This window comes from Streptomyces sp. NPDC051677 (assembly GCF_044453465.1).
GTDB lineage: Bacteria > Actinomycetota > Actinomycetes > Streptomycetales > Streptomycetaceae > Streptomyces.
In genome coordinates, this window is sequence record NZ_JBITCT010000046.1 from 1 (window position 1) to 82,496 (window position 82,496).

Below are 82,496 nucleotides of genomic sequence, written 5' to 3' on the forward strand. Positions count from 1 at the left end.
TACGTCCTCGCCGCCCGCGTGTGCTTTGCGCACCGGGGTGAGCAGTGGCGCGACCGGGTGGCCGCGAACCGGGCCGTCGCCTACCGCATCCACGAAGACGTCCAGCGGGGTCGCTGGTACCTCACCGCGTCCTGGACGATCCCGCCGGTGCTGACCGTCCCGCTGGCCAGGGCCCGCGCGAACGGTCTGGTCGGCGTGGACACCAACGCCGATCACCTGGCCGCCTGGCGCCTGGACCAACACGGCAACCCCGTCGGCGAGCCCCGCCGGTTCGACTACGACCTCACCGGCACCGCCGAATACCGCGACGCCCAGGTCCGCCACGCCCTCATCCGCCTGCTGCACTGGGCGAAACGCCACGGCCTGGCGATCGCGGTCGAGGACCTGGACTTCACCGCCGAGACCACCCGCGAGAAGCACGGCCGCCGCAAACAGTTCCGCAAGCTGATCTCCGGCATGCCCGTGGCCAGACTCCGCGCCCGCCTCGTCGCCATGGCCGTCGAACTCGGCATCACGGTCGTCGCCGTGGACCCGGCCTACACCTCCCGGTGGGGCGCCCAGCACTGGCAGAAACCCCTCACCACCACGACCAGGAAGACCACCCGCCACGACGCGGCCGCCGTGGCGATCGGAAGACGCGCCCTGGGACACCCGATCCGGCGACGGACGACACCGCCCCCACAGCACCGGAGTGATGCGGTGGGGCATCGGAGCGTCCAGGCCCGACCGGGGGTCCCGGGGCGTGAGGGAAGCCGCCCCCGCATCCCCGGACCACGGACACGATCCGTGCCGCCCGGACGCGGAGCGAACGCGGCAGACCAGGACGCCCAACACCGTTCGGGGCGCCCGGCTGAGCACAAGCCCTGGCAACAGGACGTGACGACCCGCTCAGTCCCTAGGAACGGTATCTGGGCGAAGCGATCGTCGGCATCGGGACGCTGAAAGCGGCCGGCGCAGAAGCGCAGGCCTTCGACCACTGGTCGCAGCGCGATCGTCGGGCTCTCCGGCTCGGGCAAGAGCACGCTGGGGAAGCTCCTGCTCGGACTCTACGTCCCCACAGAGGGGGACATCTTCTACGACGGCGTCTCGCTGCGGGACGTCAACTGGCAGGACCTGAGACGTCAGTTCGGCGTCGTCCTGCAGGAGAGCGCCCTGTTCAGCGGGTCGGTACTGTCCAACATCACCCTCAGTAACCCGTCGATCGAGCGCGAGCGAGCCGTCGCGGCCGCCGGGTTGGCTGCCATCCATGACGACATCATGACCATGCCCATGCAGTACGACACCTTCGTCTCCGAGGGTGGGAGCGCCCTGTCCGGCGGTCAGCGGCAACGGCTGGCCATAGCGCGAGCGATCGCGCACAGACCTTCCATCCTCATGCTCGACGAGGCCACAAGTCATCTGGACGTCGAGACCGAGCGGAAAGTCGCGGAGAACCTGCGCACTCTCGCCTGTACCCAGATCATGATCGCGCACCGCTTGAGCACGATCCGCGACGCCGACACCATCCTGGTACTCGACCAGGGAACCATCGTGGAGCAGGGCAACCATCACGAGCTGCTTCGGCGAGCCGGTCACTACGCGAGACTCGTGGGCCAGCAGATCGAGCCAGGCCAGACGACACGGCCGCCCCGCGGCGCCACTGACCGGCGCTGACCGCGGCGCTCCACCGGCGGTCCCCACGGTGCGGGGCGGCCTCGCTCTTCAGATGGCTGCGCGAATGGCCTGTTCGAAGCCCTCGACGTGACTGCGGGCGAGCCGGGCCGCCTTGTCGGGGTCGCCGGCGACGATCGCCTCGATCAACGGGCCGTGCTCTTCGATGTGGCCGGCCATGTCGGTCAGACGGTCGACGAACAGGCACCAGATGCGGGTGGCCAGGTTGTCGTGGCGGACGAGGGTGTCCTCCAGGTAGGGATTGTGCGTGGCGGCGTAGATCGCGCGGTGGACCTGGAGGTCCAGGTGCATCAGCTCGGCGGCGTCCTGCTGCCGGGAGCCTGCGCTCTGCAGCTCCCGCAGGAGGTCCGTCAGCGTCGCCCGGTCCGCGGCCGTGGCGCGGCGCGCCGCCTGGGCGGCGGCCAGGGGTTCCAGTTCCTGGCGCACCTCGGAGATATGGGCCAGGTCGGTGATGTTGACGTCGGTGGCGAAGGTGCCGCGTCGGGGGTAGGTCGCGATGAGGCGCTCGTACTGGAGTCGCTTGAGGGCCTCGCGCACCGGCGTCCGCCCGACGCCGAGGGACTGCGCCAGCTGGTCCTCGTTGATCGGCGCGCCCGGGCGGATCTCCAGCATGACGAGCCGGTCGCGGACGGCGCGGTAGGCGCGTTCGGCGAGGGACAGCTCCTCGCCCCCGGGCTGCTCGGTCGCCATCTGCTGCATGAAGCCCCCTTGACTGGTCCCAGCGAGCTCCCATACCTTACCTCAGAGGTTGATATATCAGTTGCTCTTCAGTTGACTCCCAGGATGGTGTGCAGATGGCAACGACCCCGTCGATCACCACGGTCGGCTCCTCCCTCTCCCTCCCGCTCAGCGAGCTCGACCCGGATGTCGCCACCGCGGTGGCCGCCGAGCTGCACCGCCAGCAGTCCACCCTCGAGATGATCGCCTCGGAGAACTTCGCCCCGGCCGCCGTCATGGAGGCCCAGGGCTCGGTCCTGACCAACAAGTACGCCGAGGGCTACCCGGGCCGCCGCTACTACGGCGGCTGCGAACACGTCGACGTCATCGAGCAGTTGGCCATCGCCCGGGTGAAGGACCTGTTCGGCGCCGAGGCCGCGAACGTGCAGCCCCACTCGGGCGCCCAGGCCAACGCGGCCGCGATGTTCGCGCTGCTCCAGCCCGGCGACACGATCCTCGGCCTCGACCTCGCACACGGTGGGCACCTGACCCACGGCATGCGCATCAATTTCTCCGGCAAGCTGTACAACGTCGTGCCGTACCACGTGCGCGAGTCCGACATGCGCATCGACATGGACGAGGTCGAGCAGCTCGCCCTCGCCCACCGGCCCAAGCTGATCGTCGCGGGCTGGTCAGCGTACCCGCGGCAGCTGGACTTCGCCGCGTTCCGGCGGATCGCCGACGCGGTGGGGGCGTACCTGATGGTGGACATGGCGCACTTCGCCGGTCTGGTGGCCGCAGGGCTCCACCCGAGCCCGGTGCCGTACGCCGACGTCGTGACGACCACCACGCACAAGACCCTCGGCGGCCCGCGCGGCGGAGTGATCCTCAGCCGCGCCGACCTGGCCAAGAAGATCAACTCCGCGGTCTTCCCGGGCCAGCAGGGCGGCCCGCTGGAGCACGTCGTCGCGGCGAAGGCGGTGGCCTTCAAGGTGGCGTCGAGCGAGGAGTTCAAGGCGCGCCAGCAGCGCACTCTGGACGGCGCCCGCATCCTCGCCGGGCGGCTGCTGGCCGACGACGTGGCGGAGGCCGGCATCACGGTGCTGACCGGCGGCACCGAGGTCCACCTGGTCCTCGTCGACCTGCGGAACTCCGCGCTCGACGGGCAGCAGGCCGAGGACCGGCTGCACAGCATCGGCATCACCGTCAACCGCAACGCGGTGCCGTTCGACCCACGCCCGCCGATGGTCTCCTCGGGGCTGCGGATCGGCACCCCCGCCCTGGCCACCCGGGGCTTCGGCGAGGCGGAGTTCCGGGAGGTCGCCGACATCATCGCCCAGGCGCTGAAGGAGGAGCAGCTCGACGGCGAGCGCGCGGGCCTGCTGCGCGACCGGGTCGAGAAGCTCGCCGACGCGTTCCCCCTCTATCCCCAGCTGCCTCACCTGCCCCACCGGTCCCACCTGCCCCACCGGTCCCACCTGAACGGAGACGCGGCATGACGACCAAGCCGCTGCCGGAGCATCCGGACTGGCTCTGGCGCAACCCCGAGCCGCGATCCTCGTACGACGTCGTCATCGTCGGCGCGGGCGGCCACGGCCTGGCCACCGCCTACTACCTCGCCAAGAACCACGGCATCACCAACGTGGCCGTGCTGGAGAAGGGCTGGCTGGCCGGCGGCAACATGGCCCGCAACACCACGATCATCCGCTCCAACTACCTGTGGGACGAGAGCGCGGCGATCTACGAGCACGCACTCAAGCTGTGGGAGCGGCTTCCGGAGGAGCTGGACTACGACTTCCTGTTCAGCCAGCGCGGTGTCCTCAACCTCGCGCACACCCTCCAGGACGTCCGCGAGGGCATGCGCCGCGTGGGCGCCAACCGTCTCAACGGGGTCGACGCCGAGTGGCTCGAACCGGACGAGGTCGCCAAGGTCTGCCCCATCCTCAACGTCTCGTCCCGCACCCGGTATCCGGTCCTCGGCGGCACCTTCCAGCCGCGGGCCGGCATCGCCAAGCACGACCACGTCGCCTGGGCGCTGGCCCGCCGGGCCGACGAGATGGGCGTGGACCTGATCCAGGGCTGCGAGGTCACCGGCTTCCTCAAGGACGGCGACCGGGTCGTGGGCGTCGAGACCAACCGCGGCCGCATCCACGCCGGCCGGGTCGGCCTCGCGGCCGCCGGGCACAGCAGCGTGCTGGCAGAGCGGGCGGGCGTCCGGCTGCCGGTGCAGTCGCATCCGCTCCAGGCGCTGGTCTCCGAGCTGCACGAGCCGGTGCACCCGACGGTCGTCATGTCCAACCACGTGCACGTCTACGTCTCCCAGGCCCACAAGGGCGAGCTGGTGATGGGCGCGGGCGTCGACTCCTACAACGGCTACGGGCAGCGCGGCTCCTTCCATGTGATCGAGCAGCAGATGGCCGCCGCCATCGAGCTGTTCCCCGTCTTCGCCCGCGCGCACGTGCTGCGGACCTGGGGCGGCATCGTCGACGTCACCCCCGACGCCTCCCCCGTCATCGGCACGACCCCCGTCGAGAACCTCTACGTCAACTGCGGCTGGGGGACCGGCGGGTTCAAGGCCACCCCGGCCGCCGGCTGGACCTTCGCGCACACCATCGCCACGGGCGAGCCGCATCCCCTGAACGCCCCCTTCGCCCTGGAACGCTTCGCGACGGGCGCGCTGATCGACGAGCACGGCGCAGCAGCCGTGGCCCACTGAGGGATTGAGGAGAACGCCATGCTGCTGATCACCTGCCCGTGGTGCGGTCCCCGGGACGAGACCGAGTACCACTACGGCGGACAGGCCCATGTCCCCTACCCGGAGACGCCCGCCGACCTCACCGACGAGCAGTGGGCCGAGTACGTCTTCTACCGCGACAACCCCAAGGGCCCCTTCGCCGAGCGGTGGATGCACAGCATCGGCTGCCGCCGTTGGTTCAACGTCCTGCGCGACACCGTCACCTACCAGGTGCTGAGCTCCTACCGGCTCGACGAGCCGCGCCCCGTACTGCCCCAGGCCGGAGGGAACCGATGACCGACCAGCGCTTCCGGCTCCGGCAAGGCGGCCGCGTCGACCGCGGCACCGTGCTGCGGTTCACCGTCGACGGACGGAAGCTGACCGGGCACCCCGGCGACACCGTCGCCTCGGCGATGCTGGCCAACGGGGTCGTCGAGGTCGCCCCGTCGCTCTACCGCGGCCGCCCGCGCGGCATCGTGACCGCGGGCGTCGAGGAGCCCAACGCCTTGGTGCAGCTCGACGGTTCGTGCTCGGAGGGCATGCTCCCGGCGACGACGGTGGAGCTGTACGACGGCCTGTCCGCCACCACCCTGTCCGGGATGGGCCGGCTCGACCCGACCCCCGACCCCGCCGTCTACGACAAGAAGTACGTGCACACCGACGTCCTGGTCGTCGGCGCCGGACCGGCCGGGCTCGCTGCCGCCGCCGCTGCCGCCGGTTCCGGCGCCCGCGTGATCCTCGTCGACGACCAGCCGGAGCCCGGCGGTTCACTGCACTCCGACGCCGAGTGGATCGCCGACGTCCGTGCGGCGCTCGACATCGCCCCCGAGGTCGTCGTGCTGCAACGCACCACGGCTTTCGGGTCGTACGACGACAACTACGTGCTGGCCCTCCAGCGGCGCACCGACCATCTCGGAGTCGCCGCTGTGGAGGGCGTCTCGCGGCAGCGGCTGTGGCACATCCGGGCCCGGCAGGTCGTCCTGGCGACCGGTGCGCACGAGCGTCCGCTGGTCTTCGCCGGCAACGACCGGCCCGGGGTGATGCTCGCCGCGGCCGTGCGCACGTACCTCAACCGGTATGCCGTGGCGCCGGGTTCGCGGGCCGTGGTGAGCACGACCAACGACAGCGCCTACGACACGGTCGCCGATCTCCACTCCGCCGGGATCGACATCGCCGCCGTCGTGGACGCGCGCCCCGAACTGACCCACCGGGCCGCCGAGGTCGCCGTCGCGACCGGAGTGCGGGTGCTGACGGGCAGCACGGTGGTCGACACCGCGGGGGACGGCCGGCTCACCGGCGTCACCGTCCAGGCTCTCGACGCGAGCGGTCGACTCGCCGGTGAGTCACAGTCGTTCGACTGCGACCTGCTCGCCGTGTCGGGCGGCTGGAGCCCGGTGGTGCACCTGCACAGCCAGCGCCAGGGAAAGCTGCGCTGGGACGAGGACCTGGTCGCCTTCGTCCCCGACGGGACCGTGCGGAACCAGCAGGTCGTCGGTGGGGCGCGCGGGACGTACGACCTCGACGGCTGCCGGGCCGAAGGAGCGCGGGCCGGCGCCCGCGCCGCGAGCGACGCCGGGTTCCCGGTGGCCGTGCCCGCCGAGGTCGCGCGGGTCTCGGCCGGCCCGACGCGGGCCCTGTGGCTGGCGCCCGCCCCCGACGGCGAACCCGGCGGCTGGGACACCCACTTCGTCGACCTGCAGCGCGACGTCACCGTCGCCGACGTCTGGCGCTCGACCGGCGCGGGCATGCGGGGTGTCGAGCACGTCAAGCGCTACACCTCGCTCGGCACCGCGGGTGACCAGGGCAAGACGTCCGGTGTCAACGCGATCGGTGTGATCGCCGAGGCCCTCGGCGCGGGCGCCTCGCCCGGAGAGATCGGCACGACGGCCTACCGGGCGCCCTACACGCCGGTGGCTTTCGCGGCCCTGGCCGGGCGTGAGCGCGGCGACCTGTTCGATCCCGAACGCACCACCTCCGTTCACAGCTGGCATGTGGCCCACGGCGCGGAGTTCGAGGACGTGGGGCAGTGGAAGCGCCCCTGGTACTACCCGGAGCCCGGCGAGGACATGGACGCGGCCGTGGCCCGCGAGTGCCGGGCGGCCCGTGAGGGGGTGGCGTTCATGGACGCCTCCACCCTCGGCAAGATCGAGATCCGGGGCGCGGACGCGGGCGAGTTCCTCAACCGGATCTACACCAACGCCTTCAAGAAGCTCAAGCCCGGCACGGCCCGCTACGGCGTCATGTGCAAGCCCGACGGCATGATCTTCGACGACGGTGTGACGCTGCGCCTCGACGAGGACCGCTACTTCATGACCACGACGACCGGCGGCGCCGCCCGTGTCCTGGACTGGCTGGAGGAGTGGCTGCAGACCGAGTGGCCCGAACTCGACGTCCACTGCACCTCGGTGACCGAGCAGTGGTCGACGATCGCCGTGGTCGGGCCTCAGTCGCGCGAGGTGGTCGCCCATCTCGCGCCCGACGTCGACCTGTCCGCCGAGGCCTTCCCGTTCATGGCCTTCCGCGAGACCACCCTGGCCTCCGGCGTCCCGGCCCGCATCTGCCGGATCTCCTTCTCCGGGGAACTCGCCTACGAGATCAACGTCTCCGCCTGGTACGGCCTGGCGGTCTGGGAGGAGGTGTACGCGATCGGCCGCCCCTACGACATCACCCCGTACGGCACCGAGACCATGCACGTCCTGCGGGCCGAGAAGGGCTACATCATCGTCGGCCAGGACACCGACGGCACCGTCACCCCGCAGGACGCGGGCATGTCCTGGGTGGTGTCGAAGCAGAAGGACTTCATCGGCAAGCGGTCCTACGCCCGCGCCGACACCTCCCGTACCGACCGCAAGCAACTGGTCGGCCTGCTGCCGGCCGACCGCACGACCCGGCTGCCCGAGGGCGCCCAGCTCGTCGCGCCGGACGTGGCCCTCACTCCCGAGGCCGGGCCGGTGCCGATGCTCGGCCACGTCACCTCCAGCTACCACAGCCCGGCCCTGGGCCGCCCCTTCGCCCTCGCCCTCGTGGCCGACGGGCGGGCAAGGATCGGCGAGACCCTGCTCGCCCCCGTGGGCGAGGACCTGGTGCCCGTCGAGGTGACCGACTTCGTCCTCTACGACCCCGAAGGGACCAGGCGAGATGGCTGAGCCGACGATCGACGCGGGCGCGGGCCCGGTGGCCCTGCGCACCAGCCCCGTGGCACATCTTCAGGAGCGGATGCGGGCCGCCACGGTCACCGGCGCCCGGGGCGTCGAGCTGACCGAGTGGTCGTTCGTCTCCATGGTGAACGTGCGCGTCGACCCCGCGTCCGAAGGGGCCGACCGCATCGAGAAGACCCTCGGGGCGCCACTCCCCCGGCAGTGCGGCCACACCAGCGCGTCCGGCCCCCATACGGTGGTGTGGCTCGGTCCCGACGAGTGGCTCGTGCTGTCCCAGGCCGAAGAGGCGTCTGTGGCCGCCGAGTTGCGGGAGGCGCTCGGAGCGGATGCGGGCTCGGTCGTGGACGTCTCGGCGAACCGCACCACACTGGAGCTGAGCGGCCCGGCCGCCCGGCAGGTGCTGGAGAAGGGCTGCCCGCTGGACCTCCACCCCCGGGCCTTCGGACCCGGCCGGGCGGTGTCGACCACGGTGGGACCGGTCGCGGTACTGCTCTGGCAGGTCGACGACACGCCGACGTATCGGCTCTTCCCGCGGTCCTCGTTCGCCGACTACCTGGCGCGCTGGCTCATCGACGCGATGAGCGAGTACCGCGGACCCGAGGTGCCCTGACAGCGACTGTGCGTGGCCCCCTCGACGATTCCTGTCTCGCCTCGGCGCCGCCCAACCGGCCCGTCGGCTGGGGCCCTTCCCGGACCTACCCGGCGGCCGACTCGGCGGCGCCGACGCGGCGGCCGGCCTGGAGATCCTGACGTCGGCTCAGGGCCGTGGCGATGTGGGCCGCACGAGTCCGGTCTGGTAGGCGATGACGACGAGTTGGGCGCGGTCCCGGGCGCCCAGTTTCCCGGCGCCTGCAGGGCGCCCAGCCCGACGGCCGTCAGCACGGCCAGCCACATCAGGGCGACATAACCTCGCCGCCGGAAGGCCAGACGGCCCAGTCGATACAGAAAGTCAGCCACGTCAGGGAACTCCACATCTGCTCTCGCTTACCCCGAACAGGCTGTCCTGGAGAGGGCCCTCCCGTCGTCCTGCGGCTACGGTCACTGTCGCCTCCCGTATCTGGAGGACCGACTACTGAAACCGCGGTACTCGTCCGGCCGTCCACTCCTTCGCCGGTACTACGCCCCGCCCTCGCCCAGTCCGAAGAGCTTTGCCGCGTTGTCGTGGCACACCGCCCGCAGCCATTCGTCCCCGAGACCCAGGCGTTCCAGGGCATGGAGCTGGTGCAGGTACGGATAGGGGAGGTTGGGGAAGTCGGAGCCGAGCAGGACGCGGTCGCCGAGGCCGGTCAGCCGGGGCAGGGCCCGGCGGGGGAACGGCATGAGCCGCTCGGTGAAGTCGGTGAAGGCCATCGTCGTGTCCAGCCGCACCTGCGCGTACCGCTCGGCGAGGGTGAGGAACTCCTCGTACTCGCCCATCCCCATGTGCGCGACGATCAGCCGCAACCGGGGGTGCCTCGCCAGCACCTGCGCGATCGGCTCGGGGCCGGTGTGCTTGCCGGGCGCGGGCCCGGAGCCGCAGTGGATCACCACCGGGATCCCGGCCTCGGCCAGCAGCCCCCATGTCTGCTGCAGGAGTTCGTCGGCCGGGTCGTACGCCCCCACCTGCACATGCGCCTTGAAGACGCGCGCGCCCTCCTCGACGGCCTCTCGGACGTACGCCTCGACGCCCGGCTCGGGGTAGAGGGTGGCGGTGTGCAGACAGTCAGGGGTGCGGCGGGCGAAGTCGGCGGCCCAGCCGTTCAGCCACCGGGCCATGCCGGGCTTGTGCGGGTACAGCATCGCGGTGAAGGCCCGCACGCCGAACTCCCGGAGCGTGGCGGTTCGTTCCGCCTCCTCCTGCCGGTAGGTGATCGGCCACTCGAGTCCGCCGGTCAGCGATCCGAGCGCGTCGAAGTAGCCCCAGACCTTGCGCAGGACGCGCTCGGGCATGAAGTGCGTGTGCACGTCGACCAGCCCGGGAAGACCGAGCCGACCCCAGAAACGGCGAACCTCCGCGGCCTCTTCATCGGTGGATCCGGCAGGATCGACAGGTGCCGTGCGGTGATCGTTCATGTCGCCCACGATCGGCCCGGACGAGCCCGGGGGTCCACTCCTTTGCGCAAGGAATCCATGAGGCATCCCTCACCCGGCCCGCCCCCGCCGGACAGACCCCGGGCGGGAAGGCGGGCCGGCAACGCTCCGCCGCTGCCGGAGGGGCCCACGCCGGTGTCGCCGGCGGTGGCGGGGAGAGGCGCTGGACGGCCGCGACGACGGCGGCGCGCCGGGCCGCCGGGGAGGGGTCGCGGACCTGGTCGGCGGCCGCGTCCACGAGATCGAGCCGGCCCGCCCAGGCCATGGCGATCTGGTTGAGGAGGACGATGATGTCGGTCGGATCCCAGGCGGGGTCCAGGAGCCCGGCGTCCTGAGCCTCGCGCAGCTGCCCGACCTTGCGGCGGACGGCGTCCTGGGCGGTGGCGTGCCCCTCGAACTCCAGCCGGCCCAGCTCATGCCACGGCGGCTTCGGCGCCCGCCACGCCGAGGCGCACGTGCCCACCTGGATCTGACACCGCCCTCCTGGATCTGACTGCGCGCCGGATCCGACCTCCCGCCCGCACGGCACCGCCGGGGCCCTCGCATCGAGGACCCGGCAGCACCTGACGCCCGGCGTTCAGGTCACCCGGCGTTGAAGCGGTACGAGCCCGCCCGGGCGCGGTAGACCTTGTAGGCCGCCCCGCCCGAGGCATCGTCCCGGACGAAGACGGCGCCCCGGGGCGCGGTGACGGGCTTGTCCTGGGTGGGGACCCAGATCTCGGCGTCGGTGTTGTACGGGACGGTCACCGCGAGGTCGATCCTGCCGTCGGGCCGACGGCGCCACTGCGAGGACACCCTGCCGCGCACGGTGTCGATCGAGGCGCTGACATGGTCGAGGGTCGCCGGCGCCAGGTCGATGTCCTGCGTGTCCTTCGGGACGCGGCTGTTGACCGCGGCCGAGGGGATGTACGGGCGGATCCGCAGTGATGCGTACGCCGTCGCCGTCGGCTTGATGCCGGCCAGGCCCTGGTAGAACCAGGTCGCCACGTTGGAGCGGTAGTGGTGGTCGACCGAGAGCCGGTCGGTCCACTGCTCCCACAGCGAGGTGGCGCCCTTGGCGATCTGGTAAACGTAGCCGGGCACGCCGGTCTGGGTGACGGCCTTGAGGGCGATGTCCGTGTAGCCGTACTCGCTGAGGATGTCGAACTCGTAGCGGGAGCCGTACATGTCGTTCTGGATGTGCTGGTCCGCCGCCACGATGCGGTCGGCCAGCAGCTTGGCCAGGGCCTTCTTGTTCTCCGCGAGGGTCTTGGCGCCCGCCAGGTGGCGCGGGTCGTCAGGGCTCAGATCCGATCCGGGAACCAGGTCGAAGGCGATGGCCAGGGCGTTCTCGCTGGAGATGCTGCCGTGGGTGAAGTGCCCCTGGGAGGCGTCCCAGTGGTTGGCGATGAACGCCCTGCGCAGCGTGCGCGCCAACTCCGCGTAGTGGGCGGCGCGTTCGGTGCGGCCGAGCCTGCGGCCCACCTCGTCCATGTAGTCGCAGAAGTGGATGTAGAAGGCGAGGCTGATGACGGCGTTGCTGCCGGGGGCCTCGGCTCCGGAGTAGGCGCCGAGCGAGGCCTCGAACGTGTAGCCGTTCTCCGGGGTGAACAGGGTCTCGTAGTACTTCAGCAGCGTGTCCTGGTGGTCGTAGAGCTCGGCGAACAGGCTGCTGTTGCCGTAGTACGCGTACAGCTCCTTCGGGATGACGAAGTACGCCGAGTCCCAGGCCGGCACCGCCTTCCACGCGGCGTTCCAGCCGGGGGTGTGGTCGTAGCCGTAGCCGCCCTTGGCGATGGGGACGAACATGGGCAGTTGGCCGGTGGAGATCTGTGTGTCGGGGAAGTGGCGCAGGTAGTTGGTGAGGACGGCGTTGACGTCCCAGGTGAGGGACTGCGACTCGGAGCTGGCCATGGCGTCGCCGGTCCAGCCGTTCTTCTCCCGGGAGGGGGTGTCGGTGGGCTTCTGCACCAGGTTGTTCTGCTCGGCCCACTCCAGGTTGCGCTGAAGGCGGTTGAGGAGGGCGTTGTCGGTGGTGAAGGCGCCGGTGCGGGCGAAGCCGGTGCGGGCGACGTCGACGGTCAGTACGTACGCGTCACGGGTGAGGTCGGGGGCTCGCCCGAGGACCGCCTCGAGGTTCATCACTTCCAGGTAGCGGAACCCGAAGTGGCTGAACTGCTGTTCCCAGGTCTGCGTCGGCCGCCGGCCGAGGGTGTAGTAGTGCGTCTGGAGGTTGGCGTCGTGCTGGAAGTTCTCCTCCTCCACGGAGAGCGGGGAGGCGGCCGTGCCGTCGCCGCCGACGATGCGGTTGCCGCCGCGGATGCGCAGGGTGACGCCTTCCTTGTCGGGGCGGGCGCCGGTGAGCTGCAGGCGGACGAAGCCCGTCAGGATCTGGCCGTAGTCCAGAACCCAGGTTCCCGATCCGGGCGCCGTCTCGGTGATCGAGACCGGGCTGAGCGTCCGGCCGACCAGTACCGGCTCCGCCTCGTGGGCGCGCAGGACGGCGGGCTTGAAGCCGGCGGGGACGGTCGTGGCGGGGAGCGCGCCGTGGTGCTGGGGCGATGGGCCGGAGCAACTGCCGGGCGGGATCAGCACGGTGGCCGGACGCCAGTCGCGGCCGCCGCGGTAGCCGGGCGAGCGCCACTCCCCCAACTCCTCCGCCCGGCGGGCGTCGTACTTCTCGCCCGAGTAGACGGAGTCGAACGTCGTGGGCCCGTCCGCGGTGAGCCAGTTCTGGTCGGTGACGAGTGTGGTGGCGGAGCCGTCGGCGTACGTCACGACGAGCTTCGCGCGCAGGCGGGGCTGACCGGTGTAGGGCGCGAGCTGCCAGTACCACTCCTGGGGCGTGGTCAGGCCGTACCAGCCGCGTCCGAGTTCGGCGGCGAGCACGTTCGGCCCGCCGGCCTCCAGCAGCCCGGTGACGTCGAAGGTGTCGTAGAGGACCGTGCGGTCGTAGGTGCTCTGGTCGGTGAGCAGGCGGGGGACGTTGGTCCGGCCGGGGTTCGCCTGCTCGCCGTCGACGGTGATCGGGTCGCCGTTGACGGTGAAGGTGACGTTGCCCGCGGCGCTCAGGTGCAGCCGGGCCTTGGCGATACGGCGGCCTGTGGGCAGGGTGAACGCGCGGCGCAGCACCGGGGCCGGGTTGGCGATCGGCAGCACGCTGTTCTTGGACGGGATGTAGGGGTTCTTCGGCGGGAAGGTCAGACCGGCCAGGGTGCCGATGCCGTTCTCGAAGGGGTTGGCTCCCGTGGTCAGGTCGACGGAGAAGTCGCGGGCGCCGGCGCCGGTCACCTTGACGCTGCGGACGGTGGCGCTGGTGCCGCCGGCGAAGCCGAAGCTGCCGTGGCGGCGGATCTGGTCGCCGGTGAGCGTACGGCTGTCGACCTCGACGCCGTTGACGGTGGTGGTCACGGTGAGACCGTGGGCGGCGACCTGCACGGTGTGGTCGCGGGCGGCCCAGGTGTCCTTGGTCAGGCCGGTGGCGGCGGGGAGGGTGACCGTGCCGACCGGGACGCTGCGGGTGCCCGCGGCAGTGGGGTTGGTCTCGCTCTGGGGGTCGTAGTGGTCGACGCCCCAGTCCGGCTCGGAGGCGCCGTCGTCCACCCAGGTGTTGCCGGCGTAGTGGCTGGTCCTCATGACCAGTTGCATGTCGTCGCCGCTCTGCCGGACGGTCCAGTTCAGGCCCTCGCCCCAGGTCTTCCCGATGGGTTCGGCGCGCAGCAGCAGAGCCAGGCCGCTCGTCGGGTCGGCGCCGCCGCGGAAGACGACGGTCGCGGTCAGGTCCTGCCAGTCGTGGTCCTGTGTGTCGCGGCCGCCGATCCACCGCGCGCCCGACCAGTCCTTCTCGCCCTTCAGCAGGCCGGTCTCCCACAGCGCCGGTTCGCTCCAGGGGCCGGGTGCGCCCTGGTCGTCCCAGGTCCGCACCCGCCAGAAGTACGCCTGCTCCGAACGCAGCGCGCCGCCGCCGTAGGGCGCCTCGGTGCTGTTCGCACCGGCCACCTTGCCGCTGCGCCAGACGTCGGCCCGGCCGGCCTTGGTGCCGACCTGGATCTCGTACGCGGTCTGTCTGGCCACCGGAGGCACCCAGCTGAACGCCGGCGCGGTCTGCGTGCCCAGCGGGGCGACCCGCGAGTTGACCTGCAGGTCCGCGGGTGCGGAAGCGGGCCCGCCCGATGTCGTCGCGCTCGCCGCCCCGGCGTTCGGCGCGGCGGCGAGGGGCAGCGCGGCCCCGGCTGCCGCGGCCGTCATGACGCCGAGCATGTGTCGGCGGCTCACTGCACTTCTGTTGTCCTCGGCCACGGCTCAGATTCCTTTCCACTGGACAAGTAGGTATTGAAACGTTTCAACCCCTACCAAGTGGAAAGCTTATGAACAACCCTGGCCGAAACGCAATGGGTCGAGTCGACGCCTCGAATCCCTACCGCTGGTAAGTTTTGATGGTGGCGTCGTCGAGGAGAGGGAGCGCACCGTGAGTCAGGCAAAGGCACGTGGGCCGTACGCCAGGACACCCGCCCGCAAGGCGGAGATCGTACGGGCGGCACGCGACAGTTTCGCCGAGAACGGCTACGCCAAAGCCTCCCTGCGCGACATCGCCGATCGGGCCGGCATCACCCACGCGGGCCTCCTGCATCACTTCCGCAACAAGGACGAGCTCCTCGCCGAGGTACTCGCCGACCGCGACGCGCAGGAGTGGCAGCAGGGTCTGGCACAGGTGGACAGCCTGGATCAGCTCGCCCCCTACCTCGGCGAACTCATCCGCCACCACCAGAGGGCGCCGGAGCTGATGCGCCTGTGGATCGAGCTCGCCGCCGCGGCTTCACGGCCGGAACATCCCGCCCACACCTACTTCGCCGAACGCTACGAACGCGGGCGCGCCGAGTTCGCCGGGGGGTTCCACGACGAGGCCGCGCGCAGCAGGCTGCGCGAGGGTGTCAGCCCCGAGAGCGCGGCGGTCCTCTTCCACGCCGTGCTCAACGGGCTCCAGTTGCAGTGGGTGCTCGACCAGGACCTCGACATCGTCGGGCCCGTCACCGACTTCGTGCGCCTGCTGATCGACCAGGGCCGCGACTCCCAGTGATCACCCGGAGGCGGGTCGGTCGAGCCGGCCGGTTCGAGGCGGAGCCCCTCTCCAGCACGGCCACGTTGGTGATGCCGTGGTTCTTCGCCAGGTAGTGGGCGGTGGCCAGACCGTGTCCGCCGCCGCCCACGACGACGTCCTACGCCCGCTTCGGCTCGGGTGTGCGCCACAGGTTCATACGGCGCTCGCGTTCCTCTCGGCGGCCTCGACGACGTTGGCGAGGAGCATCGCCCGCGTCATGGGGCCCACGCCTCCGGGCATCGGCGCGACCCACCCGGCGACCTGCGTCGCGCCCGGGTGTACGTCGCCGACGAGCCCGCTGTCGGTGCGGGTGATGCCGACGTCGAGGACGGCGGCGCCCGGGCGGAGCATGTCGCCGGTGATCAGTCCGGGTGAGCCGGCGGCCGCGACGACGATGTCCGCCTCGCGCACGTGCCAGGCCAGGCCCTTGGTGCCGGTGTGGCACAGGGTGACGGTGGCGTTCTCCGAACGGCGGGTCAGCAGCAGGCCGATGGGGCGGCCGACCGTGATGCCCCGGCCGATCACGCACACCCGCGCGCCGGCGATCGGCACGTCGTACCGGCGGAGCAGTTCGACGATGCCGCGTGGGGTGCAGGGCAGCGGGGCCTCTTCGCCGAGGACGAGCCGGCCGAGGTTGACGGGGTGCAGGCCGTCGGCGTCCTTGGCCGGGTCCATGCGTTCCAGCACGGCGTTCGCGTCCAGGTGGCGCGGCAGCGGGAGTTGCACGATGTAGCCGGTGCAGGCGGGGTCGGCGTTGAGTTCGTCGATGACGTCCTCGACCTGCTGTTGGGTGGCGTCGGCGGGCAGGTCGCGGCGCAGGGAGGCGATGCCGACCTGCGCACAGTCGCGGTGCTTGCCTGCGACGTAGGCGTGACTGCCGGGATCGTCTCCGACCAGGACGGTGCCGAGCCCCGGCGGCCGGCCGCCGGTGGCGGTCAGCTTGGCGACCCGCTCGGCGAGTTCGCGGCGGATGTCGGCGGCGGTCGCCTTGCCGTCGAGGAGTTGTGCGCTCACTGGCGGTGCCTCTCCCTCACGGTCAGCCACGGAGGCGGGACATGGACGGGTCGAACAGGGGCTCCTCGGCGACGACCGCCTCGATGCGCCGGTCGAAGTAGCCGATGTGCAGGGTGCTGCCGGGGGTGGCGAGTTCCGCCGGGAGCCACGCGTACGCGATGCCCTTGCCGATCGTGTAGCCGTAGGCGGCGCTGGTGACGTACCCGACCGCGCGGTCGCCGTCGTACACGGGCTCCTTGCCCAGCACCACCGACCGGGGGTCCTCGATCGTGAGGCAGGTGAGCTTGCGCCGTGCTTCGGCCTTGCGGCGCTCCAGTGCCGGCTTGCCGATGAAGTCGCCCTTGTCGAGCTTGACGGCGAAGCCGACGCCGGCCTCGTAGGGGTCGTGCTCGTAGGTCATGTCGGTGCCGAAGGAGCGGTAGCCCTTCTCCAGGCGGAGGCTGTTGAAGGCGCCGCGGCCGGCGATGACGCCGCCCAGCGGCTGGGCCGCCTGCCACAGGGTGTCCCACAGCTTCCGGCCGAGGTCGGCGGTGGTGTACAGCTCCCAGCCGAGTTCGCCGACGTACGACAGGCGCATCGCCGTCACCGGGACGCTGCCGATGTGGGCGCGTTTGGCGCGGAAGTACTTCAGGCCGTCGGCCGAGAAGTCCTCGTCCGTGAGGGGCTGCAGGACCTTGCGGGCGAGCGGGCCCCACAGGCCGATGCAGCAGGTGCCGGGGGTGATGTCGCGGACCTGGACCGTGCCGTCGGCGGGGAGGCGGCGGGTGAACCAGTCGAGGTCCAGGTTGCCGTTGGCGCCGACCTGGAAGAGGTCGTGGGCGAGGCGGGCGACGGTGACGTCGCTGCGGATGCCGCCGTCGTGGTCGAGGAGCAGGGTGTACGTCACCGAGCCGACGGACTTGGCGACCTTGCTGGTGGTGAGGCCCTCCAGGAAGTCGGCGGCGCCGGGGCCGGCCACCTCCAGCCGCTTGAGGGCCGTCATGTCGTACATCGCGACGGTCTCGCGGGTGGCCTGCGCCTCGGCGCCGACGATGGGCGACCAGTACTGCGCGGCCCAGTCGTTGGGCGTGGGGATGTTGCGGCCTTCGACCAGGCCCGCGTTGGCCTCGTACCACTGCGGGCGCTCCCAGCCGTTCGCCTCCAGGAAGAACGCGCCGTGCTCCTGCTGGCGGTCGTGGAAGGGGCTCGTGCGGATCGGGCGCGGCTTCCCGGACGGCTGGAGCGGGTGGAGGATGTCGTAGACCTCGACGAAGTTCTGGCAGTCGCGGGCCAGCACGTACTCCGGGGAGAGCTGGTGCTGCTCGAAGCGGTTGACGTCGCACTCGTGCAGGTCGAAGGACGAGCAGTAGCCGTCGACCAGCCATTCGGCCATCGCCCGGCCGACGCCCGCGGAGTGCGTGACCCAGACGGCCTCGGCGACCCAGAAGCCCTTGACGTCCCTCGACTCGCCGAGCAGCGGGAAGTTGTCGGTGGTGAAGGAGAACAGGCCGTTGATGCCTTCCTCGACCTTCGCCTCCTGCGTGGCGGGGAGGAGGGACTGCGTCTCGGTCCAGGCGGGTTCGAAGTCCTCCTCGGTGAACTTCAGGACCGAGGGCATGTCGGCGGCCTCGTCGACGGAGAGGATCTCGTCGGCGGTGATGGGCATCGGGCGGTGGCCGTAGTAGCCGATGCCGATGCCGTCGAAGCGGTCGCGGTAGTAGAGGTCGGCGTCCTGGTGGCGCAGGATCGGGCGCACCGCCTCCTCGGTCTGGCCCGCGAGGGCCGGCACCGGGCCGGTCCAGGCGAGCTGGTGGGCGAGCGGGGTGAGCGGCAGGTTCATGCCGACCATGCGAGCGATCTTCGGTCCCCAGATGCCGGCGCAGCACACGACGATGTCGGCCGCGATCTCGCCCTGGTCGGTGAGGACGCCGGTGACTCGGCCGTCGGCCTGCTGGACGTCGAGGACCTCGTGGCGGGCCAGAAACGTCACGCCGCGCTCGGTGGCCCGGCGGATCTGCGCCTCGACGGCGAGGACGGCCTTGGCGAGGCCGTCGGTGGGGATCAGGAGGCCGCCGAGGACCCGGTCGCGGTTGACCAGCGGGTGCTGCTCGACGCATTCGTCGGCGCTCAGGAGACGGGCCTCGATGCCCCAGGCGGTGATCCAGCCGTGGCGGCGGTGCAGTTCCGTGAGGCGCTCGGGGGTGGTCGCCACTTCGAGTCCGCCGACCTGCAGGAAGCAGGGCTTGCCGTCGACGTCGAGGGAGCAGAGCTTCTCGACGGTGTAGCGGGCCAGCTCGGTCATGGTCTTGGAGGAGTTCGTCTGGAAGACCAGGCCCGGGGCGTGTGACGACGAGCCCCCGGTGGCGGGCAGCGGGCCCTGGTCGACCACGGTCACTTCGGTCCAGCCGCGCGCGGAGATCTCGTCCGCGAGCGCCGCTCCCACGACGCCCGCTCCGATGATCACCACTCGGGGTCCCGCCATCGCCGCACCTCCGGAATCAAAACCGATTGAGTTGCTTTCTGCGCAACATGCTTCAGGCTGCGCAACTCAATGTGCCTGTCGTCGAGGAGCGGTGTCAAGGGGTCCGTGACGTCGGAAAACGGGACGGAACACGGGCCGGAACACGCCCCGGACACGGCGATGCCCGGCGGGCGGTGCACACGTGTGCGCACCGCCCGCCGGGCATGTTCGACCGGCCCGGGGACTCGGCTACTTGAGCCAGGCGTCCACCTTGTCCTTGTTGGCCTCGACCCACTTCTTGGCCGCCGCGTCGTCGGACAGCTTGTCCTGCGCGATGTACTTGGCGACGGTGTTCTGGTCCTCGTTCGTCCAGTTGAAGTTCTTCACCAGGTTGTAGGCGGGGCTGCCCGACTTGGCGAACTTCGTGCTGACGATCTTGTTCAGGTCGTAGACGGGGTAGTCGCAGGCGACCTTCGCCGCGTCGGTGTCACAGCCCGTCTTGTAGGCGGGCAGGCTGACCTTCTTCAGCGGGACCTCGGACAGGAACCACTGCGGCTCGTAGAAATAGCCGATCACCCACTTCTTGTTCTTCTCGGCGTCGCGGAAGGCCGTGATGAGGGCGGCCTCACTGCCCGCGTACACCACCTTGAAGTCCAGGTTCAGGTTCTTCACCAGCGCCGCGTCGTTGGTGACGTACGACGGGTCGCCGTCCAGGAGCTGGCCCTTGCCGCCCGACTCGGACGTCTTGAACTTCGAGGCGTACTTGTCGAGGTTCTTGTAGTCGAGGATGTCGGGGTGCGCCTTGGCCAGCCACGGCGGCACGTACCAGCCGATGATGCCCTTGTTGCCGGTCTGGCCGGCGTCCACGGCGGTCTTCTGCTGGTCGATGTACTTCTTCACCAGGTCGGCGTGGCCCCAGTTCTCCAGGACCGCGTCGACCTCGCCGGTGCCGAAGCCCTGCCAGGCGATCTCCTCCTTCAGGTTCTTCTTGTTGACCGTGCAGCCGAGGTTGTGCTGTGCGACGTACGCGACGACCGCCGCGTCGGCCTCGTAGCCCACCCAGGGGTTGACCGCGAGGTTGAACGTGCCGCACTTGCCGGAGCTGCCCGCGCTGTTCGAACCCGAGGAGGTGTCGCCGACCTTCGCGCCGCCGCAGGCGGTCATGGTGAGGCCGAGTACGGCCAGGCCGGCCGCGCCGGCTCGCCAGTGTCTTGCCATGGTGTCCTGCTCCTTTAAGCGCCCGCGCGTCGCGCCGCGGCCTGAGTGATCCGGTCGAACATGACTCCGAGCAGTACGATGGCGAGTCCTGCCGCCAGCCCCTTGCCGTACAGCTCTCCCTGCGAGAATCCGGCCACGACGTCGTAGCCGAGGGCCCCTGCTCCTACCAGGCCGCCCACAACAACCATCGACAGCACGTAGATCAGGCCCTGGTTGGTGGCGAGCGTCAGGGCACTGCGTGACATCGGCAGTTGGACCTTGGTGATGATCTGCCAGGTGTTGCACCCGGCGGAGGTGGCCGCCTCGACGGTGGCCTCGGGCACGGCCCGGATCCCGTCGGCGATGATCTTCATGGCGACGGGCGCCCCGTAGACGATCGCGGCGACGATGGCGGTGAAGCGGGTGGCGCCGAACAACGCGAGGAACGGCACGAGATAGACGAACGGAGGCATGACCTGGGCCGCGTCCAAGGTGGGCCGGATCATGCGGTCGGCCATCGCACTGCGGCCCATCCACACCCCGAAGACGATGCCGAGGATCATCACCAGCACCGTCGCGACGAGCGTCGAGGCCATCGTCGTCATGGCGTCCGACCACACGCCGGTGGCGACCAGCAGGCCTACGCACACGGCCGTGGTGATCCCGGCCTTCCAGCCGCCGAGAACCACTGCCAGGGCGACCAGCACCGCGCCGACGAGCCACCAGGGGGAGTCCGTGAGCAGTGTCTGGAACGGGTTGAGCAGGCCGTTGGTGAGGGCGTCGCGAAAGGCGTTGGTCAGGCCCGACAGGTTGTCCTGCACCCAGTTGGTCGCGGTGTCCGTGGCGCTCGCGATGTGGCTGCCGACAGCGCCGTCGCCGGGGAAGTCGGCCGCCCACAGGTAGGTGTGCGAGAGGTAGATCAGGACCACCGTGACCACGGCGCCCACGCCGAGCAGAGGTCGCCGCCACTTCGCGAAGTCGTGCCCCGCGTTCCTGGCGTTCTCCTCGCGTGCGCTGGCCGCGGTCGTGACCCGGTCCAGCACGATCGCCATGATCACGATGGCCAGGCCCGCGTTGAAGGCCGTGCCGACGTCCAGCGACTGCAGTGCCTGCAGGACGTTCACGCCGAGGCCCGGCGCGTTGATCAGGGCCGCGATGGTCACCATGGCCAGGGCGGCCATGATGGTCTGGTTGACGCCCATCACCACGGTCCGCTTGGACATCGGCAGCAGGACCTTCAGCAGCGACTGTCGGCGCGTGGCGCCGAGGGAGTCGGCCGCCTCGACCGTCGTCTTGGAGACGTTGCGGATGGCGTGCGCGGTGATACGGATCGTCGGCGGGGCCGCGTAGATCACGGTGGCGATGGTGGCGGACGCGCCGCCGATGAGGAAGAACAGGGTCAGCGGCGCCAGGTAGACGAAGGTCGGCATCGTCTGCATGAAGTCCAGGAAGGGCGTCATGAGCCGGTTGAACCGGTCCGAGAGACCGGCCCACACCCCGAGCGGGATCGCGAACAGCAGGGCCACGAACACCGCGCACAGGATGAGCGCCAGGGTGTCCATGCTCTCCTGCCACAGCCCCTGCAGCCCGAAGAAGGTGAAGCCCGCCACGGCCAGCAGGGCGACCTTCCAGTTGCCCAGGGCCCAGGAGACGTAGCCCGCCAGGCCGACGACGCCGAGCCAGCCGATCTGCGGGACCGGGCGGCCCCCGGACGGCTGGGAGATCAGGTGCTGGACGAAGGTCACCAGGTTGTCGATGACCAGCCGGATCTCGTTGAAGAAGTACAGGAAGAGCGGGTTGGAGTTGCGGTTGGCGCCGACGGAGTCGTTGAAGTCGTTGATCCATCGGTGCAGGCCGGTCAGATCGGCCACCGCCAGGGACAGGGTCTGCTTGCCGCGCAGGACGGCGAACAGCACCAGCCAGACCACGAGGATCGCGGCGATCAGCACGGGCCGGCCGACCTTGCGCACCCGCTTGACGGGCGCGACCGGCTCCACCGCCTCTGTTTTCTCGGGTTTCTCCATGGCGACGGTCATCACGCGCCGCCTTCCTGCCCGGCGACCACCGCGAGGATCTCCTCGTCGCCGACGATGCCGAGCAGCTTGCCGTCCTCGACGACCTTGACCGGCTTGTCGGCCGCCAGTACCGCCCGGGTGGCCTCCTTCACCACGACGTCCGGGCCCAGCTCGGGACCGTCCAGGGCGTCGCCGTCCTCCGGGGCGCGCATGATCCATCGCAGGGTGAGCACGTCGCCGCGCGGCACGTCCTTGACGAACTCGCGGACGTAGTCGTCCGCGGGGGCGCCGACCAGTTCGTCGCCGGTGCCGCACTGGACCATCTTGCCGTCCCGCATGATCAGGATGCGGTCGCCCAGCTTGAGGGCCTCGGAGAGGTCGTGGGTGATGAACACCATCGTCTTGCCGACCTCGTGGTGCAGCCGGATGACCTCGTGCTGCATGTCGCGGCGGATCAGCGGGTCGAGCGCGGAGAACGGCTCGTCGAAGAAGAGGACGTCCGGGTCGCCTGCCAGCGCCCGGGCGAGGCCCACGCGCTGCTGCATGCCGCCGGAGAGCTGGTCGGGGTAGGAGTTCTCGTAGCCGGAGAGGCCGACCAGTTCGACGACCTCCAGGGCGCGCTTGGCGCGTTCGGCCCTGCTCATGCCGCGGATCTCCAGGCCGAAGGCCACGTTGTCGACGACCCGGCGGTGCGGCAGCAGCCCGAAGTGCTGGAAGACCATGGAGAACTTGCGGCGCCTGAGGTCGCGCAGGCGTTTGGCGTCCGCGTCGCGGATGTCCTCACCCTCGAAGACGAGCTCGCCGGCGGTGGGTTCGATCAGCCGGGTCAGACATCGCACCAGCGTGGACTTGCCGGAGCCGGACAGGCCCATGACGACGAAGACCTCGCCCTTGCGGACGTCGAAGTTCACGTCGCGTACGGCGGCGGTGCATCCGGTGCGGTCCATGAGCTCACGGCGGGTGAGGCCGCACAGCTCCTCGGAGTCCGGGACCCGGTCGGCCTTCGGCCCGAACACCTTCCACAGCCGGCGCACGGATATGACCGGAGTACCGTCCGAATCCTGAGGAATGCCGCTCCGCGGCGACACCTCGGTCTGCGTGGGGGTCACGATCGACCTCTTTTCGGCGTTCAGCCGCGGAACCAGTGTTGCGGCCGGGGTTGGATGTTCTGCCAGATGTGCTTGGGTTCTCGGTACTCGTTCAGGCCCGCCGGTCCCAGCTCCCGGCCCACACCCGAGTGGCCGAAGCCGCCCCATTCCGCTTGCGGCACATAGGGGTGGTAGTCGTTGATCCACACCGTGCCGTGGCGCAGCCGCCGGGCGACTCGCTGGGCCTTGCCCGCGTCCTGGGTCCAGACGGCTCCGGCGAGCCCGTACTCGGTGTCGTTCGCGATGCGGACGGCGTCGTCCTCGTCGGTGAAGCGCTCCACGGTGAGCACGGGCCCGAAGGACTCCTCGTGCACCACGCGCATGTCCTGCCGGCACTCGTCGAGGACGGTCGGCGGGTAGTAGTGGCCCTCCGCGAGGGCCGGGTCGTCGGGCCGTGCGCCGCCACAGCGCAGTACGGCGCCCTCGGCGAGGCCGGCCGCGACGTACGCCTCGACCTTGGCCAGGTGCTGCGCGGAGATCAGCGCTCCGGTCTCGGCGTCGGGGTCGAAGGGGCCGCCGAGCCGGATCTGCCGGGCCCGGCGCACGATCTCGTCGACGAGCCGGTCGTGCAGGGAGTCCTCGACGATCAGGCGGGCGCCGGCCGAGCAGACCTGGCCCGAGTGCAGGAAGACGGCGGTGAGCGCGAAGTCCACGGCCGTCTCGAAGTCGGCGTCGGCGAAGATCACGTTGGGGTTCTTGCCGCCGAGCTCCAACGCGACCTTCTTCACGGTCGCGGCGGCCGTGGCCATGATCCGCTTGCCGGTCTCCAGGCCGCCGGTGAAGGAGACCATGTCGACGGCCGGGTCCTCGGAGAGCGGGGCGCCCGCCTCGGGCCCGGCGCCCAGGACGAGGTTGGCGGCGCCGGCCGGGAGCCCGGCCTCCGCCAGCGCCCGCATCAGCAGGATCGAGGTGGAGGGGGTGAGCTCGCTGGGTTTGAGGACGATCGTGTTGCCCGCCAGGAGCGCCGGAGCGACCTTCCAACTGGCTTGCAGCAGCGGGTAGTTCCAGGGGGTGATCAGAGCGCATACGCCGATCGGCTCGTAGACGACGCGGCTGACGGCGTCGTCACGGCCGGTGTCGATCACGCGCCCGGCGTCGGTGCCGCCCAGCCCGCCGTAGTATCGGAAGCAGGAGACGACGTCGGCGATGTCGTACTCGCTCTCCACCAGCCGTTTGCCGGTGTCCAGCGACTCGGCGCGGGCGAATTCCTTGGCGTCGCGCTCGATGACGTCGGCGGTGCGCAGCAGGAGCGCGCCGCGCTCCCGCTCGGGGGTGCGCGGCCAGGGGCCCTCGTCGAAGGCACGGCGGGCCGCGGCGATCGCCGCCTCGGTGTCGGTTCGGGTCCCTTCGGAGACGGTCGCGGTGAGCGTGCCGTCAGCGGGACAGCGGATGTCCCGGCGCCCTCCGGCGACCGCGTCCCGCCACTGCCCAGCCATATACAGGTCTGCCACGCGCCAAGCCCTTCAGCTGAAATGCGTTGCGCATCATGCATTCAATTGCTTGTGGTGGAACACCATGACGAATGCCGTAGAGCTACGTCAAGAGGTTGGCGGATGACGTTTCAGTCAGGCCGGCACTTGCGCCGCCACCCTTGACCGCAAGCGGCCCCGAGCCGACCATGTTGCGTATCGCTCACCATGTTGTGCATTACGCATCAACGGAGGCCGCTGTGTCCGCTACGCCCCCTCGCTCGCACTCTGGCCGCGAGTACGTCCTCACTCTTTCGTGTCCCGACAGCGCCGGACTGGTGCACGCGGTGAGCGGCTTCATCGTCAGGAACTCGGGCAACATCCTGGAGAGCCAGCAGTTCGATGATCGACTCGAGGGCCGTTTCTTCATGAGGGTCCACTTCGCCGTCTCCGATCCGGACGCCGACATGAAAACTCTGCGTTACCGATTCGGTCCGGTGGCCGAGGCGTACCGCATCGCCTGGACCCTCAGCGAGGCGTCGACCCCGACCCGGACACTGATCATGGTGTCCAAATTCGGCCACTGCCTCAACGACCTGCTCTTCCGCCGGCGCACCGGCGCCCTCAACATCGACATCCCCGCGATCGTCTCCAACCACCGGGACTTCGAAGGACTGGCGCAGACCTACGGCGTTCCCTTCCACCACATCCCGGTCACGAAGGACACCAAGGCCGAGGCCGAGGCACGCCTGATGGAGCTGGTCGACGAGCTGGACATCGACCTGGTCGTGCTGGCCCGCTACATGCAGATCCTCTCCGACGACCTGTGCAAGCAGCTCGAGGGCCGTGCCATCAACATCCACCACTCCTTCCTCCCCAGCTTCAAGGGCGCACGACCCTACGACCAGGCCTACGCCCGCGGCGTGAAGCTCGTCGGCGCGACGGCGCACTATGTGACGCCGGACCTGGACGAGGGACAGATCATCGAGCAGGACGTGGTCAGGGTGGACCACTCGCTCGACTCGGGCGACCTGGTCGCGGTCGGACGGGACGTGGAGGCCCAGGTGCTCGCCCACGCCGTGAAGTGGCACAGCGAGAGCCGGGTGATGGTGGACGGCAACCGCACGGTCGTCTTCCGCTGAGCACAGCACAACCGAGGGGCGGACCGGCTCTCCGGTCCGCCCCTCTTCGTATACGGCTTCGTGCACGGCTTCGTCATACGTATTCGTGCACGGCCCTCGCGCGCGGACGCCCGGCTCAGCCCCGTCCGTGCCCGGAGCGCCGAGCCCAGCTCCGCAGCCGTGCCACGCACTGCGCCTTCGCCTCACTCAGCGAAGCGAACTCGTCGGCGCCGCTCATGAAGGCCGTGACCGGCGTCCACCGGCCGCGCCCCGCCGCCGTTTCCCAGCGGACCGCGGGAAAGTCCGTGACCGCCCGAATCCGTTGCCGCGGTATCGCCCGCGTCCACAGCAGCCCTCGCACCACCAGCCGGTCGGCTTCGCACCTGACGCCGATCCGGTGGCCGCGCACGGTGAGCGTCGCGCTGAGAGCGAGGACGACCGCGGCGGCGCCCCATGACAGCGCGTCCGGGTTCTCGGCGCCGTATGCCACGGCCGCCGCCGCCGGCACGACCCAGGGCGCCGCGTACGCCACCCGTACCAGCCTCGGCGGCGGTATCTCCACGGCCTTTCTCCTTCGGCACGGCCTTGGGCGTCAGCCGGCGAGGCGGTCCATGAGCGCGCGACGCCAGCGTTCCGTCTCGGCGATCTGGTTGAAGGTGAACAGGTGCAGGCCGGGCACGTCTGCCGCAGGGGCTGTGAGGGCCGGCCCGACGCGTTCCAGCAGCCTCTCGGGAGAGTAGCCCCCTGGCGTGGCGAACCGGAGGAACCATGAGGCGTGCTTCGCCAGGAAGCGCGTCGACTCGCCCACGCCGATCTTCGTCGCCATCGCGAGCAGCTTGGCCCGCTGTACGGGCCCCGCGACGCCGACATGGACGGGCAGGGTGATGTTCCGCCGTCGTATCCGGGCGATCCACTCGCCCAGCACGCGCGGGTCGAAGCAGAGGTTGCTCACGATGTACGTGGCGTGCTCGCGCTTGTCCCACATGGCCTGGACGGTGACGTCGTCGTGGATGAGCGGATGGCTCTCGGGGTAGCCGGTGACGCCGACCCGGGCGAAGGGGCTGCCCAGCTCGCTCAGCCTGCGCAACACCGGGAGCGCGCCGTCGTAGGCGCCGGCCGGCGGGTCCGCGTCGCCCGCGGGGACGAAGACGTCGTCCACGCCCGCCTCGCGGAGCCGGTCGACGACCTCCTTCAGGTGCCGGTCGTCCCGCAGCAGCCGCGCGGGCACGTGCGGGACGACGCGGTAGCCGTGCGCCGCGAGCCGCCCGGCGAGGTCGAGGGTCGGCTCCAGGCCCTTGACCGGCGACGCCGTCACGGTGACGACGACGTCGCGCGGGACATGGGCGAGGACCTTGTCCTCGGTCGTCTTCGCCGGCAGCACCTCGTAGCGGACGTCGTGCAGCAGCGTTCTCAGCGCTTCGCCGCCCAAGGTCTACCTGGCCTGCTGCCGGGCGTCGCGGTGGCGGTAGTACGCGGCCTCGGAGGCGGGCAGCGGCTCCTTGCCGAGGATCAGGTCGGCGGCCTTCTCGGCGATCATCATCACCGGCGCGTAGATGTTGCCGTTGGTGACGTACGGCATCACCGACGCGTCCACGACGCGCAGCCCCTGCACGCCGTGCACCCGCATGCCGGCCGGGTCGACGACGGCCATCTCGTCGGTGCCCATCTTGCAGGTGCAGGACGGGTGCAGAGCGGTCTCGCCCTCCTTGGCGACCCAGGCGAGGATCTCCTCGTCCGTCTCCACCTTCGGGCCGGGCGAGATCTCTCCGTCGTTGTACGGGGCCAGCGCCGGCTGGTTGAGGAGCTTGCGGGCCACCCGGATCGCCTCGACCCACTCGCGGCGGTCCTGCTCGGTGGAGAGGTAGTTGAAGCGCAGGGCCGGGTGCTCGCGCGGGTCCTTGCTCTTGATCTTCACCGAGCCGATGGCGTCGGAGTACATGGGGCCCACGTGCACCTGGTAGCCGTGGCCGCCGGCCGGCGAGGAGCCGTCGTAGCGGACCGCGATCGGCAGGAAGTGGAACATCAGGTTGGGGTAGTCCACGTCGTCGTTGCTGCGGGCGAACCCGCCCGCCTCGAAGTGGTTGGTCGCGGCGGGGCCCTTGCGGAAGAGCCACTGCAGCCCGATGAAGGGGGCGCGCCACTTCGCCATGTACGGCTGCATGGAGACGGGCTGCTTGCAGGCGTACTGGATGTACACCTCCAGGTGGTCCTGCATGTTCTCGCCGACGCCCGGCAGGTCGTGGACGACGTCGATGCCGAGGGCACGCAGCTCATCGGCGTTGCCGACCCCGGAGAGCTGGAGGAGCTGCGGGGAGTTGATCGCGCCTCCGCAGAGGATGACCTCCTTGGCGCGGACCTGCGTCAGGGCGCCCTTGCCGCGCCGGTACTCGACGCCGACGGCCTTCTTGCCCTCGAACAGGACGCGGGTGACGAGGGCGCGGGTCGTGACGGTGAGGTTGGGGCGCTTCCTCACGGGCTTGAGGTACGCCTTCGAGGCCGACAGCCGCCGTCCGCGGTGGACGTTGCGGTCGAACTTGGCGAAGCCCTCCTGCCGGTAGCCGTTCACGTCGTCCGTGGGCGCGTAGCCCGCCTCCTGGGTGGCCTGGAGGAAGGCGCCGAACAGCGGGTTGGTCGCCGGGCCGCGTTCGAGGACGAGAGGGCCGTCATGGCCGCGGAACTCGTCGTCCGGGTCGGCCGCGAGACAGTTCTCCATGCGCCGGAAGTAGGGCAGACAGTGAGCGTAGTCCCAGGCCTCCATGCCGGGGTCGGCCGCCCAGCGCTCGTAGTCCATGGGGTTGCCGCGCTGGAAGATCATGCCGTTGATGCTGCTGGAGCCGCCGAGCACCTTGCCGCGCGCGTGGTAGACGCGCCGGCCGCCCATGTGGGGCTCGGGCTCGGACTCGTACTTCCAGTCGTAGAACCGGCTGCCGATCGGGTAGGTCAGCGCCGCGGGCATGTGGATGAAGACGTCCCACGGGTAGTCGGACCGGCCGGCCTCCAGGACCAGGACCCGGTTGGCCGGATCCGCGGAGAGTCTGTTCGCCAGTGCGCTGCCGGCCGAACCGCCGCCGACGATGACGAAGTCGTAGTGCAGGGGAGCCATGGTGCCTCGTCTCGCTCGCGCCGTAGATACGCGAGGCATGGTAGTACCGGTATCGCCATACGCACTAGGTTGCGAACGACGCAACTTGCAAGGTCCTCGTTTCGATGCCGTTACTTGCAGTGGCGTTGTTTACTACGCGTATAGTTTTGCTGTGAGCAACCACAGCCAAGACACCGAACCATCGAATTCCCAGGCCGGCGGAGTGCAGTCCGTCGACCGCGCCATCAGCGTCCTGGAGATCCTGGCCCAACGCGGCGAGGCGGGCGTCAGCGAGGTGGCCGCCGAGATCGACGTTCACAAGTCCACCGCGTTCCGTCTGCTCGGCGCCCTGGAGTCACGCGGGCTGGTGGAGCAGGCGGGCGAGCGCGGCAAGTACCGCCTGGGCTTCGGCATCGTACGCCTGGCGGGCGCGGTCACGGGGCGCATCGACATCACCCAGCAGGGCCGCCCGGTCTGCGAGCGCCTCGCCGAGGAGATCGGCGAGACGGTCAACATCGCCGTGATGCAGGAGCACTACGCGATCAACCTCTACCAGGTGCGCGGCCCCGGCGCCGTCACCGCGCACAACTGGGTCGGTCAGCTGACCCCGCTGCACGCCACCTCCAGCGGCAAGATCCTGCTGGCCCACCTGCCCGCGAAGGAGCGCGCCGCGCTGCTGGGCGAGGCCGGGCTGAAGAAGGTCACCCCGCACACCATCACCGCGAAGACGAAGCTGGAGAGGAACCTCGCCGAGGCCCGGGAGCGCGGCTACGCGTGGACCTTGGAGGAGTTGGAGATCGGCCTGCACGCCATGGCCGCCCCGATTCGCAACCGCGACGGAGAGGTCATCGCGGCACTGAGCGCCTCCGGGCCCGCGTACCGCTTCACCGAGGAGCGCCTGCACGAGCTCTCCCCGGTGCTGCTCAAGGGCGCCGAGGAGATCAGCCACCGGATGGGCTACCTGGGCTGAGCAGGGCCGGCCCGGCTACTGCGGACGGCTGCCCAGGCGCTCGCTCACCCAGTCGTGGAAGGCGCCGATGTGGTGCTCGCTGGGCACCAGCACACCGCCCTTGGCGTACATGCGGGAGCTCATTCCGGGCTGCGTGCGCTCGCACGCGTCGAAGTCCTGGCGATTGACCCGGTCGAAGAGTTCCACCGACCGGCTGACGTCCTTCCCGCTCTCGACGACGTGCGGGAGGTAGAGCCAGTCGCATTCGACGATCGTGCGGTCGACGGCCACCGGGTACATCCGGTGGAAGATCACATGGTCGGGGACGAGGTTGATGAACACCTGCGGCTTGACGGTGATCGCGTAGTAGCGGCGGTCCTGGTCGTCCGCCACCCCGGGGATGCGGTCCAGGCCCTCGGAGCCGTCGACGGTGAAGCCCTGCACCTCCTCGCCGAACTCGGCGCCGTGGCCGACGTAGTACTGGGCGGCGTATCCGTCGGCGAACTCGGGGAGCACCTCGGTGAGTTCGGGATGGATGGTGGCGCAGTGGTAGCACTCCATGAAGTTCTCGATGATGAGCTTCCAGTTCGCCTTGACGTCGTAGACGATCCGTTTGCCGATCGAGAGGTTGTCGATGTCGTAGCGCTCGATCGACTCCACGTCGCCCAGCCGCGCGACGACCTCGCCGATGACGTCCTCCTCGAAGGAGGGCGGGTTCTCCGCGAGGCACACCCAGACGTAGCCGAGCCATTCCCGCACGGCGACGCTCACCAGGCCGTACTCGGTGCGTCCGACGTCGGGCATCTTGGTGAGGTTGGGCGCCGCGACGAGCTTGCCGTTCAGGTCGTACGTCCAGGCGTGGTACGGGCATTGGAAGGCCCGCTTGACCTCGCCGGTCTCCTCCGTGCACAGCTTGGCGCCGCGGTGCCGGCACACATTGAAGTAGGCACGGACGCTGTTGTCCCGCGCGCGGGTGACGAGGATGCTCTCGCGGCCCACGTCGACGGTGCGGAACGCGCCGGGCTTCGCCAGTTCGGAGGCGCGTGCCACACAGAACCACATGGTCTCGAATATGCGCTCCTGTTCCTGGGTGAAGATCGCAGGATCCGTGTAGGAGGAGCCGGGGAGGGTGGCGATCAGGCTGTCCGGCAGGCTGGTCGAGGTCACGATGCACTCCTCGGAGGACGTCGGGGAGAGGATGGGGGAGCGCCGTGAAGGGGCGCGGGGCCATATCGATATGCGGCTCCGCGGCGATGGGGGTCCCCCCGCTCGAGCGAAGTCGAGAGTGGGGGAGCGACCAGCCACAACGGTGCCGCGGAAGGACAACAGCCCATCTCGGCACTCACAGCGGAGCGGCAAGCTGCTTGCGCCAGCGGGTGAACAGCCGGGGCTGGTTCATCCCGAGCACGGCGACCGGATGTCCGGCACGCCGGTAGACGGCCAGGACGTTGCGGTCGTCCGCCGCGCCTTCCTCGACCGTCACGCTGTCGGCGCCGGCCGCGTGCCCGGCGAACTGGATCTTGACGCCGTACTGGTCGGACCAGAAGTACGGCGGCCGGGGCACTCCGGGCTCCACCGCGCCGCCCGCGAGCAGTACGGCGACGGCGGCGTCGGGGCGCTCGCGCGCTCCGGTCCAGTGCTCGACGCGGCGGTGGGCGCCCGCGCGAGGGTCGTACCAGTTGGCGCAGTCGCCGACGGCGACCACCCCGGCGAGACTGGTGCGGCCGTCGGCGCCGCACTTCACGCCGTTGTCGAGCTCGACGCCGGATCCCGCCAGCCATTCGACGCACGGCCGGGCCCCCACACCGACGACCACGATGTCGGCCGGGATGCTGCGGCCGTCCTCGAGCAGGACGGCGTCGACGCGGGTCTCGCCGCTGAGCCCCTTGACGCCCACGCCGCACAGCAGGCGAACGCCGTGGTCGGCGTGGAGCGCGGAGACGATGCCGCCCATGGCCGCGCCGAGCGGTCCGGCGAGCGGCGTCGGGGCCACCTCGACGACCGTCACGTCGAGCCCGAGGGCGCAGGCGGTGGAAGCGACCTCGGCGCCGATGAATCCGCCGCCGATCACCACCAGCCGTCCGCCCCGGGCCAGTTCGTCGCGCAGGGCGCGGGCGTCGTCCAGGGTGCGCAGCGCGTGCACTCCGGCCAGGCCCTCGGCGCCCGGCAGCGTGCGCGCGGCGGCGCCGGTCGCGATGACGACGCCGTCGGCGCGCACCTCCCGGCCGTCGGCGAGCCGGACGGCTCGCTCGGTGCGGTCGAGTCCGGTGGCGCGCACGCCGAGCAGCCACTCCGCCCGCAGGTCCTCGTCGTCCGCCTCCAGCGAGAGCTCCGCTTCGCCGAGGGCGCCGGCCAGGAACTCCTTGGACAGCGGGGGCCTGTCGTACGGGCGGTGCGTCTCGTCGCCGATGACGACGAGACGCCCGTCGTAGCCCTGCTTACGCAGTGAGCGTGCCGCCGACAGACCGGCCAGCGAGGCGCCCACCACGGCCACGGTTCTCACGCGGGACCTCCGGCGAGCCGGGAGGCGATGCACGGCGGCAGGTTGGGGGCGTCCGTGGACACCCGGACATGGATCATGCCGTCCTCGATGACGACCTCGTGCGTCCGGACCGGGAGCTTGGCCGGCGGGGCGTCGACGGCGCCGGTCCGCAGGTCGAACTTCGAGGCATGGAGCGGGCATTCCACCTCGCAGCCCTCCAGCCAGCCGTCGGCGAGCGAGGCGTCCTGGTGAGTGCAGGTGTCGTCGATGGCGAACACCTCGCCGTCGTCGGTGTGGAACACCGAGACCGGCGGGTCGATGTCGAGCCGGAAGGCCTCACCTCGCGGGAGATCCGCGAGACGGCACGCGGGAATCATCATGACACCTCGGTGCGTATAGCGAAACGGATTGCGGTTAGCGCAACGCCAGTCTGCGGGCCGCTCCGAACCGTTGTCAAGGCGTCCAAAGGCCTCGTTCCAAGGGCTCGGGCGACCGGCCTCCGGGCAGCTCGAAGCGCCCGAACCACCTGCGCAAACAGGCGGAACGGGCGCCGCACGAGGAACGCCGGCAGGCGGTCAGAATCCGCGGTCGATCCACTCCTGAAGGTGCGGAGCCTCGGCTCCGACGGTGGTCGTCTCCCCGTGCCCGGTGTGCACGACGGTGTCGCCCGGCAGTGTGAGCAGCCGGCCCCGGATCGAGTCGACGATGGTGGGGAAGTCGCTGTACGACCGCCCCGTGGCGCCGGGCCCGCCCGCGAACAGCGTGTCGCCGCTGAACAGCGCCGACAGGGCGGGCGCGTACAGGCAGACGGCGCCCGGGGCGTGCCCCGGCGTGTGCAGCACGGTCAGCTCGACGCCGGCCACCGCGAGGACCCAGCCGTCGGCCAGTTCGCCGTCGGGCATCCGGTCCGGGTGGGTCTGCTTCCACAGCGGGAGGTCGTCCGGGTGGAGGAGGATCGGCGCTCCGGTGCGCGCCGCGAGTTCGGGTGCGGCGCCGATGTGGTCGTTGTGGGCGTGGGTGCACACCACGGCGCGCAGGGTGCGCCCGCCGACGGCTTCGGCGATGGCCCCGGCGTCGTGTGCGGCGTCGACGACGATCACCTCGCGGTCGTCGCCGATGATCCACACGTTGTTGTCGACGTCCCAGGCGCCGCCGTCCAGCGAGAACGTCCCCGAGGTCACCAGGCGTTCGATGCGGGCGACCGTCACAGGACCACCACCGAGCGCAGGACGTCGCCGCCGTGCATCCGCTCGAAGGCCTTCTCCACCTCGTCCAGCTGGATGGTCTCCGTGACGAAGGCGTCCAGGTCGAGCCGGCCCTGGAGATAGAGGTCGATGAGCATCGGGAAGTCCCGGGAGGGCAGGCAGTCGCCGTACCAGGACGACTTCAGCGCGCCGCCGCGCCCGAACACGTCGAGCAGGGGCAGCTCGAGCTTCATCTCGGGGGTGGGCACCCCGACGAGGACGACCGTGCCGGCGAGGTCGCGGGCGTAGAAGGCCTGCTTGTAGGTCTCCGGGCGGCCGACCGCCTCGATGACGACGTCGGCTCCGAAGCCCCCGGTCAGCTCGCGGATCGCCTCGACCGCGTCGTTCTCCTTGGAGTTGACGGTGTGGGTCGCGCCGAGCTTCCTGGCCGTGGCCAGTTTCCGGTCGTCGACGTCCACCGCGATGATCTTCGCCGCGCCCGCGAGGTGCGCCCCGACGACCGCCGCGTCCCCCACTCCGCCGCAGCCGATGACGGCCACGCTGTCACCGCGTCCGACGTTGCCGGTGTTGATGGCCGCGCCGATGCCGGCCATCACCCCGCACCCCAGCAGACCGGCGGCCGCCGCCGACGCCGCCCGGTCGACCTTCGTGCACTGACCGGCCGCCACCAGCGTCTTCTCCGCGAACGCGCCGATGCCCAGCGCCGGGGACAGCTCGGTGCCGTCGAGCAGGGTCATCTTCTGCTTCGCGTTGTGGGTGTTGAAGCAGTACCAGGGGCGGCCGCGCAGACAGGCCCGGCACTGGCCGCACACCGCACGCCAGTTGAGGATGACGAAGTCGCCGGGGGCGACATCGGTGACCCCCTCCCCCACCGACTCCACGACGCCTGCGGCCTCATGCCCCAGCAGGAAGGGGAAGTCGTCGTTGATGCCGCCCTGCCGATAGTGCAGATCGGTGTGGCAGACGCCGCAGGCCTCGATCTTCACCAGCGCCTCACCCGGGCCGGGATCGGGCACGATGATCGTTTCCAGGCTGACGGGGGCGCCTTTCCCTCGCGCGACGACAGCACGGACCTGATGCGTCATGGCCACTCCTCGGCTGGTACGAGACCTGTTTCGATGTTGCTCATTGCGGCACGTTTTTCATGTGCCGCAACAAAGCATCGTGGAGCACCGACCGAGGGTCAAGACACGTCCCGGCGGGAGCGTTCCCGACGAAATCCGTCGAAGCGCTTCGACAACTGCACCGGTGCCAGCACGCTCACCAGCACGGTTTGGCGATAGGCAACGTTGCCTACGCACCCGTTGACAGGGAACAGCCGCACGTGCGACTTTCGAAGCGCTTCAACATGTCGACTCTCACAGCGAGCTTTCCTCGACCGCACACCCGCACACCTCTGGACGGACATGGCGTTCTTCGACAATCCCGTGATCCCCGGCTTCAGCCCGGACCCGAGCGTCTGCCGGGCCGGCGACGACTACTACCTGGCGACGTCCAGCTTCGAGTACGTACCGGGCGTGCCGATCTGGCACAGCCGCGACCTGGTGCACTGGCGGCTGATCGGGCACGCGCTGGACCGGCCCGCGCAGCTGGAGCTGCCCGACACGGCCCCCTCCTCCACGGGGGTGTACGCGCCCACGCTGCGCTACCACGACGGCCGGTTCTGGCTGATCACGACCGTGGTCGCCGGGGCGGGCAACGTCCTGGTGACCGCCGAGGACCCCGCCGGACCCTGGTCGGACCCGGTGCCGATCGGCGTGCCGGGCATCGACCCCGACCTGGCGTGGGAGGAGGACGGCGCCTGCTGGTGCGTGTTCTCCGCGGGCGGGATCCGCGGGGTCCGCATCGATCCGAAGTCCGGCGAGCTGCTGGGCGAGCCGACCGCGATGTGGTCGGGCAGCGGGCTGCAGTATCCCGAGGGCCCCCACCTGTACCGGATCGGCGACTGGTGGTACCTGCTGCTGTCCGAGGGCGGCACCGAGCGCGGGCACGCCCTCTCGGTGGCCAGGGCCCGCACCCTGCCCGGACCGTTCGAACCGCACCCGGCCAACCCCGTGCTGTCCCACCGCAGTACCGGCCATCCGGTGCAGAACACCGGCCACGGCGACCTGGTGCAGGCGCAGGACGGCACGTGGTGGATGGTGCTGCTGGGCACCAGGCCCCGCGGCGACACCCCGATGTACCACGGCATGGGCCGGGAGACGTTCCTGGCGCCGGTGCGGTGGGAGGACGAGTGGCCGCTGCCCGGGCCGCTGGAGCTGCGGGCGCAGGCCCCGGCGCTGCCTCCGCATCCCTGGCCGCAGGAGCCGGACCGGGACGAATTCGACTCTCCCGCGCTCGCCCCGTGCTGGGTGTCGCTGCGCCGGCACGACCCGCAGGCCGCCCGACTCGACGAGCGGCCGGGCCACTTGGTGCTGCACGCCCGCGCGGACAGCCTGGACACTCCCGGCGCGCTCTTCGTCGGACGACGTCAGCGCCACCCCGACTGCACCGCGCGCACGCTGGTCGACGTCGCGGAAGGCGGTCGCGGCGGGCTCGCGGTCCGGCTGGACGAGGCGCACCACTACGAGGTGGAGGCGGGCGACGGCGTGATCCGCGCGATCGCCAGGATCGGCCCGCTGCGCCACGCCGTCGCCGAACGGGCCGTACCGCCCGGCCCGGTGACCCTGCGGATCGACGTCACGACCTCCGACGTCCTGCCGCCCACCGTCACCACCCGGGGCGCGGGGCCTGACGCGGCTCCCCCGCCCGGCCTCAGGGTCGGCGGTCCCGACACCCTCCGCCTGGGCTTCGAGACGGACGGCGGTGCGTTCGAGGTTCTCGCCGAGCTCGACGGCCGCTACCTCACCACCGAGGTCGCCGGCGGCTTCACCGGCCGTGTCTTCGGCATGTACGCCACACAGGGCAGCGCGGCCTTCGACTGGTTCGAGCTGCGGTCCGGCTGACCGACGGCCGGACGACGACCGCGTCCTCGTCCCATGCTCCGGCGCGGTCGACGAGACCTTCTCATCCGCGGGTCGGATCGTGATCGTGGCCCGCGCCGACGCCCCCCGGCGTCAACTCGGGCCCCCTCGCAAGGCCTTCGCCGTCCTCCCACGTGAAAGGCGCACATGATGACGGGTACGACGTGGGGCCGGACGGCCGTAGGGCTCGTGGGTAACGTTTCCCGCCGGGTGGCCAGACCCTAGAGAGCGTCCCGCGTGACGTCAAGATGCCGCGCACGCTGCACGGTTGTGCCAGCGGCGAGAGACGCGGCCGCACGCCGGGGGCCTACGAGGTGACGGGCCCTGTCCGTACACTCGGCGGCAAACGTTTCCCGAGGGAGAGGAAACCGGATGGAGCCGCCAGCACCGGGCCGCCGCGTCACCATCGTCGATGTCGCGCGACACGCCCAGGTGTCCACGACCGCCGTGTCCAAGGTGCTGCGCAACGCCTACGGGGCCAGCCCCGAGATGCGGGCGAAGGTGCGCCGTGCCATCGACGAGCTCGGCTACCGGCCGCACGCGGGCGCGCGGGCTCTGCGCGGGCAGACGTACACCATCGGCGTGATGCTGCCCGACATCCGCAACCCCTTCTTCCCCGAGGTGCTCGACGGCGTCACCCAGACCCTTCAGGACACGGAGTACCAGGTGCTCCTGGGGCCCGGCTGCAACGGCGAGAAGGCGGAGGCCCGGGTCACCGAGGCGATGATCGACCGCGGCATGGACGGCCTGGTCCTGGTCGCCCCGGTGTCCTCGCGCACCCGTCTGGAGCGGGTGGCCGCCGCCGTGCCGACCGTCGTCGTGGGCCGGCACGGCGCCTCCGGGCTGTACGACACGGTGGTCAACGACGACATCGAGGGCGCCGCCCTGGTCGTCGGCCACCTGGTCGGTCTGGGGCATCGGCGGATCGCCCACATCGAGCATCACGAGACCGACCCCACCCGCCTGGCGGAGATGCCCAACGCCCGGCGTGCCGACGGCTACCGGCAGGCGATGCGCGCCCACGGTCTGGCCGAGGAGATCGACGTCGTGTCCACCAGCTACACCCAGCGCGGCGGCCGCCTGGGCGCCGAGCAGCTCCTGGGCCGTGCCCTGCGTCCCACCGCCGTGTTCGCCGGAGCGGACGTCGTCGCGATGGGCGCGCTGGAAGTGATCGCGGAGGCCGGGCTCTCCGTTCCCGGCGGCATCTCGGTGGCCGGCTACGACAACACCACGTTCGCCGCGTTCGGCCCCGTGTCGCTGACCAGCGTCGACCAGGCGGGCGTCGAGATCGGCAGGAACGCCGCCCGTCTCGTCCAGGAGCGGATCGACGACCGGCACAAGCCCTCCGTCCAGGTCAGCCTGGCGCCCACGCTGGTGCCGCGCCGGACCACCGCCCGCCCGCCGGAGGAGGCCGCCGGCTGATCCGGAGCACGCCGCCTCTCAACCGGAGCGCTCCCCCTCCTCGACCGCACGCGGTGGTGCCGGGGCCTCCTGAGGGCCGCCCCCTGCCTGACCCGGGCTTGATCGGTACGGTGATACCCGGGACGGCGAAAGGGGCGGCGAGGCCGTGAGCGAACAGGCGGGGATCCGGACGGCGAAGGAGGCCGCGGACCACGAGCTGATCCTGGCGTTCGGGCGGCTGCAGGGGGCGGCCAACCGGCTGGAGTACATCCTGGGGCGGGCGCTCGAGGAGGAGTGCGGGGTCAGTCACCTGATGTTCGAGGTGTTGCTGATCCTCGGACGGGCGGGGGCGCCGGGCCTGTCGATGCGGGCCATCGCCCAGGAACAGGTGCTGACCACGGGCGGCGCGACCCGGCTGGTGGACCGTATGGAGGCGGCCGGGCTCGTCACCCGCGCGGACTCCCCCGACGACCGGCGCGCGAAGCTGGTGCGGCTCACGTCGCTGGGCGAGGAGACGACCGTACGCGCGTCCCAGGTGCATCTGGAGAACATCGAGCGGTACTTCGTCGCACCCCTCCCCGCCGAGGACCTCGAACGGTTCACCCGGGACCTGCGCATCCTCAGCCACTCCGCCCGGGACGTCCTGCCCCGCCTCCCCTGACCTGCGCCGAGGCGTCAGCGCTGCCCTGCTGACATCAGTCGACCCGGCCGACCCGCCCGACCCGCCCGACCCGGCCGACCCGCCCGACCGGCCGGCTTCAGTCGCGACCGCGTGTGGCGCAAGTCACAGGCTCGTGGAAATATCTGATAAGTCAGGTACTGTTCTGTCAGGTGAATCGCCCGCATCGGGTGGGCGTCACTCCCTTGTCGAGGTCCTCGATGAAGCTGGTCTACGTATTCGACGCCTACTGCGGCTGGTCGCACGGTTTTTCGGGCACGTTGCGCGAAGTCGTCTCCCGCCACCCCGGGATCCCGGTGGACGTGGTCTCCGGCGGGCTCTTCACCGGTGAACGCCGGGTGCCGATGCGCAGGTTCGGCCACATCGAGAAGGCCAACGACGAGATCGGGCGACTGACCGGCGCCCGGTTCGGAGAGGCCTACCGACGGCTCGCGGCCGAAGGCTCGTTCGTGATGGACTCCGAGGCCGCCGCCCGCGGCGTCGCCGCCCTGCGCCGGACCGCACCCGAGCGCGCGGTGGAGCTGGCCGTGGCGATGCAGAACGCCTTCTACCTCGACGGCCACAGCCTGTCCGACCCCGCCGCCTACCGGCAGATCGCCGAGACGGCGGGACTGGACGCCGACGCCGCCCTCGCCGCCCTCGACTCACCCGAGTCACAGGGCGAGGCCGAGGCCGACTTCCGCCGCAGCGCCGAGCTCGGCGTCACCGGCTTCCCCACCCTGCTCGCCGTAGCCGGCTCGCACACCGTCCCCCTGGCCCGTGGCCATGCGACCGCCGACGAGGTGGACCGCCGACTCGCCCCCCTCGGCATCGCCCGCACGTCCTGATCCCCGTCACCCCGCACCGAAGGAACACCCATGAGCGCGCTCTCCTTCAAGGTCCTCGACCTCGACTTCCCCGCAGGCGTGAGGAACAAGACCGCCACTCTGGTCACCGGCGAGACCGAGGCCCTGCTCGTCGACGCCGGCTTCACCCGGGCCGACGGCCACCGGCTGGCCGCCGAGGTGCTCGACTCCGGCAAGAAGCTCACCACCGTCTTCATCAGCCACGGCGACCCCGACTTCTACTTCGGCGCCGAGGTCCTCGCCGACGCCTTCCCCGACGCCAGGTTCGTCGCCACCGACCACGTGATCGAGCACATCCAGCACTCCTACGAGGGCAAGCTCAAGGCCTGGGAGGCGCTCGGCGCGAACCTGCCCACCCGCCTGGTCGCCATCGAGCCGCTCACCGACGACCTCACCCTCGAAGGCCACCGCTTCGCGCTCAAGGGCGGCGGCGCGGAGCTGCCCGACCGCCACTACCTGTGGCAGGCCGAGCACCGCGCCCTCCTCGGCGGCGTCCTGCTGTTCCAGCAGGAGCACGTCTGGGTCGCCGACACCGCCAGGCCCGAGCAGCGCGCAGCCTGGATCGACCTGCTGGACGAGATGACCGCGCTCAACCCGCAGCTGGTCGTCCCCGGTCACCGTCTGCCCGACACCGCGGCCGACGCCTCCGCCATCACGGCCACGCGTGACTACCTGACCGCCTTCGAGGAGGAGCTCGGCACGGCCGCCGACGGCGCCGCGCTCACCGACGCCCTCGTCCGGCGCTACCCCGACAACGGCATGCTGATCGCCGCACAGATCGGTGCGAAGGTCGCCAAGGGCGAGATGACCTGGGGCTGACGGACATGACCGCACCGAGCACCGGCTTCGCGACCTCCGACGCCCCCGCCGACGTCGTCCGCCGGCAGTACCTCGCCTCGGCGACGGGCGACCTGAAGGCCCTGCGCGCCACCCTCGCCCCCGACGTCGAGTGGACCGAGATGGCGGGCTTCCCCCTGGCGGGCACCTACCGCACCCCCGACGGCGTCACCTCCCAGGTGATGGCGAAGCTCGCCGAGGACTGGGACGGCTGGACCGCCCACGACGACAGTTACGTCGTCGACGGCGAGAACGTCGTCGTCCTCGCCCGCTACACCGCCGTCAACAAGGCGACCGGGAAGCGACTCGCCGTCCGCGTCGCCCACCACTTCGTCGTCCGCGGCGGCAGGATCGTCCGCTTCGAGCAGTTCGTCGACACCGCACTCGTACGCGACGCCATGGAGGGCTGACGGGGTCCGGCGCCGGTTCAGGGCCGGACGACGGCCTCCGCTCCGGCGCCGGCTGCCCGAGGCCGGTGTCCACGTCGCCGGCCGGGCGGCCGGGGCGACTTGCGTCGACACCGCCCAATGCGACGAATGCACCTTTTGCACATGTTTGCGGCACCTGCGAGCATTGAGGAGAGGAAAGTCAACGACACCCTGGTGCGGCTCCAAGTCGGCGCGCCGGTGGGCGACTTGGCCGCGCTCGGCCGCCGCCCCCTCCGGTCCCGCACGCACTGAGGAACTCCGCGCGGTCCGTCACCGTACTGCCGCTCTTCGCTCCCCCTCCCCCTCGCTTTCTGTCTGCAGCAGCACATGAGGCGGCCGTCCGCACGCGTCCCCCGGAGGAGGCGGACACATGGCAACGGCAGAACTCGTTTCCGACACGGAATCGGACTACCTCCACCAACTCACGGCAGCCGCGGCCCGCTTCGCGGACCGGACCAAGGAGCGGGAGAGAAACCAGGCCGTACTTCAGACGCGCGGCGTGCTCTACGCCGACGCCCCGGCACGGGTCGAGAAGAGGCTGGCCCGTCTCGGCGCCGACTGGTCGTTGGCCCGGGCCATGGAGCGGCCGCCGACCGATCCCGTCCGGACGGCAGGAAGCGCCCTCCCGCTGCCGCCGGGCGCCTTCGGCAGTGAGGTCATCGGGCTGGAACGCCTCATCGGGCGCAACAACCTGGCCCCGGTCGCGTTCCTGGAGGAAGGCGCCCTCGTCTCCCGCCCGGTCGGCCGGGTCACCATCAGCGGGCCGGGCGGCGGACATGGCACCGGCTTCATGGTGTCCCCCTCGCTCCTGCTCACCAACAACCATGTGCTGCGCGGCAGCCAGGAAGCGGCGCGCAGTGTGGTGGCGTTCGGGTTCCAGAACGGGGTCGACGGGCGTCCGCTCGTGCCGGCGGTCTTCCAGCTGGAGCCGCAGCGGTTCTTCGTCACCGACCGAGATCTGGACTTCAGCCTGGTCGCCGTAGCCGAACGCGGCACACAGGGCGAGGCCCTCTCGTCGTTCGGCCGGCTGACGCTCACCGAGGCGCAGGGCAAGATCCTCATCGGGGAGTTCGTCAACATCGTTCAGCACCCCAGGGGCGAGCCCAAGCAACTCGCGCTGCGCGAGAACCAGGTCGTCGACGTGCTCGACAGCTTCCTGCAGTACTCGACCGACACCCTCGCGGGATCGTCGGGCTCGGCCGTCTTCAACGACCAGTGGGAGGTCGTCGCGCTGCACCACTCGGCCGTCCCGGAGACCGACGCACAGGGTCGGCCCCTCAGCGTCGACGGCGCCGTCTGGCGGCCGGAGATGGGCGAGGACCGGCTGTCGTGGAAGGCCAACGAGGGCGTGCGGATCAGCCAGGTGTTGCGCGCCCTGCACGAGACCACCCTGACCGGCGCCGCCGCCCGGCTGCGGGACGAGGTGTTCACCGCCGGGACCGCCGGGACCGCCGCGCCCCCGGTCGAGAGCACCCCGCCGCCGCCCTCGCCCTCGTCGCCCTCGGTCCCGCCCGCGGTCGACGGGGCGGCCGGTCTGCCTGCCGCCGACGGGGCACGGGCGTACGTGACCGACGGCGCCGCGCAGCTCACCGTGCCGGTGCGGATCACCGTCGGGTTCGACACGTCGGAGTACCCGACGGCCACCGTCACCGCGGCGCAGCCCGCCCCCGCCCCCGTCACCGCGCCCACGCCCGCCCCGAAGACCGCCCCGGCGCGCCCGTCCGCCCGTCGGGCGGACGTACCGTCAGCGGTCGAGCGGGAGGTGCACGCGGCCCTGGTCAACCTCGGGCTGGGGCGGGAACGGCCCTACTACGACCGGACCGCAGACTCCGCCGCACGCGATGCGTACTACGCGGGCATCAGCACCGCCGAAGGCGACGCGCTGCGCCGCGCGCTCACCCGGCTGCTGGAGGACACCCACTCGCCCCGCCCCAGGTACAAGCCGATCCGGCTGGTCTATCCGTGGGTCGACCTGCACAAGGACGGCCTGCTGCACAGCATCTACTCGGGGAAGGACTTCACCGCCGAGGAGTTCATCCGGGCCGACGCCGCCGTGATGGAGGCCCGGCTGGCCCGCGTCCAGGAACTCCTCCTGCAGGAAAGCACGGCGGGACCGGCCGAGTTCGAGGCGGAGTTCGACGCCCTGGAGGCGTCGATGCCCTTCAACTGCGAGCACGTGGTGCCGCAGTCGTGGTTCTCCAAGCAGGAGCCCATGCGGGGCGACCTCCACCATCTGTTCGCGTGCGAGATGCAGTGCAACAGCTTCCGCGGCAACTTCCCGTACTTCGACTTCCCCGACTTCGACGAAGTGATCCGCGAGGACTGCGGGATGCGCGAGGACGTGGGGTTCGAGCCGGAGGAGGGGAAGGGCACGGTCGCCCGGGCCACCCTGTACTTCCTGCTGCGCTACCCGGGGCTGGTCGGCGACGCTCCGGGCGAATTCCCCAAGGACCGGCTGCGCACCCTCGTGACCTGGCACGACAACGAGGCGGTCAGTGAGTACGAGCTGCACCGCAACGCCTCCGTCGCGGAGCTCCAGGGCAACCGCAATCCGCTGATAGACCACCCGGAATGGGCCCAGAAGATCGACTTCTCCGGCGTCTGGTCCTGACCCGACGCCACAGTGCCGAGAACGGCATCACGGTCGGAGACAGTGAGAGCGATCGCCCGGACACCCCTCTGCCAGCGAGGCGGGCCCCTCTCCCAGCGACAACTCCGGCTGCGGGCTGGTCGACCTCGAACGTTCCGGCGTCGCGGCGCGGCCGTCACAGCGCGGCGGGCTCCGTGATCGCCGGCTGCTCGAACTGCGTCCGGTACAGCTCCGCGTACCGTCCGCCCGCCGCCAGCAGTTCCTCGTGCGTGCCGCGTTCCACGATCCGGCCGGACTCGACGACGAGGATCAGGTCGGCGGCGCGCACGGTGGACAGGCGGTGGGCGATGACGACCGCGGTGCGGTCCGCGAGCGCCTCGGCGAGGGCTTCCTGGACAGCCGCCTCGGAGGTGTTGTCGAGGTGGGCGGTGGCCTCGTCGAGGATGACGACGCGCTGGCCGGCCAGCAGCAGCCGGGCGATGGTCATGCGCTGGCGTTCGCCGCCCGAGAGGCGGTAGCCGCGTTCGCCGACGACGGTGTCGAGGCCGTCGGGCAGGGAGCGCACGAGGTCGTCGAGGCGGGAGCGGCGCAGGGCGTCCCAGAGCTCGTCCTCGGTGGCCGTCGGACGGGCGAGCAGGAGGTTCGCGCGGACGGTGTCGTGGAAGAGGTGGCCGTCCTGGGTGACCATGCCGAGGGTGGCCCGCAGGGAGCTTGCGCTCAGATCGCGGACGTCGATCCCGCCGATGCGGACGGCGCCTGCGTCCACGTCGTAGAGGCGCGGCAGGAGCTGCGCGATGGTGGACTTGCCGGCGCCGGAGGAGCCGACGAGGGCGACCGTCTGCCCGGGGTCGGCGCGGAAGGAGACGCCGTGCAGGACCTCGGCGCCGTCGCGGGTGTCGAGGGCGGCGACCTCCTCCAGGGAGGCGAGGGAGACCTTGTCGGCGGACGGGTAGCCGAAGCGGACGTCGTCGAACTCCACGGAGACGGGGCCCTCGGGGACCTCGCGGGCGTCCGGTTTCTCCTCGATGAGCGGCTTCAGGTCGAGCACCTCGAAGACCCGCTCGAAGCTGACCAGCGCGCTCATCACCTCGACGCGGGCCCCGGCGAGAGAGGTGAGCGGGGCGTAGAGGCGGGTCAGGAGCAGGGCGAGGGCGACGACGTCGCCCGGTTCGAGGGTGCCCTTGAGGGCGAGGTGGCCGCCGAGACCGTAGACGAGGGCGAGGGCCAGGGCGGAGACGAGGGTCAGGGCGGTGATGAAGACCGACTGGGCGGTGGCCGTGCGGACGCCGATGTCCCGGACCCGGGCGGCCCGGGCCGCGAACTCCGCCGACTCCTGCTCCGGGCGGCCGAACAGCTTGACCAGCGTGGCGCCGGGCGCCGAGAAGCGTTCGGTCATCCGGGTGCCCATCGCCGCGTTGAGCGCGGCCGCCTCCCGCTGCATGCCGGCCATGCGGCTGCCCATGCGGCGCGCCGGGATCACGAACACCGGCAGCAGGGCGAGCGCGAGCAGGGTGACCTGCCAGGACAGGGTGAGCATGACGACGAGGGTGAGGACCAGGGTGACCAGGTTGGAGACCACTCCGGAGAGCGTGTTGCTGAAGGCGCGCTGGGCGCCGATCACGTCGTTGTTGAGTCGGGAGACGAGCGCTCCCGTACGGGTACGTGTGAAGAACGCGACCGGCATCCGCTGCACATGATCGAACACGGCCGTGCGCAGATCGAGGATGAGACCCTCCCCGAGCGTCGACGAGAGCCTCCTGCCCAGGATGCCGAGCGCCGCCTCCAGCACCGCGATGCCCGCGATGAGCAGGGCCAGCCGGACGACCCTGTCCGCGTCGCCGTGCGACACGATCGCGTCGACGACCCAGCCGGCGAGGACGGGGGTGGCCACGGCGAGCAGTGCGGTCATCACCCCCAGCACGACGAACAGTGCGATCCGGCGGCGGTGCGGGCGGGCGAACGCGCCGATGCGGCGCAGGGCCGCACGGTCGAAGGGGCGGCGTTCCTGCTGGGCGTTCATGACGCTGTGCAGCTGCATCCACGCCGTGGTTTCCATGCTCATAGGACCGACCGTAGAACCTCAAGCAACCTTGAGGTCAAGGTTCTCCCTATATGGACAGAGGATCAGACGAAGGACCCGATGACCGTACGTAATGTTCCGTCCCCGCTTCCGCAACCCGCCGTTGGCGCCGTGCGGAAAACCTCTCCGAGTGTGACAGCGGTTCCCGTTCCCCCAGGCAGGCCGGCCCGGCGTGTGCCGGTGCGCCAGGTCCTGTGTCTGCTTCCGCTCCTGCTGGTCACCGTGGTCGCGGTGCGGCACCGGTCCGTCCTCGCCGAGGGTTTCGCCCAGTTGCGCAGAGCCGAGTGGCCGTGGCTGCTGGCCGCGGTCGGGGCGACCTGTCTGACGTGGGTCGCGGCGGCCTTCACCCGGCAGGGCGCGGTCGTGGAGCGGCTGCCCGGGCGGCGGCTGCTGGCCACGCAGTTCGCGGCGGGCGCGGCCAACCACCTGCTGCCGACGGGCCTCGGCGCGGGCGCGGTCAACCTGCGGTTCATGACGGTGTGCGGGGTGCCGCTGGCCCGCTCCTCGGCGGCCCTCGCGCTGTATCTGCTGGCGGAGGGCGTGGCGAGGGTGGGTCTGCTGGCCGTGCTGCTGCTCGTCTTCCCGGACGCGCTGCGGCTCGGTTCCCTGCTGCCCGACGGGGCGCTCGGCCCGCTGCTGGGCGCGCTCGCGGGGGTGGCGCTCGTGGCGGCGGGCCTGCTCGCCCTCGTACGGCGGCTGCGGTCGGCGGTGTGCTCGTTCCTGCGTACCGCGCTCGGCGAGGCGCGCTCGGTGCACTCCCGGCCGTCCCGGGCGCTGGCCCTGTGGGGCGGCTCCCTGGCGTTCCCGGTGCTGCAGGCGGCCGGTCTCGCCGCGGTGGGTCAGGCATTGGGGCTGCCGGTGCCGGTGGCGCACATGGCGGTCGCGTATCTGGCGGCGACGGTGGCGGTCGCGCTGGTGCCGACGCCCGGCGGGATCGGCTCGGTGGAGGCGGCGCTGGTCGTGGCCCTGGTGGCGGCGGGCGGCCCGGTGGCGGTCGCCACGGCCGTGGTCCTCGGCTACCGGATCATCACCGTGTGGCTGCCGCTGGTGCCGGGGGCGTTGACGCTCGGGGCGCTGGTGCGGATGAAGGTGATCTGACCGGCGCAGGAGCTCACGCCCGCGTACGCCGTCGCCGGGGCTCGCGCGTCCGTACGCGGGGACAGTTTTCGGCCGCCTTCACGGAAACTGGACCGGTGGGGCCGCCCTGAGCTGCGCGATCCTTCCGTCACAGCCGTTTCCTCGGGTACGAACTCCTGTGTCGGATACGGCAGGATGAGCGGTTGCGCCTTCTCTGCGGAGGGGCGCGACCGCACTTCCCGGAACCGAGCAGGTGACATCGTGACGAGACTTCACATCCGGCCGTCGGCGGCCCCGTGTGCCGCGGATCGACTTCCCGGAGGTGACCGGTGAACCGCGCACTGACTCTGGACGACGGCGTCATCGCCGGAATCGCCCTGGCCACCGGTCTGTTGGCGGCGTTCCTGTCGCGCACGCTGCTGCGCTGGCTGGCGAAGCACGCCAAGCGCACCAAGTGGAGCGGCGACGACGTCGTCGTGGACGCGCTGCGCACCGTGGTGCCGTGGACGGCGATCGCCGGCGGTGCGGCGGCCGCGGGCGCGGTGCTGCCGCTGACGAAGGCCGTCCAGCACACCGTCAACCAGTGTCTGACGGTGCTGCTGATCTTCGTGGTGACCGTGTCGGCGGCGCGGGTCGTCGCCGGACTGGTGCAGTCGGTGACCTCCTCGCGCTCCGGTGTCGCCGGGTCGGCCACGATCTTCGTGAACATCACCCGCATCCTGGTCCTGGCGATCGGGTTCCTGGTGGTGCTGCAGACGCTGGGCATCTCGATAGCCCCGCTGCTGACCGCGCTGGGCGTCGGCGGTCTCGCCGTCGCGCTCGCCCTCCAGGACACCCTCGCGAACCTCTTCGCGGGCATCCACATCCTCGCCTCCAAGACCGTGCAGCCCGGCGACTACATCAAGCTGAGCAGCGGCGAGGAGGGCTACGTCGAGGACATCAACTGGCGTCAGACGACCGTGCGCGCGCTCTCCAACAACCTCGTCGTCATCCCCAACGGCCAGCTCGCCAAGACGAACATGACCAACTACATGCGTCCCGAGCAGGAGTTGACGATCCTGGTGCAGGTCGGCGTGGCCTACGACAGCGATCTGGAGCACGTGGAGCGAGTGACCACGGAGGTCATCGAGCAGGTCATGACGGGGGTGGAGGGCGCTCTTCCGCACCACGAACCCGCCATCCGCTTCCACACCTTCGGCGACTCGCGGATCGGTTTCACGGTGATCCTGGGCGTCGGCGAGTTCAGCGACCAGTACCGGATCAAGCACGAGTTCATCAAGCGGCTGCACCGCCGCTACCGCGAGGAGGGCATCCGGATCCCGGCGCCAGCCCGGACGGTGGCGTTGCAGCAGGGCACGGTGGTCATCCCGCAGCAGCGCACGCCCGACGACCTCGTGCAGGGCGAGGTGTCCGCCCTGCACGACTGACGGCGGCGGTCGCCTCAGAGGGTCGCGGAGTTCTCGTGCCAGTGCCCGCCCCTGCGACTGTGCGGGGAGGCCAGCTGCGTCTTCGGGGGCGTCACGGTCCAGTCCGGGTGGCCGGGCATGCGCGGCGTCTTCGTGCCGTACAGCCAGTCCCGCAGGAACCCGGACAGGTCCTGCCCGGACACCTTCGAGGCGACGGCGATGTAGTCCTCCGTCGTCGCCGAGGAGTTGCGGTGACGGTCCAGGAAGCAGCGCTCGATCGCGTGGAAGACGTCCTCGCCGACGACCTGACGCAGCGCGTACAGGACCAGGACGCCGCCCGTGTAGCGCTGGTTGTCGAAGAGGTTGACGGCGTTCGGGGCGGCGACCGGGCCCGAGTCCTGCCGCCACTGGTCACCTAGGCCGTACGTGAACTTCATCCGGTCCTCGAACGTGCTGTAGCCGAGCGAGTCGGTCCAGCCGCGCTCGTAGCGGTAGAGCAGCCCGTAGAAGTCGGCGTGGCCCTCGTTGAGCCACAGGTCGGCCCAGGTGGCGGGGCTGACGCTGTTGCCGAACCAGGAGTGGACCAGCTCGTGCATCATGTGCGAGCCGATCTTCTTCTCCTCCTGGAGCAGGAAGTTCGGCTTGTACAGGGTGAGGGTCTGGGTCTCCAGGCCCGTGAAGTCGAAGGCGTTCGGGGCGTCGGAGTTGCAGGGCAGCAGGCCGTACGTCTCGAAGGGGTAGGCGCCGAGCCGCGCCTCGATCCACTCGACCAGGCCCGGGGTGAGGGCGAGCGCGGGCTCCAGCGCCTCGGCCCGCGCGGTCGGGACGACGTCCCGCAGGGGCAGTCCGTGCGGTCCCCGGCGCTCCTTGACGACGTAGTCGCCGACCGTGATCTGCACCAGTTCGGTGGCGATCGGCGAGCGCGAGCGGTACGTGTACGCGGTGCGGTCGCCGGCCAGGCGCTCGGTGCACACGAGCGAGCCGCTCGCGACGGCGCGCAGGGCGGCCGGGACGGTGATCCGGCAGGTGAGGTCCGCCTTGTCCGACGGGTGGTCGTTGCACGGGAAGACCGTGTGCGCCGAGTCCGGCTGCGGGCAGACGGCGAACCCGTCCGGAGTGGGAACCCACGCGGTGTGCGGGAGCGTACGACGCGGGTCCGCCGTGTACGTCACGCACACGGTGACCCGGGCCCGGGCGGGCAGGGGCCGGCCAGGAGTGATCCGCAGTTTCTCGTCCACCTGCTCGAAGGCGGCCGTGCGGCCGTCGACGCGGACGGTGTGTATGTCCAGGCCGAGGGAGTCGAGCGAGAAGCGGCTGAGGGCCTGGGCGGTACGCAGCTCCAGGGTCGCCGTGGCGTCGACGAGGGCGGTCGTGGGGTCGTAGGAGAAGTCGAGGTGGTAGGCGGTGACGCGGTAGCCGTCGTTGCCGAGGGCCGGGAAGACGGGGTCGCCGAGGGTCTCGGGCGCCGGGCCGGCGCCGGTCTTCACGCCCGCGTCCTGCGCGCCCGCGTACGCCGTGTTTCCCCCGGTCAGTGCGGCTGTCGTGCCGATCAGGACGGCCGCCGGGGCCGTCACTCTGCTGCGATATCTCATGGTCCGCTTTCGCTCGCGGCCGGGTGGTCGGTCCGGCCGTCGGATGAGGTCGACCTTCTCCTTGCTGGACCTCGAAAACAGACGTTTCGGTTGCACGGGGAGGACACCCGGACATCCCGGCGTGTGAGGAGACCCCTGTCGAGCCGGACCCCGGCACGAGATATCTTGATGTCGAGCAATGTTGCAGACGTGGAGCGGAGCACCCGGTGACTGACTCGACCATCATCTATACGCACACTGACGAGGCCCCGGCCCTGGCGACGTATTCCTTCCTGCCGGTGGTCCAGGCGTACGCCTCGCAGGCCGGTGTCTCCGTGGAGACGCGGGACATCTCGCTGGCCGGGCGCATCATCGCCGTGTTCCCGGAGTACCTGACCGAGGACCAGCGCATCCCGGACGCCCTGCACGAGCTGGGCGAGCTGGCCAAGACGCCCGAGGCCAACATCATCAAGCTGCCGAACGTCTCGGCGTCGATCCCGCAGCTCAAGGCCGCGGTCGCCGAGCTGCAGGCGCAGGGCTACGCGCTGCCGAACTACCCGGACGACCCGAAGACCGACGAGGAGCGGGACGTCCAGGCCCGCTACGACAAGGTCAAGGGCTCGGCCGTGAACCCGGTCCTGCGCGAGGGCAACTCCGACCGCCGCGCCCCCGCGTCGGTCAAGAACTACGCCAAGACCCACCCGCACCGCATGGGCGCCTGGTCCTCGGAGTCGAAGACCGACGTCGCCACCATGGGCGAGAACGACTTCCGCTCCACCGAGAAGTCCGCGGTGATCTCCGAGGCCGGCTCGCTCAGGATCGAGCTGGTCGCCGAGGACGGCGCCACGACCGTCCTGCGCGAGTCCGTACCCGTCCTGAAGGACGAGGTCGTCGACGCCTCCGTGCTGCACGTGGCCCAGCTGCGTGAGTTCCTCACCGCGCAGATCGCCCGCGCCAAGGCCGAGGACGTCCTGTTCTCGGTGCACCTCAAGGCCACGATGATGAAGGTCTCCGACCCGATCATCTTCGGTCACGTGGTCCGCGCGTTCTTCCCGAAGACGTTCGCGAAGTACGGCGAGGTCCTCGCCGGCGCCGGTCTGTCGCCGAACGACGGCCTCGGCGGCATCTTCAAGGGCCTGGAGAGCCTTCCCCACCTCGGTGAGGAGATCAAGGCCTCCTTCGACGCCGAGCTCGCCGAGGGCCCGGCCCTGGCGATGGTCGACTCCGACAAGGGCATCACCAACCTGCACGTGCCGTCCGACGTCATCGTCGACGCCTCGATGCCGGCCATGATCCGCACCTCCGGCCACATGTGGGGCCCGGACGGCCAGGAGGCCGACACCCTCGCGGTGCTCCCGGACTCCTCGTACGCCGGTGTCTACCAGGTCGCGATCGACGACTGCCGCGCCCACGGCGCCTACGACCCGTCGACCATGGGCTCGGTCCCGAACGTCGGTCTGATGGCGCAGAAGGCCGAGGAGTACGGCTCCCACGACAAGACCTTCGAGATCAAGGCGGCCGGCACGGTCCGTCTGGTCGACCAGGCCGGCAACGTGCTCATCGAGCAGCCGGTCGCCGAGGGCGACATCTTCCGCGCCTGCCAGACCAAGGACGCGCCGATCAAGGACTGGGTGAAGCTCGCTGTCACCCGCGCCCGCGCCACCGGCGACCCGGCCGTGTTCTGGCTGGACGAGACCCGCGCGCACGACGCCAACCTGATCGCCAAGGTCAACGCGTACCTGCCGGAGCACGACACCGAGGGTCTGGACATCCGCATCCTCGCCCCGGTCGAGGCCACCAAGCTGTCGGTGGAGCGCATCCGCCGCGGCGAGAACACCATCTCCGTCACGGGCAACGTCCTGCGTGACTACCTGACCGACCTGTTCCCCATCCTGGAGCTGGGCACCAGCGCCAAGATGCTGTCGGTCGTCCCGCTGATGGCGGGCGGCGGCCTGTTCGAGACGGGCGCCGGCGGCTCCGCGCCGAAGCACGTCCAGCAGCTGGTCAAGGAGAACTACCTGCGCTGGGACTCCCTCGGCGAGTTCTTCGCGCTGGTCCCCTCCCTGGAGCAGTACGCGACGTTCACCGGCAACGCCCGCGCCCAGGTCCTCGCCGACGCCCTCGACCGCGCCACGGCGACCTTCCTCAACGAGGACAAGTCCCCGACCCGTCGCGTCGGCGGCATCGACAACCGCGGCAGCCACTTCTACCTGTCCCTGTACTGGGCGCAGGAGCTGGCGACGCAGACCGCCGACGCGGACCTGGCGAAGGCCTTCGCCCCGCTCGCCGAGACCCTCGCGGCGAACGAGCAGAAGATCGTCGACGAGCTGCTCGCCGTCCAGGGCAAGCCGGCCGACATCGGCGGCTACTACCAGCCCGACCCGGCCAAGGCGGCCCAGGTCATGCGCCCGTCGGCCACCTGGACCGAGGCCCTGGCGTCCCTGAACTGACCAGTCACCCTGCACGACGCCTCCGCCCCGCCCGACGCCAGTCGGCCGGGGCGGAGGTGCGTTCCCGGCTTTCAGCCCGTCCCGCGCTTGAGGACGAGATCCCACCGGCGTGCACTCACGATGTGGCACCTTGATCGCACGCCACCGCCGACGCCCCCGGAGCAGCCCGTGTCCCCCGCCGCCCCCTCCTTCACGCTCCTGCCGGGCGCCGCCGCCTCCCCGGTGATCCTGCACGTACCGCACTCGGCACGGCAGATACCGGCCGACGTACGCGGGGGCATCGTGCTGGACGGCGCGGCACTGGAGCGGGAGCTGAACCACATCACCGACTCGCACACCACAGAACTCGCCGAGGAGGCGGCCCGGCTCGCGGCCGTCACGCCCTGGCTGTTCGTCAACCGCCTGTCACGACTGGTCGTCGACCCCGAGCGGTTCCCGGACGAACGGGAGGAGATGCGGGCCGTCGGCATGGGCGCCGTGTACACGCGGACCACACACGGCGAGGTGCTGCGGCCCGCGGAGACCGACTGCGAGCCGCTGCTCGCCCGCTACTTCCGGCCGTACGCGCAGGCGATGACCGATGCCGTCGCCGAGCGCCTGGCGGCCGTCGGGCGGGCCGTCGTCGTCGATGTGCACTCCTACCCCAGCGAGCCGCTGCCCTACGAGCTGCACGGCGAGGGACCGCGGCCGCCGGTGTGTCTGGGCACCGACGCCTTCCACACCCCGCCCGAACTGCTCGCCGCCGCACAGGAGGCGTTCGGGGCGGCAGTCGGGGAGACGGGGCTCGACAGCCCGTTCTCCGGGGCGTACGTACCCCTGGAGTACTACGGGAAGGATCCTCGGGTGAGCGCGCTGATGGTGGAGATCCGCCGGGACACGTACATGACCGAGCCGGGCGGTCCGGCCGGTCCCGGGCTCACCCGGCTCGCCACGGCGCTGGCGTCCCTCGTGACCGCGGTCACCGGCTGACCGCCGGCCGTCGGGCCTCAGGCGCGCAGCCACTCCGTGACGACCACCTCCCCGCCGGTCCGCAGCCGCAGGGCGAACGGGCCGGTGGGCGGTGCGGCGCAGGCGAAGCGGCCCATGTCGTCGGCGGTGAGGGCGGCGCCCGCCCGGGGGCCGTGCAGGACCTCGATCGAGGCGGACTGGGGCGGCAGCAGCTGCCCCATGAGCCCCTCGCCGGTCACTTCGACGTCGACCGTCAGCCCACCCGTGTGGAAGGTCAGCATCCGCGGCACGTCCTCCGCTCCCCGCACCGGGATGGCGTCGACCAGCGAGTCGAACGTCAGCTCGGCGATCCGCGCGTCCAGGTCGTGCAGCGCGTAGGCCTCGATGGCGGCCCGGCGCAGCTCGGCCGGGACCGGGTCCAGGACGGCGGCGGCCTGGCGGAGTTCCTCCTCCAGCCGGTCGTGGTCGAACTCCTCGTCGACGAAGGGGACTTCGCCGAAGATGTCGTCTCGCTCGTCGTCGTTCATGTCGCTCACCGTGCTCCCCGTGCGTCGAGTCGGGCGCGCAGCCGGCGCAGACATCGCTGGCGCATCGGTCCGATGCTGCCGACGGCGATGCCCAGCGCGGCCGACACCTCCTGGTAGCTGGGCGGCGGTGAGGCGATCAGCACCCCCAGCAGTTGCCTGCAGCGCTCGCCGAGCGCCTCGAACTCCTGCCACAGGAAGCGGACGCGCTCGCTCTGCGCGGCGGCCTCCTCCGAGTCCAGGACCGACTGCTCCGGTGTGCGGTCCTCACTGGCCCGGTCGAGCAGCTGAGGATCGTCGGTCGGCGTCAGCCGCCTCAGCCCCTTGATCACTTTCAGGCACTCGTTGCGCGCGGTGCTGGCGAGCCAGGAACCCGCCTTGTGCGGCTCGCGGATCCGACCGAGGTGCTGGGCGAAGCGGAACCATACGGTCTGGTACACCTCGTGGCCGTCGGCGTCGGAGAGCCGGTGTGCGCGCACGACCGACCAGACCAACGGGCTCAACCCGTCCACCAGCGCTTTCCAGGCCGCCGTGTCACCGTCGACGGCGGACTGGACGAGCGCGCCGACATCAGTACGGTCCACGGTCCCACCCCTCGTGTACGGCCTGTCATCGTACGCCGTGGCGGGGCTCGTCTCGGACCTCATGAGGCCCTCACGCGGGGCCGACCGGGACCGGGCGCCAGGTGGACGGAAGCAGGGCCGGGACGTGCGCTCCGCGCACCTCGGCGAACTCGGTGTTCGCGGCGAGCAGTCGGCGGGCGGCGGCACGGGGATCGGTCTCCTGGTGTGCGGTCATGTAGGCGGCGACGAGCCCTGCCGCCACGGGAGTCGCGAAGGACGTCCCGCTCCAGGCGGCCAGCCCCTCGAACATCACCTGGTCCGGCTTGCCGGGGGCGCCCTGCTGTGCCTCGCTGAGCACGCCGGTGTGGCGCGGGGAGCGGCAGGTGCAGGAGTAGGTGAAGCCGTAGCGGCAGGACTCGTAGGTGGAGTGCTGGTAGACGTAGGGGACGGGGGTGTCGAAGCCGGTGAGGGCGCTGGTGAGGCGCTCGCCGGGGGCGTAGGCCGTGACCCACGGGCCGTGGTTGCTGAAGCAGGCGCCGAACTCGCCGTCGCCGCGCAGCGCGCCCACCGACAGCACCGCGTCGGCGTAGTCGGGCAGGGCGGCGTAGGCGGCGGGCCAGAAGGGCGCGGCGCTGGCGTTGTTGCCGGCGGCGGCGACCAACAGGGTGTCGTGCGCGAGGAGTTCCGCCATGAACGCGGCCACGCCGAGCAAGCCGTCGACACGGCCGTTGGAGGTGCCGGCGGAGAGACTGATGATGTCGGGCCAGCCGTCCTCGACGGCGTCGAAGAGCCTCTCGCCGAACTCCGACTCGAGGATCGCGCCGGCGTCGTTGAGGGTGTTCCGCACGGTGACGCCGGTGTTGGGGGCGACGGCCGCGACGAGTCCGGCGATGAACGTGCCGTGGCCCACGTACTGCTGGAGGATGCCGTTTTCGTCGGTCTCCCTGAGCTGGGCGTCGCCCTCGGTGTGGGCCAGCAGCGGGTAGGAGCGGTAGTCGTGCGTCAGGCCGGTGTCGACGACGAGCACGCCGACCGCGCCGTCCGCCTCGTGCGCCGACCGGGCCGCGGACGGGTTGGGCTGCCCGGTGCGCGGGGCGGGCACCGGCTCGTCGCCGGGACAGGCGTTGACCGCGATGGACACCACGTGGTTGCGGCTGACCAGACGGCGGCCCGTGCGTCCCTCGGCCTCCCGCAGCGCGCGCAGGGCCCCGGCCACGGTGTGGTCGGCGCCGCGGCCCCCCTCCCCGGGGTCGCCGACCCGGATGCGGGTGATCCCGGAGCGGTTGGACTGCGGGCCCGCCCGGCGCACCTGGTCCGGGACCAGGCCCTCGGTCGCGGCGAAGTGCGAGCGGACGGCGTCCTCGACGACCTGGGCCTCCTCGCCGTCGCGGGCGAGGACGACCCCCTTCTCGTAGATGAACTCGGCGGAGTCGTCCGGCCCCATCGCCAACGGGACGTCGGGCAGGGCGCGTTGGATCTGGTCGAACTGCTCGTGGAATCGCTGTGGTGCCATGGCATGTCCTCCCCTACAGCCGGTGGTCGTCAGCAAGACCCGCCAGGCGGTCGTCTGATACAGGTGATGCGACGACGGGTTCGGGTGGTGCGGTTGCGGAGCAGGGTGGTGCGGTTACTGTCGTGCGCCCCCTCGTTGCGCCCCTCACCGCGCCTCCACCCGCGCCGACTCCGTTGACACGACGTCCAATTGTTACTGGTGGATACGCCGCCGAACGGGTGTGGCGTGCAGGCCGGAGCACTACCATCCGTGGAGTGACAGCGGGAAACGACTCGGTTCTCGAACTGCTGCCGATGGTGTTCGCTGCCCCGGGCGAAGCGTTGTCGCGGGCGGAAGGACTGCTCGACACCGATCCGACGCCGTTGCACGCCTCGGTCGCCCACCAGGTGATCGGCATCTGGCAGCGGGACTGGGGCGACATGCGGCTCGCCCTGGACCATCTGCGGCGCGCCCGGGATCTCGCGGCACGCGCGGACTCCGCCGAGCGGGAGGCGGACGTCCTCGGCACGCTCGGCGTGGCCCTGGTGCACGCGGGCCGCACCCGGGAGGGGCTGACGGCGTTCGAGCGGGGGGTGGAACGCGGCACGGGCCACACCCGCGCGCGCGTGCTCTACCGGCGGGCCTACTCCCTGTGGGTGCTCGGCCTTCATCGCGAGGCGCTGGAGGACGTCCGCCGGGCGATACCCGTACTGCGCGGGGCGGACGACGTCATCTGGACGGCGCGCGCCCTCACCCTGCGCGCCACCGTGCACCTGGCTCTCGGGGCGGTGGACCGGGCCGAGGCGGACTTCACGGCGGCCGAGGCGCTGTGGGACACCACCGGCCAGGAGCACGACAAGGCGGACGCGGTGGAGAGCCGGGGCCTGGCCGCGTTCCGCTCGGGGGACGTCCCGGCGGCGCTGAGGCTCCTGGACGACGCGGAGGAGCGCTACGCCAAGCTCGGCACGCCGACGTTCATGCTCAACATCCGGCGCTGCGAGGTCCTGATGGCGGCCGGGCTCGCGCCGGAGGCGCTGGCCGAGGCGGACGCGGCCATAGGGGTCCTGGACGGCATCGGCGGACAGTCCACCCGCAAGGCGGAGCTGCTGCTGGCGGCGGCGAAGGCGGCGCGACTGGCGGGTGATCCCGGGACGGCGATCGCGCGTGCGGCGGTGGCCGAGCGGCTCTTCGCGGGGCAGCGGCGCACCTGGTGGGAGGCGCACGCGCGCCTGGTGCTGATCGAGGCGCGGGTCGCCACCGGGCGGGCCTCGGGCCGGCTGGTCGCGGACGCCGCCAGGCTCGCCGAGCGGCTCGACGCGTTCCAGGCGCCCGCCGCACCGGAGGCCTGGCTGCTGGCGGGCCGGATCGCGCTGGACCTGAACTGGCAGACGGACGCCGAGCGGTATCTGCAGATCGCCGCCCGCAGCCGGCGCAGCGGGCCGCCGCTGGCGCGGATGACGGGCTGGGCGGCCCAGGCCCTGTGGGCGCGGGCGACCGGCTCGGGCCGGGGCGTGCTGGAGGCCTGCCGGCGCGGGCTCGACGTCCTGGACGACCATCGGACGACGCTGGGCGCCTCGGAGCTGCGGGCCCGGGCCACCGCACAGGGCGCCGAACTCGCCGCGCTGGCCCAGGAGGTGAGTCTGGAACGAGGCGGCCCACGGCAGTTGCTGGTGTGGAGCGAACGCTGGCGGGCCACGGCGCTGTCGACGCCGCCCACCCGGCCGCCGGCCGACCCGGCGCTGCTGAGCGGGCTGACCGCGTTCCGGGTGATCGCCGCCCGTGCGGAGGCCGCCCGGATGGAGGGCAGGCCCGTGCCGACGCTGGAGCGTGAACAGCGGCGTCTGGAACGGGAGATCCGCTCCCGGACCCTGCACATCCGCGGGGTCACTCCGTGGGGCGGCGACCGGTTCGACGCGGGCCGGCTGCTGGAGCGACTCGGCGCAGGGCGGCTGGTCGAACTCGCCGTACTGGACGGGCGGGTTCAGGTGCTGCTGTGCGGGGGCGGGCGGGTGCGCCGGTTCGCGGGCGGGCTGCTGGCCGAGGCGGAGCGGGAGGCCGAGCACGTCCAGGCCGGACTGCGGCGACTGGCCCACCCCGGCGCGGAGGGCCGGCTGCCGGTGGTGGAGGCCGCGGGACGGCTGCTGGAGGAGCTGCTGCTGGGCGAGGCGGCGGAGCACCTGGGCCCGGGGCCGCTCGTGGTGGTGCCGCCGGCCCGGCTGCACCGGGTGCCGTGGGCGGTGCTGCCGTCGCTGCGTGAGCGGGTGGTGAGTGTGTCGCCGTCGGCGAGCGGCTGGCTGCGGGCGCGGGAGACCGAGCCGCCGCCGGGCGGCCGGCACGTACTGGTGCGCGGGCCGGGGCTGGCCACCGGCGGCGCGGAGGTGCCGGAGGTGGCCGGGCGGTACGGCGTGCCGGTCGTGCTGGAGCAGGCCGACGCCCAAGTGCCGCGGGTGCTGGAGGAGTTGGACGGGGCGGCGCTGGCGCACATCGCCGCGCACGGCACGTTCCGCGCCGACAGCCCGATGTTCTCGTCGCTGCGCATGGCGGACGGTCCGCTGATCGTCCACGACTTCGAGCGGCTCGCCCGCAGCCCGTACCGGATCATCCTCTCCAGCTGTGACACCGCCCGGCTCGCCTCGGTCGGCGCGGACGAGCTCCTCGGCCTGGTCACGGCGTTGCTGCCGCTGGGCACGGCGGGCGTGGTGGCGAGCAGCGCGCCCGTCAACGACGCGGCCGTGGTCCCGCTGATGCTGGCCCTGCACAAGGGCCTCAGCGCGGGCCTCTCCCTGGCGGAGGCCCTGCGGGACGCGCGGGCCGCGCTGCCGGAGGACGCGCTGCACCAGGCGACGGGCTGGGCGTTCACGGCGTTCGGCGCGGCCTGAGCCCCCGGGCCCGACCGGTCCAGGGGCCTCAGGCCGGCTGCTCCACCAGGCACGGCAGGGCCCCGCGGTCGCCGGCCCCGAGGCGGGTGTAGGCGCTGTAGAGGTGGTTGCCGACGGTACGGACGGACAGGGTGAGCCGTTCGGCGATCTGCCGGTTGCTGAGACCGGCGGCGGCGAGGGTGACGATCTGCCGCTGGCGGGCGGTGAGTTCGCCCAGGACCAGACCCGACAGCGCCGGGGTGCGGGCGCCCTGGCAGCGCCGGACCAGGGCGACGGCACGCGTTCGGGCGGTGCGGGCCGCACTGGGGTCGCGATGGACCCGTACGGCCTGCGCGTGCGCCTCGGCCGCGAAGAGGAGGAAGCCGCGCTCCTCCAGCTCGGCGGCCACCAGGTCCAGGGCGGCACCGTCGCCCCGCGCGAGCGCACGCGCGTGCCGACCGAGAACACCGTCGGCCGGAAGCAGGCACACGGCCCGCTCAGGAACGCCAAGCCGGACGGCATCGTAGGCGGAGTAGGGGTCGTGGGCGGAGCAGGGGGCGTGGGCGGAGCAGGGGGCGTGGGCGGATTGGGTGGCGCGCGGTGCGGGTGGGGCCTGGGTCGGGCAGGTGTCGGGTCCGGTGGACGGGCCAGGGGCAATGCGCTCGGCGCGGGCGGCGGCGGGGTCGACGCCGGCCGCGGCGCCCGTGGACGGGCCCTGGCCCGTGCAGGGGGCGGTGGTCTTCAAAGTCTTCAGGGCCGTGTCGAGGTCTCCGCGGGCGGCGGGCGGCCAGGCGGCGGTGCCGGGGTGTTCGGCGAGAGGGTCGACGAGGGCGCCCGTCTCTCCCGACTGGGCGGCGGCCAGGGCCAGTTCGGTGCGGCAGGCATGGTCGCGCGGGGCCTCGGCCAGGCCCTCCCTCGCCCAGGCCGCCGCCTCGCGCAGTTCTCCCCGCAGCCGCGAGAACCGCGCGCGGACGGCGGCGTACCACGGCGGTACCGGTTCCCCCTCCGCGACGAGCCACTCCCCCACGGGCGTGGGCGTCGCGCGGACGTCGGCCCGCTCGATACGGCGGGTCAGCTCGGCCGCCTCGGCGTCGAGGGCGGGTGCGACGGGCCGCCGCCGGCCGGTGAGCCGCCGCGCGCGCAGTCGGCCGGCCGCGGCGCGCAGGACCGGGCCGTGCAGAGGGTGGGCCAGCCGGACGGTGTCGTCGGCGGCGACGTCGAGGAGGCCGTCCGTCTCCAGGCGTTCGAGGGTCCGCAGGTCCAGGGTGTCCGCCGGCAGCGGCAGGGGTTCGGCGAAGGCGAGGCGGTCGAGGGCCTCGCGTTCGTCGGGGCATGAGCGGGCGAGGACGGCGGCGGTGCGTTCCCGCAGGGCCGGGGTGACCGGGAGCCGGCCGCGCCACGTCCATGCGTCGGTGTCCGCGCCCCGGGTGAGCACGCCCGGCTCGCGCAGCGCGTCCAGCAGATCGCGCAGGAGGCGCAGATCGCCCCGGCACAGCCGCAGCAGACGGTTGACGGTGAGGGGCTCCAGCGGTCCGCCGGCGCCGGCCGTGAGGAGGGGGACGGTCTCCTCGTGGGGCAGGGGCTGAAGGGCCAGACGGGGCAGCAGTTCGCCGGTCCACAGGCGGGAGACGGCGGCAGGCGCGGGGACGCCATCGGTGACGAGGACGAGCAGACGAGTCCGGCCGTGGACGGCCAGCTGGTGGACCAGGGCGGCGGAGGCGTCGTCGAGCAGATGGGCGTCGTCAACCAGCAACAGCCTTACCCCGGAAAGGAGTTGGACGGCACGGTGCAGGGTGACGCCTTCGGGGAGAAGATGGGCGAAGGCCGCGAAGGGCAGGGCACGGGTCTCGGGGGCGCCGGCCACCCGGGCGCAGTCGGCGCCGCGGACGGCCTCCATGGCGAGGCGGGTGCGGCCGCAGCCCGCCGGTCCCGTGATCACGATGCCCGGCCGGGCCCCCGTCAAGGAGCGGCGGACGAGCTCCAGTTCCTCGTCCCGGCCCGTGAACGGCCACGGCAGTCGCAGGGTCTTGGCGTGCGGTTCGAACGTCGTCACATCTACTGGAGTAGGCATACTCACGCCTGATACAGGGCGACTTGAGTAGCCCCCGACTCAGGCCCCGGGCGGGTCCCGCACGGCACTCTGGAGCCCATGACCGCCCGCTACTGCTCGCTCGCCCAGCAGTCGGCCCCCGCCTTCGCGCCGGGGCTGGCCGCCGAGCGGCTCGGCGCGCTGCTGAGCGGGCGGCGGATGTGGGTCAACGGCACCGTGCTGCACTACTGCTTCTTCGACGGCGAGGGCGACGGGTCGGTCATTTCCGTGCCGGGCTCCGGGGGGACCCGGTGGGTGTCGTGGGTGGGCGGCGAGGAGCAGCGGGAGGTCGTGCGCGACTGCTTCCGCGAGTGGCGGGAGCTGGGCATCGGGGTGTCGTTCGCCGAGGTCGCCGACCGTTCGGAGGCGGAGCTGCGCATCGGCTTCCAGCCGGGTGACGGCTCCTGGTCGGCGGTGGGCCGGGACGCGCTGAGGGCCGGTCTCAGCGAGCGCACCATGAACTTCGGCTGGGACCTGACCGCGCCCGGGGAACGTGCGACGGCCCTGCACGAGATCGGGCACGCCCTCGGCATGCAGCACGAGCACCAGAGCCCGTTCGCCGGCCTCCACTGGGACGACGAGGCCGTCTACGCCGATCTGGCGGGCCCGCCCAACCACTGGAGCCGGGAACGGACCTGGTTCAACATCCTGCGCAAGCTGGACCCGGCTGAGGTGAACGGGTCGGTGTGGGATCCGCAGTCCGTGATGGAGTATCCCTTCGCGGCGGGGCTGATCCTCGAGCCGGAGCAGTTCCGCGGCGGAGTGCACCCGCCCGGGGCGCTGTCGCCGCTGGACAAGGAGTTCGCGCTCGGCTGGTATCCGCCGCTCGACGCGCCGCGCCCGCCCGCGCTGGCGCCGTTCCGTTCGGTGGCGCTGACGCTGGGGCCGGGCGAGCAGGCCGACTTCACCGTCGAGCCGCGGGAGACCCGTGAGTACACCTTCGGCTCCTTCGGGGAGGTCGACTCGGTGGTCGTGGTCTTCGAGGAGCGGGACGGCGAGCCCCGTTTCCTCGCGGGACACGACGACGGAGGCACTCCGCGCAACGCCGCGATCAGGGCCCGGCTCGTCCGGGGCCGCCGCTACTTCGTCCGCGTGCGCCTGTACTCCGGGTGGGGTTCGGGCGAGACGGCCGTCATGTGCTGGTGAGCCGTACGGCCACGTAGAGACCGCAGTCCGGCGCCGGGGGAAGCGCCAGGGCCGTCACCTTCGGGGGAGGGTGACGGCCCTGGCTTCTCTCGCCCATTGCGAGTTGTTGCTTCCAATGTCAAGGCCTTGTTCTCGTATAGCTAAGGCCACCCGGGCTATCTAGGGTGCGGAAGCACTTTGCGCAGGTCAGGCGCTACGCTCTGGTGTCAGGCATGTGAGTCAAGTGCTGCTTGGCATGGCCCGGGAAGGCCCTGTGCCCCGGAGGCGTGGAAGGCACCGGCCCTCGGGGCACATCCGAACGGAAACTAATGCTGCATCAGGCAACGTTCGCCCTGTCGACTGGCGCGTAGGCGCCGGTCGTCGGCATGGCGGTTTCGCCAGATGATGTAGCGGTGGATCATGCTGCCCTGTTCTGATGGGCGGCATGGTCGGTGCCGTCGAGGGTGAAGTAACGCAGGGCCGTGAACTGGGTCTCGATGCGGTTGAGCCAGGAGGAGTTCGTCGGGGTGTAGGCGATCTCGACGTTGTTCGCGGCCGCCCAGGCGCCGACCCGCTGGCACCTCTTCGTGGTCAGATGCGGGGAAAAGTTGTCGCAGAAGATCGCGTGGAGAAGCACGGCGTCCTGCGCTCCGACCTGGAGCACGGCCGCGACCTCCCCGGCGTCCGCTCCCTGCTCTCCGCCACGGCGGCAACGGCCCACGCCGCGCTCCGCGAAGCGACCCGGATCCTCCGCGAGGCGACCCGGATCGTCGCCGAACTCCCGGAGTGAACGCCCGTTGACCCGCTTCATGATCCTCCTGCACGCCCATCGCCTGCGCCGGGCGCAGGCGCCGGGCGCGGCGGTCACCCGCCGCCCAGTACGGGACAACCCGCTCACCTGCCTACGCCTGGTGGCCCGGGCGCACCGCCCGGACCTGGCGTTGCACATCCTCGGGAGCCCGGAGTGGGTAGGAAGCACCCCGGACAACCCCGGACGATCCTGGACCGACCGCGCGGCTCGCGGCTACGCGGCCCGGTGGAAGAAGAACGGGTCGATCGACGGCGGCACCCGCGTGACGTTGTCCAGATCCAGCAACTGGTGGTGCACGAAGTCCGCGTGGCGCTGATACGACACACCAGCCGGGAAGTTGGCGTGGTCGGGGGTGTTGTTCCCCGAGAACACGCCGTAGAAGTCCCGGTCGATCGTGAGCAGCCGCATGTAGTCGCCGAGGAAGGGCAGCCCCTGCCGCTGCGGAACATTGGCGGGCGCCTGGTGCAGCACCTGATGCTCCGCCGGGCTCTGCCAGTCGTCGGCGGTCAGCTCAATCGCCGTCACCCACTGTGCGTGCGTGAACTGCTGGTAGGCCAGGCCGGTCAGGGAGTCCGAATTCACCGCCAGCGCCGGGTTCTTGGCATCGGTGATGGTGCGGACGTCGGACGACCAGTGCTGGCCGTGGTCGGTCGAGTGCCGTACATGCAGGGTGTAGTCGGTCCCCATCAGTCCGCCGACGCGGTCGCACCACGCGACCCAGACGCTGCCCGAGTCGGTGGGGTCGACCGCGATCGAGAGATCGCTGCCCAGGCGCTCCTGTCCCATGATCGCGTTGAACTTCACGAACCTCCCGGTCGCCACCCGCTGGCCGACCGTGTGGTCCACCGTGTCCGTCAGATCCTGGAACCGGGGCGGCCCGGCACCTCCGTTGTCGTCCCGGGTGACCACGACGTCGAAGGTGACGTTCGAGCCGCTGCGGGCCTGCCAGCTCTGGAAGGCCGCGTACACGGTCCCGTCGGGATGCAGGGCGATCCGTACCGGTGGCCCGTCCTGTCCCGAGGTGGAGCGCGCTTCGATCGGGGTGGGTGTGAACCCGGCCGGTGCCGGCGCGGTACGGGCGTCGTCCGAGGCATCCACGGTCGCCGTCCGCGAAGTGCCCTGCCCAAAGTCGTTGTTGCCGACGTAGACGCGGTCGCGGGTGCCGCCGTTCGCACGGACGCTCCCGGCCACCACCCACGGCTGGTCCTCTTGGTCCCGCGAGACGAGAATCGCCATGGGCGCGGTCGAGCCGATGCCCGGCGAGCGCAGGATCTGCATACGGGTGATGCCGTCCACGGCTGCCTGCCCGTTGAGGATGCCCGCGTACAGGGCGCCTCCCGTCGAGGCGAAACCGACCGAGATGTCCCCGGTGCCCAGGCCGTCGGCGCCGCCGGGGACGATGCTTCGCAGCGTCCAGGTGTCGCCACCGTTGGTCGAAACGTAGACCGGGGCGAGGGGACCGCCCATCGGATCGGGGGTGAACGCGGTCGCGACGATCTCGTTCGGCCGCTCGGGGTTGACCGCGATACTCGGCTCACCGTCCTGGCTGACGTCGCCGCTCAGAGCGACAGGGGTGATGTTGACGACCTTGAGGGTGGACATGTGGGCTCACCTCCGCGCGGACTGCAGGGTTTCGAGCTTCTGCACCGGCTGACGGTCGTCGGGGTGCAGGAGCTGGTACGGCGCCCACTTGCTCAGGTCACCCTCCGTGGCGTGCAGGATCCACATCCCCTCCTGCTGGGCCTTCGGCTTGGGCACCTCGTACCAGCGGAAGTCCAGGCTGTTGGGGTAGAGCACGGAGACCGGTCCCGGGGACAGCTCCCCTTGCTCCACGTGCTCCACGTCGAGTTGCGCACGCCACCAGTCGGGGGCGTGCTCCGTGGACGGCTCGCCGCCCATCTGTTCCAGCGCCACGACGGTGCCGACGACCACCGCGTCCGCTTCGTCGGCATGGGCGACCATGTCGGTGGCCGCGATGTCCCGCTGCACCGCGGAGAACGGCATCGCGTCGGCTGTCCTGGCCGCGAGGGAGACATGCTCCTGGACGGCGTCGGCGGGCAACCGGCCGACTTCCGCGACGGCCAGGCCTTCGCCGTAGACCGTTCCCCGGGTGAAGAAAGCGGCCGCCTCTCCGACGACCGGCGGATCGATCTCGTCCGACAGTTGAACGGTGACCTCACTGCCCGCGAGCCGCCTGAAGGCGTCCGGCGCGTGCAGTACCTCGTCCACCTGGACCACGGCCGTCCGTTCGTCGGCCGGCACGTTCGACATCCGCGCGTCGCCGAGACGGGTGACCGTCCCGAGGAAACTCAGCGGGGCCTTGCGGACCAGTTCGGTGACATCCTCAGGCATGGCGTTCCTCCTTTCCCCTGGGCACCGCTCGCCCACCGCGCGTCTACCGCGCGGTGGAAGCGGTCGCCGGATGAGTTCTGCGCCACTCGATCCGCGCGCCGAGGGTGCACAGGACGGCGACCAGGGCCGTGACGGCCACGATGAGCCATTCGACCGCACCGCTCCCGGCATCCGGATCGAAGCCGAAGACGATCTCGATCCAGTCGCGCCAGAGGAGTGTCACCAGGAAGAGCAGCGCGGAAAGGCCGCCCAGGACGGTCTCCACCCAGAAACGCTTGCGCACAGGGCTCGGACGAGGCAGAGCATGGAAGGCCATCTCGTAACCTCCCCTCTCGGGTTCCGGCGCCCGTTGACACCGCTGCCCTGAGAACAGGAAGGGAGACTGGGCCGCCGCGGGGGAACTGCGTGGTGCGCCGACGCCGACTGCGCGAGGCACCGGCCAGGTGCATCAAGGTGCACCTACGAGGCATATGCACTACATATACGAGTCTCCGTGCACCCCGGCCTCAGGTCAAACCGGAGCCGTGGCCGGCCCGGCGCTGCCTCAGGCCGAACCTGAACCGGAGTCAGCCCGGCGCAGCCCTGCCGCCCGTCACCGTGACCGGGTGCTGTTCCTCCTTCTCCGTGCCGGTGTTGGCGGAGTTCGGCAAGGACCTCGCCCGGGGCCCCATGAAGAGGTACGACAGCCCGAACCCGGCAAAGACCACCGCCGCCCCGCCCAGGGCGTCCAGCACTCAGTGGTTGCCGGTGGCGACGATCGCGGAGACGGCGAAGAGCGGATGCAGCAGCCCCAGCGCCTTCATCCACCACTTCGGCGCGACGATCGCGATGACGAGCCCGCACCACAGCGACCACCCGAAGTGCAGCGAGGGCATCGCTGCGTACTGGTTGGTCAGCGCCGCGAGCGTGCCGTGGTCCGGCTTGGAGAAGTCCTGGACGCCGTGCACCGTGTCGATGATGCCGAGGTCCGGCATCAGGCGCGGCGGGGCCAACGGGAAGAGCCAGTAGCCGACGAGGGCGAGCAGCGTGGCGAAACTGAGGGTCGCGCGCGCCCAGCGGTAGTCGACCGGCCGCCGCCAGTAGAGGACGCCGAGGACGCTCAGGTCGTTCCGCCACCCAGCCAGGGTGACGGCCACGCGCCGCCCGGCACAGCACCCGGACGGCGCGTCACGTCACAACAGGGCAAACGTTGCCTGCTACGGCACCAGTAGATGCCGCTGCCCCTAACGCCTCTAAACTTCCGATTCTCAGAGCAGAGAGGACGGCCCGTCAGATGGCTGCGTCGGACGATTCGACATCCCAGAGTGGTGATCCTCAGCCCCCCGACTCGCAGCCAGACGGCAGCGACGACCAACGGACCCTGCGTCAGCGCATCGCGGACAGATGGAACAGCCTCGGGCACGTGCGCCAAGCAGGTGTTGTGATCGGAGGCGTGGCCGTTGCAGTGGCGGGAGTCATCCTCATCGCCCTTTCCAACCCCCGCGCGACTGCGCCCTCCGCGTCGGATGAGGAAGCGGAGGAGGACACCGACCTGCTCATCACCCGCCGGTGGACCAACCATGCAGGCGGCTACTTCGTGTGCAGTCACATGGGGTGTGCGAAGAAGGTAGATCCGACCATCTTCCGTCACGACTGCTGCGGCCGCTGCTGGCCCGGCCGGGAGTGCCAGACCGCCGCGCAAAGCGATTACGACGGCCCCGGCGGATTCGCTCACAACTACTTTGAGGTGGCCCTGCGCCCCGGCATCTGCGAAGACTGCGGCGAACCCCCCGAAGCACACCACTGGGCGTTCGACCGCCATCACGGCGACCGCTACCGCCGGGCCGTATAAGGAGACCCGTGCGTATGACGGCTCTACGTCACGCTGCGGAAGCCCTCACCGGCCAAGATCATTTCGGCGGCTGTTGGGCTCACCGGGCCGGGAAGGTGTTTCGATCTATACGCTTCCTGGACTCGCGTTCGGATCGGGCGAGCCTGTCCACGAAGTGGTTCGGCCGACCAGTTTCCGTAATCCCGCCCGGGGCGACGCACCGCAGCACGGGGTGCACCGGGGCAGCAGCAGCGGGAGTCGCCGCGTGGGCGCGACCGTATGCCGCCGACCGCTTGGACGTCCCGTGCCTCACGATCTTGTTTCGATCGAAACGAAGCGAAACGCCCGCTCGACTCGGTTCGGCCGACCCGAAGCGGGCGCCTGACAGGCATGGCCAACATGTCTGACACTCCTCGGATATCTGTCAGGCACCTCCCTGAACAGGGCACTTGGCTCACACATGCCTGACGCCCATTTTTCACCCCAAATAAACGGACATGCAGCGCCCAGCGTGGGGCACGGAACGCCACCCACCTTCTCTCATCCTAGAAATCCAAGGGTTTCCAAGCCTTGCTAGGGTTATCCGGGTTGGCTAACCTGACGGCATGACAGACACCGCGACCACCAACCGCTGCTACTGCGGCTGCCAGACCGCCATCGGCTACGGACGTACCTTCGCCGCCGGTCATGACAAGATCGCCGAAGCCGCCTACCTCGCCGTCCACCACAGCGGCTCCGTCGCCGAACTCCTCAAGAGCCAGGGCTACGGCCCCGACAACCCCGTCACCGACGCAGCCGTCGAAGCGGGCGCCTGGAAGAAGTGCGACCACTGCGACTACAAGGGCGCCCCTGAGAGCATCCGCAACCACATGGCCAAGGTGCAGAAGGCTGAGAACACCCAGCGAGAGTCCCTGGAGAAGTCCGTTCGCGCGCTCGGCGGAACCTGGGACCCGAGCCGCGGAATGCAGACCCTGCGAGACGCCGGTTACCACCCATCTGAGAAGTACATCCGAGAGGTATACCGACGACTGGCGGACAGGGGCCTGCTGGAGAAGGTGGATGAGCACCGGGCCATCTACTTCGTCATCGAGAAGTAGGGCCGGCAAGTGGGCCCTGTGCTCGTGAAGCGATCACCGTTTCATCTGCTGTTCCCGCGCCAATGCCGTTGCTTGAATTCGAGAACGACTGCCGCGTATCGGGTGACGGTGTCAGGGCGGGGTCGTTGGTCTGGTTGTGCATCCGTGGAGTGGCTTGTCGGACGAGGTACGGCTGGGTGTTTTGACCGAGTGGGTGCCGCCGGAACTGGTTGACCAGGCGCTGGCGGAGTGCGGTCGGCGGGACCGGCGTCCGGGGGCGTTGCCGGTCAGGTTCATGGTCTACTACGTGCTCGCGTTGGCGCTGTTCCATCAGGACTCCTACGACGACGTTGCGGAGAACCTGGTGGGCGCCTGGTCCGACATGCACGAGGCGGTGCCGAACAAGTCGTCCTTCACGCGGGCCCGGATGCGTCTGGGCGAGGCGGCGCTGGAGGCGGTATTCCGAAGGCTGGCGGGGCCGGTGGCGCCGCTGGGCCTGTCAGGTGCGTTCTACCGCGGGATGCGGGTCGCTGCGGTGGACGGGTTCGTGCTGGACGCGCCGGACACTCCGGCCAACCGGGCCGAGCTGGGCGGGCTGCTGGACGCGCGGGGTAACCCGGCCGGGTTCCCGCAGGTGCGTGTGGTGACTTTGACGGAGGCCGCGACGCACGCGTCGGTGGATGCGCGGGTGGGTGCATTCAGCGGCGGGGAACGGGAGTTGGCGGTCGCGATGGCCGACAGCGCTGCCGGAATGCTCGTGATCATGGACCGGGGCTTTCCTGGCGTCGAGCTGTGGAAGGCGTACACGCGGGCGGGGGCTCACCTGCTGCTACGGGCCCGCTCGAGCGTGGCCCGGCGCCCGATCGAGCACCTGCCGGACGGCACCTACCTGGCGCGGATGAACCTGGCCGGCCAGAAGGGAAACCACCCCGGCGGAGTGCTGGTACGCGTCATCGAATACCAGGTCGACGGTGGCGAGGTCATTCGGCTGCTGACTGACCTTATGGACACCGATGCCTTCCCCGCAGCGGAGTTTGCGGCCCTGTACCACGAGCGCTGGGAGGCGGAGACGGCGTATCGGCAGATCAAGACGTTCCAGCGCGGCGGCCTGGCGATCTTGCGCTCTGCCGACCCGGGACTGGCACGCCAGGAGGCGTGGGCACACCTGATCATCCACCACTGCCTGACTCGAATCGTCATGCGCGTTGCCGACCACGGCCGACTCGACCCCGACCGGATCTCCTTCCTCAAGGTGCTCAAGCACGTCCGGCGCAGCGTGGTCCGCCAGAGCCGGAACACCCCGACCAGGATGAGGCAGTTCCTGACGAACATGGCAACGAAAGTCCGCCGCAAGCTCGACAGCGGCCCCAGGCGGCTCAGGGAATCCGACCGGCTCCTGAAACGCGCCGACGGGCGCTACTCGATCCGCAAAGCAGGTCAGCCACGCCGACCGACCCGACGCATCCCTCTGAAGAGCATCACCTTGAAGCCAGCGATAGTTCACTAAATCAAGCAACGGCATTGGTTCCCGCGCATCAGATGATGCTGGTGGGGAGGCTCCGGACGGGACTGCGCTGGGTGTTGTTGTCGGTGCGCCGGTCCAGCTCGGTCCGGAGTTCGTGGATGACCTGGGCATAGACGGCGACGCGCTCGCGAAGCCGGCCGTTGTCCTCCCGCAGGGCCTGGGCGGCGGCTTCGGCGTCGATGGCGCGGGCATGCAGATGCTGGAACGCGGGTGGGATGCCGTTCGCTTCGGACTTTCGGCGGACGAATTGCTGCGGCGACTCACATCGGCGGCGTAGTTGGCCTTCTTGTTCAGTCGCTCGCCGATCCGGTCGTCACCGAGGGGCTGTCCGGGACGACCTCCGGGGAAAAGCCAGGCGACATCGTCCGGAGTGCCGATCTTGGCCTTGCCCCGGCGGGTCGCGATGAGCTCGCGGACCAGACTGGCCAGTGGTGCGGGAAGGACGACGGGCGAGCTGCCTCTGGCACCGACCAACCAACGGCCCGCAGCAGCACCGGCTGTCCCATCTGCGTACCGTGCGCGTGCGCCCACTCTGCCAGCGTCGGCAGACCCGCCAGCACCGGATCGGCGGCGTACCACGACACCTCCCGCCGTGGGTCGCACCAATGCACCTGCCACCGCGCCAACGGACCGGCTTCCACCCCAAGTTCATCGATCATCAACGAGTGAACACACAGCCACTCATAGTCACCGAAATCCCAGCAACAGTTGCTTGTGGCTAGAGACCGCCGGCACACCGGATCACGGTGCTGCTACGAGGCCGCCCGCTGGGCCCCGGTCGTGTCGGGGTGGGCGAGGCCGAGATGGTCCCGGAGCGTGGCGCCCTCGTACTCGGTGCGGAAGACGCCCTGTTCCTGGAGGAGGGGAACGACCTTGTCGGCGAACTCGTCGAGGCCGCTCGGGGTGATGTGCGGGACGAGGATGAACCCGTCGGCGGCGTCGGCCTGGACGTAGTCGTTGATCGTCCGGGCGACGGTCGCCGGGGAGCCGACGAAGTTCTGGCGGTTTCCGGTCTCGATGACCAGGTCACGGATCGACCAGTTGTTAGCCTCGGCGAGCTCCCGCCACTCGCGGGCGGTGGCCAGCGGGTCGCGGTACATCCTGACCTGGGCGCGGCCGCGGGCGATGTGGCTCTCGCCGAGGTCGGGGTCGATGTCGGGCAGGGGCCCTTCCGGGTCGTAGCCGGACAGGTCCCTGTTCCAGACGAACTCCAGGTGTTTGAGGGCGGTCGCGCCGCTGACCTGTTGGCGGCGCACGTGCTGCGCGAGCTGCGCCGCCTCGGCGTCGGTGTCTGCGAGGACGAAGCTCGCTGCGGGCAGGATCAGCAACTGGTCGGCACGGCGGCCGTACTTGGCGAGGCGGGACTTGACGTCGGTGTAGAAGGCCTGGCCGGCGTCGAGGGTGGCGTACCGGCTGAAGATGGCGTCGGCGCTGGAGGCGGCGAACTCGCGGCCCTCGTCGGAGTCGCCGGCCTGGAAGATCACCGGGCGGCCCTGGGGGCTGCGCGGCACGTTGAACCTGCCGTGGATGTCGAACTGCCGTCCCTCGTGGACGAAGGCCCCGGCCTTGGCGTCGCTCAGGAAGGTTCCCGTGCTCTGGTCGGCGATGATCTCGTCGCCCTGCCAGGAGTCGAAGAGCTCGTGGGCGGTGGCGAGGAACTCCTTGGCGCGGGCGTAGCGCTCCTCCTGCGGGAGGAAGCCGCCGCGGCGGAAGTTCTCGCCGGTGAAGGCGTCCCAGGAGGTCACGACGTTCCATGCGGAGCGGCCGTCGGAGAGGTGGTCGAGGCTGGCGAACTGGCGGGCCACCTCGTAGGGCTCGTTGAAGGTGGAGTTGATGGTGCCGGTCAGGCCGATGCGGTCGGTGACGGCGGCGAGGGCAGCGAGGATCGTGAAGGTGTCGGGGCGGCCGACCACGTCCAAGTCGTATATCTGGCCGCCCTGTTCGCGCAGGCGCAGGCCCTCGGCGAGGAAGAGGAAGTCGAACTTGGCGCGTTCGGCGGTCCGGGCGAAGTGGGCGAAGGAGCTGAACTCGATGTGGCTGCCGGCCCGTGGGTCGCTCCACACGGTGGTGTTGTTGACGCCCGGGAAGTGCGCGGCCAGGTGGATCTGCTTCTGCGGCTTGCTCATGGTGGGGTCTCCCTCCCGCTCAGGCGATGGCGGTAGCGGTCGCGGTCTCGGTCTCGGTCTCGGTCGCGGCGGTGTGGCGGTTGGCGGGGCGGGGCAGGCCGAGCAGCCCGCGCAGGGTGTCGGCCTCGTAGGCGCGACGGAAGGCGTCGCGGCGCTGGAGTTCGGGGACGAGGCCCCGGGTGATGGCGGGGAGGTCGTGTCCCGCGACGGCGGGGCGCAGCCGGAACCCGCTCAGACCGGCCGCTTGCAACTCCTGGAGCAGGTCGGCGAGTTGAGCGGGCGTGCCGGCGAATATACGGGCGTCGCCGGTGTACTCCTCGCCGGCGAGGGCGTCGAGGCGGTCGCGGCGGGCGGCGGCCTCGGCCGGGTCGTCGTCGAGGAAGACGACCAGGTCCCCGAAGACGTGCAGCGGCTCGGCGGCCCGCCCCGCCATCTCCTGTTCGGCGCGGATCTCGGCGACGATCGCCCGGGCGTGCGCGGCGTCGTGCGGGGTGACGTAGCCGACGTCGGCGGCGCGGGCCACCAGGCGGTAGGGGATGGTGTCGTGGGCGAGGGCGGTGACCAGGGGCTGACCTTGCGGCGGGCGCGGCGTGATGGAGGGGCCCTTGACGCTGAAGTGGCGGCCCTCGAAGTCGATGTAGTGGAGCTTGTCGCGGTCGATGAAGCGGCCCGTGGCCACGTCCCGGATCTCCGCGTCGTCCTCCCAGCTGTCCCAGAGGCGGCGGACGACCTCGACGTAGTCGGCGGCCTCGTCGAACAGGTCGGTCACCGACTTCTGGGTGTCCGGGGCGTCGTAGGCCTCGATGCGGGGGATCGTGCGACGGCCGAAGTGGGCGGCCTCGGTGGGGCGGGCGGTGATCTGGACGCGCAGGCCCGCGCGGCCGGTGCTGACGTAGTCGAGGGTGGCGATCGCCTTGGACAGGTGGAACGGCTCCGTGTGCGTGGCCACCACGGTCGGGACCAGGCCGATGTGACGGGTGAGCGGGGCGATGCGCGAGGCGATGAGGACGGCGTCGAGGCGGCCGCGGACCTGGTCGGTGCGGTCGTCCGGGTCCAGGAAGTGCGAGGACTGCGGGCCGAGGCCGTCCTCTATGGTCACGAAGTCGAGCAGGCCGCGCTCGGCCTCGGCGACCAGGTCGGCCCAGTATCCGGCCGTGAACAGCTCACGGGGGCGGGCGACGGGCTCACGCCAGGAGGCGGGGTGCCAGCCGGTGCCGTCCAGCGCGACGGCGAGGTGCAGAGGGGAAGAGGAGGAGGTCGAGGACACGAGGGCGCCTTCCTGGAGGTCCGTACGAGAGCGCCGGCCCACGCCGAAAGATGGGCGGGGCGGTGGGGAGCGCAGCGAGAGGGGAGTCCCCCGGCCGAAGGCTGGGGGAGGGTTCAGGAGCTACAGAGCGCGCCGGCCACGCGCTGGAGGTCGATGTGCGGCCGGGAGTGGAGGTGCACGGCATGGCATATGTGGATCACGGCCCGCCCCCTCCTTCGCCGGGCGCCGGACGGCGCCTCACACATCCCGTCAACAGTCACAACGCCCCGGCCTCGCCGGATGTTCCCGGTGTGCGCACCGAGCGATGGTCGAGCGGCGGCGCAGGGTGAAGCCGAGGGACTCGTAGAGCGGGTCGCAGGGGTGTTGTCGGCGGCGGAGTGCAGGAACGGGGTGTCGCCGCGGTCGCGGAGGCCGTCGAGGGCCGCCCGGACGGCGTTGTCGAGGGGGTGCGGGTGAGTCGTCATCAGGAGTCGGTCAGGGGCAGGCCGGGCGGGTTGACCTCGGACTTGGCGACGGCCTCGTTGGAGAGGTTCCAGGCGGCGAGCCACTTGGCGTACTGGCCGTTGTCGATCAGGTAGTTGATGGCGTCGGCGAGGGGCTTGGCGAGGCCGCTGTCCTTCTTGGCGGTCGCCGCGATCAGGCCCTGCAGGCTCGCGCCCGCACCCGAGTAGGTGCCCGCGTTCGCCGTGGGGTCGGGCGTGTTCGCGGTCTGGGTCACGTGGTAGGCGACGGCCGGGTTGGGGCTGAGGTAGGAGTCGATCTTGCCGCTGCTCAGCGCCAGGTAGGTGCTGTTGTTGTCCTGGAAGTACTTGACGGTGAGCTTCTTGCCCTCGCTCGCCAGCTTCTTCTTCCACTCCAGGAGGATGCGCTCCTGATTGGTGCCCGCGCCGACCGCCACGGTCTTGCCGGCGAGGCTCTCGTAGCCGCCGCCGAACTTCCAGTTGCTGGACTTCAGCGTCTCGAAGCCGAGGTTGTCCTGTCGGTAGGAGGCGAACTCGTACTTCTTCTTGCGCTCCTCGGTGTCGGTGACGTTCGAGAAGGCGACGTCGACCTTTCCGCTGTCGATGCCGACGAAGAGGTTCTCCCAGGTGAACCTCTTCGTCTCCGGCTTCAGGCCGAGGACCGCGGCGACCAGCCGGGCGAGGTCGGGCTCGGCGCCGGTGAGGGTCTTCTGGTCGCTGCCCACGAACCCGAGCGGGGCGGAGCCGGACGGCAGGCTGCCGCTGCCGACGACCAGCTTGCCGCTCTTGCGGATCGCGTCGGGGAGTTCGGCGCTGATCGACTTCACCTCCGCCACCTTCAGGGTGGTTTCCTTGGCGGCGCCGTTGGAGACCTGGCCGATGGTCACGGTCCCGGAGGCGGCGCTGTCGGTCGTGGTGGCGGCGTCGCTCTCACCACCGCAGGCGACGAGCCCGGTGGCGAGGGTGGCGACGGCGGTCGCCGCGGTGATGCCGCGCATCAGGCTGCGTCGGGTGAAGTGGGCAGGCATGGTCGTTCCTTTGTCCGGTGAGGCGATGAGAGAAGGGGGAGGAAAGAGGGGTCAGAGGACCTTGCTGAGGAAGTCGCGCGTCCGTTCGTGGCGCGGGTTGTCCAGGACCTCGCCGGGCGGGCCCTGTTCGACGATCTTTCCGCCGTCGATGAAGACGACCCGGTCGGCGACCTCGCGGGCGAAGCCGATCTCGTGGGTGACGATGACGAGGGTGGTGCCGCTGGTCGCCAGGTTCTTGATGACGGCGAGGACCTCGCCGACGAGTTCGGGGTCGAGGGCGGAGGTGGGTTCGTCGAAGAGGATGACGCCGGGGCGCAGGGCGAGGGCGCGGGCGATGGCGACGCGCTGCTGCTGGCCGCCGGAGAGCTGCCGTGGGTAGGCGCCGGCCCTGTCGGCCAGGCCGACCCGGTCGAGGAGTTCGGCGGCCAGCGCCCGGGCCTCGGGCTTGGCGAGCTTCCCGGTGGCCACCGGGGCGGCGGCGACGTTGTCGAGCACGGTCAGGTGCGGGAAGAGGTTGAAGTTCTGGAAGACGAAGCCGATGCGGCTGCGCTGGGTCAGGATGGCCCGCTCGCTCAGCTCGCGCAGCCGGTCGCCGTGCCGGCGGACGCCGATCGGTTCGCCGTTGACGCTGACGTAGCCGATCTCCGGCTTCTCCAGGTGGTTGATGACCCGCAGCAAGGTGGACTTGCCCGAGCCGGACGGGCCGAGGATCACGGTGACCTCGCCGGGCCGCACGGTCAGGTCGACGCCGTCCAGCACCCGGTGGGCGCCGTACCACTTGTGCACGTCGTGCACCTCGACGGCGGCGGGCGCGGCCTCGGCAGCGGGCGCGGCCTCGGCAGCGGTGAGCGTTTCGGCGGTCATACGGCGGCCTCCCGGCGCGCACGCTCGCGGAGGTCCCGCAGGCCGGTGCGCAGTTTCTGCAGCGGGGTCGGCGGCAGGGAGCGCGTGGCGCCCCGGGCGTAGTACCGCTCGACGTAGAACTGGGCGACGGACACGAGGCTCGTCAGGATCAGGTACCAGACGGTGACGACGAGCAGCAGCGGCACGATGTCGCCGGGGTAGGTGGAGCCCATGCTCTGCGCGGAGCCGAACAGGTCGAGCAGCGACACGTAGAAGACCAGCGAGGTGCTCTTGATCAGGCCGATCAGCTGGTTGACGTAGTTCGGGGTGATGGACCGCAGGGCCTGCGGGAAGACGATCCGGCGGAACTGGTAGCCCTTGGGCAGTCCGAGCGCCGCGGCGGCCTCGTGCTGGCCCTGGTCGACGGAGAGGATGCCGCCGCGGACCACTTCGGCGGCGTAGGCCGCCTCGTTGAGGCTGAGGCCGACGACCGCGACCGCCATGTCGGTGGCGAGCCGGGACTCGTCGAAGGTGAAGAAGGCGGGCCCGAAGGGGACGCCCACGCTCAACGTCTTGTACAGGGCGCTGAAGTTGTAGAGGAACAGCAGGACCACGATCAGCGGCACGGACCGCAGTGCCCAGACGTACGTCCAGCTCGCGGCGCGCAGCACCGGGCTCTTCGAGAGCCGGGCGAGGGCGAGGAGGATGCCGCCGAGGAGGCCCAACACGGCGCTCCAGGCGGTCACTTCGAGGGTGATGAGCAGTCCGTCGAGGATGGTCGGCCGCCAGAACCAGTAGCCGAACCTGTCCCACTGGTAGAAGGGGTTGGAGACCAGTCCGTGGACGAACTGGGCGATCAGGACCAGGGTGACGGCGGTGGCGATCCAGCGGCCGGGCTTGCGCAGCGGCTGCACGCGCTGGGCGCTGAGCCGCGTTTCCGGCGGGGTGTGGGCGGCGGGCGACTCGGCGAGGGTCACGGCGCCTGGGGGTTCACTCATGGGGAGCTCCGGCGGGAGTCGGACACCCCGGGGGCACGGCGGTCGTGGACGGCTGAGGCGCGTCGCGGGCAGGGCGGCAGGGAGCGCTCTGCGTCGGGAACGCGGGCAGGCACGGCGCACGGATGCGTACGGCAGAACCGGGGTGGGGCGGGCAACGGCACACCGCTCGGGCGGTGTTCGTCAGGAACGCGGAGGCGGGGCGAAGGCTGGTGGGAAGGGGGTCAGCCCTGACAGCCCCGACAGCGGGCACGGCCCGGTGCGGTACACAGTGCGCTGTTCACGCGCAGGAGGTCGACGGCGCGGTTGGCGACGAGGATGTCGAGGTACGGCCGTACGCAGCCCCGGGAGCGGCGAGGCGCCGTCCGATTCGCTGCGTACATGTCCGTCACCGTCACTGTTCCGGCCCGTGGGGCCCTCGCGCTTGTCGAAGGGTCATCACTTAAGACAATTGCCCGAACGGATGTCAATGCCCGTCCAGTGGGTGGACTGGCTCACGGGCGGTTGACCTGCGGTCGGGTCTCGGCGCCGTCGGCGGCGTGAGTCTCCCAGTCCAGGATCTGGACGGCCGCGCCGGCGGCCTCCAGGCCCTGACAACGGGCGTGGTGGCGGCGGGCGATGGCGTCCAGGTCGAGGTGGGCGCCGAAGGCCGGTTGGGCGGCCAGTCGGCGGGCGTAGGCCCACAGGGCCGGATGGTCGGCGATGCGCTGCACGGCGGCCGCGTCGAGGTGATTGCGGTGCACGGTGTCGAGTTGAACCAGGGTGACCCACAACTCGACGTCAGCGGCAGTGATCTGATCGCTAATCAGGTACTGGTGGTTGCCGAGGCCCTGCTCCAGCACGCCGAGCGTGGTGAGCAGCGTGTCGAGGGCGGCGGCGCGCTCCGCCTCCGCCGCGTCGGCCGCTCCGGCGCGTTGCGCGGCCGCCTCGATGCCCTGTGCGCACATCCGCTCGACGGCCTCGATCTGCGACTCGGCGCCGCACGGGTACAGCGTGGGCCGGCCGCCGCCGAACCTCCGGGCGAGGTCGCGGGCGATGTCGGGGCCGTGGCTGCTGACGATGCGCCCGGACCAGTCGTCGCTGAGCACGGGCGCGAGGGCCGGCCCGGTGTACCGGTGCGCGCTGGCGTCGTAGAGCGGGCGCAGCGCGGAGTGGCCGCCGTCGGGGCAGTCCGGTTCGGCCGGCAGGAAGGTGACGGGGCAGGCCTCGGCCAGGCCGAGGAGGCTGTGGGTGACGGCGATGCGCAGACACTCGGGGTCGGCCGTTGCCAGGTGGAGGCGGTAGCGGCGGGGCACGGCGTAGTGGCCGCTGCGCGCGTCCCGGCCGATCCGGCCCCGGAATGCGGGGGCGGGCCGGGCGGACGAGTGGGCGGCGGTCAGCGGTGTGACGGACATGACTCTCCCCGGGGGCGGGCGCGCTGAGGACGTGCGCGCGGCGGTTGCGACGACGGACGGGAGGGCGTGGCACTCGTCCCCGCACGCCGGACGAAGCGGCGCGGGTGAGGCGTCGCCGGGGCGGGTGGGTGCGGGGACGGGCCGGGGCTCTCAGCCGAGGGGGATCGCGCTGCAGACCCGCTGCAGGTCGATGTGACGGCGGGAGGTGAGAAGGGGCGACGACCACGCCGTGCGGCTCGCTCGGCTGGTGACCGGCTCTAGGCGCCCCATTGTTTCCCTACCTGTTCACTAGGATTCCCGAATCGAGTGTCGATCCGCCGGGAGCGCCCGTCAAGGGGGCGTCCACCAGGTGAGTACCGAGGGTTCGTCAGTCGGAGGCGGGCAGCGCCTTGGGCGCCTTGACGGTCAACGGCTCACCCCCGTAGGTCAGTGGGCCCGCGCCGGAGGCGGTGCACAGCAGTTCGAGGGTGTCGGCGGCGTCCACGTACCGCTTGCCGATGAGCGTGCCGGGGGCCTGCGCGGCGGGCGCCCCGGCGGGGACCCGCTGGGCGGGGACCTCCCTGGCGGGGAGCATCGGGACGCCCCCGCATTCGACGGTGTCCGTGGCGCCCTTGGGGGCCCGGATCACGATGACGCGGGTGCTGCCGGTGGCGGCGGCGAGCTGGTCACCGGGGCGCGGGGTCGGTGCGGGGGACGACGCCATGGGGCGATTCTCCTTCTGCCGGGGGTGCGGGCGCTGTCGCCGGTGGGGTGGCGGTCAGACGCTCCCCCAGCCGGTCGAGGTCGTAGGACTGGCGGGCGAGCCAGAAGCGCAGGAAGCCGGTGAGCGAGTAGCGCAGGAACAGCGCGCCGCCCACCACGGCGGCGGCGACCCCGCCGAGGCCGAGGGCGAGCGCGTCGCCCTGGCCGAGGCCGGAGTCGGTGGCGTGGGCGAGGGGGAAGGCGAGGCCGCCGAGGACCAGACCGGCGAGCATCAGCAGCCCGCCGACGCGGAGCCAGAGCGCGGCGCGGGCGGTGGCGGGGTCGGCGATCTTCAGCTCGACGAGAGCCCGAACGAACCGCTCGGCCCGCTCGGCCTCTTCGGCCCGACCCGCCGGGACCACCGGGCCTGCCGGGGCCACCTGGTCTGCCGGGGCCACCGGGCCTGCCGGGGCCGCCCGGTCCGCCAGGGCCACCGAGCCTGCCTGGCCTGCCTGGGCCGCCGAGCCCGCAGGGGCCGCCGAGCCCGCAGGGGCCGCCGAGCCCGCAGGGCCTGCCTGATCTGCCGAAGTCGCCGAGCCTGCCGGGGCCACCTGGCCTGCCTGGGCCGCCGGGTCCCCTGGGCCTGCCTGGTCTGCCTGGTCTGCCGGGTCCGCAGAGGCCGCAGGGTCCGCAGAGGCCGCAGGGTCCGCAGAGGCCGCAGGGTCCGCAGAGGCCGCAGGGCCTGCCGGGGCCGGCCGGTCCGCCAGGGCCGCCGAGCCTGCCGGGGCCGCCGGGCCTGCCGAGGTCACCGGGCCTGCCGAGGTCACCGGGGCCGCCGGGTCCGCCGAGGTCACCGGGTCTGCCGGCTTCGCCGGGGCCGTGTGGTTGGTGTTGGTCATGCGGTGCTCCCCAGGTAGTAGGAGGAGAGTTCGGCGTGGAGGGAGCTGTCGGGGTGTCCCTGCCACTGGATCCGGCCGCGGACGAGCACGGCGGCGTGGTCGGCGATCTTCAGTGCGGCGGCGGCGAACTGCTCGACGACGAGGACGGCGACGCCCTGGCGGGCGATCTCGGCGACGAGTTCGTACAGTTCGGCGACGACCAGCGGGGCGAGTCCCATGGAGAGCTCGTCGAGGAGCAGGACGGCGGGGTCGGTGGCCAGGCCCCGGGCGAGGGCGAGCATCTGCTGCTCGCCGCCGGAGAGGGTGCCGGCGTGCTGGGTGCGGCGGCCGCCGAGGACGGGGAAGCGGGCGTACGCGATCGCCTCGATCTCCTCCCGGCTGCGGCCGGTGAAGGTCATCATCAGGAGGTTCTCGCGGACCGTGAGGTTGGGGAAGACGCCCCGGCCCTCGGGGATGAGGCAGACCCCGGCGCGGGCGAGCTCGCCGGGGCGGATGCCGGTGGCGTCCCGGCCGCCGAGCAGGAGCCGTCCGCCACTGGGCGGGTGGACGCCGGAGGCGACCTTGAGGACGGTGGTCTTGCCCGCGCCGTTGGGGCCGAGGAGCGCGACGACCTGTCCGGCGGCGACCGCGAGGTCCACGCCGTGCAGGACGGTGATGCCGGAGTGGGCGGCCCGGACGCCGGCCAGCTCCAGCAGGGGCCTCTCGGGCGCCCGGCGTGCGGGCTGCGCCGCCGGGGTGGTCCGGGTCGTGCTCATGTCTCCCCCAGGTAGGCCGCGAGCACGGTCCTGTCGCGCTGGATGCGTTCGGGCGGGCCGGCGGCGACGACCTTGCCGAGGTCGAGGACGTGGACGTCGTCGCAGACGGTCATCACGAGGCTCATGTCGTGTTCCACGAGGAGGACGGCGGCGCCGTCGGCGGCGAGGGCGCGCAGCAGGGCGGCGAACCGTTCGGTCTCCTCGGCGTCCTGGCCCGCGGCGGGTTCGTCGAGGAGCAGGACGCGGGGCTTGAGGACGAGGGCGCGGCCGACCTCGACGAGGCGGGCGATGCCGGTGGGCAGGGCGTCGGCGGGTGCGTCGGCCTGGTCGGTCAGGCCGAGCCGGGCCAGGACCGCGTCGGCCGTGCGGGCCGCATGCCGGCGTTCGGGGCCGAGTTCGGCGGCGACGAGGAGGTTGTCGCGGACGGTGAGCCGGCCGAAGAGCTCCAGGTGCTGGAACGTGCGGGACATGCCGCGCCGGGCGCGGCGGGCGGGGCCTTCGCGGGTGATGTCGCGGCCGTCGAGGCGGACCCGGCCGGCACGGGGGCGGCGCAGGCCCGTGACGACGTCGAACAGGGTGCTCTTGCCGGCCCCGTTGGGCCCGATGAGCCCGGTGACCCGGCCTGCCTCGGCGGTCAGGGACACGGCGTCGAGGGCCCGGCGGCCGCCGAAGGAGACGGTCACCTCCTCAGCCTGCAGCAGTGGCACGGCTCAGCACCTCCCCGTCCTCGGGCCGCCACGGTCGGCTCACTCCCCACCACTCCAACGGCAGTTCGGCAGGGGCCTGTTGGCGGGCTGCGGCTCGGCTCCGCAGGGCCACGGCGGTCGCGAGGGCGACGCCGAGCAGCAGCCGTCCGTCGGTCGCCCCGAGCGCGGCGAGCAGCCAGCACCCGGCGAGGACCGCCCCCAACGCCCCCAGCAGCAGCCGGTCTCGGGCCAGGGGCGCCCATTCGATACGGAACCGGGCGATGACCCCGCTGGGGCTGTGCGCGAGGCCCATGCCGGCGAGGGCGATCAGCAGGGCGGACAAGTCCTGGGCCCAGGCGCCGAGTTCGCCGAGCGCCTGAGTCGGCACGACGAACGCGACGCCTGCGAAGAGGCCCGCGCCGACGTGGCCGAGTCCGGCGATGACCGCGATCAGGAAGATCGGCAGCCCCGCGACGAGGTTGAACTGTTCGGCGGTGACCGTCTGCAGCTGCATGCCGTAGAGGGCGCCGCCCAGTCCCGCGATCGCGGCCGACAGCGCGAAGACGGCGACCTTCGCGCCGAGGAGCCGTCCGCCGAGGGTGGCGTACGCGGCCTCGCTGTCGCGCAGGGCGATCAGCCGGCGCCCGAACCGGCCCCGGCGCAGCGCGGCCACGCCGAGCGAGGCGAGGGCGAGGCAGACGGCGGCCAGGACGAGCAGCTGGGCCGGGGTGGTCAGGTGCAGTCCGAACAGGTCGGGGCCGGTGACCGACACCGAGCCCTGGTCGAACAGGGCGATGCGGACGCCGAGAAGGTCGAAGGCGGGCAGGGTGAAGATCCACCGGTCGAGGACGACGGCGAAGGCGGCGGTGCCGAGCGCGAGATAGATGCCGGACAGCCGCAGCGCGGGCAGCGCGATCAACGCGCCGACGGCCGCGCACCCGAGGACCGCGACCGGCAGCGCCCACAGTTCGCCGTGCGCTCCCAGGTGTCCCCACGCCACCGCCCCGATCCCGGCGATGGACCACTGGCAGAGCGAGACCTGCCCGGCGTATCCGGCGAGCGGGACGTAGGACAGGGCGATGACGCCGAGCGCGAAGATCGCGCCGTACGAGATGAGGGCGTCCTGCGACAGCACGGTGACCAGGAGCAGCGCGAGGGCGAGGATGCCGCCCGCGAGGAGCAGGGCGCCGCGCCGAGCGGGCAGGGCGACGGGGACGAGGCGGCGGTCGCGGCCGGGCAGGCGGCGGTGCGGGAAGGCGAGCAGGGCGAGGAGGAGGAGCAGCGCGGGGGCTGCCAGCCGCAGGCCGGGCAGGTAGTCGTTCTGCGGCAGGTAACCGGCGAGGTAGGCCTCCAGGAGGCCGACGGCGATCGCGCCGAGGAAGGTCAGCGGCAGGCTGCGCAGCCTGCCGAAGACGGCGGCGGTGTAGGCGCTGACGATGAGCAGGGAGAGCTGCTGGGCGTCGAGTGCGACGGTGGGCGCGATGAGGATGCCGCCGACGGCGGCGAGCTGGATGCCGAGGACCCAGGCCAGCCGGCCGGCGCGCAGCGGGTCGGCGCCGGTGAGCCCGGCCAGCGCCCGGTCGTCGACCGACGCGCGCATCTCGGTGCCGGCGCGAGTGCGGTGGAGCAGGAACCACAGTCCGCCGGCGACGGCGAGGGCGACCGCCATGGTGACGGCCTGGTGCCAGGTGACGGCGGCCGGCCCGAGGCGCAGGGCCGGCTCGTCGGCGAAGAAGGGGGTGAGGGGGCGGGGGGTGTTGGGGTCCCACACCCAGCGGGCGAGCGCGATGCACCCGGTGAGCAGGGCGACCGTCATGACCAGCCGTTCGGCCTCACCGAGGGCCTGCACCGGGCGCATCAGCACCCGTTCCACGAACAGGCCGAAAGCGGGCGCGAGGACGAGGAGGACGGCAGCGAGGGCGAGCGGGACCGGCCATCCCCAGCCGACGGCGAGTTGCCAGTAGGCGAAGGCCGCGAGCATCCCGGCCGCGCCGTGCGCGAAGTTGAAGACGCCGGCCGTGGTGTGGGTGAGCACCAGACCGCTGCCGATCACGGCGTAGATCGCGGCGGTGCTCAGGCCGACCACCGTGAAGGCCAGGAACTGATCCATGGTCTGGAAACTAGCTTCTCGCTATTGGAGAATCAACCATTCGGACAACAGCCGTCGAAGTACGCGCCGGCGTTGACGGAGGCATTGACGGAGGGCATTGACGGAGGGCATTGACGGAGGGCATGACACATGGAAGCGTGATAATCGATTGCGAGAATCATATTCTCACCGATGGGCACGGGAGGTCCTTTGAGCGGCACCGACGACCTGGTGGAGATCGAGCAGCTCCTAGGAGTTGTCTTCAAATGTCACGCCCACATCAGGAGCGAGGCGAGCGTGACAGCTGCCTGGTAGGACTCGGCGGTCTTGTCGTAGCGGGTCG

Annotated in this window: 68 protein-coding genes and 4 pseudogenes; 28 read left to right on the forward strand and 44 right to left on the reverse strand. The window is 71.2% G+C overall.

Annotated elements, in window-relative coordinates; genetic code table 11:
• On the forward strand, positions 1 to 942 hold a 942-nt coding region (locus ACIBAF_RS38460), incomplete at its 5' end, for an IS200/IS605 family accessory protein TnpB-related protein (protein ID WP_399469560.1).
• A 48-nt stretch (positions 943 to 990) separates the two neighbouring features.
• Positions 991 to 1,653 carry an ATP-binding cassette domain-containing protein gene (locus ACIBAF_RS38465; RefSeq protein ID WP_399469689.1) on the forward strand — a complete coding sequence of 221 codons (663 nt, stop codon included), beginning with the start codon at positions 991 to 993 and terminating at the stop codon, positions 1,651 to 1,653.
• Between the two features lie 48 nt (positions 1,654 to 1,701).
• Here the strand turns inward: ACIBAF_RS38465 and ACIBAF_RS38470 are convergent, their stop codons facing one another.
• Positions 1,702 to 2,370: a GntR family transcriptional regulator gene (locus tag ACIBAF_RS38470; protein ID WP_399469562.1), complete on the reverse strand. Its 669-nt coding sequence runs from the start codon at positions 2,368 to 2,370 to the stop codon at positions 1,702 to 1,704.
• Between the two features lie 95 nt (positions 2,371 to 2,465).
• Between ACIBAF_RS38470 and glyA the strand changes: the two genes are divergently transcribed.
• Genes glyA through ACIBAF_RS38495 form a run of 5 tightly spaced genes read left to right on the forward strand, consistent with a single transcriptional unit; the run spans position 2,466 to position 8,830 of the window.
• Entirely contained in the window at positions 2,466 to 3,827 is a 1,362-nt protein-coding gene (gene glyA / locus ACIBAF_RS38475; protein WP_399469564.1) for a serine hydroxymethyltransferase, read from the forward strand.
• Complete coding sequence (locus tag ACIBAF_RS38480; protein ID WP_399469566.1) at positions 3,824 to 5,044, forward strand: sarcosine oxidase subunit beta family protein; 1,221 nt, start codon at positions 3,824 to 3,826, stop codon at positions 5,042 to 5,044. Before glyA ends, ACIBAF_RS38480 begins: the two co-directional genes overlap by 4 nt.
• Before the next feature lie 18 nt (positions 5,045 to 5,062).
• Positions 5,063 to 5,359: a sarcosine oxidase subunit delta gene (locus ACIBAF_RS38485; protein WP_399469568.1), complete on the forward strand. Its 297-nt coding sequence runs from the start codon at positions 5,063 to 5,065 to the stop codon at positions 5,357 to 5,359.
• Positions 5,356 to 8,208, forward strand: a complete 2,853-nt coding sequence (locus tag ACIBAF_RS38490; protein ID WP_399469570.1) for a sarcosine oxidase subunit alpha family protein — start codon at positions 5,356 to 5,358, stop codon at positions 8,206 to 8,208. Before ACIBAF_RS38485 ends, ACIBAF_RS38490 begins: the two co-directional genes overlap by 4 nt.
• Entirely contained in the window at positions 8,201 to 8,830 is a 630-nt protein-coding gene (locus ACIBAF_RS38495) for a sarcosine oxidase subunit gamma (protein ID WP_399469573.1), read from the forward strand. The genes ACIBAF_RS38490 and ACIBAF_RS38495 overlap by 8 nt, the downstream gene beginning before the upstream one ends.
• 147 nt (positions 8,831 to 8,977) lie before the next feature.
• Here the strand turns inward: ACIBAF_RS38495 and ACIBAF_RS38500 are convergent.
• The 4 genes and pseudogenes from ACIBAF_RS38500 to ACIBAF_RS38515 all read right to left on the reverse strand — a co-directional run.
• Positions 8,978 to 9,061: pseudogene (locus ACIBAF_RS38500) on the reverse strand (DNA-binding response regulator); the annotation flags it as partial.
• Positions 9,062 to 9,336: 275 nt separating this feature from the next.
• Positions 9,337 to 10,272: an amidohydrolase family protein gene (locus ACIBAF_RS38505; RefSeq protein ID WP_399469575.1), complete on the reverse strand. Its 936-nt coding sequence runs from the start codon at positions 10,270 to 10,272 to the stop codon at positions 9,337 to 9,339.
• Positions 10,223 to 10,753, reverse strand: coding sequence for a hypothetical protein (locus tag ACIBAF_RS38510; protein WP_399469577.1), 531 nt, complete (start codon positions 10,751 to 10,753; stop codon positions 10,223 to 10,225). Before ACIBAF_RS38510 ends, ACIBAF_RS38505 begins: the two co-directional genes overlap by 50 nt.
• Positions 10,754 to 10,872: 119 nt before the next feature.
• Positions 10,873 to 14,517: a family 78 glycoside hydrolase catalytic domain gene (locus tag ACIBAF_RS38515; RefSeq protein ID WP_399469579.1), complete on the reverse strand. Its 3,645-nt coding sequence runs from the start codon at positions 14,515 to 14,517 to the stop codon at positions 10,873 to 10,875.
• Between the two features lie 220 nt (positions 14,518 to 14,737).
• On the opposite strand from ACIBAF_RS38515, the gene ACIBAF_RS38520 reads away from it, so the two are divergent.
• The gene (locus ACIBAF_RS38520) at positions 14,738 to 15,346 is read left to right on the forward strand and encodes a TetR/AcrR family transcriptional regulator (protein WP_399469581.1); all 609 of its coding nucleotides are present in this window, start codon (positions 14,738 to 14,740) and stop codon (positions 15,344 to 15,346) included.
• A gap of 7 nt (positions 15,347 to 15,353) precedes the next feature.
• Here ACIBAF_RS38520 and ACIBAF_RS38525 read toward each other — a convergent pair.
• The 7 genes and pseudogenes from ACIBAF_RS38525 to ACIBAF_RS38555 all read right to left on the reverse strand — a co-directional run.
• Positions 15,354 to 15,524: pseudogene (locus tag ACIBAF_RS38525) on the reverse strand (FAD-dependent oxidoreductase); the annotation flags it as partial.
• Positions 15,521 to 16,381 carry a bifunctional methylenetetrahydrofolate dehydrogenase/methenyltetrahydrofolate cyclohydrolase gene (locus tag ACIBAF_RS38530; protein WP_399469583.1) on the reverse strand — a complete coding sequence of 287 codons (861 nt, stop codon included), beginning with the start codon at positions 16,379 to 16,381 and terminating at the stop codon, positions 15,521 to 15,523. The gene ACIBAF_RS38530 and the pseudogene ACIBAF_RS38525, both read right to left, overlap by 4 nt.
• 22 nt (positions 16,382 to 16,403) lie before the next feature.
• The gene (locus ACIBAF_RS38535; RefSeq protein WP_399469585.1) at positions 16,404 to 18,842 is read right to left on the reverse strand and encodes an FAD-dependent oxidoreductase; all 2,439 of its coding nucleotides are present in this window, start codon (positions 18,840 to 18,842) and stop codon (positions 16,404 to 16,406) included.
• A 228-nt stretch (positions 18,843 to 19,070) separates the two neighbouring features.
• Positions 19,071 to 20,039, reverse strand: coding sequence for an ABC transporter substrate-binding protein (locus ACIBAF_RS38540; protein WP_399469587.1), 969 nt, complete (start codon positions 20,037 to 20,039; stop codon positions 19,071 to 19,073).
• Positions 20,040 to 20,053: 14 nt separating this feature from the next.
• Positions 20,054 to 22,054 (reverse strand): ABC transporter permease, encoded by a 2,001-nt coding sequence (locus tag ACIBAF_RS38545; RefSeq protein WP_399469589.1) that lies wholly within the window; start codon positions 22,052 to 22,054, stop codon positions 20,054 to 20,056.
• A complete protein-coding gene (locus ACIBAF_RS38550; protein ID WP_399469591.1) occupies positions 22,054 to 23,142 on the reverse strand; it encodes a glycine betaine/L-proline ABC transporter ATP-binding protein in 1,089 nt (362 codons plus the stop codon). The genes ACIBAF_RS38545 and ACIBAF_RS38550 overlap by 1 nt, the downstream gene beginning before the upstream one ends.
• Before the next feature lie 20 nt (positions 23,143 to 23,162).
• Positions 23,163 to 24,632, reverse strand: a complete 1,470-nt coding sequence (locus ACIBAF_RS38555) for an aldehyde dehydrogenase family protein (protein WP_399469593.1) — start codon at positions 24,630 to 24,632, stop codon at positions 23,163 to 23,165.
• Positions 24,633 to 24,850: 218 nt separating this feature from the next.
• On the opposite strand from ACIBAF_RS38555, the gene purU reads away from it, so the two are divergent.
• Positions 24,851 to 25,732 carry a formyltetrahydrofolate deformylase gene (gene purU, locus ACIBAF_RS38560; RefSeq protein WP_399469595.1) on the forward strand — a complete coding sequence of 294 codons (882 nt, stop codon included), beginning with the start codon at positions 24,851 to 24,853 and terminating at the stop codon, positions 25,730 to 25,732.
• A gap of 115 nt (positions 25,733 to 25,847) precedes the next feature.
• On the opposite strand, the gene ACIBAF_RS38565 is transcribed toward purU, so the two are convergent.
• Genes ACIBAF_RS38565 through betA form a run of 3 tightly spaced genes read right to left on the reverse strand, consistent with a single transcriptional unit; the run spans position 25,848 to position 28,814 of the window.
• Positions 25,848 to 26,273: a hypothetical protein gene (locus ACIBAF_RS38565; protein ID WP_399469597.1), complete on the reverse strand. Its 426-nt coding sequence runs from the start codon at positions 26,271 to 26,273 to the stop codon at positions 25,848 to 25,850.
• Positions 26,274 to 26,303: 30 nt separating this feature from the next.
• Positions 26,304 to 27,140: a 5,10-methylenetetrahydrofolate reductase gene (locus tag ACIBAF_RS38570; RefSeq protein ID WP_399469599.1), complete on the reverse strand. Its 837-nt coding sequence runs from the start codon at positions 27,138 to 27,140 to the stop codon at positions 26,304 to 26,306.
• Between the two features lie 3 nt (positions 27,141 to 27,143).
• The gene (gene betA / locus ACIBAF_RS38575) at positions 27,144 to 28,814 is read right to left on the reverse strand and encodes a choline dehydrogenase (RefSeq protein WP_399469601.1); all 1,671 of its coding nucleotides are present in this window, start codon (positions 28,812 to 28,814) and stop codon (positions 27,144 to 27,146) included.
• A gap of 202 nt (positions 28,815 to 29,016) precedes the next feature.
• On the opposite strand from betA, the gene ACIBAF_RS38580 reads away from it, so the two are divergent.
• Complete coding sequence (locus tag ACIBAF_RS38580; RefSeq protein WP_399469691.1) at positions 29,017 to 29,763, forward strand: IclR family transcriptional regulator; 747 nt, start codon at positions 29,017 to 29,019, stop codon at positions 29,761 to 29,763.
• Between the two features lie 15 nt (positions 29,764 to 29,778).
• Here ACIBAF_RS38580 and ACIBAF_RS38585 read toward each other — a convergent pair whose 3' ends face one another.
• The 5 genes from ACIBAF_RS38585 to ACIBAF_RS38605 all read right to left on the reverse strand — a co-directional run bounded on the left by ACIBAF_RS38585 (position 29,779) and on the right by ACIBAF_RS38605 (position 34,514).
• Entirely contained in the window at positions 29,779 to 30,909 is a 1,131-nt protein-coding gene (locus tag ACIBAF_RS38585; RefSeq protein ID WP_399469603.1) for an aromatic ring-hydroxylating dioxygenase subunit alpha, read from the reverse strand.
• Positions 30,910 to 31,084: 175 nt separating this feature from the next.
• Positions 31,085 to 32,245: an NAD(P)/FAD-dependent oxidoreductase gene (locus tag ACIBAF_RS38590; protein ID WP_399469605.1), complete on the reverse strand. Its 1,161-nt coding sequence runs from the start codon at positions 32,243 to 32,245 to the stop codon at positions 31,085 to 31,087.
• Positions 32,242 to 32,604 (reverse strand): bifunctional 3-phenylpropionate/cinnamic acid dioxygenase ferredoxin subunit, encoded by a 363-nt coding sequence (locus ACIBAF_RS38595; protein ID WP_399469607.1) that lies wholly within the window; start codon positions 32,602 to 32,604, stop codon positions 32,242 to 32,244. Before ACIBAF_RS38595 ends, ACIBAF_RS38590 begins: the two co-directional genes overlap by 4 nt.
• A gap of 195 nt (positions 32,605 to 32,799) precedes the next feature.
• Positions 32,800 to 33,432: an MBL fold metallo-hydrolase gene (locus ACIBAF_RS38600; RefSeq protein WP_399469609.1), complete on the reverse strand. Its 633-nt coding sequence runs from the start codon at positions 33,430 to 33,432 to the stop codon at positions 32,800 to 32,802.
• Positions 33,429 to 34,514 carry an S-(hydroxymethyl)mycothiol dehydrogenase gene (locus tag ACIBAF_RS38605; protein ID WP_399469611.1) on the reverse strand — a complete coding sequence of 362 codons (1,086 nt, stop codon included), beginning with the start codon at positions 34,512 to 34,514 and terminating at the stop codon, positions 33,429 to 33,431. Before ACIBAF_RS38605 ends, ACIBAF_RS38600 begins: the two co-directional genes overlap by 4 nt.
• Positions 34,515 to 34,835: 321 nt before the next feature.
• Here ACIBAF_RS38605 and ACIBAF_RS38610 point away from each other — a divergent pair, with 321 nt between their 5' ends.
• From ACIBAF_RS38610 to ACIBAF_RS38640, 7 genes are all read left to right on the forward strand, one after another.
• The gene (locus ACIBAF_RS38610) at positions 34,836 to 36,374 is read left to right on the forward strand and encodes a glycoside hydrolase family 43 protein (RefSeq protein WP_399469613.1); all 1,539 of its coding nucleotides are present in this window, start codon (positions 34,836 to 34,838) and stop codon (positions 36,372 to 36,374) included.
• A gap of 390 nt (positions 36,375 to 36,764) precedes the next feature.
• Positions 36,765 to 37,814 (forward strand): LacI family DNA-binding transcriptional regulator, encoded by a 1,050-nt coding sequence (locus ACIBAF_RS38615; RefSeq protein WP_399469615.1) that lies wholly within the window; start codon positions 36,765 to 36,767, stop codon positions 37,812 to 37,814.
• A 145-nt stretch (positions 37,815 to 37,959) separates the two neighbouring features.
• A complete protein-coding gene (locus ACIBAF_RS38620) occupies positions 37,960 to 38,454 on the forward strand; it encodes a MarR family winged helix-turn-helix transcriptional regulator (RefSeq protein WP_399469617.1) in 495 nt (164 codons plus the stop codon).
• 218 nt (positions 38,455 to 38,672) lie between these two features.
• On the forward strand, positions 38,673 to 39,299 hold the full coding sequence (locus ACIBAF_RS38625; RefSeq protein ID WP_399469619.1) for a DsbA family protein: 627 nt from the start codon (positions 38,673 to 38,675) through the stop codon (positions 39,297 to 39,299).
• Between the two features lie 30 nt (positions 39,300 to 39,329).
• On the forward strand, positions 39,330 to 40,136 hold the full coding sequence (locus ACIBAF_RS38630) for an MBL fold metallo-hydrolase (RefSeq protein ID WP_399469621.1): 807 nt from the start codon (positions 39,330 to 39,332) through the stop codon (positions 40,134 to 40,136).
• Between the two features lie 5 nt (positions 40,137 to 40,141).
• Positions 40,142 to 40,564: a nuclear transport factor 2 family protein gene (locus ACIBAF_RS38635; protein WP_399469623.1), complete on the forward strand. Its 423-nt coding sequence runs from the start codon at positions 40,142 to 40,144 to the stop codon at positions 40,562 to 40,564.
• A 388-nt stretch (positions 40,565 to 40,952) separates the two neighbouring features.
• Entirely contained in the window at positions 40,953 to 43,193 is a 2,241-nt protein-coding gene (locus ACIBAF_RS38640; RefSeq protein ID WP_399469625.1) for an endonuclease, read from the forward strand.
• A gap of 154 nt (positions 43,194 to 43,347) precedes the next feature.
• Here ACIBAF_RS38640 and ACIBAF_RS38645 read toward each other — a convergent pair whose 3' ends face one another.
• A complete protein-coding gene (locus ACIBAF_RS38645; protein WP_399469693.1) occupies positions 43,348 to 45,228 on the reverse strand; it encodes an ABC transporter ATP-binding protein in 1,881 nt (626 codons plus the stop codon).
• A gap of 156 nt (positions 45,229 to 45,384) precedes the next feature.
• Here ACIBAF_RS38645 and ACIBAF_RS38650 point away from each other — a divergent pair, with 156 nt between their 5' ends.
• Positions 45,385 to 46,350, forward strand: a complete 966-nt coding sequence (locus tag ACIBAF_RS38650; protein WP_399469627.1) for a YbhN family protein — start codon at positions 45,385 to 45,387, stop codon at positions 46,348 to 46,350.
• A 308-nt stretch (positions 46,351 to 46,658) separates the two neighbouring features.
• Positions 46,659 to 47,756, forward strand: a complete 1,098-nt coding sequence (locus tag ACIBAF_RS38655) for a mechanosensitive ion channel family protein (protein WP_399469629.1) — start codon at positions 46,659 to 46,661, stop codon at positions 47,754 to 47,756.
• Between the two features lie 14 nt (positions 47,757 to 47,770).
• On the opposite strand, the gene ACIBAF_RS38660 is transcribed toward ACIBAF_RS38655, so the two are convergent.
• Positions 47,771 to 49,327: a M1 family metallopeptidase gene (locus ACIBAF_RS38660; RefSeq protein ID WP_399469631.1), complete on the reverse strand. Its 1,557-nt coding sequence runs from the start codon at positions 49,325 to 49,327 to the stop codon at positions 47,771 to 47,773.
• 206 nt (positions 49,328 to 49,533) lie between these two features.
• Between ACIBAF_RS38660 and ACIBAF_RS38665 the strand changes: the two genes are divergently transcribed.
• Both ACIBAF_RS38665 and ACIBAF_RS38670 read left to right on the forward strand, forming a co-directional pair.
• Entirely contained in the window at positions 49,534 to 51,756 is a 2,223-nt protein-coding gene (locus tag ACIBAF_RS38665; RefSeq protein WP_399469633.1) for an NADP-dependent isocitrate dehydrogenase, read from the forward strand.
• Positions 51,757 to 51,924: 168 nt separating this feature from the next.
• A complete protein-coding gene (locus ACIBAF_RS38670; protein WP_399469635.1) occupies positions 51,925 to 52,725 on the forward strand; it encodes an N-formylglutamate amidohydrolase in 801 nt (266 codons plus the stop codon).
• Positions 52,726 to 52,742: 17 nt separating this feature from the next.
• Here ACIBAF_RS38670 and ACIBAF_RS38675 read toward each other — a convergent pair whose 3' ends face one another.
• The 3 genes from ACIBAF_RS38675 to ACIBAF_RS38685 all read right to left on the reverse strand — a co-directional run bounded on the left by ACIBAF_RS38675 (position 52,743) and on the right by ACIBAF_RS38685 (position 55,304).
• A complete protein-coding gene (locus ACIBAF_RS38675) occupies positions 52,743 to 53,231 on the reverse strand; it encodes a hypothetical protein (protein WP_399469637.1) in 489 nt (162 codons plus the stop codon).
• 5 nt (positions 53,232 to 53,236) lie between these two features.
• Positions 53,237 to 53,812, reverse strand: coding sequence for an RNA polymerase sigma factor (locus ACIBAF_RS38680; RefSeq protein ID WP_399469639.1), 576 nt, complete (start codon positions 53,810 to 53,812; stop codon positions 53,237 to 53,239).
• 70 nt (positions 53,813 to 53,882) lie between these two features.
• Positions 53,883 to 55,304 carry a S8/S53 family peptidase gene (locus ACIBAF_RS38685; RefSeq protein WP_399469641.1) on the reverse strand — a complete coding sequence of 474 codons (1,422 nt, stop codon included), beginning with the start codon at positions 55,302 to 55,304 and terminating at the stop codon, positions 53,883 to 53,885.
• A 293-nt stretch (positions 55,305 to 55,597) separates the two neighbouring features.
• Between ACIBAF_RS38685 and ACIBAF_RS38690 the strand changes: the two genes are divergently transcribed.
• Positions 55,598 to 58,162 carry a CHAT domain-containing protein gene (locus tag ACIBAF_RS38690; protein ID WP_399469695.1) on the forward strand — a complete coding sequence of 855 codons (2,565 nt, stop codon included), beginning with the start codon at positions 55,598 to 55,600 and terminating at the stop codon, positions 58,160 to 58,162.
• Positions 58,163 to 58,190: 28 nt separating this feature from the next.
• Here the strand turns inward: ACIBAF_RS38690 and ACIBAF_RS38695 are convergent, their stop codons facing one another.
• A complete protein-coding gene (locus ACIBAF_RS38695) occupies positions 58,191 to 60,194 on the reverse strand; it encodes a LuxR C-terminal-related transcriptional regulator (protein ID WP_399469643.1) in 2,004 nt (667 codons plus the stop codon).
• A 96-nt stretch (positions 60,195 to 60,290) separates the two neighbouring features.
• Here ACIBAF_RS38695 and ACIBAF_RS38700 point away from each other — a divergent pair, with 96 nt between their 5' ends.
• On the forward strand, positions 60,291 to 61,376 hold the full coding sequence (locus tag ACIBAF_RS38700; RefSeq protein ID WP_399469645.1) for a M12 family metallopeptidase: 1,086 nt from the start codon (positions 60,291 to 60,293) through the stop codon (positions 61,374 to 61,376).
• A gap of 316 nt (positions 61,377 to 61,692) precedes the next feature.
• On the opposite strand, the pseudogene ACIBAF_RS38705 reads toward ACIBAF_RS38700, so the two are convergent.
• Positions 61,693 to 61,980 (reverse strand): annotated as a pseudogene (locus ACIBAF_RS38705) (IS630 family transposase); the annotation flags it as partial.
• On the opposite strand from ACIBAF_RS38705, the gene ACIBAF_RS38710 reads away from it, so the two are divergent.
• Positions 61,981 to 62,145, forward strand: a complete 165-nt coding sequence (locus ACIBAF_RS38710) for a hypothetical protein (protein WP_399469647.1) — start codon at positions 61,981 to 61,983, stop codon at positions 62,143 to 62,145.
• 234 nt (positions 62,146 to 62,379) lie between these two features.
• On the opposite strand, the gene ACIBAF_RS38715 is transcribed toward ACIBAF_RS38710, so the two are convergent.
• The 4 genes and pseudogenes from ACIBAF_RS38715 to ACIBAF_RS38730 all read right to left on the reverse strand — a co-directional run.
• Positions 62,380 to 63,768, reverse strand: a complete 1,389-nt coding sequence (locus ACIBAF_RS38715) for a hypothetical protein (protein WP_399469649.1) — start codon at positions 63,766 to 63,768, stop codon at positions 62,380 to 62,382.
• A gap of 6 nt (positions 63,769 to 63,774) precedes the next feature.
• Entirely contained in the window at positions 63,775 to 64,518 is a 744-nt protein-coding gene (locus ACIBAF_RS38720; protein ID WP_399469651.1) for a hypothetical protein, read from the reverse strand.
• A 43-nt stretch (positions 64,519 to 64,561) separates the two neighbouring features.
• Entirely contained in the window at positions 64,562 to 64,834 is a 273-nt protein-coding gene (locus ACIBAF_RS38725) for an ABC transporter permease (RefSeq protein ID WP_399469653.1), read from the reverse strand.
• Positions 64,835 to 65,084: 250 nt separating this feature from the next.
• Positions 65,085 to 65,621: pseudogene (locus tag ACIBAF_RS38730) on the reverse strand (phosphatase PAP2 family protein); the annotation flags it as partial.
• Positions 65,622 to 65,950: 329 nt separating this feature from the next.
• On the opposite strand from ACIBAF_RS38730, the gene ACIBAF_RS38735 reads away from it, so the two are divergent.
• The 4 genes from ACIBAF_RS38735 (at position 65,951) to ACIBAF_RS38750 (ending at position 69,206) form a co-directional block, all read left to right on the forward strand.
• Entirely contained in the window at positions 65,951 to 66,349 is a 399-nt protein-coding gene (locus tag ACIBAF_RS38735) for a hypothetical protein (protein ID WP_399469655.1), read from the forward strand.
• Between the two features lie 584 nt (positions 66,350 to 66,933).
• Positions 66,934 to 67,425, forward strand: coding sequence for a hypothetical protein (locus tag ACIBAF_RS38740; protein ID WP_399469657.1), 492 nt, complete (start codon positions 66,934 to 66,936; stop codon positions 67,423 to 67,425).
• A 154-nt stretch (positions 67,426 to 67,579) separates the two neighbouring features.
• Entirely contained in the window at positions 67,580 to 68,911 is a 1,332-nt protein-coding gene (locus tag ACIBAF_RS38745; RefSeq protein ID WP_399469659.1) for an IS4 family transposase, read from the forward strand.
• A gap of 112 nt (positions 68,912 to 69,023) precedes the next feature.
• The gene (locus tag ACIBAF_RS38750; RefSeq protein WP_399469661.1) at positions 69,024 to 69,206 is read left to right on the forward strand and encodes a hypothetical protein; all 183 of its coding nucleotides are present in this window, start codon (positions 69,024 to 69,026) and stop codon (positions 69,204 to 69,206) included.
• Positions 69,207 to 69,681: 475 nt separating this feature from the next.
• On the opposite strand, the gene ACIBAF_RS38755 is transcribed toward ACIBAF_RS38750, so the two are convergent.
• From ACIBAF_RS38755 to ACIBAF_RS38815, 13 genes are all read right to left on the reverse strand, one after another.
• Positions 69,682 to 71,055 carry an NtaA/DmoA family FMN-dependent monooxygenase gene (locus ACIBAF_RS38755; protein WP_399469663.1) on the reverse strand — a complete coding sequence of 458 codons (1,374 nt, stop codon included), beginning with the start codon at positions 71,053 to 71,055 and terminating at the stop codon, positions 69,682 to 69,684.
• Between the two features lie 19 nt (positions 71,056 to 71,074).
• Complete coding sequence (locus ACIBAF_RS38760) at positions 71,075 to 72,322, reverse strand: LLM class flavin-dependent oxidoreductase (RefSeq protein ID WP_399469665.1); 1,248 nt, start codon at positions 72,320 to 72,322, stop codon at positions 71,075 to 71,077.
• A 113-nt stretch (positions 72,323 to 72,435) separates the two neighbouring features.
• Positions 72,436 to 72,786, reverse strand: coding sequence for a putative leader peptide (locus ACIBAF_RS38765; protein WP_399469667.1), 351 nt, complete (start codon positions 72,784 to 72,786; stop codon positions 72,436 to 72,438).
• Positions 72,786 to 73,811, reverse strand: a complete 1,026-nt coding sequence (locus ACIBAF_RS38770) for an ABC transporter substrate-binding protein (protein WP_399469669.1) — start codon at positions 73,809 to 73,811, stop codon at positions 72,786 to 72,788. The genes ACIBAF_RS38765 and ACIBAF_RS38770 overlap by 1 nt, the downstream gene beginning before the upstream one ends.
• A 51-nt stretch (positions 73,812 to 73,862) precedes the next feature.
• Positions 73,863 to 74,675, reverse strand: a complete 813-nt coding sequence (locus ACIBAF_RS38775; protein ID WP_399469671.1) for an amino acid ABC transporter ATP-binding protein — start codon at positions 74,673 to 74,675, stop codon at positions 73,863 to 73,865.
• Complete coding sequence (locus ACIBAF_RS38780; RefSeq protein ID WP_399469673.1) at positions 74,672 to 75,652, reverse strand: amino acid ABC transporter permease; 981 nt, start codon at positions 75,650 to 75,652, stop codon at positions 74,672 to 74,674. The genes ACIBAF_RS38775 and ACIBAF_RS38780 overlap by 4 nt, the downstream gene beginning before the upstream one ends.
• 491 nt (positions 75,653 to 76,143) lie before the next feature.
• Complete coding sequence (locus ACIBAF_RS38785) at positions 76,144 to 77,043, reverse strand: glutathione S-transferase C-terminal domain-containing protein (protein ID WP_399469675.1); 900 nt, start codon at positions 77,041 to 77,043, stop codon at positions 76,144 to 76,146.
• A gap of 150 nt (positions 77,044 to 77,193) precedes the next feature.
• Positions 77,194 to 77,313: a putative leader peptide gene (locus ACIBAF_RS38790; protein WP_399469677.1), complete on the reverse strand. Its 120-nt coding sequence runs from the start codon at positions 77,311 to 77,313 to the stop codon at positions 77,194 to 77,196.
• A 97-nt stretch (positions 77,314 to 77,410) separates the two neighbouring features.
• Positions 77,411 to 77,746 carry a hypothetical protein gene (locus ACIBAF_RS38795; RefSeq protein WP_399469679.1) on the reverse strand — a complete coding sequence of 112 codons (336 nt, stop codon included), beginning with the start codon at positions 77,744 to 77,746 and terminating at the stop codon, positions 77,411 to 77,413.
• Complete coding sequence (locus ACIBAF_RS38800) at positions 77,709 to 78,218, reverse strand: hypothetical protein (RefSeq protein WP_399469681.1); 510 nt, start codon at positions 78,216 to 78,218, stop codon at positions 77,709 to 77,711. The genes ACIBAF_RS38795 and ACIBAF_RS38800 overlap by 38 nt, the downstream gene beginning before the upstream one ends.
• Positions 78,219 to 78,619: 401 nt before the next feature.
• Entirely contained in the window at positions 78,620 to 79,378 is a 759-nt protein-coding gene (locus ACIBAF_RS38805; protein ID WP_399469683.1) for an ABC transporter ATP-binding protein, read from the reverse strand.
• The gene (locus ACIBAF_RS38810; protein ID WP_399469685.1) at positions 79,375 to 80,085 is read right to left on the reverse strand and encodes an ABC transporter ATP-binding protein; all 711 of its coding nucleotides are present in this window, start codon (positions 80,083 to 80,085) and stop codon (positions 79,375 to 79,377) included. The genes ACIBAF_RS38805 and ACIBAF_RS38810 overlap by 4 nt, the downstream gene beginning before the upstream one ends.
• Positions 80,066 to 82,174: an ABC transporter permease gene (locus ACIBAF_RS38815; protein ID WP_399469687.1), complete on the reverse strand. Its 2,109-nt coding sequence runs from the start codon at positions 82,172 to 82,174 to the stop codon at positions 80,066 to 80,068. The genes ACIBAF_RS38810 and ACIBAF_RS38815 overlap by 20 nt, the downstream gene beginning before the upstream one ends.
• Positions 82,175 to 82,496: the final 322 nt, after the last annotated feature.

Bases quoted from the DNA above. Each gene is read 5' to 3' on its own strand.
- ACIBAF_RS38470 (WP_399469562.1), bottom strand. From the start codon at position 2,370: ATGCAGCAGATGGCGACCGAGCAGCCCGGGGGCGAGGAGCTGTCCCTC.
- glyA (WP_399469564.1), top strand. From the start codon at position 2,466: ATGGCAACGACCCCGTCGATCACCACGGTCGGCTCCTCCCTCTCCCTC.
- ACIBAF_RS38795 (WP_399469679.1), bottom strand. From the start codon at position 77,746: ATGGCGTCGTCCCCCGCACCGACCCCGCGCCCCGGTGACCAGCTCGCC.
- ACIBAF_RS38715 (WP_399469649.1), bottom strand. From the start codon at position 63,768: ATGTCCACCCTCAAGGTCGTCAACATCACCCCTGTCGCTCTGAGCGGC.
- ACIBAF_RS38720 (WP_399469651.1), bottom strand. From the start codon at position 64,518: ATGCCTGAGGATGTCACCGAACTGGTCCGCAAGGCCCCGCTGAGTTTC.
- ACIBAF_RS38485 (WP_399469568.1), top strand. From the start codon at position 5,063: ATGCTGCTGATCACCTGCCCGTGGTGCGGTCCCCGGGACGAGACCGAG.
- ACIBAF_RS38770 (WP_399469669.1), bottom strand. From the start codon at position 73,811: ATGCCTGCCCACTTCACCCGACGCAGCCTGATGCGCGGCATCACCGCG.
- ACIBAF_RS38490 (WP_399469570.1), top strand. From the start codon at position 5,356: ATGACCGACCAGCGCTTCCGGCTCCGGCAAGGCGGCCGCGTCGACCGC.
- ACIBAF_RS38780 (WP_399469673.1), bottom strand. From the start codon at position 75,652: ATGAGTGAACCCCCAGGCGCCGTGACCCTCGCCGAGTCGCCCGCCGCC.
- ACIBAF_RS38545 (WP_399469589.1), bottom strand. From the start codon at position 22,054: ATGACCGTCGCCATGGAGAAACCCGAGAAAACAGAGGCGGTGGAGCCG.
- ACIBAF_RS38480 (WP_399469566.1), top strand. From the start codon at position 3,824: ATGACGACCAAGCCGCTGCCGGAGCATCCGGACTGGCTCTGGCGCAAC.
- ACIBAF_RS38605 (WP_399469611.1), bottom strand. From the start codon at position 34,514: ATGACGCATCAGGTCCGTGCTGTCGTCGCGCGAGGGAAAGGCGCCCCC.
- ACIBAF_RS38535 (WP_399469585.1), bottom strand. From the start codon at position 18,842: ATGGCGGGACCCCGAGTGGTGATCATCGGAGCGGGCGTCGTGGGAGCG.
- ACIBAF_RS38685 (WP_399469641.1), bottom strand. From the start codon at position 55,304: ATGGCACCACAGCGATTCCACGAGCAGTTCGACCAGATCCAACGCGCC.
- ACIBAF_RS38615 (WP_399469615.1), top strand. From the start codon at position 36,765: ATGGAGCCGCCAGCACCGGGCCGCCGCGTCACCATCGTCGATGTCGCG.
- ACIBAF_RS38595 (WP_399469607.1), bottom strand. From the start codon at position 32,604: ATGATGATTCCCGCGTGCCGTCTCGCGGATCTCCCGCGAGGTGAGGCC.
- ACIBAF_RS38495 (WP_399469573.1), top strand. From the start codon at position 8,201: ATGGCTGAGCCGACGATCGACGCGGGCGCGGGCCCGGTGGCCCTGCGC.
- ACIBAF_RS38645 (WP_399469693.1), bottom strand. From the start codon at position 45,228: ATGGAAACCACGGCGTGGATGCAGCTGCACAGCGTCATGAACGCCCAG.
- ACIBAF_RS38790 (WP_399469677.1), bottom strand. From the start codon at position 77,313: ATGGGGCGCCTAGAGCCGGTCACCAGCCGAGCGAGCCGCACGGCGTGG.
- ACIBAF_RS38805 (WP_399469683.1), bottom strand. From the start codon at position 79,378: ATGAGCACGACCCGGACCACCCCGGCGGCGCAGCCCGCACGCCGGGCG.
- ACIBAF_RS38540 (WP_399469587.1), bottom strand. From the start codon at position 20,039: ATGGCAAGACACTGGCGAGCCGGCGCGGCCGGCCTGGCCGTACTCGGC.
- ACIBAF_RS38625 (WP_399469619.1), top strand. From the start codon at position 38,673: ATGAAGCTGGTCTACGTATTCGACGCCTACTGCGGCTGGTCGCACGGT.
- ACIBAF_RS38785 (WP_399469675.1), bottom strand. From the start codon at position 77,043: ATGTCCGTCACACCGCTGACCGCCGCCCACTCGTCCGCCCGGCCCGCC.
- betA (WP_399469601.1), bottom strand. From the start codon at position 28,814: ATGGCTCCCCTGCACTACGACTTCGTCATCGTCGGCGGCGGTTCGGCC.
- ACIBAF_RS38515 (WP_399469579.1), bottom strand. From the start codon at position 14,517: ATGACGGCCGCGGCAGCCGGGGCCGCGCTGCCCCTCGCCGCCGCGCCG.
- ACIBAF_RS38630 (WP_399469621.1), top strand. From the start codon at position 39,330: ATGAGCGCGCTCTCCTTCAAGGTCCTCGACCTCGACTTCCCCGCAGGC.
- ACIBAF_RS38740 (WP_399469657.1), top strand. From the start codon at position 66,934: ATGACAGACACCGCGACCACCAACCGCTGCTACTGCGGCTGCCAGACC.
- ACIBAF_RS38700 (WP_399469645.1), top strand. From the start codon at position 60,291: ATGACCGCCCGCTACTGCTCGCTCGCCCAGCAGTCGGCCCCCGCCTTC.
- ACIBAF_RS38635 (WP_399469623.1), top strand. From the start codon at position 40,142: ATGACCGCACCGAGCACCGGCTTCGCGACCTCCGACGCCCCCGCCGAC.
- ACIBAF_RS38675 (WP_399469637.1), bottom strand. From the start codon at position 53,231: ATGAACGACGACGAGCGAGACGACATCTTCGGCGAAGTCCCCTTCGTC.
- ACIBAF_RS38610 (WP_399469613.1), top strand. From the start codon at position 34,836: ATGGCGTTCTTCGACAATCCCGTGATCCCCGGCTTCAGCCCGGACCCG.
- ACIBAF_RS38775 (WP_399469671.1), bottom strand. From the start codon at position 74,675: ATGACCGCCGAAACGCTCACCGCTGCCGAGGCCGCGCCCGCTGCCGAG.
- ACIBAF_RS38660 (WP_399469631.1), bottom strand. From the start codon at position 49,327: ATGAGATATCGCAGCAGAGTGACGGCCCCGGCGGCCGTCCTGATCGGC.
- ACIBAF_RS38640 (WP_399469625.1), top strand. From the start codon at position 40,953: ATGGCAACGGCAGAACTCGTTTCCGACACGGAATCGGACTACCTCCAC.
- ACIBAF_RS38505 (WP_399469575.1), bottom strand. From the start codon at position 10,272: ATGAACGATCACCGCACGGCACCTGTCGATCCTGCCGGATCCACCGAT.
- ACIBAF_RS38765 (WP_399469667.1), bottom strand. From the start codon at position 72,786: ATGACGACTCACCCGCACCCCCTCGACAACGCCGTCCGGGCGGCCCTC.
- ACIBAF_RS38755 (WP_399469663.1), bottom strand. From the start codon at position 71,055: ATGAGCAAGCCGCAGAAGCAGATCCACCTGGCCGCGCACTTCCCGGGC.
- ACIBAF_RS38815 (WP_399469687.1), bottom strand. From the start codon at position 82,174: ATGGATCAGTTCCTGGCCTTCACGGTGGTCGGCCTGAGCACCGCCGCG.
- ACIBAF_RS38725 (WP_399469653.1), bottom strand. From the start codon at position 64,834: ATGGCCTTCCATGCTCTGCCTCGTCCGAGCCCTGTGCGCAAGCGTTTC.
- ACIBAF_RS38690 (WP_399469695.1), top strand. From the start codon at position 55,598: ATGGTGTTCGCTGCCCCGGGCGAAGCGTTGTCGCGGGCGGAAGGACTG.